The organism is Vibrio sp. YT-19(2023), from assembly GCF_033337395.1.
On the sequence record NZ_JAWOQN010000009.1, the window covers coordinates 1 to 115,343 of the forward strand.

Sequence of the window (115,343 nt, forward strand, 5' to 3'; positions counted from 1 at the left end):
TGATATGGCGCCCCCAGTAGGATTCGAACCTACGACCTGTCCCTTAGGAGGGGACTGCGCTATCCAGCTGTGCCATGGGGGCGTAATACCAATAGTTGCAGTTCATTGCACTGTTTTACTGAGTTCAAATCTAGCAATCTAACTAGATCTGTATCAGCATCACGTTGAACGATTCGCTACGGTCATTGGTATAATCAAATAAGATGCGCTGCCTATGATATTCAAAAGTGAGCATATCTCAAGACTTAATGTTTGCTTTTATAGGATCTTGTTCATTACGTCGCCAATTTGAACGCTAGATGCTAAATTTGGCTGATCAATCGTCAGTTCCGCTTCGTGTTCGTATATGCGTGATACCGTTAATGTAATTTCGCTTTGCGAGACTTTGTTTCTTGGCAATCCATTTTGGTCGATAAACGACGCGGTGTGCCAAAGCTGCAATTTGTCTCCCTCTTTTACGCCGTGCATACGGCCGAGATCCATCGTTACGGTATTACCGAAGACTGCCACAACCTCTGGCAATGTAATTTTGCAAGACAGCTCCGACTCCAGATCCAACATAATATTGCGACTAACGCGAAGCATCATCTCGCCATAGGTCGATGCCCAAAAACGTGCACTACGAGTGTCCACTTGACTCGTCTTAGCAAATGGCCAACGCGCGACCTCACGGTAGGCTTTGTTGAAGATTTCATGGCCAGTTTTACCATCAAATACTTTCATTTCTAACGCAAACTGACGATTGATGATGTCATCTTGCAATAGTTGAGATTCGACCGTTGCAGTGAGATCGGTGATGACCCCTCCAATGATGTATTGTGCGCCATTGTCTTGCGCGATCATTTGAGTGCGAGCAGGATAGTTGCTGCTTATTGAGTAGTCCGTTGTACCAACAGACACAAAGCTGCGTGAGGTTTGATCAAGTTGACGGTTCACTACGTGGCTAAAATCGTCACCAACTTGATAAATTTGTCCCATCACTGCTTGTTGTGGTGATGCGACCTCAATATTGCCGACCAGCATTGTCTTTTTGTATTGATCGGTGTGGCAACCCGTTGCCGATGGATAAATATCAACGCGGATTTTTACCTCGACTTTACCGCGACGTTTGCGTTCAGACTCGACCAAAATGTAACGGACTTCATGATTGGTAAACTGGTATTCGTTGCGGCTTTCTTCTAATAGCGGCATCAAGTTGCTAATACTGCCAATATCTGCGCCCGAAAAATTGACGGCTTTGAACAGCGCGTCTTCCAACGCATGGAGCCTTGCCGTCTCTTCTGAAGAAACGATGGTGGCAACGCCTGTGACTTCATACCAAGATGCCATTACCTTAAAAGGCACAAGCATCACTAAAGTGATTGAAAACAGACTGTTTAATATTTTTTTCATTGGTTACAACCGTTCGGGTATAAATATTGCTTTAACAAATTCAGTGAAGTTTGGTGGGTTTTTCTTCGTTAGGCAAACAAAGAAAAGCAAAGACTGTTCCAATATTCACTTTCTTGGAAAGGAATTAATAAAGAACGGTATCACCTAAGATTATCTGGAGAATCAAACCATGAAAAAGTGGCTTGTCGCCGCATCGATGATGACGCTTCTGACATCGTGCGCGTACTCACCGATTTACAATGGTAAAGAACCGTACTCGGGAAGCCAGTTCATGCTGATGGATAGTCCGCGTCATACGATGGACTTTTTCATTGAGAGCATGACAGAAGACCTGATGGTTTCTAATGTGGCAGTATCAGCGCGGACACCGATTGCGATTACCTCGTTTGTTGATCTACAAAATATGGATGCAACAAACTGGTTAGGTAACTCGGTCTCTGAAGGTTTTATCCATCAGTTTCAGCGCCGAGGGTTTAAAGTGGTTGATTTCAAAACTACGGGCTCTATTCAAGTGACGCAGCAGGGCGATTTTGCTTTAAGTCGTGATTGGCAAGATTTAGCTCAAGAGCAGCAAATTCAGTATGTACTGACCGGAACAATGCTGCGCCAAGAGGGCGGAGTGCTTGTCAATGCACGCGTGGTTGGCATGCAAAGCCGTGTAGTTGTAGCGACAGCGCAAGGTTTCCTTCCGGCTGACCGTATTGGGCGTGACTTAGATACGTTAAATAGCATCCGCACACAAGATGGTGTGTTGATTCGTTCTGACCCTACCATTCGTCAGCCGTACACTGTGATTCTCCGTCCATAGGATAGAAGCATGAAGAAGTTATTATTTATTGTTGCCACACTGATATTGGTGGGGTGTCAGCCATTACAACAGATGCGTCAAGATGAAATCTTAGTGGCGCTGGGTTACGCCAGCGTCAGTGAGCAAACAGGCCGCACAGTAGAAGAAAAGCGTGTACGAGCAATGCGCGCATCAAAAATTGATGCTTATCGTGAGCTAGCAGAGCAAGTTTATGGCATGCGTGTTAGTGGACGTGCAGAGCTGCAAGACCAACGTTTGGGTATTGAAAGCACCACTGGTGCCGTCGATGGTGTAATTCGTGGTGCAGAAGTTGTGCGTAGTTATCTTGTTGAAGACAGCTATGTGACTGAGCTGCGTCTGGATATCCGTAAGATGGATAAGCTACGTGATTATGGAGAAGTTCAGCAGGTGCCTGAGAAGCGTCAGCAAACCTTGTTTTAAACCATTTCACTAGACAGATAATCTTTTTGAGCGGCTGATTGGTAACAATGAGTCGCTTTTTTATATCTACGTGAGCGCGGAAATTGAGGGTAGGAGTGACGTTTAAGCTTTTATATTGGTGCCAAGCGTCGAGATGGTGTGGGTTTTTCCGCCCGCATTGTAGGTTATGCCAACTTTGCCATGAGTTCGCTGAAGCATGTTGTTGAGTTTATTGAAGCTCAGCTGTGCGCGACTAAGCGATTCGCCATTTACTTGGTTAACTTGTTGACAGTCGAGGACGATCGATTGGATTTGAGCAACAACCTGACTTAGGTGCTCATCTTCAGTAAGTTGATTGACGTGCGGGTGAGAGGCGATTCGCTGATCAGTTGTTCTGAGCTGATCAATGAGCGTCATCTTCTGTTTGGCAATGTTCTCAATCTCGGTAGAGACACGCGCCGTTATTGCTTGTGTTTCTTGGCGTAAAACAGCGGAAAGTGCCTTAGCATTTTCTAGCTGGAAATTAACGAGATCGACTAATGCTGCCATAAAATACTTACCTTCGGCCTAAGTCAGTTAGCTTTTGCCTTGCAATTCGTTTTCAAACTTAATCATGTTGTCAGCCAATTTTTCAGGATCGACTTTGTATGAACCGTTTGTGATAGCTTCTTTGATTGCTGCAACTTTGGCGCTGTCATATGCCGGAGAAGCTGCCATATCCTTCTGGAGTTTACTGACGGCTTTACTTTGCTGGCTGAGTGATACTGCGTCTTGTTGCGCTGGCGCCTTTTTTGATTCTGTCGTGCTGGTAGCATTGGAATCGTTACGTGCAGGTACGCGACTTGTTGTCGTCATCATTTGCCCTGAACGTATATTATCTATACCTGCCATGTTTAACCTTTGCCTTGTATCGTAATACTGGTATCCAGACTATCGACCAGCGCAAAAATAACTTTAGTCATTTTTTGCATTTTTATTGATCAGTTTAAACACGCTACCAGTGGGTATTAAAAATTAACAGTGATTTCCGCAATGTCAGTCACTATACCTTCTATTATACGTTGTGACTTATCATTTTTCACTCTTACTTGATCGCCAGCTGAGCCATCCTGCAATGCTGTGCCTTGCGTTGTGATCGTCATGCCAGAATTCACCGCTTTGATAATGACCTTTTCATTTCGGCATACCACACAAACATCATTTCTCTCTACGACATCGCCTAAACGAACATTACGCTTTAGCTTTGCCCCAACCACTTGATCGTAGCTAGAAAATCCATCTTTACGAAAGCGCTGTAGCTCGATCATGGAAGTGGTAACATCCGATGCGCTGACGATTTCTCCTCTCCCTAGTGTTCGTGTCGCGACGATCATTGGTACTGATACCGAGATCCTCACAGGGACATAGACTTTCCAGTCATCCGGTTGGCATTCCACTAACACATTGATGTTACTTCTCGTGCTGCTGGTGGAAGAGGCAGATGTATCTAACGGAACAGGGCAATCCGTTGCTTTTATTCTCGAGTCGATCTCTGCCGCATTAACAGATAGCTCGCCACCATCAGGCTGATCAACCGTAGCAAGAATATGTTGTTCTGCTGCTGTTTTTATTTGCTCGATCTGATTATCTGAAGCTGAATGAACAAAAAAGCTAAACATACTGAGCAAAATGCCGATAGACTTAGCGTACTTTGTAATTAGCGCTCTACATATTGTCATAGTCAATGGTGTCGAAGTGAAAGTGAAATACGCCATACTGTCTCCCTGGTATCGTGCTTGCCAGTGGTAGAGTATCATTTAAAAACAAAAAGTTTGAGATGGAGATGAGCATATGACGGGGATTCTTGACTCGGTGAATCAGCGTACGCAACTCGTCGGTCAGAACCGATTGGAATTATTGACCTTTCGACTGATGGGCCGACAGCGCTACGGCATTAACGTATTCAAAGTGAAAGAAGTACTACAGTGCCCTAAGCTAACTTCAATGCCAAATCTACACCCTCTGGTTAAAGGTATCGCTCATATCCGCGGCCATACCGTGTCCGTTATTGATTTGAGCCTGGCAATTGGTGGCCGCCCAACCACTGATTTAGATAAATGTTTTGTTGTTATTGCAGAATTTAACCGTACGATCCAAGCATTTTTGGTATCATCGGTTGAGCGTATTATCAATATGCATTGGGAAGCGATTTTGCCACCGCCAGACGGCGCAGGTAAAGCGCACTACTTGACTGCCGTGACAAACATTGACAATGAGCTGGTTGAGATCCTTGACGTTGAAAAAATCCTAGCAGAAATTGCGCCAGTTGATGAAACGATGGATTCCGCTATTGGCGAAGAAATCGCACAAGCAGAACAAGAAAAGCCTATTGTACGCCGCATACTGATTGCTGATGACTCGACGGTCGCGCGTAAACAGGTAGAGCGTGCGATTACATCCATCGGTTTTGAGGTCGTATCTGTCAAAGACGGCAAAGAAGCGTACAATAAGTTGATTGAAATGGCTCAAGAAGGCAATATCTACGATCAAATTTCGTTGGTTATTTCCGATATTGAAATGCCAGAAATGGACGGCTATACCTTAACGGCTGAAATTCGCAGACATGCCGATTTGAAAGACCTTTATGTTATCCTCCATTCTTCATTAAGTGGTGTATTCAACCAAGCTATGGTTGAGCGTGTAGGTGCCAACACCTTCATTGCGAAATTTAACCCAGATGAGTTGGGTAACGCGGTTAAATCTGCATTAACACAATAAAAGAGACATTAATGACTGCTATTACAATCAGTGATCAAGAGTATCGTGACTTTAGCCGTTTTCTAGAATCGCAATGTGGCATCGTGTTAGGTGATAGCAAGCAATACCTCGTGCGTAGCCGACTGAGTCCTTTAGTGACGAAGTTTAAGCTCGCATCGTTATCAGATTTGCTACGTGATGTTGTTACAGGGCGTAATCGAGAATTACGAGTCGCCGCTGTGGATGCGATGACGACTAACGAAACCTTGTGGTTTCGAGATACTTATCCGTTCACGGTTTTAGCTGACAAATTATTGCCAGAAGTAGCGGCAAGCAAGCGCCCAATTAAGATCTGGTCTGCTGCCAGTTCATCGGGCCAAGAACCGTATTCTATTGCAATGACGATCCTGGAAACGCAACAGCGCAAGCCGGGCTTGTTACCAAACGTGTCCATTACAGCCACAGATATTTCGGCAAGTATGCTCGAGATGTGTCGTGCAGGGGTGTACGACAACTTGGCTTTGGGTCGCGGGCTTTCACCAGAACGTCGTCGCACCTTCTTTGAAAATGCGGACGGTGGTCGCATGAAAGTCAAAGATAACGTCAAGCGTTTGGTGAACTTTCGTCCACAAAACTTGATGGACAGTTACGCACTGATGGGTAAGTTCGACATCATTTTCTGTCGTAACGTATTGATTTACTTTTCTCCAGAAATGAAATCTAAAGTGCTTAACCAAATGGCGAGCAGTTTAAACCCTGGTGGCTACTTGCTGTTAGGGGCATCAGAGTCGCTAACTGGTCTGACTGATAAATTTGAAATGGTGCGCTGTAATCCGGGCATCATTTACAAGCTTAAATAGCGGTATCTCTTCATTGATAGAAAAGCCTGACTTCGTGTCAGGCTTTTTTGTTTGTTACCTTTCTGCGCCGAGCGTTTCATGTATCACTCAATTAGTTGAAGCGCGTTTTTGCCTTGTGCCCTCAACACGGTGTATCTTTATTAAGTGAACAAAGTGATACGACATGACATTCCAGTTACTTTGGCTCACTTATTGCTATTTCAATTCACGGTAACCACTAGGTTGGTGTAATGCTTTAGGTTTTGGCATGCTAATTGCTTTTTGGTTATCAATCACGGTCAGTTCTTAATTGTAGAGGCAAACATGGCTATATCTTTTGACAATGCACTAGGGATCCACCAGCACACGGTGGGCGTACGTGAGCGCAATGCAGAGGTGATTTCCACCAATATCGCACAAGCAAACACGCCTGGTTACAAAGCAAGAGGTTTAGACTTTGCGAAGGAATTGCAAGCGGCAACATCTGGGGCAAGCATTGGTCTTAGTCGCACAGATGGTCGGCATATTCCTGCCACTACAACGTTGGTTGGGGACAAGTTATATCGTCTTCCTACGCAACCAGATACGGGAGATGGCAACACGGTAGACTTGGATTTAGAGCGTAACTTGTTTATGCAAAACCAAATCAGACACCAAGCATCACTCGACTTTCTAGGCAGCAAATTCAAGAACTTAACCAAAGCAATCAAAGGGGAATAATTTAGATGAGCTTATTTAACGTTTTCAATGTGACAGGTTCCGCAATGAGCGCTGAATCCGTTCGTCTGAATACTACCTCAAGCAACTTGGCGAACGCCGACAGTGTCAGCAGCTCTGCGAAAGACACTTACAAGGCGCGTCATGCCGTGTTTGGTGCAGAGTTAAGTAACGCCATGCGTGGCGGTGATACGGTGCCAGTGAAAGTGATGGGTATTGTAGAAAGTGATAAACCGCTGAGTGCGGAGTACAACCCAGACCATCCCCTTGCAAACGAAGAAGGCTACATTTACAAGCCTAACGTCAATGTAATGGAAGAAATGGCAAACATGATTTCAGCTTCTCGTGCATACCAAACTAATGTACAGGTCGCTGATTCTAGTAAACAAATGCTGCTGCGTACGCTGCAGATGGGTCAATAAGGATAAGGGGGTAGCGTATGGCCGGAATTAACAACGTTGGTCAAAGCGGCTTGTCCTATATCGACCAGCTTAAAAGTCTACAAGAGAGTAACAAGAAAGCGGAAGAGAGCACGGGTAAGCAGGATCTAAAACAGGAAGACTTCTTATCATTGCTCACGAAGCAACTGTCTCAGCAAGACCCTTTTAAGCCGGTAAGTAATGACCAGATGATTGCGCAAATGGCTTCATTTGCGACCGTTGATGGCATTGGCAAGATGAACACTCAGTTTGAGAGTTTGAATTCGTCAATGACATCAAATCAAGCGTTACAAGCTTCCTCTTTGGTAGGGCGTGACGTATTGGTCCCAGGAGCAGCAGGTGTGAAGCAGGACGACGCACCAATGGCGGCAATGGTTAAGCTTTCACAATCTATCGATAATCTGTTTGTTCGTGTAGAGGATGAAGCTGGCCAACTGGTTCGTACCTTTGAGGTAGGGGCGAAACCAGCCGGCGACACGCGTGTGCTTTGGGACGGTAAAGATGAAAGCGGAAATCCACTGCCAGCTGGCAAATACAAAGTGAAAGCGTCTGGCTTAGTTGAAGGGGAGTCGCAAGAGTTCCCAGTATCGACGTATGCCAACGTAAACAGCGTATTGCTTGGCAAAGGTGACGGAAACGTATTACTCAATCTGGCTGGTTTTGAATCGCCAGTTCGACTTGCAGAAGTATTGGAAGTCGGCAAAGCGTAGTCATAGCTCGCTAGATTAGGAGATTTTGGAATGTCATATGTATCTTTAAGCGGTTTGTCCGCCGCCCAACTGGATTTGAACACCACCAGTAACAACATTGCGAACGCCAACACTTACGGCTTTAAAGAGTCCCGTGCTGAGTTTGCTGATGTCTACTCTAACTCTTTATTTACTAACGCAAAAACCACACCGGGTGGTGGTGCGCAAGCAAGCCAAGTGGCACAGCAGTTCCATGAAGGCTCTAGCATTTACACCAACAACCCAATGGATTTGCGTGTTTCGGGGACAGGTTTTTTCGCTGTAGCGAAAGAGCGTCTAACTCCACAACAGAATGAACTGACACGTAATGGTGCATTTCACTTAAATAAAGAAAACTACATGGTGACCGCGAACGACGAGTTCTTATTAGGTTACCAAGTGGACCCAAGCTCTGGTGAGGTTTCTTCATACGAGCCACAACCCATCAATATTCCTGCTGAATTTGGTAAGCCAAAACAAACAGCAAACATTGAAGTGGGTGTGAACTTGCCAGCGAACGGCGATTTGAAAGATCCAACGCAGTTTGATTTTTCAGACCCAGATACATACAACCGTTCAACCTCTTCGACAATTTATGACTCGATGGGTCAGTCTTACAAGCTAACGACGTATTACTTGAAAGATCAGACTCAGCCAAATACATGGAACACTTACTACACCGTGACAGATAAAGAAGGTGAAAAGCCTTTAAATGTTGCGGCTGGTGATGCGCAAACGCCAACAGGTCATGTGGGGCATACCATGAAGTTCAACAACGATGGTACGTTGGCGAGCTTGAACAATGGTCAGCCAATCACTTCTGTGGCTCTGGGCGATCCGGCGACGAACACGACACCAGTCGATATGAATGGTGCCGATCCTGCGCAGACGCTTAACTTCGGCTTAGGCTCAGCAACACAGTTTGCGGCTCCGTTCGAACTGACTAAGTTTGACGAAGACGGTGCAACAACTGGCTTCCTAACGAAAGTTGACTTCGATGAAAACGGCAGCGTATTGGGGACTTACTCAAACGGTGAAAACGTTACATTGGGTCGTGTTGCTCTCGTACGTGTTCCAAACGAGCAAGGTCTGGATAAGAAAGGCGGCACTCAATGGGATTCAACGCAGTTCTCTGGTGACAAGATCTGGGGTGAATCAAACAAAGGCTCTTTCGGTACTATCAACAACGGTATGCTAGAGCAATCAAACATTGATATGACTCAGGAGTTGGTGGACCTGATCTCTGCTCAGCGTAACTTCCAAGCAAACTCACGTTCGCTAGAAGTACACAACCAACTACAACAGAATATCTTACAGATCCGCTAGAGCACTAGCTGGGTCATTCGATACTCTGCTTGAGTAAGCAATGGCGTGTGATTGCTTCTTAGTAATTACCGCTTTGTTCATTTTCATCATGACATTCATCTGATGCTTAGCCTGAATACACCTCACTCAGGCTAAGCATGCTTTGATCTACGATTTGCCGCTGTTGCCGCCGTATGGATCAAAACCTTGCCTCTCGTTACAGTTTTCTGCCTCTATCGACCTCTTTTCATTGTTGATTTTTAATTCAAAGTATTGATTGATAAGTCTATTTTTGTTTTGGCATAACTATTGCTTTTACTCCGTGTACAGAGAGATTTTTTGGAGTAATTTATGGATCGCGCACTGTTTCTCGCAATGAGTGGCGCCAAGCAAAATATGCAGGCACTACAATTGCGCGCTAATAACTTGGCTAACGTAAGCACGACCGGATTTCGGGCTGATTTAGCACAGGCTCGCTCAATGCAGGTTTATGGTGAAGGCCATCCTTCACGTGTATTCAGCATGACAGAGCGTCCAGGGCATAACTTTGCTCAAGGTAGCGTGATTACAACAGGGCGTGATCTGGATGTGACGATTGAAGGCAGCGGCTGGATATCGGTACTCGATCACACAGGGAAAGAAGGGTTGACCCGTAACGGCAACCTAAAAGTCGATCAAAATGGCATGCTTACCAACGCAAGTGGTCATTTGGTGCTGGGTGAAAACGATGCGCCGATTACTTTGCCTGTCCCTCTCTCCAAAATTGAAATCGGTCGGGATGGCACCATCTCTGTACTTCCTCAAGGTGCCCCGGCAGAAGAATTCCAAGCGGTTGATCGCATTAAGCTTGTTAAGCCTAATGATCAAAGCTTGTTTAAAGACACCAATGGCTTATTTCGCCATAAAACTCCAAACCAACCTTACGAAGCAGACGCGACTGTTAGTCTCCAGACGGGAGCGATAGAAGGCAGTAACGTGAATGCCGTAGGTGAAATGACCGCATTGATTGACTTACAACGTCAGTTTGAAATGCAAGTCAAGATGATGAGCACAGCTGAAGAAATGGATAAATCTTCAGATTCACTGCTTCGTATGAGTTAACAGAGTTAGAGGTTCACTATGCATCCAGCACTATGGGTAAGTAAAACAGGTCTAGACGCCCAACAAACCAACATTGCCACGATTTCGAACAACTTGGCGAACGCCTCTACTGTCGGCTACAAAAAGAGCCGTGCAGTATTCGAAGATCTGTTCTATCAGAACATCAACCAGCCTGGCGGCCAGTCATCTCAGAACACGGAACTGCCAAGTGGCTTGATGCTAGGTGCGGGTTCTAAAGTGGTTGCGACGCAAAAAGTGCACACGCACGGCAATGCACAGACAACGACCAACGCACTGGACATGATGGTGGAAGGCGACGGTTTTTTCCAAGTGACATTGCCGGACGGCAACATCGGTTATACCCGTAACGGTCAGTTCACGCTCAATGGTGAAGGCACGTTAGTCACGTCGGGTTCTGGCTACCCTGTAGAGCCTGAAATTGTGATTCCAGAAGATGCGATTTCTATTACTGTCGGTACGGATGGTGAAGTGTCGGTTCGCGTCCGAGGTCAGCAAGACAACCAAGTCGTTGGTCAGCTAACCATTACAGACTTTGTTAACCCGGGCGGCCTAGAGCCAATTGGTCAGAACCTTTACTTACCAACGGGTGCCAGTGGCGATCCACAAGAGGGTGTTCCTGGTTTGGACGGTTTGGGGGAAATTCGTCAATCCATGCTGGAAGCGTCCAACGTGAATGTAACAGAAGAGTTGGTCAACATGATCGAAGCCCAGCGCGTTTACGAAATGAATTCAAAAGTGATCTCGTCAGTCGATAAGATGATGAGCTTCGTTAACCAGCAATTGTAACGATTAAGAGCAAGATTTGAGGAGCTCACGATGAAACGTATTTGCCTACTCGCTTTGATTGCTACGATGTCGGGCTGTGCCATGTTGGAACCGATTGAAACGGATGAAGTGACACAAGCAACCACTGTGGTCGACGCAGTAGAAGGCGATAAATCGAAAGAAGAGAGCAGCGGTATTGTAGATACTTTACGTGGTAGAAGCGATCCGGTTGCTGGCGACCCTGCTTGGGCTCCAATTCATCCGAAAAACAAACCTGAGCATTATGCTGCTGCAACAGGTTCGTTGTTTAGCGCCGAGCACATTACCGATCTCTACGACGATTCTAAACCACGTGGTATTGGCGACATTATTACCGTAACACTGGATGAGACAACCAGTGCGACGAAAAGCGCAAATGCCGATTTATCGAAAACCAATGAAGCGCAAATGAACCCGCTTCAAGTGGGCGGAGAAGAGCTGCAAATTGGCGGAAAATATAATTTCTCTTATGACTTAAACAACTCCAACTCATTTGCAGGTGACTCTTCTGCAAAGCAGAGCAACAGCATCAGTGGTTACATCACTGTTGAGGTGATTGAAGTACTGGCAAACGGCAACCTCGTGATCCGCGGTGAGAAGTGGATGACGCTAAATACAGGTGATGAGTACATACGTTTAAGTGGCACTATTCGTCCGGATGATATTAATTTCGACAACACCATTGCATCAAATCGTGTTTCTAACGCAAGAATTCAATACTCAGGGACTGGTTTGCAACAAGATATGCAAGAGCCAGGCTTCTTGGCACGATTCTTTAATGTAGCGCTATAACACGCCGTGCTGACGGCAATTTGACTGCAAGAGATAAGTAAGCATGAAAAAACTCCTTTTAGTACTGATGAGCGTTGCTCTGTTTTCTACCGTAGCCCAAGCCGCACGTATCAAAGACGTCGCGCAAGTGGCAGGTGTACGAAGCAACCAACTCGTGGGTTATGGTTTGGTTTCAGGCTTACCTGGTACGGGTGAAGCGAACCCGTTTACAGAGCAAAGTTTCGCCGCCATGCTGCAAAACTTCGGCATTCAGATGCCGCCGGGCACAAAGCCAAAAATTAAAAACGTTGCCGCAGTCATGGTTACGGCAGAATTGCCGCCTTTCTCTAAACCGGGTCAGCAAGTGGACGTGACTGTCTCTTCCATCGGAAGTGCTAAAAGTTTGCGTGGTGGTACGCTACTACAAACGTTCCTCAAAGGTCTCGACGGTCAAGTTTACGCGGTTGCTCAAGGTAACTTAGTGGTGAGCGGCTTCAGTGCTGAAGGCGCTGACGGTTCTAAAATCGTAGGTAACAATCCAACCGTTGGTCTTATCTCTAGTGGTGCGACAGTAGAGCGAGAAATTCCAAACCCATTTGGTCGTGGTGATTACATCACGTTCAACTTGCTTGAGTCAGACTTCACAACGGCTCAACGTATGGCGGATGCTGTAAACAACTTCCTCGGCCCACAAATGGCGAGCGCTGTTGACGCGACATCTGTGCGCGTGCGTGCTCCTCGTGACGTCAGCCAGCGTGTTGCGTTCTTATCGGCAATCGAAAACCTAGAGTTTGACCCAGCAGATGGTGCGGCCAAAATCATCGTTAACTCTCGCACGGGCACCATCGTAGTTGGTAAGCATGTGCGTCTTAAACCAGCAGCAGTAACGCACGGCGGCATGACGGTTGCGATCAAAGAAAACCTGAATGTTAGCCAACCTAACGGCTTTTCTGGTGGGCAAACCGTAGTCGTACCAGACTCGGATATCGAAGTCAGCGAAGAGCAAGGCAAAATGTTTAAGTTCGAACCAGGCTTAACGTTGGATGATTTGGTCCGTGCCGTGAATCAAGTCGGGGCTGCGCCTTCGGACTTGATGGCAATTTTACAAGCATTGAAGCAAGCTGGTGCCATTGAAGGCCAGTTGATCATCATTTAATGGTTAGGAGGTAGGTATAATGAACAATCCTAACGACATTGGTTTTATCCATGACATCAGTTCTCTGGACACTCTGCGTCAAAAAGCAGTGAAAGAGGGAAAAGATGGCGAGCAAGAAGCATTGCATGCGGCTGCTCGTCAGTTCGAATCGATCTTCACCTCCATGATGTTGAAATCCATGCGTGAAGCCAATGAGGGCTTTGAGTCCAACATGATGAACAGCCAAAACGAGAAGTTCTACCGACAAATGTTGGATGAACAGATGGCGAGTGAATTGAGTTCGTCTGGTTCAATGGGACTGGCCGATATGATTGTTAAGCAATTAACGGCTGGGCAAGGGAACGACAAAAAAGAAACGGCTATGCGTGATGCGGCAAACAATGCTGCGGAATATCGTCGTGTTGACCCGAAAAAAGCGCGCGAGATTGAACAGCGCTTGATTGAATCTGGTCAACTATCTCGACCAAGCAATGAACCCACTCGATTCGATTCACCAGAATCCTTTGTTAACTCGATGAAGCCATACGCGGAGAAAGCTGCGAAAGCCTTAGGTGTCGAGCCATCTTTGCTACTTGCGCAAGCCGCTTTGGAAACGGGGTGGGGACAAAAGGTCGTGAAGAACGCGCGTGGCAGCAGCAACAACTTATTTAACATCAAAGCAGATCGAAGCTGGCAGGGTGACAAAGTGACGACTCAAACTTTAGAGTTCCACGATAACACGCCAGTGAAAGAGACGGCAGCGTTTCGCTCCTACTCAAGTTACGAAGACAGCTTTAATGACTTTGTACGATTTTTGAATGACAACCCACGTTACGAGACAGCATTGCAGCAACGCGGGAATTCAGAGTCCTTCATTCGCGGTATCCACAGTGCGGGTTACGCGACCGATCCGAATTACGCAGATAAAGTCCTGCAGGTGAAGGATAAAATCGAAAGTATGTAATGTCTCTGCGACAATTTATGACGTTCTCGAAGGCTTGCCATAGTGCAAGCCTTCACTTTATCTGAACATCTACGCCTTTTTATCACTTGGCACATTTTTTGCTTTTAATGTGTCTAGGTGATCGGTTTTGCCGATTTATATTTCGTTTTTGGGGGCATGTATGGCGTCAGATCTTCTGAATGTAGGTACTCAAAGTGTGCTTACTGCTCAGAGACAATTAAACACCACTGGTCATAACATTTCTAATGTTAATACAGAGGGTTATAGCCGTCAGTCTGTTATCCAAGGCACGAATGATCCGCGCATGTTTGGTGGTTCTACCTACGGCATGGGTGTGCATGTGGAAAATGTTCGCCGCTCGTGGGATCAGTTTGCCGTGAATGAACTGAACCTGTCGTCGACCAACAATGCCAACAAAACGGATACCCAAGACAATCTTGATATGCTCTCTAGCATGTTGAGCTCCGTGGCATCGAAGAAAATTCCCGAGAACCTGAATGAGTGGTTCGATGCGGTAAAAACCATGGCAGATACCCCGAACGATTTAGGGGCACGAAAAGTGGTATTGGAAAAGGCGAAAATCTTCTCTGATACATTAAATGATTTCCACGAAACCGTGCGACTGCAATCTGATGTCACCAATAAAAAATTGGATATGGGCATTGAGCGCGTTAACCAACTTGCGTTGGAAATTCGCGATATTCATCGACTGATGATGCGCACCCCCGGTCCACATAATGACCTGATGGATCAGCATGAAAAGCTGGTTACTGAGCTGTCAGAGTACACCAAAGTTACCGTAACCCCACGCAAAAATGCCGAAGGGTTTAATGTTCATATCGGCAATGGACACACACTTGTTTCTGGCACGGAAGCAAGCCAGCTCAAAATGATCGATGGCTATCCGGATGTTCATCAAAGACGCTTAGCAATGGTGGAAGGGGATGGCATTAAAGCGATCAAGTCTGACGACATGGATGGCAAAATCGGCGCTTTGCTTGAAATGCGCGACAAACACATTCCACAACTGCAAGATGAAATGGGCCGTTTAGCGACGGGTTTCTCCTACAAAATTAATCAGCTGCAATCTCAAGGTCTGGATCTTAACGGTAAGATAGGTAAAGACGTATTTACCGACGTGAACTCTGAGCTGGTGGCAAAATCTCGAGTTTTTGCTGCGCCTGACTCTCAAGCTGATGTTGCGGTTTACATTGATGATATTTCAGCGATCAAAGGTGGTGAATATTCGCTACGTTATGATGGCGACCAGTATAGCGTGACAACACCGAAAGGTGAGCAAATGTCGTTGAACATTGATCAATCAGATTCTTCGTTTGTTCTGGATGGTATGAAAGTGCAAATCGGTGAAGGTCTTGCCGCTGGTGAGCGCGTATTATTGCGCCCAACACGAAGTGGCGCAGCCATCATCAAGATGGAAACCAATGATGCAAAAGCCATTGCCGCGCAAAGTTATGAAGCTTCAACCACTTTTGCTCAAGGTAACGCCAAGTTCAAAATTCGTGAGGCGGGGGATGTTAAAGAGTTTGAGGTCACCGTACAACCAGCCGACGAGAAACATGATAAGCCATGGTTAAAGATCACGGACAACAAAGGCAATTTGCTATCGGACAAATACTCATACCCGCTAGACAAAGATAACCCGATGATTGAAATCTCAGTGCCGAAAAGTCATCCGCTGTATAAAAATGGCGATGCGACTGTATTTGAGCTGAGCGAAGGTGCGCTGATGAATGACAAGTTCACCGCGAACTTGGTGCCTTCGGAAGGTGGTAATGGCAACTTGAGAAAAATGCAGAAGATCCAAACAGATAAGATGATGGACGGAAAATCCAGTACTTTGATCGATGTTTATCACAACCTCAATACCGAAGTCGGATTGAAATCTTCTACAGCAAACCGATTAGCCTCTGTCGCTCGCTTAGAGCATGAGGCGGCACAAGAGCGCGTTGCTTCTATCTCTGGCGTTAACCTCGATGAAGAAGCGGCCAACATGATGAAGTTTCAACAAGCGTACATGGCTTCATCACGTGTGATGCAAGCGGCGAATGATACCTTCAATACCATTTTACAACTGAGGTAAGGAGAAGAGATAAGTGCTAACCCGAATTTCTAGTTTCCATAACTATCAGTCCGTACAAAATGATCTGCGTCGTCAAGAGAATAAGGTTCACCACAACCAAGAGCAGCTTGCTTCAGGGAAAAAGTTACTGAAACCTAGTGACGACCCCCTCGCTGCGCATTACATCCAAAACATTAGTCAGCAACAAGAACAGCTACAACAATATCTTAGCTCGATAGTGTTGGTGCGTAATCGTCTAGAAAACCACGAAGTTAATATCGCCAATGCGGAGAATTTTGCCGACGAGTCGAAGCGCTTAACGATGGAGATGATTAACGGTGCGTTTTCTGCGGAAGACCGACAAGCAAAGAAGCGTGAGCTAGAAGAGATTGCGAACAACTTCCTTAACTTGGTGAACTCGCAAGATGAATCTGGTAACTACGTGTTTGCTGGCACTAAGCCAAAAAGCCAACCATTTTATCGCGATAAAGATGGTAGCGTGCAATACGCTGGGGACGATTATCAGCGCAAAATGAAAGTCTCCAGCATGCTTGAGATGCCAATGAACGATCCCGGCAGCAAGCTGTTTATGGAGATACCAAACCCATTTGGCGACTATCAGCCGAATTACGATCTACAAAACGGCTCTGAGCTGTTGCTAAACAAAGCTATTAACGTTGACGCTAAGGATGATGCGGCGTATCGCGTGACATTTGTCGATATGAATAACGGCAAATTTGGTTACCAATTAGAGCGTAACGGCAAAGTAGTGGATGCCGATGAGTTTTCTCCAGAGAAAGGGATTGAATACAAAGGCCTGAAAGTGCACGTAAAAGGCCAAATTACGCCTGGTGACAGCATTGAGATCGAAAAGCGGGCAGAGTTCAGCATTTTCGATACCTTCAAGGATGCAATGGCATGGTCAGACAAATCGGTTTCGGATACGTCGGCGACCGCCAAATTGCACCAAATGACAGAAGAATTCCACGCTGCTTTTATCCATTTGAATAAAGCGCGTACAGATGCCGGTGCTCGATTGAGTACGCTGGATATCCAAGAGCAAAATCATGAAGACTTTAATTTGTCTCTCGCAAAAGCGAAGAGCAACTTTGAGGACTTGGATTACTCTAAAGCCGTGATCGAGTTCAGTGAAAACTCGCGAGCGTTACAGGCATCGCAACAAGCATTCGGTAAGACCAAAGATCTAACTCTGTTTAACTATATTTAGTCTGACTTAAGACACACTGTCTGATTTTTGATGCCTTATGTGCAAAGCCTTAAGTGCGATAAATCGACGTAAATTAAGAGTCATGCTATGCGGCACGATTTTACCCAAAGCGGCAATGACGCGAGAGGCAAGTCGGGCGGCAACAGGGCAGCGTTCAATACCCTTGGGCTAAGATGAGGCTGACAAACCGGAAATAGCTTAATGATAAAGCTAACTTATTGTTTATCTGATTCTTTTAAAAGTAGTTAAATAATTTACGCAAGTTGGCACACAAATTGTATTGAAAATATCAGAACAGATTTAGAGATTCTAAACCCTGCGTTTAAGGCAGATTTAGCAAGTAACTTTTACGGTCAGTGCTTATCCAAATGAGAGTAAAGCTGGCCGCTTCGCAAAATCTTGCGAACTCAACAGGAGTGCAAAATGGCTGTAACAGTTAGTACTAACGTCTCCGCGATGACCGCGCAGCGTTACCTAAACAAAGCGACTGATGAATTAAACACGTCGATGGAGCGCTTATCTTCAGGACATAAGATTAACAGTGCAAAAGATGATGCGGCAGGTCTACAGATCTCTAACCGCTTAACTGCACAGTCTCGTGGCCTAGATGTCGCAATGCGTAACGCGAACGATGGTATCTCGATTGCACAAACCGCTGAAGGTGCGATGAATGAGGCAACCTCTGTCATGCAACGAATGCGTGACCTTGCGATTCAATCATCGAACGGTACTAACTCTCCGGCTGAGCGTCAGGCGATCAACGAAGAGTCAATGGCATTGATTGACGAGCTAAACCGTATTGCAGAAACCACTTCATTTGGTGGTCGTCGTCTATTGAACGGCTCATTCGGTGAAGCGGCATTCCAGATTGGTGCGAGCTCAGGTGAAGCCATGATCATGGGACTCACCAGCATTCGTGCGGACGATACTCGCATGGGCGGTGTGACCTTCTTATCTGAGAACGGTAAAGATAAAAACTGGAGTGTTGACCCAGCTAAATCTGACTTGAAGATCACGCTACCAGGTATGGGTGAAGACGAAGACGGCAATGTTGATGATCTAGAAATCAACATTAATGCCAAAGCGGGCGACGACATCGAAGAGCTTGCCACTTACATTAATGGTCAGTCTGATATGATTAATGCGTCTGTAAGTGAAGATGGCAAGTTGCAAGTTTTTGTCGCGCATCCAAACGTTCAGGGTGAGATTTCTATTTCTGGTGGATTAGCATCTGAGCTTGGCCTGAGTGACGAACCTATCAGAACGTCAGTACAAGATATTGATATGACCACGGTACAAGGTTCTCAAAACGCGATTTCTGTGCTGGATTCGGCACTGAAATACGTGGACTCGCAACGTGCAGACTTAGGTGCGAAGCAAAACCGTTTGAGTCACAGCATCAACAACTTGGCGAATATCCAAGAAAACGTTGACGCATCGAACAGCCGAATTAAAGATACAGATTTTGCGAAAGAAACCACGCAAATGACCAAAGCACAAATTTTGCAACAAGCAGGTACATCGATTCTTGCTCAAGCGAAACAGTTGCCAAACTCTGCAATGTCACTATTGCAGTAGTTTACTTAGCCTGTACTCAATACATTCAGACGTGGATGGGAATGCAGGCTTTTGGCAAGCAACTTTACAATAGAATGAGCGGCTCTCTCATCTCTCACCTGCCAATCATTTTCAATGTAAAGTTGCACTCGGTATGCCGGAAATGTGTTCATTTCTCTTGATCTCCACATAGGCTCTGGCGACCAACCTAGCCCCAGTTCTCTCAAAGGAAAAGGGGCTTTTTCTTTTCTAATTCTTACGTCTATCGTCTGCGAACTTATCTTCAATTGTTTCCTTTTGCTGGTTTTCTATACAATCTGGCCCTCTCGGCTCGATTTGTGGAAACTTGAGCACTTTTTCTTACTTTTCTTCAATTTTATTAGCTAAATCTCGCAATGTTATTTTTTTAAACTTTTTTCTAAAGCTTCTGAATTTGGTGTCGTTAATAGAGGTAACTTTGAGAGAACTACTTGGTTTTCCGAGACGTCGGAAACCGCTACACCGGAAAATCAATTGGAGAAATCACCATGGCAGTGAATGTAAACACTAACGTATCAGCGATGACCGCTCAGCGTTACCTAAACAACGCAAACTCAGCTCAACAAACTTCTATGGAGCGTTTGTCTTCGGGTTTTAAAATCAACAGCGCAAAAGATGACGCTGCGGGTCTACAAATCTCGAACCGTTTGAACGTACAAAGCCGTGGTTTGGATGTAGCGGTTCGCAACGCGAACGACGGTATCTCGATTGCACAAACTGCTGAAGGTGCAATGAATGAGACCACTAATATTCTTCAACGTATGCGTGACTTGTCTCTACAATCAGCAAACGGCTCAAACTCGAAATCAGAGCGTGTGGCGATTCAAGAAGAAGTGACCGCGCTAAACGACGAACTAAACCGTATCGCAGAAACAACCTCTTTCGGTGGTAACAAGCTGCTAAACGGTACTCACGGTGCGAAATCGTTCCAAATCGGTGCGGATAACGGCGAAGCGGTAATGCTTGAGCTAAAAGACATGCGCTCAGACAACAAAATGATGGGCGGTGTAAGCTACCAAGCAGAAAGCGGTAAAGGTAAAGATTGGAACGTTGCCCAAGGCAAGAATGACCTAAAAATCAACCTAACGGACAGCTACGGCCAAGAGCAAGAAATCAACATCAGCGCAAAAGCGGGTGACGATATCGAAGAGCTTGCGACTTACATTAACGGCCAAACTGACCTAGTGAAAGCATCAGTAGACCAAGATGGTAAACTGCAAATCTTCGCTGGCAACAACAAAGTTGAGGGCGAGGTCGAGTTTTCAGGTGGTCTATCTGGTGAACTAGGTTTGGGCGAAGGCAAAAAGGTAACGGTAGATACTATCGACGTAACCTCAGTTGGTGGCGCACAAGAATCTGTTGCCATCATCGATGCGGCACTGAAATATGTAGACAGCCACCGCGCAGAGCTAGGTGCTTTCCAGAACCGTTTCAACCACGCAATCAGCAACTTGGACAACATTAACGAGAACGTGAATGCGTCGAAGAGCCGTATCAAAGATACAGATTTCGCGAAAGAAACGACGGCAATGACCAAATCACAAATTCTATCGCAAGCGTCAAGCTCAATCCTTGCGCAAGCGAAACAAGCTCCTAACTCAGCGCTAAGTCTGCTAGGTTAATCAATTTAACAAAGCAAGAAACCAAAGCCAGGCTCATCCCTGGCTTTTTGCTTATTGGCTATAACGATTCAGATGTGTCCTGACAGTATGTTCGATAAGGCATTCATATCGATTAGATGATCTCTTTAAATTCCAATGTTTCTGCGATGGTGGCGCAGAGACACCTGAGTCAAGCAGCTGCGCAAAATGTTGAGTCACAACGCAACCTAACTTCGGGGTTTCGAATCAACTCGGCGAGCGATGATGCGGCAGGTTTACAGATATCGAATACTCTCCATGTACAAACGAGAGGGCTTGATGTCGCCTTAAGAAATGCGCACGACGCTTTTTCTGTTGCTCAAACAGCGGAGGGAGCATTGCACGAAAGCAGTGACATATTGCAACGCTTACGCTCTCTGGGGCTTCAAGCAGCAAACGGCAGTTATGACTCAAGTGATCGGCAAAGTATTCAATATGAGGTCGTAGCGCTGCAAGATGAGCTTGATCGTGTCGCGATCACGACAACATTTGCGGATAAAAACCTGTTTGATGGATCTTACGGTTCACAAAGTTTCCATATTGGCGCGAACGCTAATTCAATCTCTTTGACGTTACGTAACATGCGTAGCCATATCCCAGAGATGGGAGGGCAGCATTATGTTGGTGATGCGGTCGATAAAGATTGGCGAGTCACTAAAGATAACCAAACCCTAAAAGTCGAATACCAAGACAGTAAAGGGCAAACCCAAACGGAATCCATTGGACTCAAATTGGGTGACCGTATAGAACAGGTCGCCACTTACATCAATGCTCAACAATCGATAGTGAATGCTTCAGTAACGGAAAACAACGAACTGCAATTCTTCGCTTCTACGATGAAGGCGCCAGAGGGTGTGGTTCTCGAAGGGAGTTTAGCGGATGAGCTTGATGTGAGCGCTGGTCAATTAGTCACAATGGATGACATCGATATGTCGACGGCAGGTAAGGCGCAGCTTTCAATTGGGGTGATTGATGCAGCAATTAAGTATGTTGATTCGCACCGGAGTGAAATTGGCAGCTTTCAGAACCGTGTAAACGGCTCGATGGATAACTTAAATACTGTGAATCGGAGTGTTACAGAATCCAAGAGTCGAATAAGAGATACAGACTTCGCAAGAGAATCTACGGAAATGGTGCGTTCTCAAGTGCTCCAAGATGCGACAACTGCATTACTCGCTCAAGCGAAGCAAAGGCAGAGTTCGGCACTTGGATTACTTAGCTGAGCGGATTTCATTGATGTAAGTCGATCAGAAACAAAATTTCAGGTAATAAAAAACGCTGCCAATGGCAGCGTTTTTTCGTGTTCGATTAAGTAAAAATTACTTAGTTACACGTAGAACTGGAGTTTCACCAACAGTTACAGAACCAGAAAGCTTGTTTAGCTCTTTGATTTCGTCCATGTTAGAGATAACAACTGGAGTTAGCGTTGACTTCGCTTTCTCTTCTAGAAGAGCTAGATCGAATTCAATTACAGTGTCGCCAGCTTTAACAGTTTGACCTTCTTCAGCGATACGCGTGAAGCCTTCGCCTTTTAGTTCAACTGTGTCGATACCGAAGTGAACGAAAAGCTCAACACCGTCGTCAGACTCGATAGAGAACGCGTGATTAGTTTCGAAGATCTTACCGATAGTACCGTTTACAGGAGCTACCATTTTGTTGCCTGCTGGCTTGATAGCAATACCGTCACCAACGATTTTCTCAGCGAAAACAACATCTGGCACGTCTTCGATGTTTACAATCTCACCAGAAAGTGGCGCGATGATTTCGATAGCACCAGCGTCAGCGCTGTCATCAGATACAAGCTTCTTAAGTTTGTCAAACAGACCCATTGTGTCATGCTCCTAAGGTTTGGTTTTATTCTGTCGAATTATAGTATACCAATATAGCTCATTAGACGACTTTTTTCGCCGTCTAATGGCCATTAAGTATTGAATTACTTGGTACTACCGATTACTGAGCTTTCTCAGCAATAAACTTTTCTACCACGGCTTCGATTTCTTCTGCTGTCGGTAGAGAAAGGGCTTCTTCAGCCATTGCTTTCACTTCTGCGAAGTTAGAGTTACGAACTACTTTCTTCACTTTAGGGATAGAGATACCGCTCATTGAGAACTCGTCCAGACCCATACCTAGAAGTAGAAGTGTTGCACGCTCGTCACCTGCAAGTTCACCACACATACCAGTCCATTTACCTTCTGCGTGAGAAGCGTCGATAACTTGCTTGATCACTGTAAGTACAGCTGGTGATAGTGGGTTGTATAGGTGAGAAATCATCTCGTTACCACGGTCAACCGCTAGCGTGTACTGAGTTAGGTCGTTTGTACCGATAGAGAAGAAAGACACTTCCTTCGCTAAGTGGTGTGCGATCGCAGCAGCAGCAGGAGTTTCAACCATAACACCGATTTCGATGTTTTCGTCGAACGCGTGGCCTTCAGCGCGTAGCTCTTCTTTGTACTCTTCGATCGCTTTCTTAAGCTCACGGATTTCTTCGACAGAGATGATCATTGGGAACATGATACGCAGTTTGCCGTGTGCAGAAGCACGTAGGATGCCACGTAGCTGATCACGAAGGATTTCACGACGATCTAGACTGATACGTACAGCGCGCCAACCTAGGAATGGGTTCATCTCTTTTGGAAGATCCATGTATGGGAGATCTTTATCGCCGCCGATATCCATAGTACGGATGATCACAGCTTGACCGTTCATTGCTTCCGCAACTTCTTTGTACGCTTGGTACTGTTCTTCTTCAGTTGGTAGCGCAGTACGGTCCATAAATAGGAATTCAGTACGGTACAGACCAACACCTTCACCGCCGTTACGAAGGATACCGTCACAGTCTTTCACTGTACCGATGTTACCGCAAACTTCTACACGGTGACCGTCAGTCGTTTCTGCGTGTAGGTCTTTCAGTTTCGCTAGCTCTTCTTTTTCAGCTAGGAATGCTGCTTTAACCGCTTTCGCTTCTTCTAGCTCAGCTTCTGATGGGTTAACAACAATCTTGTTGTTCATTGCGTCAAGAATCAGCATGTCGCCATTCTTAACTTTCTTCGTGATGTCGTTAGTACCAACGATAGCTGGAAGCTCAAGTGAGCGAGCCATGATTGAAGTGTGAGATGTACGACCACCGATATCACAAGCAAAACCAAGTACGTAGTCTAGGTTAATTTGTGCCGTTTCAGATGGCGTTAGGTCGTAAGCAACTAGGATAACTTCTTCATTGATGTCGCTAAGCGAAACAATGTTGATACCCAGTGCGTTTTTCACAAAACGAGAACCGATATCGCGGATGTCAGTTGCACGTTCTTTTAGGTATTCGTCATCTAGTGACTCAAGAGCACATGCTTGCTCTTCGATAACTGAGTGGATAGCGTGATCCGCAGTCATCTTGTCGTTTTTGATAAGTGCTAGGATCTCTTCTTCTAGCTCTTCGTCTTCAAGAAGCATGATGTGACCTTCAAAGATCGCTTCTTTTTCTTCACCAAACGTTTCAAGCGCTTTTTGCTTGATAGTTTCTAGCTGAGCTGCAGATTTGTTACGAGCGTCGAAGAAACGCTGAACTTCAGCTTCTACTTGATCGTCAGAAATAGTGTTTGTGTTTAGGACAATTTCATCTTCTTGAAGTAGTAGTGCTTTACCGATTGCAATACCAGGAGATGCTAGGATGCCTGAAATCATAGCCTTACCTTAAGTTTGGTCAACTTTATAAAACGGGAGAATAATGGGTGCGCTAACGAATAGTTTTAGCTTAGTTTTGAGCCTATTTCCAACGAAGCCATTTTGCTTTCACAAAATGGCTTCTGGAGTAGGAGACCGGATTAGTGTAGTTGGTCCATTAGAGCAACTAGGTGGTCAACTGCTTGCTGAGCTTGTGGGCCTTCAGCAGAAATAGTTACTTGAGTACCTTTTACTAGGCCTAGTGTTTGTAGTTTGAATAGGCTCTTAGCGCTAGCGCTTTTACCGTTAGAAGTCACAGTGATGTCTGCGTCGAATGCTTTTGCTTCTTTAACAAACTGTGCAGCTGGACGAGTGTGAAGGCCGTTTTCTGCTGTGATTTCTACTTGCTTCTCGTACATGTGATATACCCCAATAAATGTATTTTTTTGTTAGTTTGTGACTAGATTTTAGCTTAACTGCTTTACATCTTGTGCGCTAGCACGGGAAGAGTTCAAAGCGCGTCAGTTCTGATACTAGTCAAAAGTTTGGTAACTACGCAACTGTTTGCGTGCGTAATCACTTTGAAACCTTTTTGTGTTCTGCTTCTTTATTTTGAAGCTAGAAATAAAACACCCTGATATTACCAAAGGTAGGGCAGGGATCAACAAAAAAGCCCCTAAACGGGGCTTTTTTAAACTAAAAATTGATTTGAACACATATTATTGTTGGTTCTCTTTTTCGGTAAAGATACCTGCAAAGAGTGCTGTACTTAGGTAACGCTCACCTGAACTTGGTAGAACGGTTACAATTGTTTTTCCTTCAAATTCAGGGAGTTCTGCAAGTCGGTTAGCTGCAACAACAGCCGCACCAGATGAGATACCAGCTAGGATACCTTCCTCTTCCATTAGGCGACGAGCCATCTCAATCGCTTCTTCTGAGGTGACTTGCTCAACACGGTCAATAATGTCTAAATCGAGGTTACCTGGGATAAAACCAGCACCGATACCTTGGATTTTGTGCGGAGCAGGTTGGATTTCTTCTCCAGCAAGTGCTTGTGCAATAACTGGAGACTCTGCTGGCTCAACTGCGACAGAAGTGATGGCTTTGCCTTTTTCACCTTTGATGTAACGGCTTGTACCTGTGATAGTACCGCCCGTACCGACACCAGCAACGAATACGTCGATTTCACCGTCTGTCGCTTCCCAAATCTCAGGGCCCGTAGTCTTTTCGTGGATCTCTGGGTTCGCAGGGTTGTCAAATTGTTGAAGAAGTAGGTATTTCTCAGGGTTGCTTGCTACGATTTCTTCTGCTTTAGCAATCGCCCCTTTCATGCCTTTCGCCGCTTCAGTCAGCTCAAGGTTAGCGCCCAGTGCTTTAAGTAGCTTACGGCGTTCTAGGCTCATTGATTCAGGCATGGTCAATGTTAGCTTGTAACCGCGAGCGGCCGCTACGAATGCTAGAGCAACACCTGTGTTACCACTGGTAGGTTCTACAAGCTCTACACCTGGCTTAAGAAGCCCCGCTTTCTCTGCTTCCCAAATCATGTTTGCACCGATACGGCACTTAACACTGAAGCTAGGGTTACGCGCTTCAATTTTCGCAAGAACTTTGCCGTTGCTTACTTTGTTTAGACGAACGAGAGGTGTATTACCAATAGTAAGAGAGTTATCTTCGTAGATTTTGCTCATAGTGATGTTCCTTCATTACACGTTGTGTGAATATGGATAGAAGAATATGCGGTATGAAAAAAAGGGAAAAGGATTAAAAAGTTATATCTTATTAGGTTGGCCCAGAACTTGATAAAAGAAAAGGGAAAAGCTGGCGCTGATCCCTTTCCTTAATCTCTAGTCGACTATCGTTGGTGCTTAAACTCCGCGACCCACATAGCGGTTGCACCACATATTGCTACAGGCATGACAATGAGGTTCAAAATTGGGATCGTCGTAAACACAGACACCAATACCCCAAAGCCATAGGCCTTACCTTGCTTTTGTTTCAATTTGTAACGCATGTCGTTAAATGGGATTTTATGGTTATCAAACGGGTAGTCACAATATTGAATCGCGAGCATCCAGGCGGTAAAGATAAACCATAAAAATGGGCCTACTGTTTGTCCAAGGGCAGGGATGAGCAATAACAGGAATAGGCCTATTGCTTTAGGTAAGATGTAAAGCAGCTTTCTCCACTCACGAGCTAAAACGCGAGGAATATCTTTCAGGACGGCAGTGAAACCATCATCATTTACTTTTTGTCCCGTTAAGTACTCTTCCACTTTTTCAGCTAAGAGGCCATTGAATGGCGCGGCGATAAAGTTCGCGAGTGTGCTGAAAAAATAGGAGAAGGTAGCGAGTATTGTCAGAGCGAGTAAAGGCCAAAGAATGTAAGTTAACCAGGATAAAAACTCAGGCAGCTGCCCAATCCAGTCTTCGATCCATATATTAAGGTTTGAAAATAGATAGAAGATGGCACCACCCACAAGCAAGATATTTGCAAGTAGAGGTAAGATGACAAAGCGCCTGATTTTGGGGGCAAGTGCCAATTGTATCCCGTATAGAAAATAACCGAATCCGGTTCTCTGCTGATTGTTTTGCTTCATGTCTATTTTGGCTTCGTGTAAATGAAAACTCATTGTACCTGTGAGGACTTTTCTTTCAATGCCCTGACAAATGACGTCTTGTTAAGTGGAATCGTGGCAAGAATCACAACAAAAAACGGAACTTCTTGCATTAAGTTGTTCTAAATCTACATATAGTTTTGGTAAAGTAAACGTATCATTCAGATTTATTGCACTTGGGTTGCTGCTCAAGGAACTGCGAGTAGTAAAAACAAGTATATTGAGAGTAAATAATGCAGGAATTGCGATTCGTACTCATTGTTGTTGGCGCATTAGCCATCGCGTCATTGCTGTTTCATGGTTTGTGGAGCAGTAAAAAAGAAGGCAAAGCAAAGTTTGGTAACAAGCCACTTGGTAAGCTGGATGTTGACCAAGAAGACAAAAATGATCTTGTCGAGAAAGAACGAGACTTCGCTCCCGCTCCTGAAGATGACTTTGAGATCATTCGTAAAGATCGCAAAGAGCCAGATTTTGGGATGGCGAGTTCTTTCGACAACAAGTTTGAATCTGACCCGTTATTCGGTGGTCCATCTGAAGTAACACAGACGCAGCAGGAGCCGGATGACATCCCTTCATTTGTTGCAGAAAAAGATAAAGAAGAGGACGTTGAGCCTGTCGTTCAAGCACCAGTAGCTGAAGAGCCATTCCAGCCTGCTGTGGAAGAAGAAGCTATTCCCGCCGCGTTTGATATTACGGAGAAAGAACAGCAAGTCGAAACGGTTAGTGAGCCTGTCGTTGCAGAGCCTAAGGAAGAGCCAAAGCCAGAACCTGAAATGCAAGTGATTGTATTGAATGTGCACTGTGCGGGTGAAGAGCCATTTGTTGGTACTGCTTTATTTGAGAGTATGCAACAAAACGGCTTAATTTATGGCGAGATGGATATTTTCCACCGTCATGTCGACTTGTCCGGTAACGGCAAAGTGCTGTTTAGCGTCGCTAATATGATGCACCCTGGTACGTTTGAGCATGCTGATCCTGCTGAGTTTACAACGAAGGGTATTTCATTCTTCATGACATTGCCTTGTTATGGCGAGGCTGAACAGAACTTCAACTTAATGCTCCGAACTGCGCAGCAAATTGCTGATGATTTAGGTGGCAACGTTCTTGATGACCAGCGTAACTTAATGACGCCAGATCGTTTAGCATCTTATCGACGTCAAATAGTTGAGTTTAATGCCGCTAACGCATAATCTTAACAGCAAATAATAATAGGGCTCCGGATGGAGCCCTTTTTCTTGAATTTCCCAACCTCACCGATTAAAAATACACGGGGCTTTACTATGTCTGAATCAGTACTTCAGCGACTAGAAGAACTAAAAGAGTCGTTGCATTACCACGCTGTGCGTTACTACGTGGAAGATAACCCAGAGATCCCTGATGCCGAGTACGACCGTTTAATGCGAGAGTTACTGGATATTGAAGCTGAGAACCCTGACTTAATAACCGTAGACTCGCCAAGCCAACGTGTCGGTGGACAACCTCTCTCTGCGTTTAGCCAAGTGACACATGAAGTACCGATGCTTTCGCTTGATAACGCGTTTGATGATAGTGAACTTGATAGTTTCCACAAGCGCGCGCAAGAGCGCGTGGGAAGCCAGAGTGTGAAAGAATACTGTTGTGAGCCTAAATTGGATGGACTCGCCGTAAGTTTGTTATATGAGAATGGCGTATTAGTTCAGGCGGCCACTCGAGGCGATGGTACTGCGGGTGAAAACATCACAGAGAATGTGCGTACGATTAAAGCCATTCCTTTAAAACTCAGGGGTAATGACTGGCCAAATCGTCTTGAAGTTCGTGGTGAAGTCTTTATGCCGAAAGCTGGGTTTGATAAGCTCAATGAATTAGCAAGGAAGAAAGGCGAGAAAATCTTTGTTAATCCACGTAACGCTGCGGCAGGTAGCTTACGACAATTGGATTCACGTATTACGGCTTCTCGTCCGCTTAGCTTCTATGCATACAGTGTAGGCGTGGTGCAAGGCGCAGAATTGGCAGCAAGTCATTACGAACGCTTTTTGCAAATCAAATCTTGGGGGCTGCCAATGTGTCCGGAAACTAAGCGAGTTGAAAGCTTGGCGGATGTAAAAGCTTACTACCAAGATATATTGCAGCGTCGTGATGCCCTCCCTTATGAGATCGATGGTGTCGTTATTAAAATTGACGATATTGCCGTGCAAGAGCGTCTGGGGTTTGTTGCTCGCGCTCCACGTTGGGCGATTGCCTACAAATTCCCAGCTCAGGAAGAAATGACGACACTGAATGAAGTGGAGTTCCAAGTCGGTCGCACTGGTGCGATTACACCTGTTGCTAAACTAGAGCCTGTATTTGTTGGTGGGGTAACGGTAAGTAATGCGACGCTTCATAACGCAGATGAGATAGAACGTCTGCAAGTCAAGATTGGTGATCACGTTGTGATCCGCCGTGCTGGCGATGTTATTCCCCAAGTCGTTTCTGTCATCAAAGAGCGTCGACCAGAAACAGCTCGAGATATTGTTTTCCCAACTCAGTGTCCTGTTTGTGGTTCGCATGTTGAGCGGATCGAAGGAGAAGCGGTAACACGTTGTATGGGGGGCTTAGTTTGCCAAGCACAACGCAAACAAGCGCTAAAACACTTTGTTTCTCGTAAAGCGTTAGACGTTGACGGTTTAGGCGATAAAGTGATCGAGCAGCTTGTTGACCGTGAGATGGTGAAAACTCCTGCTGACTTATTTAAGTTATCTGCGGGGGTTTTAACCGTACTAGATCGCATGGGGCCAAAGTCTGCGCAGAATATTGTGAATGCGTTAGAAAAATCCAAAGAAACGACTTTACCTCGGTTTTTGTATTCACTGGGGATCCGTGAAGTTGGCGAGGCAACCGCAGCAAACTTAGCAATGCACTTTAAAACGTTGGGAGCGATCCAAAATGCTACCGAAGAGCAGTTGATTGAAGTGCAAGACATCGGTGCTGTGGTTGCTCAACATATTACGACTTTCTTTAGTGAAGAACAGAACCAAGCGGTGGTTAAAGATTTGCTTGAACAAGGGATACACTGGCCAGAGATTAATACTACTGAGCAGGTGGGGGAATTACCATTAGAAGGTAAGACGGTCGTATTGACAGGAACACTTTCTCAATTAGGTCGCACAGAGGCTAAAGAAGCCCTCCAATCCCTAGGTGCAAAAGTGACAGGTAGTGTTTCTAAGAAAACGGATATTTTGTTTGCTGGTGAAAATGCAGGTTCGAAGTTGGCAAAGGCACAAGAACTGGGTATCGAGATCAAAACAGAACAAGACTTACTCGAATTGATGAATTAAGTCTTCTCAAAAAAGCTAAAAAATAACTAAAAGCCCCGTATGGTAAGCATGCGGGGCTTTTTCTTGTTCATAATTAAGTGTTTTTTTATTGAGTAATTGATGCCTTTGTTCTTTTCAGTGATCAAGATCGAACCTTGGGTTATTGGTTTTTTTGGCTTTTTTAGTCTGCGAGTGACTTCAAGTTGATACTTTCAAGTTGAATTTAAGTGCTTAATTTTAAATGATATTTTATTGCGTTGTGTTGGTGTTGTTAAAAATAAGATCTGGATCAATAAGTTATATGGAACTTTGGAGTGGCTCATATTTTTTTAGAAAAAAAATAAGTTCCATTTGGATGTTTTTAGCTGCGAAGTTAGTCTTAATCACGTGGATACACGGTGTGTATGCAGGAACTAAAAAAAGCCAAATTAGAAATAATGAGGTTTGATCAGGAATTTACTTCTCTCCTTCGGCGGCCAACTAAAGGTGAGATAGAAAAATACAGCTATATCCATTTTTAGGAGTTTTTCCATGGACAAATTTTTTAAGGTTTCAGCGTTAACCGCAGCAATGTTTGGTGTTGTTGCTGTCGCTCCAGCTACAGCGTCTACTGAAAGTGCAGCAGGTGGCGAGTACGTAGAGAAAGTGAACGAATTTATGCAAGACTCAAGTCTGAATGCATTATTCATAGTTGATACTCGTTCACGAACTCGTACAACAGGTAAGCCCGGCGGTGAAAATGGTGACCGTTGGAGTCGTCTAAACTACTCTTCTTACAACGCAATTTTAGACTTCACTTCTGGCTACCACGATGGTTGGGTGGGCGCAGATGTTGCGGCTTACTACTCTGGCGATCTTTACAACGATAGTCTTTACAATTCAAACGAAGGCTACCTATGTAACGAAATCTCAACTTGTAACAACCTAGACTGGGGTGCAGGTGATGGTCAGCAGCTTAAAGTTTACAAAGCAGCGCTGAAATTCAAAGCAAACGAAAACTTTAATGCTCGTTTTGGTATGTTACAGGCTGGAGGTAACGGTACAATCGGTAACGTTTGGAGCTTTGTACCTGGTACTTACCGTGGTTTCGAACTGAACGCTAAACTTGGTGATTTCAACCTAAGCTACTTTGGCGCAGACCAATTTACAGCACCTTGGCTGCTTCACGAAGATGATTACGCACCAGCGCTTTGGTCTGACACTTCATGGAGCTACCTACACTCTCTAGGCCTAAACGGTAACCTAACTGACAGCTTGTTTATGCAACTTGGTTTGGGTCAAGCTACTGGCGTTCAATATGCAAATGGTGTTGACTGGGGTGCAGGTCAAGTAACTAGCTACCACAACGAAACTGACAACACTTCTTACAAGGCTTACTTGAAGTACACTGTTAGTGACCGTACAACTCTAGCATTTGATTTCTACGGTGTTGACGATGATGTGAAATACGATGGTCTAGGTTTCCACACTGGTCTATCTTTGAATCAATCTTTCGGCAAGCTAGCTTGGATGTCTGAGTTGCGCTACACAGACACAGATAACCGTGCGGACTTCGTTCCTCGTACTATTCATACATATGGTATGAACAATGGTACTTGGTCTCAGTGGTGGGACGCGCTATCTGACTGGAACAAAGCGGGTGAGCTAGCATGGTACAACCGTCTATCTTACAACCAAGGTAACGGCTGGAACTACTACCTAGGCTTTGGTTACGGTACTGGCGCTGACTCTGCAGCAAGCGGAGCATCAGGTGACTGGGATTACGAAAGCGAATACGCAGTTAACGCAACAGTATCTTACTCACTACAAAGTGGCGCGCTTAAAGGTTCTACCATTCGTTTACACGGTACAATCCTAGAACGTGATGAGTACGCAGGTGCTGGCGATGCGGATGAAACAGACTTACGTCTACAAGTTCTTATCCCTTACAGCTTCCACTAATACTTAATGGGATAATAAAAGGAGCCGCTAGGCTCCTTTTCTATTTCACTTCTCGGCCGTCGTATATTTTGCAATATAACGGTGGCAACATATGTACATTACCGTTTGGCAACTCACACTTTATCTCTGGGCCTAACGTACGACCACCGGATGCACCATTAGCATTAGTGGTTAACGGAATTATGGCAAAAGATATTACTAATAGACCAGATAAAAATCTCATAATAATCACCTTAATATAAACTTTAAATATCTACGTGCTTGTATAAACCGTGACTACGCAGAAAGGCAAGGTTGAATAGGGCTCTTATATCAAACTAAGCTCTTACTTCTTTACTATTCCCATTCCCCACCTCTAAATCGACACATTTCACTTGGAATATTCGTAACGTCGCCACTTGGCATCTTACATTCGACTATAGGTCCCAAATTAGTTGTACCGCCGTTTCCGTTGTTGTAGGCAAAGGAAGAAAAAGAAAAAATACCGCACAACATTAAAAAGAGAAGCTTATTCATAGTACATCCTCTTACTTACCAAATAAAAAGCACTCAACTTAAATGCTTATGCGTTAAGTATGTATCCGAGGATAAAAAGATCAAAAAATAATTCAATAAAGTTTTATTTTTTAAAATAAAATTAGATCGATAATTTACCTGGATATATTTCTATCTTATTGATTGTCGTGTGTTGAATAATTAAATAATAGGAAATGGTAGGTAGGGTATTAATAATATTACTAATACTTATTTTTTTCTCGATTTTAATTAAGGTAATGAAATGAAAGCAGTTGTTTAGATTAAAGTAATGGAGCATGATTTGCCCCATTACTTTGGCATAAATTAATTAGAATCAGGCTCAATGATTAAAATAATACCTTCAACATCGGTGATTCTTACGCGGGTACCGGCTGGAAGTGCTTGATCCGATTGTGCGGACCATGTGGTATCGGCTACCTTGATGCGATTGAGCCCGACGGAAAAGTCTTCTTCAAGGATAAGAGTACGCCCAATTAACTGCTTGTACTTTTGGTTCAGATCTCTTTCTTGGTCTTCTTGCTTGTCTTTAGACCATTGTCGTCGCCACCAAAGCCAGGTGGTGATTAAGCTGAAGCTTGCAAAGCAAAGCCATTGTAATTGCCAGCTCATTGGCAAAACGGTCATGATTGCTCCAACGATAAGTGCAGACACCCCGAGCCAGAGAAAATACCCTGCGGTACCAAGTAGCTCAACTGCTAAAAGAGCAAAGCCAAACGCTAGCCAATGCCAGAAAGAGATACCTTCCAGCAAACTAAAAAAATCCATAAATTATTCTTTACCTTGCTGTTTAAACATTTCTGCTATCCCTGCAACCGAGCCCATTAGTCCGGTTGCTTCTAATGGAAGCATAATGATTTTACCATTTTCGGCTTGACCAATGCTCTTGATCGCTTCGGTATAACCCTGTGCAATGAAGTAATTGACGGCTTGCATGTCACCTTTTGCAATGGCTTCGGAAACCATGTAAGTCGCTTTTGCTTCTGCTTGCGCGGCACGCTCACGTGCTTCTGCATGGAGAATAGCAGACTGCTTTTCACCTTCAGCTTTTAATATCTCTGATTGTTTATGACCTTCGGCCTTTAATATCTCAGCTTGGCGAACTCCTTCTGCTTCAAGAATTTCCGCACGCTTATTACGCTCGGCTTTCATTTGCGCATTCATTGCAGCGGTCAGATCGGCTGGTGGCTGGACATCTTTAATCTCAATTCGTGTGACTTTTACGCCCCAAGGGTTTGTTGCTTGGTCAACAATCGCCAACAGCTTAGAGTTGATCATGTCGCGTTGGCTCAGCATTTCGTCCAGTTCCATTGAACCTAAAACGGTACGAATGTTGGTAAGGGTCAAGTTTCTAATAGCGTGTTCTAAGTCGTTGACTTCATAAGCCGCTTTGGCAGCATCGATCACTTGAACAAATCCGACAGCGTCAATAACCACGTTAGCGTTATCTTTTGAAATGACCTCTTGCGCAGGAATATCGAGAACGCGCTCCATCATATTTACTTTTTGACCAACTTTATCAACGAATGGAATGATCAAGTTTAAACCCGGCTTTAATGTGTGGGTGTAGCGTCCGAAGCGTTCAACTGTCCAGTTGTTTCCTTGCGGAACCGTTTTAATGGCTGAAGATAAGATAACGACAGCAAGAACGACGAAAATACCGATGGTGATCAGTGAATCAATTGGCATAAGTTATTCCCTTAAGTGCATAATATTCGATCCATTTTTACCTATTTATAGACAATAGACAATTGAAGTTCTGAGACCTTTGAGAGGTTATTGGTCTTTTATATGACAAAGGCCGGAAACACCGGCCTTTGTTGTCTTATTCCTAGAAGAATGCGGCGCTTAGTACAAAATTGAGTAAAGCTGGCGACGATATTTGCTTGCTAATGCGTTACCTTGACCTAGCGCACTGAGAATATCCATAAAAGTCTTCTTCACGTCACCGTCTTGGGCGCCCGAGTCTTTTTTAAGAATATTCCACAGCAGTTCCAACGCTTCTTCATCCCGACCAACTTGGTTGTATTGTACCGCCAATTCACAAGCGAGTTCGAAGTTTGCCATGTCTGCTGCGTATGCTTGTTCTAGTCGCTGTAACTCAGGGCTATCTGCAGCCTGCAAATGCAGCTCGAGCTTGGCTATTAGGCTCTTGTAGTAGTTATCTTGATACTCGAGAGGGATAGCGTTCAGTAGTTCTTGGGCAATATCAAATTGTTTGGTTTCTAGCAAACAATCAGCCATCGCGAGTTTCACATCACCACGCTCTTGCAGCTCTGGCGGCAAAGTGTGGATGATGCTCAAAGCCTGAGCATGCTCACCTTGCTGAAGAAGTTCACTGACTTGTTTTAATAGTTGTTCATCTGGGCTTGGCAAATGCTTTTGTAGCATGGTAGCAATGGCATCAATTGGCTGGGGGCCTCCCAGACCATCGACGGCTTGACCATTTATAAACAGCGCGATAGTTGGCAATACTTGCACGCCAAATTGAGACGCTAAAGCGGGCTGATCTTCACAATTTAGTAGAGCAAGCGTAAATGCACCGTTGTACTGTTGAGCAAGAGATTGCAACTCAGGGAGTATCTGTGCGCTTTCTGGCTGAGCGTTGGCCCAAAAGTGGATCAAAACGGGCGTGTTCATTGATCCTTCAAGCGTTTCGCGAAAGTTCTGTTCTGTTATCTCAACGATAAATGGGGATTGCATCAGAGTATCCTTGCCTTGTGTCTTGTCGTTGATATTAGATATGGAGTTGATTTAGGTGAAATTCAAGCGACATTCACCATCAATAATGAATCATTCTATTTTGAGAAAACGTGAGGTAATAGAGTGAGGTTATTGCTGCTCAGGTGTTAGATAAAAAGAAAACGCTGCCGAAGCAGCGCAATTCTAATGCTATTTGTTAGTGCGGTATCAAAATAGGATGAACATGGTCAACACTACACCCACACTAAGCCAGTTAAGCTGATTTAATGTCATTGTTGCCTCGCAGTAGTATAAACATTGCTACAAAACGTAATGGGTGGCGATACCAAATCTAAGCAACTCAATCACTTTGGGCGAAAGAATCCCCGTTGAATTGCGTAGAAATTGATTCGTTTAGTTGAGGTTTTTTTAACCTGCATGTTCATAATGACATCACATTGTTACGGTGAAATTACATTTCGACAAAACTTTTTTATGCAGCCTGTCGCAAAATTTTATCAAGTACACGGGTTGGTAATAGTCTTTTCAAGACTGCGAATAATTTAGTCGGTGTAGTAATTCGATAACGAATTTTCGGTGAAACGCTAGTTAATGCATGAAGAACTGGTGCGATGCAAGACTCTGCAGGCAAAACAAATCGATTATTAGACTTGTCGTTGTTGAGTCGCTCTCTTTGTCCTTCATAAGCATGACGATGGGGGCTAGATTCAATATCAACCCACTTCTCAAAGGCTCGTAATGCATTGTTTCTAAATTGAGTTTCGATCGGTCCTGGTTCTATCAATGCCACTTTGATATTCGTATCCGCAAGCTCTAGCCTGAGCGTATCTGTCCAGCCTTCTAAGGCAAATTTTGATGCATTATAGGCACCACGGTATTTCATTGCGGCAAAACCAAGAACAGAGCTGTTTTGTATGATGCGTCCTTCGCCTTGCTGGCGCATATGAGGAAGCACCTCTCTGACCAACTGGTGCCAACCAAAAAAGTTGGTCTGAAATTGATCTTGAAGAGCCTCGGTGGGTAAGTCTTCCAGTGCTCCGGGCTGACCATAGGCACCATTATTGAACACTGCGTAAAGCTTACCTTCTGCTAACTCTAGCGCTTGCTTCACGCCCGAAGAAATGCTTTCTGGGCTATTTAGGTCTAGATTGATGCAGGTTAGCCCTTCATTAATTAGGCGCTGGACATCTTGTTCTTTCCTACAAGATGCAATGACATTAAATCCCTTGTTTTGTAGGGCGTGAGCGCACACGTAACCGATGCCGGTTGAACAACCCGTAATAAGAATCGACTTTTTCATAATTTAATTTAAGACTCAGAAACATTGATTAGAGCCATCATTCATCAGCTCCGGTCATGAAGCAAGTGCTTGAGTGCTGGCTCTATTCTGGAGTAGCTAAATTTAAAGCCCAGTTCGGTGAGTTTTTTGGGTTTGGCTCTCATGCTATCGAACAATAAGCAGGAAGATTCTCCCATTAGGAGTTCAATCGCCCATTTAGGCGTGAACAAGATATGCGGACGTTTGAGCGTTTTAGCTAGTGTACCGCTGAATATACGATTAGTCACAGGATGGGGGGCGCACATATTGAATGCACCGTGGGCATGTGGTGTTTCAAGCAAGTACATGATGGCGCGGACCATATCTAGGATGTGAATCCAAGGCATGTACTGATTACCGTTCCCAAGTGGGCCGCCTACGCCAAGCTTGTAAGGTAATAGCATCTTTGCCAACGCACCACCATTGAGGCCGAGTACCACGCCAGTTCTCATTAGACAAACCCGAGTTTGCTCCGACTCTGCGCGCTTGGCTATTTGCTCCCACTTTGCACAAACCTCGTGAGGAAAGTCGTCGCTATTAACATGTAAGCACTCATCAAACGGATGATCTTGTTGATCACCATAGTAGCCAACTGCCGAGCCACTAATAAAAACAGAGGGAGGTTCGGTACTTGCGTGGATCAGCTCAACAATTTGCTCGGTAATTTTCCAACGACTTTTGCAGATTTTTTCTTTTTGCTCGCTGGTCCACCTTTTATCCGCAATAGGCTCACCTGCAAGATTAATGACGGCATCAACGTGATTGAGATCGGCGAATGATTCGAGCGAGTCAAGGTATTCGATATTACCCAGATCAGCATGCTGTAGGCGTTGTTTTGCTCGCTCTGGAGAGCGTGTAAGTAGCATAACTTGGTGAGTTGATAGCAGCTTGAGCAACTCCGAGCCAATAAACCCAGTGCCACCTGTGAGTAATATCTTCATGTTATCTCTTTGAATGTACACGTATTAGAACATTATAGTCGTTTTGTGCTTAGCTTGATCATCTCAACACCATTATTTCTAGGATAGTGACAAGCTGACAGAGAGGCTATTAACTTCACATATTAGAAAATATGTAACTAAATGTTATAGATGGCGCTAGTGCATTCACGGTAGAAGAGTGAAATCTATGCCAGACTAGAAGTTATCGCTCATTGGAACGAGCGTAATCAGTTTGCACAATCAAGGAGGATAGGCATGGAAGCATTTGTTGCGCTTTTTCGAGCGCTCCTCAATAGTGCTCGTGACTTATTACCCATCATCATTGTTATCACTTTTTTCCAATTAGTCGTTTTGCAAGAGCCGCTGCCCAACCTGGTCTCCATTCTTTTTGGCTTGTTGCTTGTCGTTTTAGGATTAACCTTTTTTATCTTTGGCCTAGAACTTGGTCTTTTTCCTATCGGAGAGAGTATGGCTCAAGCCTTTGCAAAAAAAGGCAGCGTGTTTTGGTTATTAGTCTTTGCGTTTTGTTTGGGGTTTGGCACCACGATAGCTGAACCTGCATTAACCGCGGTAGCGGAAGAAGCCTCAGAAGTTGCGGCTGAGGGCGGAATGATCGCTAACTCAGAGCAGTCCATGCAGGATTACGGAGAAGGACTTCGAGTAACAGTAGCTCTCTCTGTGGGGATAGCCATCGTTATCGGCGTTTTGCGTATCTTAAAAGGGTGGCCGATTCATTACATGATCATTGGTGGCTATGTAGGCGTTGTAATACTGACGTGGTTTGCACCTGAAGCCATTATTGGCGTCGCTTACGATTCCGGAGGTGTAACCACGTCCACCATAACAGTACCTTTGGTCACTGCTCTGGGCGTCGGTTTAGCGTCTTCTATTAAAGGGCGCAACCCTATGGTGGATGGCTTTGGTTTAATTGCTTTTGCCTCGCTGTTACCGATGATGTTTGTGATGGTTTACGGAATGGTCGTAACATGATTTCAATTGATCATTTCCTAGACACTTTATTATCGACCGTTAGAGATGTCGTTCCCATCGCCAGCATTATTTTTGGTTTTCAGTTAGCCGTGTTAAGGCGTCCTGTTAGCAACCTTAAGAAAGTTTTGCTTGGGTTCGTTTATGTGATTTTCGGGCTAGCTCTTTTTTTACTTGGATTAGAAATGGCGTTGTTTCCACTTGGGGAGACGATGGCTGTGCAATTAACGGCGCCGGAGTTTTTACAAGAGTTCAAAGTATCTGTAGGGAAAGCCTTAATGTGGGTCGACTATTATTGGGTTTATACCTTCGCCTTTTTTATAGGCTTTAGTACCACGATTGCAGAGCCTTCTTTAATCGCTGTAGCGATAAAAGCAAACCAAGTCTCTGGAGGCAGTATCAGTATTAACGGCTTGCGCGTAGCCGTTGCGTTTGGGGTGGCAATTGGTATTGCATTAGGGAGTTACCGGATTGTCGTGGGCGATCCCATTCATTATTACATCATCGCGGGTTACATCGTCGTTGTGATTCAAACGTTTTACGCTCCTAAGCTTATTGTTCCACTCGCCTACGATTCTGGAGGCGTAACAACTTCTACTGTCACTGTCCCACTTGTAACTGCATTAGGGTTAGGGCTTGCTTCGACCGTCCCTGGAAGAAACCCAATGATTGATGGCTTTGGCTTGATCGCGTTTGCCAGTCTATTTCCTATGATCTCTGTGATGGGCTATGCGCAAATAACCCAGTGGCTGAATAAAAACGTCTCGGAGGAAGAAGAAAATGCGCTTTAAATTGATACTTGCGTTTGTTGAAGACAGCAAAACAGACAAGGTGTTGGACGCTGCACGCGATGCTGGTGCGACCGGTGCTACAGTGATTAACAATGCTCGCGGGCAAGGTTTAAATCAAAAGCGAACGTTTTTTGGTTTAACGCTAGAAGTGCAAAAAGATGTGCTGCTGTTTGTGGTCGAGGAACATCTCTCTCGACACATATTAGAAACCATTAATGAGGTTGGTGAATTTGACAGAGAGTCGGGGCAGGGCATTGCTATTCAGATCGATATTGAAGATGCAGTCGGTGTCGCGCATCAAGTAGAAACGTTGACCAAAGTGGTTGAGGATGAATTATGAGCAGTCAAACGATAATTAGAGTTCGAGATGTTATGGCGACAACGTATGTGATGGTTGATGGACTGATGACCGTATACGAAGGCATAACGCTAGCGAAAAAATACCAAGTCAAAGCGCTGGTGGTGAAAAAGCGAGATGATAATGATGAATATGGCATCGTGTTGATGAATGATATCGCCAAAAAGGTGCTGGCGAATAATCGTTCTCCTCAGCGCACAAATATTTATGAAATCATGACCAAGCCCGCTTTGTGTGTCGAACCAGATATGAACGTAAAATATTGTGCCCGTTTGTTTGAGCGATTTGGCATAAGCAGAGCGCCGGTCATTGAAAGTGGCGAGGTCATTGGGATGGTGAGTTATAACAATATTGTCATCAATGGTATGGTGCGAGAAGAAGTGTAATAGGTTGATATAAATGAAAAATCAACGATTTTTTCTCAAGTCAGCGACTGTTACAAAGAACTAAAATATTTAATATATGTTAGGTTGCATATGTGTTGATTCACCATTATTCTTTGCGCCCTAAGCCTAATGTCGAGGAATCTGTATCATGCCTTTAGTCTCTTGCCCCGTGTGTGAGAAACAAATCTCAAAACGCGCTCATGCATGTCCAGGATGCGGAGAGCCCGATCCGCTGCACCATCTAGCCAAATCAAAATTTATGTCGATGGTGTTTTGGATACTGGTGTTGGTTGGAACAGCGTATGCAGCATGGTTCTATGTTTTGCCTATGGTCATTGAATCATTGCGCTATCAGTAGTATTCAAACCGTCGTAGGTTGAGCTGCTAAAAAAATGCCGTAGAATGACCTCATACTTTTTGAGGAGACAATGTCGTGAAACTATTTTTTGCCTCAGACCTGCATGGCTCTTTGCCAGCAACTAAAGAAACCATTGAGCTATTTCTGGCCTCTGGTGCGCACCACATGATTTTGCTAGGAGATACGCTAAACCATGGGCCGCGAAACCCTATTCCGGAAGGCTACAACCCTCCACAGGTAGCAGACTTATTGAACCAATACAGTGATCAAATTATTTCTGTACGTGGCAACTGTGATAGTGAAGTGGACCAAATGCTATTGAAGTTTCCAATGATGATGGATTACTCATGGGTGCTACTTGAATCTGGCAAGAGAATCTTTTTGACTCATGGTCACTTGTACAACTCTGAAAAACGGCCGCCACTGCGCGAAGGTGATATCATCGCCCACGGGCATACACATGTTCCCGTCGCAGAGATGCAAGATGGAGCCATTATATTCAACCCAGGCTCGATGACATTCCCACGTAATGGCTTACCGAGAAGCTTTGGTACTCTAGAAGACAATAAGCTAACGGTAAAAACGCCAGAAGGCGAAGTATTAGCACAAACCATGATTTAACGGTTTTACTAAGTAAAAAAATAGGGAGCGAATTGCTCCCTATTTTGTGTCTGAATGTCCTAAATCGCGTTCTGGGTCGATAATGTCTCTAACGCGCTGTTTTAGCACCTTGGCTTCAGGAAAGCCGCTGTCTTTTTTCCGTTCCCAAATTTGCTGGCCATTACAGAAAATTTCGAAGCGACCACCTGTGTCTGGGTGTAAGCTGATTGTTTCTATTTCTTCACTAAAAGTATGCAGTAATTCTTGCGATAGCCAAGTTGAACGCAACATCCAGTTGCACTGGCGGCAGTAATAAATATCAATGATTGCTTTATCCATGAAACTTTCCTTTTAATCTTTTTAAACCAGCAACTTGATGCCCACCGCAAACGTGAGAATTTCGAATGCAACTTTAATCACTCTGTTACTGTATCGAGTCGCGGCCCATGCGCCTAAACTGCCGCCTAGAAAAGAGCTTAACAATAAAACAGGTAACCAAGCCCAGTGAATAGGCGCCCCTGCCTGTACGACGGCAATGCCTCCAATGCCATTCCAAAACAGGCCGACACAAATCATGGTGTAAGCAACGGCTTGTTTGTAGTCGTAACCAAACCAGCGCACCAAAAATAGTGTCACGAGCAAACCAGAACCTGCGGTAAGAGATCCGTTAATGATGCCGATGAACAGTAAGCCAATTCCACCAATAACCCAACCAATAGGATGACGGTTGCGTATTACTTCAGCTTGGCCTAGCGATGTCTTAAATCGCGAGTAGATACCCAGCGCTAGGATCATCGTGCCGAGCATCTTTTCCGCGATACCATCAGGGATCTGTACAATTAAGTTAGCCCCTAAAATCACGCCAATACTGCCGGACAAGATAAGGTAGAGCGCGACTTTCCATTTAATAGTGCCTGATCTTAAATGCGTGCTTGCTGCGCCTAAGCCTAAAGCGACCGAAGCCACCTTATGTGTGCCTAGCGCAACGGAGAACGGTAAGCCGAGAAAGATGAGTAAAGGGAATTGAAGCAAGCCTGCTCCGCCACCGGAAAGTGAAGCCAGCGTGTTGGCGATTAGTGAACCGAAAAAGAGAGTAGTGGTATCTAGCCAATCCATAAGCAAAACAAAGGGGGCGTCTTGCCCCCTTATCATCCAATCAAAATTAGTTTTTAAACAGTACCGAAGAACCGTGGTTCAAGCTAGTGAGCAATAGTGTTTTTTCGTTCACGACGTCAATACGACGACTTTGCTCCGCATCTAGCTTAAAAATTTGAGTAATTAAACGTAGCTGTGCTTCGGAAAAGTCTTTTGATTGAGAAGATGAAATATCTTTAAACTCCGAAGGCGAGACCAACAAATAGTTGTCACTTACTTCCCAGCGGCCTTTTTCCGAGATATTTATCGTTGATTCTGCGGTTGAACCTTGAGCGAATAGTTTTATATTTGCTACGCGAATATAGTCACCATTAGGGAGATATTTCACGTTTGATTCAACATTAACTCGGCGTAGTGGGCCGACAGTATCGTCAGGCAAGCTGTCTGTAATGACTGTCACCATGGTCGACTGCCATTCGTTTGCTGTGAGGAGCTGTTCCACTTTTAGGTCACTTCCCCAATACAACCAACTACTGAAAAGAACGGATACGGCCAAAACCGCAGATGCTAATTTAATCTTCATATTGGCCTCCTTTATTTGCAGATGTCTGTTGGATCGTTTTGACCTGCGAAAATACGCAGTGTTACGTTCTCGTAAGAGTGGTTACTGTCATGAATGTAGTTCAGAATCAGCTGGTTATTTTGTCCGCCAGTGGCAATCACTTCCACTGGCAACGAGTCTTCTGCATGGTGCTTCACGTAGCGCTCAATGCATTGCTCTATTGAGGGCAACCAGTTGTTGATTTGAGGGTGATTTACAGGTGTCATCACCGGTACATTTTGATACTCACCAATCTGACGGAATTGGGATTCCGCTGGGTTCGTGAATAACAATACGCAAACAGGAAGCAGCAGAGATAAAAAGATAATGACACGCGGTAGCCAGTTAATCGTGTTAGATGCTGGCTTCGGCTGAGTTTTAGTCGGCTCTACTTGAGGCTCAAGATCAGCAGTAGTATCGGTCACTATCTCTGTTGGTGGTGTATCGCTCGCTTCTAACTCCACTGCTGGCGCTTCGTGTTCAGAAGCGCTTTCTTCAACGTCAGTGTTAGAGTCAGTAGAAAATGGGCTCAAGCGTTCCACTGAACAAATGAGTTGGTAGCCACGTTTAGGTACCGTTTTAACAAACTCTGGAGATTTTGTTGAATCCTTCAACATCTTACGCAGAGTAGAAATCGCTTGAGTCAGGCTTGAGTCATCCACCTCAAAACCTTGCTCACGCCAAACAAACTCGTGAAGCTCGTTACGGGTTAAAACTTCGTTTGGTCTCTCTGCCAACATCAGAAGTATACGGCTTTCGTTGCTTCCTAATCGTACAACGTCGTTGCCGTTTTGTTGGTCAGCGAGCGAATTACTATTTGGATCAAAGGTGAACCTTTGAGCAAGTAGAAATTTGGTGCCAATGTTAGTCATTTAGTTCTTCTTAGATGGATGATGTTGTAATTATGGTGATTTATGTCACAAAATTACCGGGGCGCTTGGAGTGCGCACGACATTTTAGATGCTTTTAGACGGGTAGGATAATTAAAATTTTCTAAAAAAACACCGTTTTTAGCAATATTGACCTTGAATTTACATTTGTCAGCCACATGTTAAATGACATCTCGGTAAGGTGATTTCAAGGGGAAAGTCACAAACTTGTCCCTATGAAAAAGCCAATTAGTTTAGATGTTATGGAGCACACATGAGCGAAACCGTATCTCAAAATAAAGAAACTCGTGGTTTTCAATCAGAAGTAAAACAACTACTGCATTTAATGATCCATTCTCTTTATTCAAATAAAGAGATCTTTTTGCGCGAGCTGATCTCTAACGCATCAGATGCATCAGACAAACTGCGCTTTCAGGCGTTATCTAACCCAGATCTATACGAAGGTAATGCAGATCTTTGCGTGAAACTGTCGTTTGATGAAAGCGCAAATACCTTAACCATTTCTGATAACGGTATCGGTATGAGCCGTGATGATGTGATTGAGCACTTAGGAACAATCGCAAAATCTGGAACAGCCGAGTTTTTCTCAAAGCTATCTGAAGAGCAGAGCAAAGACTCTCAGCTTATTGGTCAGTTTGGTGTTGGTTTCTACTCGGCATTTATCGTTGCTGACGCCGTTACCGTGCGCACTCGCGCTGCGGGTCTAGCCGCTGATGAAGCGGTACAATGGCACTCAGCGGGTGAAGGTGAGTACACCATCGAAAACATTACCAAAGAGTCACGTGGTACCGACATCATTCTTCATATGCGTGAAGAGGGTAAAGAGTTTTTGAATGAGTGGCGTCTACGTGACGTTATCAGTAAGTACTCTGATCACATCGGCATTCCTGTTTCAATCCAAACTGTCGTTCGTGATGACGAAGGCAAGGAAACAGATGAGAAAAAGTGGGAGCAAATCAACAAAGCCCAAGCACTGTGGACGCGTAACAAATCTGATATTTCAGAAGAAGAGTATCAAGAGTTCTACAAGCACGTATCACATGACTTTGCCGATCCCTTGGTCTGGAGTCATAACCGTGTAGAAGGTAAAAACGACTACACGAGCTTACTATACATCCCATCGAAAGCACCTTGGGATATGATGAACCGCGACCACAAATCAGGCTTGAAACTGTACGTACAGCGCGTATTCATTATGGACGATGCAGAGCAATTTATGCCGTCATACTTACGCTTCGTACGTGGTTTAATAGACTCAAACGATTTACCGCTAAACGTATCGCGTGAGATCTTACAAGACAATAAAGTGACTCAGTCTCTACGTAATGCTTGTACTAAGCGCGTGCTAACGATGCTCGAGCGTATGGCCAAGAATGACGAAGAGAAATACCAATCATTCTGGAAAGAGTTTGGTCTTGTGATGAAAGAGGGCCCTGCGGAGGACTTTGCAAACAAAGAGAAAGTTGCAGGTTTATTGCGCTTTGCTTCAACTGAAGTGGACTCTTCTGAGCAAACTGTGGGCTTGGCGTCTTACGTTGAGCGCATGAAAGAAGGTCAAGATAAGATCTACTACTTGACGGCAGACAGCTATGCAGCTGCGAAAAACAGCCCTCACTTAGAACAGTTCAAAGCGAAAGGCATTGAAGTTATCTTGATGTACGACCGCATTGATGAGTGGCTGATGAACTACTTAACTGAGTTTGATGGTAAACAGTTCCAGTCAATCACTAAAGCTGGGCTTGATCTAAGTCAGTTTGAAGATGAAGCAGAAAAAGAGAAGCAAAAAGAAACCGAAGAAGAGTTCAAGTCGGTTGTAGAGCGCACGAAGTCTTACCTAGGCGATCGTGTGAAAGAAGTTCGTACGACCTTCAAACTCGCATCTACGCCTGCTGTTGTGGTAACGGACGATTACGAAATGGGCACTCAAATGGCGAAGCTTCTTGCGGCAGCTGGTCAAGCTGTGCCGGAAGTGAAATACATCTTTGAGCTAAACCCTGAGCACAAATTGGTTAAGCGTATGGCTGACGAAGCCGATGAAGAAGCGTTTGGTCGCTGGGTTGAAGTTCTGCTTGGTCAGGCAATGCTAGCGGAGCGAGGCTCTATTGAGGATCCAACAGAGTTCTTAGGAGCCGTTAATCAACTTTTGACTAAGGTGTAATAACCTCTGCAAATCAAAAAGCTCGCATTTCGCGAGCTTTTTGTTTGTTGTCGCAAAATTTTGCATCTCAAGTGCTGAGTTAATAATCAATAGGGCGTGAAAGAGGGTACTGTTAACATTCTTTAGTCTTAATACACTCTTTGCTCAGAGAACCTGTGATAGAATCTGCGACTTGAATGTGAGTAATAAGGCGTGTATTTTTGCTCGCCTATATACGTTATACCGAAACTTATCGTTGCAGGTGCTTCTCAGGTTTGATGTCTAAGAGGTCAGCTATTGTGAGCTTCGGTATAAATCTTAAATATTAAAGAGGATAAATCATGCGCATCATTCTTCTAGGTGCTCCAGGTGCAGGTAAAGGCACACAAGCAAACTTCATCATGGAAAAATACGGTATTCCACAAATCTCTACTGGTGATATGCTTCGTGCTGCTATCAAAGCAGGTACAGAGCTTGGTAAACAAGCTAAAGCTGTTATTGACGCTGGTCAGCTAGTTTCTGATGAAATCATCCTTGGTCTTATCAAAGAGCGTATCGCTCAAGAAGACTGTGCAAACGGTTTCCTACTAGATGGTTTCCCACGTACTATCCCTCAAGCTGACGGCCTAAAAGAAATGGGCGTAGACGTAGACTACGTTATCGAATTTGACGTTGCAGACGATGTGATTGTTGAGCGTATGGCTGGTCGTCGTGCTCACCTTCCTTCTGGTCGTACTTACCACGTGGTTTACAACCCGCCTAAAGTGGAAGGTAAAGATGATGTAACTGGTGAAGATCTTGTTGTTCGTGATGACGACAAAGAAGAAACAGTACGTGCTCGTCTAGGTGTTTACCACGAGCAAACTGCACCGCTAATCAACTACTACGGCAAAGAAGCTGAAGCAGGCAAGACTAAGTACCTTAAGTTTGATGGTACTAAGCAAGTAGCTGAAGTTAGTGCGGATATCGAGAAAGCACTATCTTAATTTGCTGAAGTCAAAAATTTAATATTTTGATATATTGAAAGCGGCCCAAGTGGTCGCTTTTTTAGTTTACTCGTAAACATATATCTAATTAACCTCAGCTCGGCTATTCGTTACTTCGAGGTTACTTAAATATATGAACCAAGCCGTTTACCATGAATAGGATGTTATGAAAGAGAATAATAAACAGGGTGTACTCCTAGTTAACCTGGGAACTCCTGACGCACCAACCGCTCCTGCCGTAAAGCGCTTTTTAAGTCAGTTTCTTCATGATCACCGAGTGGTAGACATGACTCGATGGCTTTGGTGTCCACTATTGCACGGCGTTATCCTTCCTATCCGAGCTCCTAAAGTTGCCAAACTCTATCAATCAGTATGGATGGAAGAGGGCTCGCCGTTGATGGTGTACTCTAAACGCCAAACGGAAAAGTTGGCACAAAAGCTTGATATACCTGTAGAGCTTGGTATGACGTATGGTAACCCAGGTTTACAATCAGGCTTTGAAGCCCTATTGGCGCAAGGCGTTGATGAAGTCATTGTTTTACCTTTGTATCCGCAATACTCGGGCACAACAACGGCAGCGGTTTCTGACGGAATCACTAAAGCATTTAAAAACCTGCCTGTGATGCCAAGCTTTAGCTTTATTCGTGATTATTACAATCACCCGAAATATATTGAAGCGTTAGCGCATTCAGTTCGTGAACATTGGCAAAAGAATGGTCAGGGAGATTACCTGCTGTGTTCTTATCATGGTATTCCAAAACGCTATGCTGACAATGGTGATGTTTACCCACAGCATTGTGAAGAGACGACTCGCTTGCTTGGGGAAGCGTTAGGTTTAAGCGAACAACAAATTGGCATGACGTATCAGTCCCGATTTGGGAGAGAAGAGTGGCTTCAACCTTATACCGATAAGACCCTAGAGGCACTTCCTGCAAAGGGTGTGAAAAATATTAATGTTGTGACCCCCGCATTTTCGTCAGATTGTTTAGAGACGTTGGAAGAGATCTCGGAAGAGTGTAAAGAGATTTTCCTTGAAGCTGGTGGCGAAAACTTTACCTACATCCCTTGTTTGAACGATAGTGAACTTCATATCGAGATGATGGTTGAGTTAGTTCAATCTAAACTTTAGATACAAAAAAGGGTCGCAATAGCGACCCTTTCTACGTTTAGTTGAGCGATCAAGCAACTTGTACTTGCTGCTCTTCTACTTGCTCTGCCGTGCTGTGCGTATTTTCAGCGCCATGCATCCAGCGAACGAGTGTATTAGAGAATAGGAGCAAAATTACGCCACTTACGGTTGCGCTGACCGCAATACCACTAAAGATAGCCATAGCGCCTAACTCGCCTACGTGAGAGCCCACATAGCCCGCAACATAGTTAGCAATCGCATTACAGCCAAACCATGCACCCATCATAAGTGAAGCTAAGCGAAGCGGTGCTAATTTAGTCACCAATGAAAGACCAATTGGTGATAAACACAGCTCGCCTAATGTGTGGAAGAAGAAAGCGCCGACCAACCATAACATCGATGTTTTTACTGTTGTATCTCCACCTTGTTCTAGCACTGCGCCAACCATACAAAGGAAACCAATCGCCAAGAAAAATAGTGCCATCGCAAATTTCACTGGCGAAGTAGGTTCACGTTTACCCAATTTTACCCAAAGGACAGCCAGAACTGGCGCTAGAGTAATAATGAAAAATGGGTTTAGTGATTGGAACCACGCAGCAGGAACTTCGAAACCACCAATCATGCGATCAGTATATTGTTGAGTGTAGATGTTCATCAGACCACCAGCTTGTTCAAAGCCTGCCCAGAAGACAATAGTGAATAAGCTCATGACCAGAATTACTTTTAGTCGATTCACTTCTTCTTTGGTGAGTGGCTGCTTCGTGGTGGCGTTTTTGTTGTTTAGATCTCGTTTCGCCGCTGGTTCGCGACCAATATCACCAAGCCATGATTGAGCCAGTACCATTTGCATCACTAGGCTAACCAGCATACCCACACCAGCGGCAACAAAGCCAGCTTTCCAACCGTAAGAGGTTGTCACAGAGCCAGAAACGACGCCGGCAAGTAATGCACCTAAGTTGATACCCATATAAAAGATAGTGAATGCGCCGTCACGACGGTTGTCACCTTCTTGATAAAGGTCGCCAACCATGGTTGAGATATTTGGCTTAAAGAGACCGTTACCAGTGATAAGTAGGCCAAGACCTAAATAGAAACTGTGTAGCGAACCAATACCTAAAGCATCAGCAGGAAGTGCAAGAGTAAACTGGCCGATGGCCATTAACGCGCCACCAAGCAAAATTGAGCGACGTTGACCTAAATAGTTATCTGCTAGGTAACCACCGATAAGAGGCGTGATATACACAAGCCCTGTGTATATGCCGTATAGGTCTAATGCGTCTTTGGTTGACCAGCCAAGGCCGCCATTCATTGTTGTATCAGTAAGGTAAAGCACGAGAATGGCACGCATTGCGTAGTAAGAAAAGCGTTCCCACAGTTCTGTACCGAACAATAAGAAAAGGCCACGTGGATGACCAAAATATTGATGTTGGTTTGACATAAGCTCTTCTAATAATAGTTATTACATTTTTTAACGACTTCTACGTATACAATGCAATTCAACGAGTGACAAATAATAAAATTTTGCCATTCAACTATTTTTGTTTGTTAAGTGGCTGTTTTTGATTGGATTTGCAGATTATATGATGGTGTATTGGTTGTGTTACAAACTTAATTTCCATTTTTGCCTATGGACTTCTTTATCGTAAGTTGCTGAAAAATGTCGTTAATGCGAGCGATGTATAATCATACTTTTATAGATAAACTGAATATCAATGACTCAACTTTGGCTTAATGCTAGGATAAAAACAAAATAGAATTGGCTAGTAAAAAGATGAAACGTTGGTATCTACTTTATTGTAAACGTGGGGAGCAGGTTAGGGCGAAACAACACCTTGAAAATCAAGGTGTAGAGTGCTTTTATCCAACTGTAGAAGTTGAGAAGATTTTGCGCGGTAAAAGACAAAAAGTCGAGGAACCGCTGTTTCCTTGTTACGTATTCGCTTACTTTGATTATGAGCAAGGGCCAAACTTCACCTCAGTCCGCTCTACTCGAGGTGTTGTTGACTTTGTGCGTTTTGGTGCTCAACCGAAAGAAGTTCAAGGTGACTTGGTCTTCGAATTGATGCAGCTAGAAAAGTGTTGTAATGACAATACCGTTTCTGAATGTATGCCAAAACCAGGCGATCAAATTAGAGTTAAAAGCGGTCAATTTGCGGGCATAGATGCCATCTTCCAAGAACAAGATGGTGAGAAACGCTCAATTATGCTAGTTCAGATGATCACCAAGCGTGTGCCTGTCAGCATAGACAATAGTGATTTAGATTTAAAATAGCCTAATTCCATCAAACATAAAAAGAGGTGCAAAAGCACCTCTTTTTGATCGTATCTAATTTTCTGTCTGTTTTAAAAGGATTGGACGAACCGACCCTTATCTTTATCGTAGAGAATTAGTATGAGTCGTTGTGAACGGTCTGTACTGCACGACCTGATGGGTCAACACAGTTTTGGAACGATTCATCCCATTCAATCGCCTTCGCTGAAGAACACGCTACTGAAGGGCCTCCTGGTACACACTCTGCTGCTGATGGAAGTGGGAATAACTCTTCAAAGATTTCACGGTACACGTAGCCTTCTTTTGTCGTTGGCGTGTTGTATGGGAATCGATATTGAGCAGTTTCCATCTGCTGGTCTGTCACTTTCTGTTCTGCTACTTCTTTCAGCGTATCGATCCAGCTGTAGCCAACGCCATCAGAAAACTGCTCTTTTTGACGCCATGCGATCGATTCTGGCAGGTAGTGCTCGAAGCACTCACGAAGGATGTGTTTCTCCATTTTACCGTTGCCACACATCTTGTCTGCTGGGTTCAAGCGCATTGCTACATCAATGAACTCTTTATCTAGGAAAGGTACGCGTCCTTCAACTCCCCATGCTGCCAGCGACTTGTTAGCACGAGCACAGTCGAACATGTTCAGAGCAAGCAGTTTACGCACTGTCTCCTCGTGGAACTCTTTCGCGTTTGGCGCTTTGTGGAAGTAAAGGTAGCCACCAAAGATTTCGTCAGCGCCCTCACCAGACAATACCATCTTGATACCCATCGCTTTGATCTTACGACCCATTAAGAACATAGGTGTTGATGCGCGGATAGTCGTCACGTCATACGTTTCAATGTGGTAAATCACGTCACGAATCGCGTCCAAACCTTCTTGAATCGTGTACGTCATTTCGTGGTGAACGGTACCAATTTGGTCGGCAACTTCGCGAGCTGCTTTCAGGTCAGGCGCGCCTTCTAGGCCAACAGCAAAAGAGTGCAGTTGAGGCCACCAAGCTTCAGACTTTTCATCATCTTCAATACGCATCGCTGCAAAGCGTTTTGCTACCGCAGATGTAATAGAAGAATCTAGACCGCCTGAAAGAAGTACACCGTAAGGCACGTCAGTCATTAGTTGGCGTTTAACAGCCGCTTCTAGCGCTTCAGTCAATTCTTCTTTGCTAGTGCTGTTACCTTGTACTGCTGCGTACTCGTTCCAGTCACGAACATAGTAACGTGTTGGCTCAGTATCTTTAGAGCTGTAGTAGCTACCAGGAGGGAATTCACTTACTGTTTTACATACTGGAACAAGAGCCTTCATCTCTGATGCCACATAGTAGTTACCATGCTCATCGTGACCTTGATAAAGAGGGATAATACCAATATGGTCACGGCCGACTAAATACTCATCTTTTTCTTCGTCGTAGAGCACAAAAGCGAAAATACCGTTTAGTTCTTCAAGGAGATCTGCACCCATATCTTGGTAAAGTGCAAGAATGACTTCACAGTCTGAATCGGTTTGAAATTCGTACTTTCCTTCGTAACGAGCACGAATTTCTTTATGGTTGTAGATTTCACCATTGACGGCAAGGGTGAGCTTCTTATCAGGGCTGTATAGCGGCTGTGCACCACTATTTAGACCAACAATCGCCAAGCGCTCGTGCGCTAAAATAGCACGCTCTGAAGAGTAAATCCCAGACCAGTCTGGGCCACGGTGACGAAGTTTTTTCGACATCTCTAATGCGATAGGGCGCAATGCGGCTGCATCGCTTTTAATGTCTAAAATGCCAAATACTGAACACATACTACATCCTTACTAAACTAAACAATTTCTAATCGGTATGGTTTAAATTTGCCATTACTAATAAAAAAAGCAACGTTTTGTGATTAAAAAAATGATAAAAGGCCTTGTTGTATGGAAAATATTTAACTCAACCGTTGTTTTGGTGAATGAGATCAAGGTTTGGTATAAAAACTATACAAAAAAGGCTTTCTATCAATAGAAAGCCTTCCGAAAAATATCAGTGCTGTTGCTTATTTAATTGGTGTGAATTTAGGTTGAAGTTGTTTACAGACGTGTCGAGCAAAACCGCTACCAGCTTCACTATAAATATTGAATGCTGCGTCAACGCCATTTTCAAGTAAGCCTTCCAATTGATCTGGGTATTCGGCGATAGCGGCAATTTGCCCCTTATATTTTCTGCGTTTAAGCTGCTCAAGTGCTGTTTGGTTACCTTGATGATGTGGCATTGCAAGCAGAACCAGTTTTACATGACCTGTATCTAAAATTCGCTCCCAGAAATCCGGGTCGGTGGCATCACCAGAAATCACATTTCTTCCTTCTGAACGATGATGATGTGCAGCGTCTTCACGAATTTCTATACCCAATGAAATTTTGCCATAGCGTGAACGTAGCTCATCATAAGCGCCCGTTCCAATACGCCCCATACCTAAGATCAATACTTGGGCATGACCTGGGTTGATGAGTTGGTCGCGTTGATTGAGCTTTTCTACCGCTGTCTCTTGCAGCCACTTACCTGAATGTTGATAAATTTTATGGCTAAGGCGGTTAAGTGGCGCGGAAATTACAAAGGATACCGACACCGCAACCGCAATCGCAGCAAGCATATCACTTGGCATCCAGCCCATTTTATAGGCCAACCCAGCAACAATAAGACCAAACTCACTGTAGTTAAATAGTGATAAAGAGGCGAGCAAAGAGGTACGTACTCGAAACTTAAAATGATTAATAGTGACGAAGTACAAGAGTCCTTTGATTGGTAGCAGTAAGATAAATAGCAGGGCGAGAACGATGCCATTCACGCTCAATGAGGCGGATAAACCAATGTTCAAAAAGAAGCAGACTAAAAAGAGCTCCTTCATATTGAATAATGACTTGGATAGTTCTGAGGCTTTTGGGTGACCTGCGAGTAGCATGCCTAAAATTAGCGCGCCCAAGTCTGGTTTCATCCCGACCAACTCGAATAGCCCAGCACCGACAACAAGCGCGAAGAAAATACCGAATAGCACCAGCATTTCGCCGTGGCCAACTTTATCGAGCAGCTTATAGAATAGGGGACGAAGGAAAGGCAGTGCGAACAAACCGATGGCATACCATTCTGGGACTTTTCCGGTTGAAGCAGTCAGGAATACTACGGCAAAAATATCTTGCATAACCAAGATACCGATCGCGAGTGTGCCGTAGGTCGCGTTCATTTCGCCTTTTTCTTGCAATGCTTTTACGGCAAAAACGGTACTAGAGAACGATAGTGCAAAAGCTAAAAGCAGGATTTGGCTGCCGTCCATACTGGCTAGCGAAGTCAAGCCCAGTAGTTTTAAGCCGGATAACGCTAGGGCAAAAAAAGCGGTAGAGAGTATGTTGTGGGCGGTTGCCCCTCCCCATATTTCTTTGGACAGCAGGGTTTTTACATCGAGTTTGAGTCCAATAGTAAACAGAAGAAGAGTAACACCAAGATCTGCGAGAGTGACAATAACGTCATTGCTTTGGTAACCAAATGCATGCAAGCCAAATCCAGCTAGTAGAAAACCAACGAGGGGAGGGAGGCTGCATTTAAGCGCAATAAAACCAGCTAAAAAAGCGGCTGTAATTAGAATAATTTCCATACTGTTGAGCTGTATTCCTGATATACGAAAACGGGCTGTGAAAACACAGCCCGAGATTGTAACTCAATTGGTTGTATAAACTTAGTCTTCCAGTAACTTTTGTAACAAAACTCCGTTTAGCATAGCGCGTTTAATCATCGCAAATGCGCCCATCGTTGGCTGCTTATCAATGTGAGAAGCCACGATAGGGAGGTCGTTATGGAAAGTTTTAAGAGATTGATTCTCTACGTTGCGTTGAATTGCAGGGAAAACAATATCTTGTGCTGCAGTAATATCGCCAGCAATTACAATTTTCTGTGGATTAAATAAGTTAACCGTAATCGCAATCGCTTTACCTAGCTGGTTGCCCACTCGCACTAAACTCTGTTTCGCAAGTTCATCACCATTCATTGCGTGCTGACATACCGATTCAATTGTGATGTTTTCAAGGTCGGTTAAGCTTGATTCGTATCCTTGAGTAATCAGTTGCTTCACTCGTTGAATAATCGCTGGGTTTGCAGCTACGGTTTCTAAACAGCCAAAGTTTCCACATTGGCATTGCTCACCAAGCGGGTCGATTTGGATATGACCAATTTCACCGACGTTGCGGTTAAAACCAAGAAAAACCTGGCCGTTAACGATAATACCTGCGCCAGTACCGCGGTGGACGCTAACCAAAATAGAATCCTGGCAGTCTTGGCTTGCTCCAAAGTAGTGCTCAGCCAACGCCATGCCACGTACGTCGTTGCCAACAAAGCATGCTGTATTAAACTTCTCTCCAACAATTTCACCGAGAGCAAGATTATCGATATCGGTATTAGGCATGTATTCGACCACGCCAGTTGTTGGGTTAACAAGGCCCGGTAAAGTGATGCCGATAGCGATGAGTTGATCAATTTTGTCTTCGCAACGGCTTACGAAATCTTTTAATAAATCGATAAGTCCTGCGATTAAGTCTGCTTGGTTAGTGTAGTGCAGTTCATGCTGATCTTCTGCCAGCGCGGTACCACCTAAATCGTATAAACTGAACTGTACGTAATCTCGACCTAAGCGAACGGCAATCGAATGAAAAGGTTTGACTTCAGTAGTCAAAGAGATCGCACGACGACCACCAGTTGAAGCTTGTTGGGCGACCTCCTTAATAAGGCCGCGCTCTAAAAGTTGGCGGGTTATTTTGGTAACACTAGCAGGCGCGAGCTGACTCACGTCCGCGACTTGAATACGGGAGATAGGACCTTGCTGATCAATCAGCCTATATACCGCAGCGCTGTTAAGCTGTTTTACTAAATCTACATTACCAATCTGTCCGCCATTCATGCTTAATTTTGCTCGTATTGTCCGTTAACAACCGTCGCTTTTACTTTAAAGTCACGATCGAAAATAGTCAGGTTTGCAACCATCCCTTTTCGAACTCGGCCAAGGCGATCCTCAACACCAATTGCTGTTGCTGGGTATAACGTGGCCATTCGTAGAGCTTCGTCTAAAGCGATCCCCGCGTGCTCAACTGAATTCTGAACTGCTTCAATCATTGTCAAAGCTGAGCCGCCTAGCGTGCCATTTTCATCAACACACTTACCATCTCGGTAATATACTTTCTTACCGACAAAAATAAAGTGATCAATGTTAGCACCTGCTGGAGCTGTGGCATCCGTCACCAAAACAAGCTTTTCACCTTTGATTTTATGAGCAATTCGGATGTTTGCGTAGTCGACGTGAAAACCATCAGCAATAATGCCAGCATATACGTCAGGAGTATCGTAAATTGCACCAACAACTCCTGGCTCACGACCAACCATTGGTGTCATTGCATTAAAGAGGTGTGTAGCAAAAGTAATGCCTGCTTCAAAGCTTTTACGTGCTTCGGCGTAGGTTGCATTTGTGTGGCCAATTGAAACCACGATGCCAGCAGCCTTTAATCGCGCAATATGCTCTGGGTCGTTATGCTCAGGTGCTAGTGTTACTTTCGCTACGATATCGGCGTTTGCGCAGATAAGGTCGATCATGCTTTCGTCTGATGGGCGAATAAAATCGACGTTATGGATGCCTTTTTTCGCGACGTTAAGGTAAGGACCTTCGAGGTGTAAACCAAGCGATTGATTTTGATACTTGTTGTGGTACTCACGAGCTGCGGCAATTGCAGTTCGCATATCTTCATCAGATGACGTAATGAGTGTTGGCAGGAAGCTAGTACAGCCAGATTTGAGGTTTGCCTGGTGCATGATTTGCATGGTTTCAGGGGTAATTGCATCGTTTAGCATTACACCGCCACAACCGTTCAACTGCAGATCGATAAAGCCTGGACTTAGATTAGCGCCTGCAAGGTCTTTTACTTCGATGCTTTGAGGTAGCTCAGAAACCGGCACAATAGATTGAATAAGATCGTTTTCGATGATGACCGCATGATCGGTAAGAACATCACTACCGGTATAAATTTTACAGTTACTTAGCGCGTACATAGTTAGCTAGTCCTTATAGATGAGAATTCAATTTCTATATCGTTATCTAAGTAGAGACTGCTTCAGTCATATGGGTACTTAGTTTGTATCACTGAATTAGATAACGAGTCACATACAGCAAGTCGCGTTTTATCGATGTTATTGTCATAGTAACTAACTGAAAAGTAATAATTGTATGGTTTTTTATGATTCTTTTTCAGAGCAAAGTTACAGTGATTTACCCGCCTAGATACCAAAATAACACTGATTCTGCCTTGCATAAAGTGCGAGAATATTATCTTTAAAACACCATTTTTTCGTATAATAAAATAAGTTTTATGATCTCGCCAGCAAAAACCTTCCGAAAGGGCAAATTGTGGTGATTATGATCACAAACGGTGAGCTTTTAATTTGCGGAGCAAAATTAATATCATAAACTTAGGATGACTAAATTGGACGGCTGAAATAAGTCATTCAACATAACATCTAATCCTATAGGGGGAACTTAAGGTGAACATTCTCGGATACTTCCAGAAGGTGGGTAAGGCGCTTATGGTGCCGGTTGCCACACTTCCTGCAGCAGCAATACTCATGGGTATTGGCTACTGGATCGACCCAAATGGCTGGGGCGCAAACAGTGCACTTGCTGCATTTCTTATTAAAGCTGGTGCAGCGATCATTGACAATATGTCAGTATTGTTCGCTGTTGGTGTTGCTTACGGAATGTCTAAAGACAAAGATGGCGCCGCTGCACTTTCAGGTTTCGTGGGCTTCTTAGTTGTCACAACGCTTTTGGCCCCTGGTGCAGTATCACAAATTCAAGGCATTGACCCAAGTGAAGTACCTGCTGCATTTGGTAAAATCAATAACCAGTTCGTCGGTATCTTGGTTGGTATTGTTTCTGCTGAGTTGTACAACCGTTTTTCTCACGTAGAGCTGCACAAAGCACTGGCGTTTTTCTCTGGCAAGCGTCTTGTACCGATCCTAACGTCTTTTGCTGGTATCGTTATTGCGTTCATCCTGATGTACGTTTGGCCATCAGTTTACGGCGGTCTGGTCAGTTTTGGTGAAAGCATTCAAGGTATGGGTGAAGCAGGTGCAGGTGTTTACGCATTCTTCAACCGTCTTCTAATTCCTGTTGGTCTGCACCATGCACTAAACTCAGTGTTCTGGTTTGATGTTGCTGGTATTAATGACATTCCAAACTTCCTTGGCGGTGCGAAATCATTAGCTGAAGGCACGGCAACGGTAGGTGTTACGGGGATGTACCAAGCGGGCTTCTTCCCAATCATGATGTTTGGTTTACCAGGTGCTGCTCTAGCGATGTACCATACTGCGAAATCAAAGAATAAAGAGAAAGTGGCATCTATCATGATTGCAGCTGCGTTTGCTTCATTCTTTACAGGTGTAACAGAACCACTTGAATTTGCATTCATGTTCCTTGCTCCAGGACTGTACGTTCTTCACGCAGCGCTGACTGGTCTATCAGTTTATATCGCGGCATCAATGCAGTGGATTGCAGGTTTCGGTTTCTCTGCTGGTTTAGTCGACTTAGTATTGTCGACTCGTAACCCGCTAGCGGTAAATTGGTACATGCTCATTGTACAAGGTCTTGGTTTCTTTGCGGTTTACTACTTCGTGTTCCGTACCGTGATTGTTAAGTTTGGCCTTAAAACACCGGGACGTGAAGATGATGAAGAAGCTTCATCTAACGTGGCTGGATCAAGCAATTCTTCAGAGCTTGCTCGTCAGTACTTGAAAGCACTTGGCGGTCATGACAACCTAAGTTCTATCGATGCCTGTATTACTCGTTTGCGCCTTTCTGTGAAAGATATGAGCATTATCAATGAGAAAACTCTGAAAGATCTTGGAGCTATGGGAGTTGTGAAGCTAGGTACAAACAACCTACAAGTTATCCTTGGTCCACTAGCAGAGATTGTTGCTGGTGAGATGAAGAATGTATCTAAAGATGAAGACTTAAGTGGTGTTCAGTTACCAGCTTAACTGTTTAATAGTGGTGCGATTGTTTGTTATTGGTATTGCAAACAATTGATACTACAACATCGCAAAAGGCCTCCGCAGGAGGCCTTTTTTCGTTTAGGCCCTTTGAATCTGCTTTGCTTTCACGCCAACTCGATAAATATTGTCGTTTTAGAGCGAGTTCTTGTTGTCTAATTGCTTAGAATTGTGGATCATTAGGAACAATGTACTCTGTGAAACCATACTTGGATACAGGGTTCCGTTTTCTCTGACAATACTAATATTTTTGAGGTGCTATAGATGAGTGAAGCTGATGCTCGTCCATCAAACTTTATTCGCCAGATCATTGATAAAGATCTAGCGGATGGTAAACACACTAGCGTGCATACTCGATTCCCGCCGGAGCCAAATGGCTACCTGCATATCGGTCATGCTAAGTCTATCTGTTTGAACTTCGGTATTGCTCAGGACTACCAGGGTCAATGTAATCTGCGTTTCGACGATACAAACCCTGAAAAAGAAGACATCGAATACGTTGAGTCTATCAAGAAAGATGTAAACTGGTTGGGCTTTGAGTGGAGTGGTGAAGTATGTTACTCATCAAACTACTTCGATAAGCTTTACGAATATGCAATTGAATTGATTAACAAAGGCTTAGCGTACGTAGATGAGCTAAGTCCAGAGCAAATTCGTGAATACCGCGGCACACTAAAGGCGCCAGGTAAACCAAGTCCATACCGTGACCGTTCTGTTGAAGAGAACTTGGCGTTGTTTGAAAAAATGCGCGCTGGTGAATTTGAAGAAGGTAAAGCGTGTCTTCGTGCTAAAATCGACATGGGTTCTTCATTCATGGTCATGCGCGATCCAGTTTTATACCGTGTGCGTTTTGCTACGCACCACCAAACTGGTGATAAGTGGTGCATTTACCCAATGTACGACTTTACGCACTGTATTTCTGATGCATTAGAAGGCATTACGCACTCTATTTGTACGCTTGAATTCATGGATAACCGTCGTCTGTACGATTGGGTTCTAGACAACATCACGATCGAAAGCCGTCCACATCAATACGAGTTCAGTCGTTTAAACCTTGAATACACAGTGATGTCTAAGCGTAAGCTTAACCAGCTAGTTACTGAAAAACTGGTTAATGGTTGGGATGATCCACGTATGCCGACTGTCTCAGGTCTGCGTCGTCGTGGCTTCACACCTGCATCTATTCGTGAGTTTTGTAAGCGTATTGGTGTAACGAAGCAAGAAAATATGATCGAGTTTAGTTCATTAGAATCTTGTATTCGTGATGACCTAAACGAGAACGCTCCGCGTGCAATGGCTGTACTGGATCCTGTTAAAGTTGTTATCGAAAACTTTGAAGCAGGCGCAGTAGAAAACTTGACAGTTGCCAACCACCCAAATAAACCTGAAATGGGCGTGCGTGAAGTGCCATTCACGCGTGAATTGTGGATTGAGCGTGAAGACTTCCGTGAAGAAGCGAACAAAAAGTACAAGCGTTTAGTGCTAGGTAAAGAAGTTCGTTTACGTGGTGCTTACGTGATCAAAGCTGAGCGCGTTGAAAAAGATGCAGAAGGCAACATCACAACGATCTTCTGTTCTTACGATGCAGATACGCTAGGTAAAAACCCAGCAGATGGTCGTAAAGTGAAAGGCGTTATTCATTGGGTGTCAGCTGATAAAGCTCTTCCAGCGGAAATTCGTCTGTACGATCGTTTATTTACGGTGCCAAACCCAGGCGCAGCGGAAGATTTTGCTTCTACTATCAACCCTGAATCATTAGTTGTGATCAATGGCTTCGTCGAGCCTAGCCTAGCTTCTGCAGAAGCAGAAAAAGGTTACCAGTTTGAACGTATGGGTTACTTCTGTGCAGACTCTAAAGACTCTTCAGCAGATAATCTAGTATTCAACCGCACGGTTGGTCTACGTGATACCTGGGCAAAAATTGAGAATCAATAATCTCAATTAATGCTGAGAACGATGAAAAAATGCCAGCAAACGCTGGCATTTTTTATACCTAATCCCACAGAGTGCTATATAGATGTGCAAAACTGTGGAGAAAAAAGATGGGTGTTTAGTAGCTTTTGTTCTGTAACCAAAGTACTGACGTCTAAGGTACTGACTTCTAGAAACAAAAAACGCCAGCATGTGCTGACGTTTACTTTTTAAATTAACAAACCCTTATTTTTTCGGTTTGTGTGCATCTGGATTGTCTTTACAACCACCATCGCTACACTTGCCGTACAAGTATAAGCTGTGGTTTGTTAGTGTGACATTGTACTTAGCTGCAATCTCTTTTTGACGTTCTTCAATAAGATCGTCAGAAAATTCAATTACCTCACCACAGTCTAGGCACACTAGGTGGTCGTGGTGATGTTGAGTCGATAATTCGAAGACTGACTTTCCACCTTCAAAGTGGTGACGAGTTACAATACCAGCATCGTCGAACTGGTTTAGAACTCGGTAAACAGTTGCTAGGCCAATTTCTTCACCTAGATCAATCAACTTTTTGTACAAATCTTCAGCACTGATGTGCTGGCAGTCTGGCTGCTGAAGTACTTCTAGAATTTTTAGCCTCGGAAGGGTTACTTTTAAACCCGCATCCTTCAGCGCCTGATTATTATCTGACATATACTTTCCCGTTGGATCATCTGCAGCGATTTAACAGAATTCAATCTTCCTACCATTATAGGATAAGCGTTCGGAACATTAAACCACGAACTTCAAAGGGTTAATAGAATCTTTTTGTAAATTAGAAACAGGTCCATTATATTACAGCTCTGACCAGTTACAATTGTGTAACATTAAGCTTGGAGAGGGCAGGGATAGCGATGAATAGGCGACTAGCGAAGATATACAAACCAGGAATTGTAAAGTTCGCACTCAATATTTGGCCTCCTTTTTGGGGGGCGGGTATTAAAATCTTACATATTTCTCAAGACTTCCGTACTGTAAAGGTACGTTTAAAGCTTCGCTGGTGGAATAAAAATGCCAATCGCACCCAATATGGCGGCAGTATTTTCTCTTTAACTGATCCTATTTACTCGTTGATGCTGATGGGGATTCTACGAGAGGAATATTATGTGTGGGATAAAGAGGCAAGCATTAACTTTATTAAGCCGGGGCAAAGTGATTTGTTTGCAGAATTTGAGGTCACTGAAGGGATGCTGGAAAACATTTATCAAATGACACGGAATGGAGAAAAGTGCTTTCCTGAGTTTATTACTCATGTAAAAGATAAACAGGGGAATGTGGTTTCAGAGGTTCAACGCAAGCTTTATGTAAGAAAGAAACCTCAGTATCGCGAAGAGGAAGTACTTACCGATGCTGTGTGACAATACATACAAAAAGACCTCCAAGTGGAGGTCTTTGCATCATTCAATTTGATTAGCCTTCTAGCTCAGCTAAACACATCTCTTCATAGATCTGTTTAACCCAGCTTTCAACACGCTCGTCAGTCAATTCTGGTTGGCGGTCTTCATCAATACATAGACCTACGAATTGGCTTTCGTCACCTTCAACAAGTGCTTTAGACGCTTCAAATTCGTAGCCTTCTGTCGAGGTATGGCCAAGAATTGTGCCGCCTTTAGATTCAACGATATCACGGACTGTGCCCATCGCGTCACAGAAGTATTCTGCGTAGTCTTCTTGGTCGCCACAGCCAAAGATAGCCACTAGCTTAGTAGAGAAGTCGATTTGCTCAAGTTCAGGGAAGAAGTCATCCCAATCACATTGTGCTTCGCCGTAGTACCAAGTTGGGATACCTAGAAGAAGAAGATCGAAGTTATCAATGTCTTCTTTGCTGCTTTTCGCGATGTCTTGAACGTGAACTAGATGTTTACCTAGTTGCTTTTGAATCATCTTTGCAACGGCTTCAGTATTACCTGTGTCGCTACCGAAGAAGATACCTACACTTGCCATAGAGTCTATACCTTTACATTGTTTGTTATTGGCGATACTACTAAGGGTTTAACCTAACCCTGAGCCTTCCCAAGTTAGCTGAATTACACCTTTTGCAATAAAGCCAGCACAGCCTAGGAAAAGGACTAACCACACAATACGACGACCAAAAACAGGTACATTGCCTTGCTTTAGCACATCTTTTATCGCCATCCCGATGAAAAAAAAGATAGCAGCAAAAAGAAGATCGAGCCCAATAGACTCGAGCATATCCATATAGTCGTAAAGCATTTTAGCCCTTCATGCCGAAAAATCTTGGGCGCACTATACCACTGTTAAACGGTAAAGTTAATGCACTACAAGAAGGGTTATTTCAATAATCTAGTGTTGCTTTTCGAATTTGTTAACTCGAAATGTATTTTCGAATGACTCTCATTACTTCTGTCGGTTTCTCGGCGTGTAACCAGTGACCAGTGCCAGCGATAATGTGTGCTTTAGCATGGTTAAATTGTCGCTTCACTGCCGGCTGATGTTCTGGCATTAAGTAGTCAGAGTCGCCGCCTTTGATAAATAAAGTTGGGATATCTGTTGGTGTGATTTCTTGCCAGCCAATAATTTGGTCATAATTCTCAAAAAGGCTCGGTACGTTAAACCGCCAATCCATCTTATCGCCATTTTTGTACAGTGATTTAGAGAGAAATTGTCTTACACCATCGAGTTCAATATGTTGAGCTAGGATATCCATGGCTTGCTGTCGATTTGCTGGTTTTTCATTAATAACAGCATGTAAGCCGTTAAAAACATTATCGTGACGGTTCGTAGTGTAGGCTACAGGCGCCATGTCGAGAACGACTAACTGCTTGACTACATTTGGAGCAATGTCCACAAAAGCCATCGCGACTTTTCCGCCCATGGAGTGACCAATAACAATAGATGGCTCAACGTTTAAGTGCTGAAGGAGCTGAGCCACATCTTTTGCCATATCGGTATAGTTATGGACTTCGGAGTGGAAAGAGAGGCCGTGATTTCTCAGATCAATACTGATCACCGTGTGATCTTTAATAAGATCGCGGGCGAGTAGACCCAGATTACTTAAACTACCAAACAATCCGTGAATCAAAACAACTGTTTGGCCTTGGCCTTCCTGCTTATAGTTGAGTAATGCTGACATTTTATCTTATTCGTGATGGGTTTAACGTGGAGTATCCGCGTGGATCTCGTTATAATCCCCCAGAGTTTAAACATTGAGAATGTGAAAAGCGAATGAAAACAATTGAGGTTGATGAGGATCTATACCGTTATATAGCTAGTCAAACTAAGCATATCGGTGAAAGCGCCTCGGATATTTTGCGACGCCTTTTAAACCTTGATGGTCAGTTGCAGGAAGCTAAAGCCGCGCCTGTAGTAGAGAAGCCACAAGGGATTGTAGTAAGTAAAGATGCGGGTAAAACGGAATCTGTTGATGTAGTGAAAGAAATGCGTTCGCTGCTTATTTCTGATGAGTTTGCCGGTCTAAAAAAAGCGATTGATCGCTTTATGTTGGTATTATCGACCTTACATAAATTGAATCCAGAAGGTTTCGCCCAGGCTACGAATGTAAAAGGACGCAAACGCGTGTACTTTGCAGATAATGAAGAAACCTTGCTAGCAAACGGTAATACGACCAAGCCAAAAGCCATTCCTGGCACACCGTTTTGGGTTATCACGAATAACAATACAAGTCGTAAAAGACAGATGGTTGAACAAGTTATGGCACACATGGGGTTCCAACCTGACTTAATAGAAAAAGTAACAGGTTCAATCTAGAAACCTGATAGAAGCCTCATAATGCGTCGCAGTGAGCGGATATTATGAGGCTTTTTTAATTTTATTTGTATTGAAAGAAAGGATGTCAAACATGGCTATGCACCCTCGTGCTGGGCAAAAAGCGCAGCAGGAAGATCTTCACAATATCCCAGCACTCGTCGCTAACTACTTCTTACTTCAACCAGACGCGGCAAACGCAGAACACAAAGTTCAATTTGGTACTTCTGGCCACCGCGGTACTGCAGACAAGCACACTTTTAACGAAAACCACATTTTAGCGATCGCTCAAGCGGTAGCAGAAGTTCGTGCTGAGCAAGGCACAACTGGCCCGTTGTTTGTGGGTAAAGACACGCATGCGCTATCTGAGCCTGCTTTCTCAAGTGTGATTGAAGTACTGATTGCAAACGGTGTGAAAGTGATTGTCCAACAAGACAACGGTTACACGCCAACACCGGGTATTTCACACGCGATTCTGACTTACAACATCAAACACGATGAAAAAGCAGACGGTATCGTTATTACCCCATCACATAACCCACCACAAGACGGCGGTATCAAATACAATCCGACACATGGTGGTCCTGCAGAAGCTGAGTTGACTCAAGCTATCGAAGATCGTGCGAACGAATTGATTGCTGGAGGTTTACAAGGTGTTAAACGCCTACCACTAGCAGAAGCAAAAGCATCGGATCTGTTTGTAGAGATGGACTTGGTGAAGCCATACATCGATGACCTGGTGAACGTTATTGATATGGAAGCAATCCAAAAAGCGAACCTGAAGATTGGTGTAGATCCATTGGGTGGCAGCGGTATCGATTACTGGCGTCAAATTGGTCAGGCATACAACCTAGACCTAACGCTAGTAAGTGAATCGATCGATCCTTCTTTCCAATTCATGTCGCTAGATAAAGACGGCGTTGTGCGTATGGACTGTTCTTCTCCTTACGCAATGGCGGGTCTATTGGCACTGAAAGACGAATACGATTTAGCATTTGGTAACGATCCTGACTACGACCGTCACGGTATCGTTACGCCAAAAGGTTTGATGAACCCGAACCACTTCTTAGCCGTTTGTATTGACTACTTGTACCGTCATCGTGACGCGTGGGGTAAAGATGTCGCTGTTGGTAAAACACTAGTTTCAAGTGCGCTGATTGACCGTGTTGTTGCGGATCTAGGTCGTGAGCTATGTGAAGTGCCTGTTGGTTTCAAATGGTTTGTAGACGGTCTGTACACTGGTAAGTTTGGTTTCGGCGGCGAAGAAAGTGCTGGTGCGTCTTTCCTTCGTAAAGATGGCACGCCTTGGTCAACAGACAAAGATGGCATCTTGCTATGCCTTCTAGCAGCAGAGATCACTGCGGTAACGGGTAAGAACCCACAAGATTACTATGAAGAGCTAGCGGCGAAGCACGGTGAGTCGAAGTACAACCGTATTCAAGCTGTAGCAAATGGCCCACAAAAAGACGTATTGAAGAAGTTGTCACCAGAAATGGTTGCGGCTGAAACTCTAGCAGGTGATGAGATCACTGCTCGTCTAACGCATGCACCAGGCAATGGTGCTGCGATTGGTGGCCTTAAAGTAACGACAGCTAACGGTTGGTTCGCTGCTCGTCCATCAGGCACAGAGGACATCTACAAGATTTACTGTGAAAGCTTCAAAGGTGAAGAGCACCTAAAACAAATCGAAGCAGAAGCACAAGAGATCGTTAATCAAGTGTTTGCAGCCGCTGGTTTGTAAAACATCCAATGGTCAATGTATCTAGCAAAGGGTTGATGTGAAAACATCAACCCTTTCATGTTTAAGTGCCCCGAACAGCTTTATCTCCGGGCCATGAATCTGGTACCACAAACCAGAATTGACCGTCTTCCGTTTGTGCGTGTATGAATCGATCTAAAGGCTTTTCAATAGGTTGAGAGAAATCGTCTGTACCGGTCGCCCAGCATGGTTTATGTAAATGATAAAGGGGTTTACTAATTAAATCCCATTGACTTTGATAGCACCAGTAACCACTAATCTGACTTGGATTTAATTCATAACCCAAGCACTCCTTAGGAGTTGGCTCTGGAGTAAATGGATTAATATAGAGTCGTCCTTGCATCATTAGGCGCTCTTCTGGAGAGTCGTTTAAAGGAATTATTTTTTGAAATTCCGGGCGATCGCTCATTTTCAGTTGATGCGTGAGCATTCTATCCAATTTCGCATGTAACTGGTCGTGAGCATTCGGGCCATACCAAATGCCGTTGTAAAGAAGATAAAACTTAATCGCCACTTCCCAATGCTCTATCTGATTTGATTCTGTATTCCTCAACACCAAATCGACAGCACCAATGGTCTTACCTTCAGCGTCGTTTAACTGAATTTCTTCGGCAATAATCTGATATCGTTCTGAATTAGAAAGAGCCGCAGTGCATAGGTGCTGATATAAAAAACCCAGTCTCGGATTACCATTGTATTGTTCTGAGCTATTCAAAGGTTTGACCGAGACATCTTCTAAGGTTGCAAACGGAGGGCGTAACTTGAAAAGCGGAGGTGAAGTGGCGATCCATTGGTAAAAGCGTTGCAGTTGGTTCATCCGTATCCCTAAATTTATGGTGAGGCGACAAGCTTTGTTATTGTAACTAAATTTGCTTTTGAGGGTAGGGTGGCTAGCATCGATATTAGGGTTCGAGATACACTTTAAAGACCTAAATGATATCAAGGTGCCAGATGTCAAAACGTTGTTGTATCAACTAGGTTGCATACTCTCGGTCTGATTTCATCGAGAGGTTATTTAGGTTTACATGCGCTAGAAATTGGAAGTAATAATGAATAACTTAAAGCTAGAACAGATTCTTAATGACAAACTGTCACCGCAGTTAATTAAAGATTACGCACCAAACGGGCTACAGGTAGAAGGGACGCCAGCCGTAAAGCGTATTATCACTGGCGTAACTGCCTCTCAAGCCTTAATCGATAAAGCGATTGAGCTTAATGCAGACGCATTGCTTGTTCATCATGGCTATTTTTGGAAAGGTGAGCCTGAGCCAATTCGTGGTATGAAAGGTAAACGAATTCGTAGTCTGATCAAAAACGATATCAACTTATATGGTTATCACCTTCCTCTGGATATTCACCCAGAGCTAGGCAACAACGCAGAATTAGCTCGCTTACTTGAAATCGAAGTAGAAGGTGGACTTGAAGGACATCCTCAATCAGTAGCCATGTTTGGACGCTTGAAAAAACCGATGTCTGGTGCTGAGTTTGCGAGCAAGATCAATCAAGTTCTTGATAGAGAGCCTCTGCATATCGCTCCAGAGAATACCGATAAGATGATTGAGACAGTCGGCTGGTGCACTGGTGGAGGGCAGGATTTCATTGAACTTGCTGTACAGCACGGGCTGGATGCATTTATCTCTGGAGAAATTTCAGAGCGCACCACTTATACCGCTCGTGAAATGGACATTCATTACTTTGCTGCAGGTCATCATGCTACTGAGCGTTATGGTGTTCAGGCCTTAGGCAAATGGCTAGCGGATGAATACGGCCTACATGTGGAGTTTATCGATATTGATAATCCGGTTTAACGTTCGCTATTAGTAACGTTAAGCGCTGAAAAGGAAAAGGGTTGAGACGAAAATCTCAACCCTTTTGTTTGTCTATCTTCGTACTAAAAGATCATTCACGTTCGTGAAGTGGAGAAAACTCACGTTGTGTTTCGCCAGTGTATAGCTGACGAGGACGACCGATGCGGTTCAGTGGATCGCTGTGCATTTCGTTCCAGTGAGCAATCCAGCCGATGGTACGAGAAATCGCGAAGATAACCGTAAACATAGAAACTGGAATACCAATCGCTTTAAGAATGATACCTGAGTAGAAGTCTACGTTCGGGTACAGCTTCTTAGACACGAAGTACTCATCAGAAAGCGCAATGCGCTCAAGTTCCATTGCAACGTCTAGCAGAGGGTCTTGAATGTTTAGCTCTTTGAGAACTTCATGACACGTTTCTCGCATTACTGTCGCACGTGGGTCGTAGTTCTTGTAAACGCGGTGACCAAAGCCCATTAAGCGGAATGGGTCATCTTTGTCTTTCGCGCGGTCTACATATTCAGGGATGTTATCGACGCTGCCAATCTCTTCTAGCATTCTCAAGCAGGCTTCGTTTGCACCACCGTGAGCAGGCCCCCAAAGGGATGCAATACCAGCGGCAATACATGCAAATGGGTTCGCACCAGAAGAGCCAGCTAGGCGTACAGTTGATGTCGACGCATTCTGTTCGTGATCCGCGTGTAGAGTGAAAATCTTATCCATCGCACGGGCAACCACAGGATTTACTTCATACTCTTCGCAAGGGTTTGCGAACATCATATGCAAGAAGTTCTCAGCGTAGCTAAGGTCGTTACGAGGGTAAATAAATGGCTGACCGATAGAGTATTTGTAACACATCGCCGCCAGTGTTGGCATTTTTGACAGCAGACGGTACGCTGCAATTTCGCGGTGTTCGTCGTTGTTAATGTCAAGAGAGTCGTGATAGAAGGCTGCAAGTGCTCCAACTACACCACACATTACCGCCATTGGGTGAGCATCGCGTCTGAAGCCATGGAAAAAGCTTGCGATTTGCTCGTGTACCATTGTGTGACGAGTAACGGTCGTTTTGAATTGCTCGTATTGTTCTCGGGTAGGGGCTTCACCATAAAGAAGGATGTAACATACTTCTAAGTAATCTGCGTTATTGGCTAATTGATCAATCGGGAAACCGCGGTGCAAAAGAATACCTTTGCCGCCATCGATGTACGTGATTGATGATTCACAAGATGCAGTGGCAAGAAAACCTGGGTCAAAAGTAAAGTAACCATTGGCTCCCAGCTTACGAACGTCAATTACAGGTGTACCTAGCGTACCGTCCATAATTGGCAGTTCGATTGGCGCTTGACCTTCAACATGAAGGGTCGCTTTCTTATCCGCCATAACAATCTCCTTTGTTTATTATTTAATCCGTCCAGGATGTTTGTGTGCCATTTTTGTACTGTTGTTAAAGCTTAAAGTCAATTTTTCTCCATCTTTGTGTGCACTTGTTATGATTTTTCTCATGAAAATCGTTAAAAATCTGTTCTATGTAGCATAATTTGTTACACCAATTGTATTAGAATGTTGCTCGCCGTATATTGGCAAAGAAAATTTTAGTTAAATCCTTATAAATTCGGGGCTAGAAACAAAGAGTGAGGTTTGTTGCTGGATTCCGTTTGTTAACAACTTGTTTACAATCATCTGAGTGGTTACTCGCGATATTTGTTAAATAGATGTTAACTTTTGTACGTTTGGAAGCTGAAATTGGTTATAACAATAAATGCTCAATGGAGCTGAGTGAGCAAGCCCGTGAAAGAAAGAAAGTCAAGACCTGTTAATTTAGATTTACAGACCATCCACTTTCCTATCACAGCAATCGCATCCATCCTACACCGTGTGTCTGGGGTAATTACGTTTGTTGCGGTGGGTATATTACTGTGGTTACTATCCATTTCTCTGTCATCCCCAATGGGTTTTATGGAAGCCGCTGACATCGTCGATCGCTTCTTCGTAAAATTCATCCTGTGGGGAATTCTTACTGCACTTGCCTACCACATCGCAGGTGGTATCCGTCACTTATTGATGGATCTAGGTCACTTTGAAGAACTAGATTCAGGCACGATGAGCGCTAAAGTCGCGTTTGGTGCAACAGCAGTATTATCATTATTGGCGGGGATCTTGGTATGGTAAAACACGTATCTTCATTTGGTCGTAATGGTGTACACGATTTCCTACTAATTCGTGCAACTGCAATCATTATGACGCTATACACGATTTATCTGATTAGCTTCTGTGCATTTTCAGATATCTCTTACGCATCTTGGACCCAATTCTTTGGTGGTACCTTCACTAAAGTATTCACCATGTTGGCACTTGTCTCGATCCTGATTCACGCTTGGGTTGGTTTGTGGCAAGTATTAACTGATTACATTAAGTGCGCGAAACTACGTGGCGCACTACAACTTGGTGTTATTGCCGTGCTATTCGGCTATGTCTTCTCTGGTCTATTTATTCTGTGGGGTGCGTAAGTGTCTATTCCAGTTCGTGAGTTTGATGCCGTAGTAATCGGCGCTGGTGGTGCAGGTATGCGCGCTGCACTACAAATTTCAGAACAAGGCCTATCATGTGCTTTGTTGTCAAAAGTATTTCCAACACGTTCTCATACTGTGTCTGCACAGGGTGGCATTACTGTTGCTCTGGGTAACTCGCACAAAGACGATTGGCAATGGCACATGTACGATACCGTTAAAGGTTCCGACTACATCGGTGACCAGAACGCGATTGAATACATGTGTAAAAATGGTCCTGAGTCAGTTATCGAGCTTGAAAAAATGGGTCTGCCATTCTCTCGTTTCGATAACGGTACCATCTACCAACGTCCATTCGGTGGTCAATCTAAAGAGTTTGGTGGTGAGCAAGCTGCTCGTACAGCCGCAGCTGCAGACCGTACTGGCCACGCACTTCTTCACACGCTTTACCAGCAAAACGTAAAACACAAAACAACCATCTTCTCGGAGTGGTACGCTTTGGATCTTGTGAAAAACCAAGACGGCGCAATCATGGGTTGTACTGCGATTTGTATGGAAACGGGTGAAATCTGTTACTTCAAATCGAAAGCAACCATTCTAGCTACAGGTGGTGCAGGTCGTATTTACGCATCGACCACTAACGCGCACATCAACACGGGTGATGGCGTTGGTATGGCACTTCGCGCAGGCGTTCCAATGCAAGACATGGAAATGTGGCAGTTCCACCCAACAGGTATTGCTGGCGCGGGTGTTCTAGTGACGGAAGGTTGTCGTGGTGAAGGTGGTTACCTTCTAAATAAAGATGGTGAACGCTTCATGGAGCGCTACGCACCAAACGCGAAAGACCTTGCTGGTCGTGACGTGGTTGCTCGTTCAATGATGATTGAAATTCGTGAAGGCCGCGGCTGTGATGGTCCTTGGGGTCCACATATCAAGTTGAAACTTGATCACCTTGGTAAAGAAGTACTTGAATCACGTCTACCAGGTATCTGTGAACTGTCTCGTACATTTGCACACGTTGACCCTGTGAAAGAGCCAATTCCAGTAATTCCAACTTGTCACTACATGATGGGTGGTGTACCTACTCAAGTCTCTGGCCAAGCAATTAAGCAGAAGGCCGACGGTAGCGAGATGGAAGTACAAGGCCTTTACGCATGTGGTGAGATTGCTTCTGTATCGGTACACGGTGCTAACCGTCTGGGCGGCAACTCATTACTAGACTTGGTCGTATTTGGTCGTGCTACTGGCTTGCACCTTGGCGAAACGCTAGCAGCGCAAGCAGAAGCTCGTCCTGCAACAGAATCTGATATTGAAGCGTCTCTATCGCGTACTATGCGTTGGGAAAACAGCACTGGTGGTGAAGATCCAGTTCAGATTCGTAAAGACCTACAAGCATGCATGCAAAACAGCTTCTCGGTATTCCGTGAAGGCGATGCGATGGCAACCGGTCTAGAAGAGTTGAAAGTGATTCGCGAACGTTTGAAAGATGCGCATCTAGCGGACAAGTCTTCAGAGTTCAACACGCAGCGTATTGAGTGTCTAGAACTTGATAACCTGATGGAAACCGCGTTTTCAACTGCCGTTGCAGCAAACTACCGTACAGAGAGTCGTGGCGCACATGCTCGTTTCGATTTCCCTGAGCGTGATGATGAGAACTGGCTATGCCACTCTATCTACAATCCGGAAACAGAAGCGATGACTAAGCGTGATGTGAACATGACGCCAACGCATCGTGAAGCTTTCCCGCCGAAAGTACGTACATACTAAAGGGAGGATACGACTATGAAATTAAACTTCTCTTTATACCGTTACAATCCGGATGTGGATACCAAGCCTTACATGAAAGAGTATACCCTTGAGGTAGACGAAGGCTCAGACATGATGGTGCTTGATGCATTGATTCTGCTAAAAGAGCAAGATCCAAGCATCGCGTTCCGTCGCTCATGCCGTGAAGGGGTATGTGGTTCTGATGGTTTGAATATGAATGGTAAAAACGGCCTAGCGTGTATCACACCGTTATCTGCTCTACAAGGCGATAAGATAGTTATTCGTCCACTACCAGGGTTACCTGTCGTGCGCGATCTTATCGTTGACATGACGCAGTTCTATGATAACTATGCGAAAGTTAAACCATTCTTGATTGATGATGGTGCATTACCACCATCACGTGAGAACCTACAATCGCCTGATGATCGTGCGCATTTAGATGGATTGTACGAATGTATCATGTGTGCATGTTGTACAACGTCTTGCCCATCATTCTGGTGGAACCCTGATAAATTCATCGGCCCAGCTGGTCTTCTCGCAGCGTACCGTTGGCTAATTGATAGCCGCGATACGGCAACAGATGAACGTTTGTCTGATCTTGATGATGCATTTAGCGTTTTTCGTTGCCATGGCATCATGAATTGTGTAAGTGTTTGTCCTAAGGGATTAAATCCGACGAAAGCCATCGGTCACATTAAGTCGATGTTGGTTAATCGTTCGGTTTAATTTACTCGCTCTTAGGAATGTCGCAGTGTTGCGGATCACCCGATATGACCGCTTCACTGCTTCAGTAATATTCGAGTAAAGAATACAAAAATTGCCGACCGTATTTTTAGTCGGCTCTTATAGCTCGGCAAAGACCGAAGCAAACGTGAAAACTACTGGTTAAGGGAAAATATGCACAACGGCGTGATGAAGGCATGGCTCGAGTCTTCACACTTGGCTGGCGCCAATGCAACGTATGTAGAGGACCTCTACGAACTGTATCTAAGTGATCCCGATCTGGTAAGTGAGGAGTGGAAACGTGTTTTTGAAGGCTTGCCTAAGCCATCAGAAGAAGTGGCAGAACAACCACATTCACGTGTCCGTGACTACTTCCGACGACTCGCTAGAGAAACAAAGCATTACAATGTCCAAGTTAGTGACCCAGATGTCGATGCAAAACAAGTAAAAGTTCTACAGCTAATCAACGCATACCGTTTCCGCGGGCATGAAGCTGCAGAATTAGACCCACTAGGTCTATGGCAACGCCCAACAGTGGCGGAGTTAGACCCTGCTTTTCATAATCTTACCGAAGATGACTTCGAAGAAACTTTCAACGTAGGTTCTTTTGCTGTTGGGCAAGAAACCATGAAGTTGAAAGATATCTATGAAGCCCTCAACAAAACTTATTGCGGTTCCATCGGTGCTGAATACATGCACATGACTGACACAGAGCAAAAGCGTTGGATTCAGCAACGCCTTGAGTCTGTCGTAGGCCAGCCATCATTCAACAAAGATGAGAAGCGCACATTCCTAGAAGAGCTAACAGCCGCTGAAGGTTTGGAGCGTTACCTCGGGGCGAAATTCCCAGGTGCAAAACGTTTCTCTTTAGAAGGTGGTGATGCGCTGATTCCGATGACGAAAGAGTTGATCCGTCATGCGGGTACAAGTGGAATGCGTGAAGTGGTTATCGGTATGGCTCACCGCGGTCGTTTGAACATGCTGGTGAACGTACTTGGTAAGAAACCTCAAGACCTGTTTGATGAGTTCGCCGGTAAACACGACGAAACTTGGGGTACGGGTGATGTGAAATATCACCAAGGTTTCTCTGCTGATTTTGCGACTCCTGGCGGTGATGTTCACTTAGCACTTGCATTTAACCCGTCGCACCTAGAAATCGTAAACCCAGTAGTCATGGGCTCAGTTCGAGCACGTCAAGATCGCTTGGGTGATAATCAAGGTAGCAAAGTGCTTCCTATCACCATCCACGGTGATTCTGCAATCGCTGGTCAGGGTGTGGTTGCCGAAACGTTCAACATGTCTCTTGCTCGTGGGTTCCAAGTTGGTGGTACGGTACGTATCGTCATCAACAACCAAGTAGGCTTTACGACGTCTAATCCTCGTGACACGCGTTCTACGATGTACTGTACCGATATCGCGAAGATGGTGCAGGCGCCAATTTTCCATGTAAATGCAGATGACCCAGAAGCAGTTGCTTTTGTTACTCGCATTGCATTGGATTACCGTAACGAGTTCAAGCGCGATGTCGTGATCGATCTTGTATGTTACCGTCGCCACGGCCACAATGAGGCGGATGAGCCAAATGCGACTCAGCCTTTGATGTACCAGAAAATCAAAAAGCATCCTACACCACGCAAATTGTATGCAGATGTTCTGATCGATAAAAATGAATCAGATATCGAGACAGCGACTCAGTTAGTCAATGAGTATCGCGATGCATTAGATCGCGGTGAAGTGGTTGTTAAAGAATGGCGTCCAATGGCGTTGCACTCTGTAGACTGGTCCCCTTACTTAGGGCACGAATGGGATATGGAGTGGGATTCAAAATACGACAAGACACGCCTTATTGAGCTAGGCAATCGTCTGTGTCAGTACCCAGAAAGCCATAAACTGCAAAGCCGTGTTAATAAGCTATACAACGATCGTCTAGCAATGATGACCGGTGAAAAAGCCATTGACTGGGGTATGGCTGAAACATTGGCGTATGCTACATTGGTTGACGATGGCAAGCGTATTCGTCTTTCTGGTCAGGACTCGGGTCGTGGTACTTTCTTCCACCGTCACTCGGTTCTTCATAACCAAACCGATGCAAGCACTTACATTCCATTAGCGAATATTCATGACAACCAAGGGCCATTCCAAGTCTTTGACTCAGTATTGTCAGAAGAAGCTGTGTTGGCGTTTGAATACGGTTACGCAACAGCCGAACCAGGTGGTTTAACTATCTGGGAAGCACAGTTTGGTGATTTTGCCAACGGTGCACAAGTTGTTATCGACCAGTTTATCTCGTCAGGCGAGCAAAAGTGGGCGCGTTTGTGCGGTCTTACTATGCTTCTACCTCATGGTTATGAAGGTCAAGGCCCTGAGCACTCATCTGCACGTTTAGAGCGTTACCTTCAGCTTTGTGCTGAGCAAAATATGCAGGTTGTGGTTCCTTCAACACCGGCTCAGGTGTACCACATGATTCGTCGTCAGGTTGTACGCCCAATGCGTCGACCTCTCATTGTTATGTCGCCGAAATCTTTGCTGCGCCACCCTCTATGTACTTCAACGATTGAAGACTTGGCGGATGGTACATTCCAATCTGCAATTCCAGAAGTAGATGATTTAGAACCAAGCAAAGTGAAACGTGTCGTGTTCTGTGCTGGTAAGGTTTACTTTGACCTACTAGAGCAGCGCCGTAACAACGAGCAAGACGATGTTGCTATCGTGCGTATTGAACAGCTTTACCCATTCCCAATGGAAGAAGTACAAGCAGCAATTGCTCAATACACTAACGTTGAAGACTTCGTGTGGTGTCAGGAAGAACCTCAGAACCAAGGTGCTTGGTACTGTAGCCAACATAACTTCCGTGCCGCTATTCCTGCAGGTGCAAATCTTAAATACGCAGGTCGCCCAGCTTCTGCTTCGCCAGCAGTTGGCTACATGTCGGTGCACTTGAAACAACAAAAAGCGTTGGTTGAAGACGCTCTGAACGTGAACTCAAAAACTTCGAATTAAGAACTAGAAGTTAAAGGAAGAAACAGATATGACAATTGAAATTCTGGTTCCAGATTTACCTGAATCAGTTGCTGATGCAACCGTAGCGACATGGCACAAACAACCAGGCGACGCAGTAGAGCGTGACGAGGTTTTGGTTGACATCGAAACAGACAAAGTTGTGCTAGAAGTTCCAGCTCCGGAAGCTGGCGTTTTAGAAGCTATTGTTGAAGCAGAAGGTGCGACAGTACTTTCTAAACAAATTATTGCTAAATTGAAGCCAGGCGCAGTTGCAGGTGAACCAACTGCAGACAAAACAGAAGGTACTGAAGCATCTCCTGATAAGCGTCACAAAGCTGCGCTTAGCGAAGAAAGTAATGACGCACTAAGCCCAGCAGTGCGCCGTTTATTGGCTGAACATGGCTTAGAAGCAAGCCAAGTGAAAGGCACTGGTGTTGGTGGTCGTATTACGCGCGAAGATATTGAAGCGCATCTTGCGAACGCTAAATCTACGTCAAAAGAAGACTCGCCAGCAGTGGTTGACGTGCCAGCAGCAGCTCGCAGTCAGAAACGTGTTCCAATGACTCGCCTTCGTAAGACAGTTGCTAACCGTCTGCTAGAAGCGAAGAACAACACGGCAATGCTAACGACGTTTAACGAAGTCAACATGAAACCAATCATGGACCTTCGTAAGCAGTACAAAGATCAGTTCGAAGAGCGTCACGGTATTCGTTTGGGCTTCATGTCTTTCTACGTGAAAGCAGTAACAGAAGCGCTTAAGCGTTACCCAGAAGTAAATGCTTCGATTGATGGCGATGACATTGTTTACCACAACTACTTCGACATTAGCATGGCGGTATCAACGCCACGTGGTCTAGTTACACCTGTCCTAAAAGACTGTGACAAGCTTGGTTTCGCTGATGTTGAAAAAGGCATCAAAGAGCTGGCTATTAAAGGTCGTGATGGCAAGCTAACGGTAGACGAGCTAATGGGCGGTAACTTCACTATCACAAACGGTGGTGTGTTTGGTTCACTTATGTCTACACCAATCATCAACCCACCTCAATCAGCGATTCTTGGTATGCATAAGATCCAAGAGCGTCCGATGGCAGTGGATGGCAAAGTTGAAATCTTGCCGATGATGTACCTAGCGTTATCTTACGATCACCGCCTAATTGACGGTCGTGAATCAGTTGGTTTCCTAGTAACGATTAAAGAGTTACTAGAGGACCCAGCACGTCTCCTATTAGACGTTTAATATCGCTAAAACGTCTAGTTATCGTAGGTAGCTAGACGTTAAAAATTTCAATGGCTAGACTAGCTCAACGTTTGGCCTTCATTTGAATCCTTCAGTATGAGAACTCATGATGAAGGATTGATTTGAGAAGACCCTACAGACGTACAAGCAGCCAAGACTGCAGCGTTATGGAAATAATAAATCCCTTAAGGGAAAAACAAACGGAATATCGAAATGAATTTGCATGAATACCAAGCCAAACAGCTGTTTGCAGAATTCGGTTTGCCTGTGCCAGAAGGCTACGCGTGTGATACACCACAAGAAGCTTTTGAAGCCGCAGGCCGTATTAGTACAGCCAAGAAAGTAGTTAAATGTCAGGTTCACGCTGGTGGCCGTGGTAAAGCGGGTGGCGTAGAGCTACACGATACAAAAGAAGGCGTTAAAGAGTTTGCACAGAAGTGGTTAGGTAAAAACCTAGTGACTTACCAAACAGACGCAAATGGTCAGCCAGTAACAAAAATCCTTGTTGAAGAAGCTTCAAATATTGCGAACGAACTATACCTAGGTGCGGTAGTTGACCGTGCTAGCCGTAAGATCGTTTTCATGGCTTCTACCGAAGGTGGTGTGGAAATCGAAAAAGTTGCGGAAGAAACGCCGGAACTAATCCACAAAGCTGCGATCGATCCGCTAGTAGGCCCACAAGCTTACCAAGGTCGCGAGCTTGCGTTCAAACTTGGTCTTGAAGGTGACCAAATCAAACAATTCGTTAAGATCTTTATGGGTCTTGGCACTATGTTCTCTCAGTACGATCTTGCTCTGCTAGAGATCAACCCACTTGTGATTACTGGCGAAGGCAACTTGCTATGTCTTGACGGTAAGATCAACATCGACTCAAACGCACTGTATCGTCAGCCTAAGCTTCGTGAAATGCACGATCCTTCACAAGAAGATGAGCGTGAAGCACACGCAGCTCAGTGGGAGCTGAACTACGTAGCACTAGACGGTAACGTTGGCTGTATGGTTAACGGTGCAGGCCTAGCAATGGGTACGATGGATATCGTAAACCTACACGGCGGCAAACCAGCTAACTTCTTAGATGTAGGTGGCGGCGCGACGAAAGAGCGTGTTGCTGAAGCATTCAAGATCATCCTATCTGATGACAATGTGAAAGCGGTACTTGTTAACATCTTCGGTGGTATTGTACGTTGTGACATGATCGCAGAAGGTATTATCGGTGCGGTTAAAGAGGTAGGCGTAAGCGTACCTGTTGTTGTTCGTCTTGAAGGTACTAACGCTGACCTAGGTCGCGAAGTTCTTGCTAATTCTGATGTTGATATCATTGCTGCTGAGTCGCTAACTGATGCTGCTCAGAAAGTTGTTGCTGCTGCGGAGGCTAAATAATGTCTGTATTAATTAACAAAGACACTAAAGTAATCTGTCAGGGGTTCACTGGTGGTCAAGGTACTTTCCACTCAGAGCAAGCTATCGCATACGGTACGCAAATGGTTGGTGGTGTGTCTCCAGGTAAAGGCGGCCAAACTCACCTAGGTCTTCCTGTATTCAACACAGTTCGCGAAGCAGTAGAAGCGACTGGTGCAACAGCGACAGTCATCTACGTACCAGCTCCTTTCTGTAAAGATGCAATCCTAGAAGCGATTGACGCGGGTATCGAGCTAATCGTAACGATTACTGAAGGTATCCCTACTACAGATATGATCGACGTGAAAGTGAAGCTAGAAGAAACTGGCGTTCGCATGATTGGTCCTAACTGTCCGGGTGTTATCACTCCTGATGAGTGTAAGATCGGTATCATGCCTGGTCACATTCACAAGAAAGGTAAAGTAGGTATCGTATCTCGTAGCGGTACTCTAACTTACGAAGCAGTCAAACAAACCACTGACGAAGGTTTCGGCCAGTCTACTTGTGTTGGTATCGGTGGTGACCCAATCCCGGGTTCAAACTTCATTGATATCCTAAAACTGTTCCAAGAAGACCCTGAGACAGAAGCGATCGTTATGATCGGTGAGATCGGTGGTACTGCAGAAGAAGAAGCAGCAGCATACATTAAAGAAAATGTAACGAAGCCAGTGGTTTCTTACATTGCTGGTGTAACTGCACCTCCTGGTAAGCGTATGGGCCATGCTGGTGCGATTATCTCTGGTGGTAAAGGTACTGCTGAAGACAAATTTGCTGCACTAGAAGCGGCTGGCGTTAAAACTGTGAAATCTCTAGCAGAGATTGGCCAAGGTCTACGTGAAGTGACGGGTTGGTAATCGACCACACAGCTTAATAAGTATTAAAAAGCCTGCGATTTCGCAGGCTTTTCTTTTTCCGTTTCAGTGGATTTATGTTTGTTGTTAGCAAGGCCTTTCGCGTTTAATGCTCAATGCGATTATGCTTTGCTTTTAATCAGCTGGCTCAGCATAAATAAGGATGTTGCGCTGATCACTACAGAAGGGCCGGCCGGTGTATCGAAGTGCCATGATAGGCTAAGCCCCATCAGTACTGCCACTGAGCCAATAATGGATGCGAACAATGCCATTTGCTCTGGTGATGAAGAGACTTTACGTGCTGTTGCGGCTGGGATAATTAGGAGTGAAGTCATGATCAACGCGCCAACGAACTTCATACCTACTGCGATTACTACACCCACCATTAGCATTAACACCAATCTAACTAAGTCTGTATTCACGCCCTCAACAGCGGCAAGTTCTTCACTGACAGTGCTAGAAAGCAGTGGGCGCCAGAAGACGTACAAACACGCGCTTACCGCAACAACACCTGCGTAAATAAACATCAGATCTTGTGGAGAGACGGCAAGTAAGTCCCCAAATAGGTAGCTCATTAAATCGACGCGCACGTTTTCCAAAAAGCTAACCGATACTAAACCGATAGAGAGTGCACTGTGTGCCAAGATACCTAACAACGTGTCTGTAGCCACAAGTTGTTGCTTTTGCAGAGTGACAAGCAAAACGGCCAGAGCTAAACAGCAGACGAGTAGCGCAAGGTAGAGATTTACGTTGAGCAAGAAGCCCAGCGCTAGGCCCATTAACGATGCATGAGCTAGGGTATCTCCGAAGTAAGCCATTTTACGCCAAACGACAAATGACCCAAGTGGACCGGCAATGATCGCGATACCAATACCAGCAAGGATAGAAGGTAGGAGAAACTCAATCATGATGGTGATGTCCGTGTTTATGGTGGGAGCATGATGTCGCATCACCGCTTACTGGCGTTCCGGATAAATCGTGATGATGGTGCTCATGGTCGTGATGATAAAACGCGAGAGACTCTCTCGCTGCATTGCCAAATAGTGCGATGTAAGAAGGGTGCTGAGTAATAGTGGCAGGTGAACCTGAGCAGCAAACATGGTGATGCAGACAAATAACATCGTCCGTTTTCGCCATCACTAAATGTAAGTCATGCGACACCATAAATACGCCACAATCAAAGCGATGACGAATGCTCTCAATTAAGTCATAGAGATCGATTTGACCTTGGATATCCACACCCTGAGCTGGTTCGTCTAATACCAACAGCTGAGGACGCTGAAGCAGAGCGCGAGCCAGTAACACTCGTTGGTTTTCACCACCGGATAAGCGATGCATATTACTATTAAGTAAATGTTCAGCGCCAACAAGCCTTAATGCATCAATGCACTCTTGCTTACTGTATTTTCCTGCTAAATTTAGAAAGCGGGTTACATTCAATGGAAGGGAGTCATTGAGCTTCAACTTTTGAGGAACGTAACCAATTTTCAGTTTTCTTTGTCGGTTCAACTTGCCGCTAGTCGGCTTTTGAAGACCTAAGATAACTTTGACTAACGTTGATTTTCCCGCTCCATTGGGACCAATTAGGGTAGTTATTTTGCCCTTTTCTAATTCCATACTAATGTTATCGAGAACTCTGCGGCCATCGAACTCGACGCATAACTGCTCAAGATGGACTAAGGAAGACATGAATGAAACTCATTTGCAAATCAATAATGTTATAATGTAACATTATCTCACTTTCCACGCCATATCCCAAGTAAAACTATGAAAAGAGCATTAATTCTTGCTGCCTCAGCAATGTTAACACTGCCAGCACAGGCGGTAACGGTACTGACGAGTATCAAACCTATTCAGTTGTTAGTAACAGAGCTTACTCAAGGAGTAACTTCACCAGACGTGTTATTGCAGCCTAACACATCACCCCATGACTACGCTTTGCGTCCATCGGATGTTAAAAAGGTCGCTTCGGCTGATTTGGTTATCTGGTACGGACATGATCTTGAACCGTTTCTAGAGAAAGTTGTTTCGGATAGATCGAATACTTTGACTATTAGTCAAATTCCAAATCTAGAATTGCGTGAATTTGATAGTGAGCACAACCATGACCATGATGGGCACGATCATGGCTCACATGATCCGCACTTTTGGCTAGGTGTAAGCCAAGCACAACAAGTGGCCAAGGCTGTTGTGAATCAACTTGTATCACTTGATCCGGAAAATGCAGCTCAATATCAAGCGAACCTCAAAAAGTTTGAACTCGAGCTAAAAGACACTGACCAACAGATAAAGCAGAAGCTGGCACCAGTAAAAAACAAAGGTTACTTTGTATTCCATGATGCTTACGGTTATTTCGAAGATCGTTATGAACTAAATCAAATGGGGCATTTTACTGTGAGCCCAGAGCGCAAGCCAGGAGCGAAGACCTTAATTCAAATTCGTCAAAAGCTAAGTGGTGGAGATGTGGCTTGTGTATTTTCTGAACCTCAGTTTACCCCGGCTGTCGTTCAGAGCGTAATGAGAGGCAGTGACGTCGCTAAAGGCGAGCTTGACCCGTTAGGGAGTACAATTGAAGCAAAACCTGGCAGTTACTTTACTTTTCTCAACAATATGGCGAATAGTTTTGAGCAATGCTTGAACAAAAAGTCAGATTAAGTGCTGTCGTAATGTAGGAGTAGTCTTTTTAACGTGATCCAGTAGTAAGAATTACAACCTTTGGTAAGGCGAGCCTTTTCTCAGAAAGTAATTGAGATATCATTACCAATAATTATCAGCTCAAAATAACCGTATCAATCCATGTTTTACAAACGATGAACGGTCACTTTCAGAGCACAAATTGATACAAAAGGTTTTCGTCTTGCTACGCCAATTAGCCCTTGCTCTGTTGGGCTTTGTCTTATCCTACCAAGCATTTGCGCTTCATAATGCAAATGCAATCTTTTACCCTTTGCCAACTCAGGCAAAGGGTACTTTTATCGCGGCTAAAAAGTTGTTCTTGGGTGAAAAGGGTGGTTTGTGGATTCATGACGTACACGGGAGAGTCCTGTTTTACGATGGTCAAACTATATTGCCTAAATCAGGTAGCTTCCTACAAACGTCGGCCAAGCAGTTGGCCTATCATAAAGGTGCTTTTTGGACCTTTATTGAAAATGAGGTCTATCGAACTTATCCAAATCAGGAGCGACGTTTAGTCTTTAGTTTAAATCCAGGCTCACAAATAAGAAAAATAGGGTCTTCAAAGAACTATATTTGGGTGAGTGATGGCGCGCATTTCTATACCTACAATATCGACACTAGCGAGTTAAACTCTTTCTCTCTATTGCAGCTCTATCAACATAGTAATAATAGCTACGTTTACATTAATGATGCGGTGCTAGTTGAAACGAAGTGGGCACTAGCAACGACTTCCGGCTTCTATCTTTCTGAAGGTGATAAGTTTGACCATGTCGCTGCCTCAGGTCAAAACTACATTGAGAAAGTCTATTATTCACACACGCGAAGAGAAATTTTGATAGGTACATTGCGTGGCGCTTTAATTTTCAACATTTACCAGCCTGATAAAGAAGTGATTAGAATTGGCGGCTCACATGTTTTGACATTCGCAGAGACAAATCAAGAGTATTGGGTGGGGACAGAGCATGGCCTTTATTTGTACTCATTTTTTTCAGGTGAGGTCACCGAAGTCGCGCCTGCAAGTTTTCTTGAGTTAGAGTTAGATAACACGAAGATTTATTCGTTGTTGAGTGACAATATGGGAGGGATGTGGATTGCGACTAACCAAGGTATTCGTTATTACTCGCTATTTAGTAAAAAATTTGAACGAGTGACCTTTAGTAGTTATGACTCACACACCCTATCAGGACGAATTCGGCAAACTATTGAAGGTCCTGATGGTGCGCTTTGGTTTGCTGATGACCGAAAGATTTATCGTTCAGGAAAGAGTGGGATTAACCAAGTCTTAGAGTTGGAGTCGCAGATCAATGAATTTGCGTTTCAAAACGGCATGCTTTGGCTTGCAACCTCAAAAGGGCTGGAAATATTTGAGCTAAATGGTCTCAACAAGATTACATTTCCTTATTTACAGGTTATGGCCGGACATGCCGTAGAGCATGTGACCGTTGATGGTGATGACCGTCTTTGGGTATCAAGCGGATACCATCTTTACAATGTTGATACTGCTGCACAAAGCGTACGAAACTTTGGAAGTGAGTGGCTAGTAAGTCAGTATTTGCCTGCTAAGGTTACGCGCCTATATGATACTGAAGATGCCCTATTAATAGGCACCGATCATGGCGTATACCAATACAGTAATGACAACATCCAGTTTATCCGTTTTTCAGAAAAGTTTGGTGAATCATTAGACATGACCACGGCGGTTGATGGCAGCCAGTGGTTTGCTTCATCTTATGGTGTGTTTAAAACTGATACACGAAGCGATGAAAAACGTGTTGTTGAAATGAGTGAGCCCAACGCCAGACCTGCTTGCTTGATCAGAGACAGGCAAGGTATATGGTTAGCTTCCTCTGTCGGTTTAAGCTATTACCACCTTTCGGGTGAGTTAGTGAAACATTACTCATCGTCATCAGGCTTAATGAACAATGAGTTCCTCCCTGGTATTTGTAGCGTTATACAGCAGACAGAAATTGGTGAGCGAGAGCTTGTTCTGGGGTCGAAGTACGGACTCGTAAAAGCAGAAGCATCCAAGCTGCTTGTATCTAATCCCCCAGAGTCTAAGTTTATTGTTAGCCAAGTTGTGCTTGAAAATGAAGTTCTGCAAGTTGGTAGTGCCGATCTGAATGGGATCACACTGCCATATGGATCTTCGCTGAGTTTTTTATTCGGTGTGATGCCAAAACCAGACAGTCAAAATTTGTACTATCGATTGAACAACGATGACCCATGGCAAACGTTAGAGGGGGGCCAACTGACACTCGAGCACCTTAGTTCCGGTGAATATCACTTGCAGGTCAGTAATGAGTCTCAAGTTGCCGCTGGAGTCGTTGGTTTAGAATCTCACTTTATCGTCCTTCATCCTTGGTATCTATCGCGATTTGCTATTTTAGGCTTTGTCGTAGCTAGTATTGCGGTCGTTGCAGTACTCGTATTCTGGCGCTCGCGCTACGTTGTACAGGCTAACCGTGATCTAGCAGCTCAAGTGACCCTCAAAACGAATCAGTTAAGACATCAAAGTAGAGTGTTGCTTACGAGCAACCAGCAATTACGTAAACAGATTCAAGTTAGAAACCTACTCGTAGACCATGTAGCTCTATCCATAAAATCAAGCGTCGACTTTATTGTGGCGAAACTACCTATGCCTCTGGATACTGCGACAGAGGATCATTTGGCTAAAACGAATTGGCAGTTAAATGAACTCAAAAGTGTTCCAAGTGATGTAAGTGGTGGGAGCCAGAACTACAACTTGAGTCAGATAACTCAGTCAGTGGTTGATGTATGGCAAGATGACTTTGCAAAAGCGGGTATTTTGGTAGAGCTAGAAGATGAGAGCAAGCAGAGCCGGGTTGCTCTGGAAAGTTTTAATCTTGATGTTATTTTCAATAGCATTTTTGCCAATATCATCAAGCGCTCTTTCCGAGGTCAAACGGTTAGAATTATGCTAGAAGAGGGGCATGATATTGTGTCATTGAGCTTTCTTGATTACGGGACGCAATTACCTAATAAAGTCGCGACTGGGTTTCCATCTAACTTAAATCACTCTGAGTTGAGTATTGACCACCTTGCCCAATTAGTGACAACGAGTGGTGGTTATTTGGCTGTCTTCTCTTCTGATGCTCAAAACAAAGTCGAGATTACATGGCCATCTGCGAAGGAAAGTAGTTATCTGGATGAACCGCAGCAAGAACTCAATCCTGTAACTATTGCAGAAGATCAAGTCACACCAGAGAAAGAGTGGTTGCAAAAAGTCTATCAATTAGTGGCAGAGCATTACCATGATCCTGAATTTGGCACTGCGTCAGCCGCTAAAATGCTGTATATGTCTGAACGCTCTTTGCAGAGACGTTTTAAATCTGCCTCGTCAAGAACGTTAAAAGACTATGTCACAGAGGTTCGTTTAGAAACGGCGTGTGAACAGTTATTGGCGGGTGAGAAAATCAGTGAAGTCGCCTTTAACTGTGGCTTTAATGATCCATCTTACTTTAGCCAAAAGTTTAAGCTACATTTTGGTTTGCCCCCGTCCAAGTTTGCTTTGACTCAAGAAAGCCAAGAAATTAACTAGAAAACCTTCATTACACGCTCCCTAGTTAATAGTTAAGATGCTGGGGAGCTGCATGCAGTGCTCTATTATTGCTGCAGTTGCTAACGCAGTGAGTTTCATTGTTTTTTCATCACATCTAGCCTACAAATCCATTCTCAACACGTAAGCACGATCACGTTCTATCTGTTAGTCGCGATGTTCATAGCAATAAGCATAAATGGCTTCAAGAGAATGATTTATTGATAGTTGCAACAAATAAATGACAGTTGTATTGCTGTATCAAAAGAGCGTTGTTCATTTGGGTGAATGATGGTGTGCGACATTCGTGAAAACGAAAACTGTGTTGAAAAGATGAATAAGGTAAAGAAGTTTTGAAAGAGATGAAAAAAAATATCGTGGTATAGCCGGGGGGACTATACCACGGGTGTCAAGGACACCTTCGCTTGCTGCCGGAGTGACATGTTGCCATGCCACCTCTGGAATTTATTAGAGAGGTTGCCCTCTCGATGGAGTAACTATACGAGAGGTTACTTATTTTTCTTATAAAAATAACGCCATGTTTATATGAGAAAAGCGACAACGTTTGGTTTTTTACTTAACCAATTGTTTTAATTTGTATTTTTTGTTTTCTATCTTGGTTTGTGACATTTTTGTTTCGTTAGGTGTCATTTTTAATTGTTAATTTTGACGTAAATAACGAGAGGAAATTTACGAAGTTAACGTTTGAAAGCGTGAAAACATTTACGGAATCTTTGATTTCACACAAGGATTGAAGGGGTATAGGGGAGTAATATTGGCAACCTAAACTTATTAAATAATAATATTTCTCATTAGCAATACTCTTAAGGGCCACTATGAAGTTATCAGAGATTAATCCTGGCGATACGGTGACGATTCGGTTGTTAGATGGTCTTTCATCAGATATCAGAAAGAAACTCATGGTAATGGGGCTGCTTCCCAATACAGAAGTCAAAGTGATTCGACGTGCGCCAATGGGCGATCCTTTACAAGTCGAAGTCCGTGGTGTGTCTGTCGCATTGCGAGAAACAATTGCTCAGAAAATTGAAGTGGAGCGAGTGTAATGCAATATCAAGTGCTAACCGTAGGTAACCCTAATAGTGGTAAAACGACGCTATTTAATGGTTTAACTGGCGCAAAACAGCAAGTTGGTAACTGGGCAGGCGTCACGGTTGAAAAGAAAACGGGACAATTCAAGCATGCTGGGGATGAGTTTTTGCTCACTGACCTTCCGGGTATTTACTCATTAGACAGTGGTAATGATAGTAATAGTATTGATGAATCCATCGCATCGCGTGCGGTTCTAACTCATCCTGCTGATCTCATTATTAACGTGGTGGATGCTACAAGTTTAGAGCGCAGCTTATACATGACGCTGCAACTTCGCGAACTTGGTCGCCCTATGATTGTTGTCCTCAACAAGATGGATGCGCTAAAGCGTGAACGTCAGATGATTAACGTTGCAGAGCTTGAGAAAACGTTAGGTTGTCCGGTTGTCAGTTTATCTGCAACCAATAAAACTCAAGTGGCAGAGTTTAAAGAAAAGCTCCATAAATCCATCGTTCAAGGAGTGCCACTTAAAGAATTGTCTTTGCATTACGGTGAGAAGATGGAGTCGGCAATTCAAACGGTTTCCGCACTTTTTAACGACCAAAACGTCGCTCATCGTGCACTAGCGATTCGTGCGCTTGAAAAAGACACAATGGTGCTCAATAGTCTTTCTGATATTGATAGAAGCAAAGTATTGGAAGTCATTACGACGTTAGATTTGGATATCGATTTGCATGTCGCGGATACTAAGTACACGCATCTGCATGAACAGTGTAAAAAAGTTCGCCGAAGCGAAGGCAAGTTAAGTCGTAGTGTGACTGAAAGACTCGACCAGTTTATTTTGAACAAGTGGGTTGGAATTCCTTTCTTCTTTGTTGTTATGTACCTGATGTTTATGTTCTCGATTAACATCGGTAGTGCATTTATCGATTTTTTTGACATTGGTGTGGGCGCATTATTGGTTGATGGTGGACATCACTTGTTAGATGGTCACCTACCTGTTTGGCTGGTTACGGTGATTGCTGATGGTTTAGGCGGCGGTATTCAAACGGTTGCAACCTTTATTCCAGTTATCGCGTGTTTGTACCTCTTCCTAGCGGTACTTGAGAGCTCAGGTTACATGGCTCGTGCAGCATTCGTACTAGATAAAGTGATGCAGAAGATCGGCCTACCGGGCAAAGCATTTGTACCGTTGGTTCTTGGTTTTGGCTGTAACGTACCGTCAATCATGGCAACTCGTACTCTAGACCAAGAACGTGAGCGTAAACTGGCTGCATCTATGGCGCCATTTATGTCATGTGGTGCTCGTCTGCCTGTATACGCGCTATTCGCTGCGGCATTCTTCCCAGGTTCTGGCCAGAACATTGTATTCGCACTTTACCTACTTGGTATTGTGGCAGCGATCTTCACAGGTCTTTTCCTTAAGCACACGCTTTACCCAGGTAGCAGCGATAGCCTAGTAATGGAAATGCCTGATTACGAGCTTCCGACGCTACAAAACGTGGTGATCAAAACTTGGCAAAAGCTAAAGCGCTTTGTACTTGGTGCAGGTAAAACCATCGTTATCGTTGTTGCTATTCTGAGTTTCTTCAACTCATTGGGGACTGATGGCAGTTTTGGTAACGAAGACAGCGAAAACTCTGTGCTTTCTAAAGCAGCGCAAGTTGTGACTCCAGTATTCTCACCAATCGGTGTTCAAGAAGACAACTGGCCGGCGACGGTAGGTATCATTACCGGTATCTTCGCAAAAGAGGCGGTAGTTGGTACGCTGAACAGTCTATACACGACGCCAAGCGACGGCGAAGACGCAGAATTTGACCTAATGGGCAGCCTAGAAGAGGCAGTAATGAGTATCCCCGAAAACCTAGCTGGTTTGAGCTACTCAGATCCACTAGGTATTGAAGTGGGTGACTTAACTGACTCAAATGCCGTTGCCGAAGAACAAGAAGTCGATGCTTCTATCTTCGGTAACATTAAATCGCAGTTTGCTTCTGGCAATGCCGCATTTGCTTACCTAATCTTTATCCTACTGTACACTCCTTGTGTGGCGGCGATGGGGGCTTATGTGCGTGAGTTTGGTCATAAGTTCGCACGCTTTATCGCGGTTTGGACAATGGGATTAGCTTACCTATGTGCGACGTTCTACAACCAATTGACGCATTTCGCAGATAGCCCAGTAACAAGTGGTATTTGGATGGCTGTGATCGTAGCTATCTTCTTTGGCACATACCGTGTGTTCAAACAAGTTGGTAAGAAACAAAACGGCGCATTAGAGGCGCAAATAGCATGATTTTAAAAGAGCTTTATCAATACATTGCAGACAAAGGAACCGTCTCCCAGTCAGATCTGGCTAAACAGTTTGGGATGAGTGAAGATGGCGTCGACGCGATGTTAAACGTGTGGATTAAGAAGGGCAAAATTAGCCGCTTAGTTGACACTAATAAAGCTCATGACGTGACTCGTGTTCGCTACTCAGTGACTAAACAAGATGGTTTGTCTCTGACAGTCACCATGTAGCGACTATCAAAATTAGTCACCTAAAAATTATCACGTAAAAACGACAAAGCCGCATCAGCAATGATGCGGCTTTTTTCAACTTATAAGCTCAGATTTTGCAAAGTTTTCCAGTTAAGCTTTGTGGAAAATAGAGCTCAGTGACAACACGTTTTTAATGCGACCAAGTAATTCGTTTTGCTCTTCTTCTGTACGGAATTCACCTTTGGTGTTCCCCCAAACCGGTCCCGGCCATGCGACGTCATCTTTGAAGCGAGCAATATGGTGAATGTGCAGCTGTGGCACCATATTACCTAGCGCACCAAGGTTTAGCTTGTCTGGACGGAATGTTGCTTCCAGTGCTTGGCTTACCGCTTGAGACTCTAGCAAAAACTGTTGCTGTTCTTGCATTGGCAAGTGGTGAAGCTCTTTTAGGTTTGCACGTTTTGGTACCAAGATAACCCATGGCACGGCATTGTCTTTATGCAGAAGTGCCACACACAGTGGGAAGTGACCGATAACGGTAGTGTCTTTTGCCAATTGAGGGTGCAGTTCAAAACTCATTATATTATCCGATTTGAATTGAATGACATCAGTATACGCCAGATAAAACAAAAGGTTGACGCTTTCACGCCAACCTTTCTAAATCGTCTCGATTCTAGAATCGCTTACATACGCTCTAGAGTATCGATACCTAGTAGAGACAGACCTTGCTTGATGGTCTTCGCTGTTAGCGCTGCTAGTTTCAGACGGCTTTGTTTCACTGCTTCGCCTTCAGCAACTAGGATAGGGCATGCTTCGTAGAAGCTAGAGAACTGACCTGCTAGTTCGAATAGGTAGCTACACATGATGTGTGGTTGACCTTCGCGAGCGACAGATTGAACCGCTTCTTCGAACTGCATAAGTTTAGCAATAAGTGCTTTCTCTTTCTCATCAGTGATTTTGATGTCACCTTGGAGAGCGTCCATAGCAACACCAGCTTTAGCGAAAATAGAAGCTACGCGAGTGTATGCATATTGCATGTATGGTGCTGTGTTACCTTCAAACGCTAACATGTTGTCCCAATCGAACACGTAGTCAGTCGTACGGTGTTTAGATAAGTCAGAGTATTTAACCGCTGCCATTGCAACTGTTTTAGAGATCTTCTCTTTTTCTTCCGCATCTAGTTCAGGGTTTTTAGATTCGATCAGTTGTGCTGCACGAACTTCTGCTTCATCTAGAAGGTCGGCAAGACGAACGGTACCACCCGCACGAGTCTTGAATGGCTTACCATCTTTACCAAGCATCATGCCGAACGCGTGGTGCTCAAGAGATACTGACTCAGGTACGTAGCCTGCTTTACGAACAATTGTCCAAGCTTGCATTAGGTGCTGGTGTTGACGTGAGTCGATGAAGTAAAGCACACGGTCTGCGCTTAGCTCTTCATAACGATATTTTGCACATGCGATGTCTGTTGTTGTGTATAGGAAACCGCCATCGCGTTTTTGAACGATAACGCCCATTGGTTCGCCATCTTTGTTCTTGTATTCATCTAGGAATACAACTTGCGCGCCATCATCTTCAACGGCAAGACCTTGTTCTTTTAGGTCTGCAACGATCTTAGGAAGCATGTCGTTGTACATGCTCTCGCCCATTACGTCGTCACGAGTCAGTGACACGTTTAGACGGTCGTAGTTGCGCTGGTTTTGGATCATGGTTACATCAACGAGTTTTTTCCACATTTCTGCACAGTACTCGTCACCGCTTTGCAGTTTCACAACGTAGTTTCGCGCCTTTACTGCGAAGTCTTCATCTTCATCGTACAGCTTTTTCGATTCGCGGTAGAAGCCTTCAAGGTCCGCAAGTTCCATAGAAACTTCGCCAGACTCTTGTTGTACACGTTCAAGGTTTGCGATAAGCATACCGAACTGAGTACCCCAGTCGCCGATGTGGTTCGCACGGATCACTTTGTGACCTAGGAACTCAAGAGTACGTACTACCGCATCACCGATGATGGTTGAACGTAGGTGACCAACGTGCATTTCTTTAGCAACGTTTGGTGCAGAGTAGTCAGCAACGATAGTTTGAGCTTCGTCTGCCGCAACGCCAAGACGTGAATCAGCCAGTGCTGCTTCCGCTTGTTTTGCTAGGAACTCTTCGCTTAGGAAAATGTTGATGAAACCAGGACCAGCGATTTCTGTCTTGCTCGCAATACCATCTAGGTCTAGAACATCCAGTACTTTCTGTGCAAATTCTCGTGGGTTAGTACCCAGTTTTTTAGCAACGCCCATTACGCCGTTTGCTTGGTAGTCACCAAATTGTGGCTTTGCTGATTGGCGTACTGCCGCAGGACTGCCTGCAGGTGCGCCAGCGGCTTCTAGAGCCTGAGATACTTTGTCATTAATAAGTGCTTGGATATTCACACGCGTTTCCTTCAATTCAAGGACGAAGAACTCGGCGAAATAAGTGCCGAGTTCTGTTGGAGTTCACAAAAATGGGGCTAATGATAACAACTTTATTGCTTTTCATACAGAGAGGAATTGGGGAAATTTATACTTTTTCGATTGAATGGAAATGTGGCTTAGTTTGCGTTTACTATTGTGCTCAGAGTAATGAGATAAATCGCCCCATAAGAGAGCTACAATGACGACTCAACTAGTTGAAAAACGCCTAGCGCCTAAATTGATGATCCAAGATCTGGATGAATTTATGGCGAAGATTGAAGAGCTTGCATCCCTGTTAAAACTGGATCTGAGCTTTGCTCAAGCTGACCATATTGCGCTGCGAATTAATGATACTGAAACAGCAAAAGCCGCGCATGAAGCATGGAATCAATACGGTAAGGTGATTTCACAAGCGAAAATCAACGGTCGTCCAATCATCGTTATCGAATTCGACAAAGCGTTGGAAAGCCGTGGTTGGAAGATTGAGTGTCTGGAACTGCCATACCCTGCGGAAGGCAAAATCTACCCAAATGAAAGCTGGGAACATGTGGAGTTTGTGATTCCGTCTCATGCCGAAACTGCAGACGAGTTTCTTGCTGATTTGAAACACACTTACCCAGCGTTTGGCGCGCGTTTTAATGAGTTGGAAGAGCTAGGTGTGAAGATCAAACTGTCGAGCCCGAAAGGGGATGGCGAACGCTTGAATAACCCAACAGTGGCGTTTAAGTACCAAGGCATTTGTATCAAACTGCACCCGCATTCACTTAAGCGTATTGTGGAGTCTGAGCAGGCGTAAAACGCTAGGGTGAGAATTGCTGAGTTGCGATAGGCAAAAAGGGAGCCGAGGCTCCCTTTCGTAAGCGAATCACTATTTAGCCGGTGATTTGCGTTTTGGGTTGGTAATGGAAAGTTTTTTGCCTTTCAACTCTTCATCTAGAGTGAGTGTGAAAGTCTTTGGAAACGGCATTCGTTTACAATGATCCACTTTGTTCCTGACGATTGTGAGTAGGGCTTCCGTTGAAGATTTTTGCTCTATTTTCAAGCTAAAGTCATCGTTCTTACTGCAGCCATTAGACTCGGCGATAAATGAAATTTGACTATCGCTAGTTCGATACGCTTCAACCATGATGGCTTGATGTTCAGACTCTAGACCTTGCTGCGTTTCTGTATTTGCCGAGCAAGCGACTAAACTGATGGAGCTCAAGCCAAGCAGCATTGTTTTGAGTACATATTGCATCTTATTGTCCTTTTTTGCGACGCAGGAAAGGACCTGCGGCCAGCAACATTAATAGGCTAATTGAGAAGCTGCCGCCTGAACTTGATGTTTTGGTTACGCTGCTCTCGCTAGTGTTATCTGAACTAACTGACATCTTGATATTGCGAATATACGCTTGCGCGTTGTAACCACCGCTAAACTCGTAATTTTTCAGATAAGCAAAAGTAACCGTGTTTGACTTCCTGTAAAAATCGATAGAAAGTTCACTATAATCAAGAAGCTGGCGGGTGTAGTCATACTCTTGGCCATTGACAAAAACGACAAAATAATCGAAACCATCGGATAGGACTTTAAAATCCATGGATAGTTTGCCTTTTGGCAAATCGGTTAAATGCAAGATGGATGCACCAGTAGACATTCCCATTTCTGCTGACTGAAGCTCACCATTTTCAGTTGTCCAAGCGTATTCATTGGTGTAAACATTTGCGCCAGCTAGTGGGATGGCACTGCTCAATGAGTTGCTTGCTTTATCTACACCTGTATACTTAAACGTTGTTGTAAGTTTGGACAGTTTCGGATGATCGGTAAAGAGCTCTATCGTTGTTACTGACTCTGAATAGCTAGGTTGGTAACCCACGGTAATTTGGCAGCTTTGAGAAGGCTTTAAGGTACCAGTACAAGTGCTTTTCTCTATGGTACTTCCGTATGATATTGTGCTTTCGTAGATGTTGAATGGGATAGTATCGTCATTACGAATAGTAAAGGTCTCTTGCTGTCCTTTTCGCTCAACGAAATGAAGATCTCGATACTGGGTATAGCTGATAGTATTACGATGACTATCTATCCAACCATTGTGCTGAAAATGAGCGACGTTTGCATAAACACCATAAGCATTTGGTTGAGCACATCCATCACCCCAACTGACCACCCCTAATAACTTGTTGATGCCGTTATCGTCAACGATGAGCGGACCGCCGCTATCTCCTTGGCAGCTATCTTTACCTCCCCAATAGTATCCAGCGCAAATGCCGTCATCTGATACATTAGAGTAGTTTCCTGGTAGGTTTTGGCAGGTAGCTCGATCTACGTATTCCAAATCTACTTGTTGTAAAACGGTTGGGTATATTCGGTCTGTCGTGGACGTATTTCCCCATCCAGCCACGTGCAACTTGTCTCCTACGCGTACGCTATCTAAAAGTTCTGGCGTTGCCAGGTCAATCGTTGCGCTATCGATATTGTGTTCTAATTCAATAAGAGCGATGTCATTGTTCGTTGTATTGCTGTTATATTCATTATGTGAATAGATATTGTTAACAGCGATACGCTGTGATTGAGACTCGTTGTTTTGGTCATAAAGGCCAAGAACGATATCTATATCGTCCGCATTAAGACCTTCCACACAGTGCGCAGCAGTTAATACGTATTTTCCACCTAGGAAACTGCCACCACAAAAGTGACCAATAGATGTAGGTTGTCCTTTACGTACCAGTGAAGCAATAAATTTCCAGTCGGAAGTGTTGGCAGGTTCGCCGCCGATAATGCGAGTGGGTACATCATTCTGAACAGGCTCAAGAGTATCTGCGATTGTGGTTGCTGGTAAAGTCAGCCCAATCAGAAAAGCCACTAACGTTTTTTTCATTTTAATTCCGTAATATTAACGTGGTTTATTATAAGGAGGATAAATGATAAACGGAATCATTCTCTCGGTAAATAGTTGTAGAGAAATGAAAAATTATAACGTATCGGTTTAACTTTGATGGTTAGAATTGGAGGGGGTGGGGATCTTCTGAAAAGATGAAACCCGTCAAGTTGGACGGGTTTCACTATCGTTGTAACTAGTACGGAGGGATTACAGGATCACTGTTTTATTCCCATAAACAAAGACGTGGTCATTGATCACTTTATTCAAAGCCTTACTCAATACGTTCTTCTCTACATCGCGTCCCGCTTGCGCCATATCTTGGGCATTGAATGTATGGTCGACAGGAATTACGTCTTGCTTGATGATCGGCCCTTCATCTAAATCATTAGTCACGAAGTGCGCTGTTGCACCGATGATTTTCACACCGCGATCGTAAGCTTGTTGATATGGCTTCGCGCCAATAAAAGCAGGTAAGAAGCTGTGATGAATATTAATGATTTTGTGGTGATATTTCTCAACAAACGTCGGCGTTAATACGCGCATGTATTTAGCTAGCACCAAAAAGTCAGCATCGTATTGATCGATCACTTCTAGCATCTTCTGCTCGTGTTCTTCACGGCTAAGGTTTTCATGGGTCACGTGGTGGTAAGGAATGTCGAAGCGTTCAGTGAGAGTTTGCAGTTTGTCGTAATTCCCCACCACTGCAGCGATCTCAACATCTAGGCTTCCATCGTAGGTTTTCATCAGAATATCGCCTAAACAATGCGCTTCTTTTGTGACGAGAATGACGATGCGCTTACGGCGAGAGCCAACCAATTTACGCTTAGCACCTTGCGGGAGAGCTTGGTCCAAGTCGGCAAGAAACGTTTGATCGTTGAAGTATCCCTCCAACTCCGTTCTCATGAAAAAGTGGCCACTGGTATTATCAACAAATTCGTTATTGTGAACGATGTTGAGTTGGTGCTTGTAACAGATATTAGTAATTTTCGAGATGAGACCCGGGGCGTCAGAACAGTGGGTCAACAGTGTTTTCTTTTCCATAAATCAGGTACTTCCATGCATTAATATTTTAGCGTACGAATTTGTTATTATTCCCTGGCGGGTGTAACTGTACTGCCATGTTTCACCATAAATAATCTATTCTTACGTTGGTTTCAACAAAATATCCGCGTGTCGCCGCAAGCTGGTCAGATTGTGGGCTGATGTCACTCCTATTCCTCTGATATACTCTCGATAATTTTTCAAACTCAATACCAAGCATGATCGCAAAAACTTTTTCCTCTGATGGCGCGTTAGGTAAGGCCATTCCTGGCTTTCAAGCTCGTCAGCCACAAATCGATATGGCGGAAGCCGTCAGCAGAGCGATCAAAGATCAAACCCAGTTGGTGGTGGAGGCAGGAACCGGAACCGGTAAGACCTTCGCATACCTAGTCCCTGCGCTGTTGAGCGGTAAAAAAGTGATCATCAGTACAGGCTCGAAAAACTTGCAAGAGCAGTTGTACCATCGTGACTTACCGCTCATGGTCAATGCGCTTGGTTTTTATGGCCAAGTGGCGTTATTAAAAGGGCGTTCTAATTATCTGTGTTTGGATCGTTTGAGCCGCCAAATGGTCGAAAGCCACACTAATGAATCTGACCCGACGTTATTAACTCAACTGGTTAAAGTGCGTGCTTGGTCATCAGAAACCAAAACAGGTGACCTTGGGGATTGTGATGATCTACCAGAAGACAGCATGATCATTCCGACCATCACCTCAACCAATGATAACTGTTTAGGTAAAGAATGTCCGAGCTACACTGATTGCTTTGTATTGAAAGCGCGTAAGCGAGCCATGGATTCCGACATTGTTGTAGTGAACCATCACTTGTTTCTTGCTGATTTAGCGATTAAAGAAACAGGATTCGGTGAACTGATTCCAGAAGCCGATGTGTTTTTTTTTGATGAAGCTCATCAGTTGCCAGATATTGCGAGCGAATATTTCGGCCAGTCAGTTTCAAGCCGCCAAATTCACGATCTTGCCAAAGACATTGAAATAGCCTATCGCACCGAAGCCAAAGATATGCGTCAATTGCAAAAAGTGGGCGACAAACTCATGCAAAGCGCAATGGACATGCGGATTGTCTTGGGTGAGCCAGGCTTTCGTGGCAACTGGCGTGAGGCGTTGCAATCAGGTTCTATTAAGCGAGAATTATTGCGCTTAACTGACAGCCTCGAATTGGCGATTGATGTACTCAAAATAGCTTTAGGGCGCAGTCAATTACTGGATACCGCTTTTGAACGAGCCAATTTGATCAAAGGCCGCATCGACCGCGTCTGTGATGTCGATATTACCGGTTACTCATACTGGTACGATACCTCGCCTCGTCATTTCGCTCTGCACATTACGCCTCTTTCTGTCGCGGACAAGTTCCATGAGCAAATAGAGATTAAACAAGGCGCGTGGATTTTCACGTCAGCAACCCTAGCCGTATCGGGCGACTTCAAGCACTTTACTGAGCGCCTTGGCCTCAAGCCTACAAAGCAATTTTCTCTGCCGTCCCCCTTTGATTATCAAAAACAAGCGCGCCTTTGTGTGCCAAGGTATTTGCCAGAGCCAAACAGTAACGGCTTAGCGGATAAGTTAGTCCGAATGCTTGCTCCGGTGATTGAAGAAAATGATGGTCGCTGCTTCTTTTTATGTACCTCGCACAGCATGATGCGTGAACTAGGTGAGAAGTTCCGAGAAGTACTTGAGCTGCCTGTGTTAATGCAAGGGGAGATGAGTAAGCAGAAAACTTTGGCGGAGTTTATGGAACTGGGTAACGCTTTACTCGTGGCGACAGGCGCCTTCTGGGAAGGGATTGATGTTAGAGGTGATGCGCTGAGCTGTGTTATTATCGACAAATTACCGTTTACCGCCCCTGACGATCCGTTACTCAAAGCCCGTATCGAGGATTGTCGATTACGTGGCGGTGAACCATTTGCTGAAGTACAAATCCCGGATGCAGTGATTACGTTAAAGCAGGGAGTCGGGCGATTAATTCGAGATCAGAAGGATCACGGTGCGTTGATCATTTGTGATAATCGCCTCGTCACGCGAGACTATGGTGGTATTTTCCTCGGAAGCCTACCACCTATCCCAAGGACGCGAGACTTAGATGGAATCAAAGCATTCCTGAAAGCAGAACAATCTGTCACAGACGCAAGTGCTGAGGCATAACCCAATAAATGAAAGTTGTAGAGAGTTAAATGAGCGCAAAAATTCTTGCTATCGATACAGCGACTGAAAACTGTTCAGTTGCGTTGTTGGCTAATGATCAAGTGATTTCACGTAGCGCGGTTGCACCACGCGATCACACCAAAAAAGTACTGCCAATGGTTGATGAAGTACTCAAAGAAGCTGGCCTGACTCTACAAGAGCTGGATGCGTTAGCGTTTGGACGTGGTCCAGGTAGCTTTACTGGCGTTCGTATCGGTATTGGTATCGCACAAGGTTTGGCGTTCGGTGCTGACTTACCTATGATCGGCGTTTCAACGCTGGCTGCAATGGCTCAAGGTAGCTATCGCTTGCATGGTGTGACCGATGTCGCTGTGGCTATTGACGCACGTATGGGTGAAGTTTACTGGGCACGTTACACTCGCCAAGCAAACGGTGAGTGGGCAGGGATGGATGCAGAGTGCGTAATTCCACCAGCACGTCTCGTTGAAGAAGCACAAGCAGACGACAAAACGTGGACGACAGCAGGTACTGGTTGGGATGCTTACCAAAAAGTATTAGCAGGCCTACCGTTTAATTTGACGCATGGTGACGTTCTGTACCCTGATTCACAAGACATCGTGATTCTTGCTGAACAAGAATTTAAAAAGGGTAATACCGTGCCGGTCGAAGATTCGAGCCCTGTTTATTTACGTGATAATGTGACATGGAAAAAACTTCCTGGTCGCGAATAGTCCGTTTTTCATTAACCTGACAAAAAGCAGGGCGTTTGCCCTGTATTTTTATGGAGTGCTATGGCGTCGATTAATGGCTTGCCTCCTTCTTTGATTCCCGGTGCAAATCGCACTAATAAAGCCAGTCAAAAGAAGCCGGTAAATAAATCACAAACAAAGCAGCCTGTAGGTCAGCCTTCAAAGGTTGCTAACGCCGTGGCGCACTCCATAAAACACGTGGATGAGTCCCAAATTCACCGAGCTCAAGTGCAATATGACCTTCCTGAAGGGGGCGCACGTAAAGCAATGGAGCAGTACATGGATGTCATGAATCGAGCTAAAAAAGAGGAACTGGCTCAATTACTTGGTGTCGATATTTACGTGTGAGATCTCCCCAGCTTGGGGTTACTAATATTGAAAGGTGGTTTATGAAGGTTTTTGGACGGTTTTTTCTCGCATTATTTGCTACGGTTGGTTTGTCTGCGTGTAGCTCGTTGCCTGAGGAGCTAAATGCAAGCACAGAATTGGTCGTTACAGACTATAAAGCTTTTGCTGAGTCTCAGGGGCAAGTGAGTGAAGATGTTCGCCTTGGTGGAATCATCGCTAAAGTGGATAACTTTAAAGATAAAACGCGTCTAGAGATTGTAAACCTTCCTATCAGTAAGTCTGGTAAACCTGATATCGATGAAGAGCCTACGGGGCGTTTTGTCGCCTATTTTGATGGCTATTTAGAGCCTGTCGCCTTTAGTGAAGGCCGTTTGGTGACGGTTGTAGGCAAAGGAGCAGGGGAAGAAGAAGGAAAGATCGGTGAGCACGGTTACATCTTCCCGGTAATAAAGGGGGAAGGGTACCGTTTATGGAAAATTGAAGAACGTGTACGCATGTATGACTCGCCAACCTACTTTTACCCATGTTACTCGATTAACTGCCGCATGTGGCGTAATGATTTCCCACAAGACGGTAAAGTGATAAAACAGGTCAAATAATCTGCGATGCATGAGCGTCAATTCGAGCTTCCTGCCGGCAAAATGGCAGCCCTTGAGATAGGGAACGAGAAAACGGCTGACTTGTCAGTCGTTTTTCTTCATGGGTGGTTAGATAATGCGGGCAGCTTTAAAGCGCTCATGGAGCAGTTGAATCAACTTAATCCTCACTTACACCTCCTCGCCATCGATCATTTTGGTCACGGTTTATCGAGTCATAAATCTCACGATAATTATTACCCCTTTCACGACTATATTGCCGATTTGTATCAGTTTTTGGACGAATTATCACCAAACAGACTGATATTAGTAGGGCATTCACTTGGTGCTTTAATCGCAAGTTGCTATAGTGCTGCGTTTCCAGAGCAGGTCGAAGGTCTTGTGCAAATTGAGGGAGCAGGACCTCTTACTGAAGAGCCTATTAACAGTTTGCCTCGTCTTCGCGATGGCGTTTTAAGTCGAATAAGACAGCAAAACAAGCCAGAGCGAGCCATTGCCTCCTTCGATCTGGCGTTAAAATTACGCATGCAAGCCAACCAATTAACCGCTGAGCAGCTTCTACCGATAGTCGAGCGTGGAACAGAGCAGCGAGGAGATAAATGGTATTGGCGGCATGACGCCAAGTTAAAATGTGCGTCGCTTTACCGAATGGCGCAAGCGCATGCTAACTCGATTACCAGCCAAATACGTTGTCCTCATTTGATTGTATTAGGCGATCAAGGATTTCAGAATTTACCATCTAACCAAGCTGATTGGGGAGAGAACCCACCGCAAGTGGTTTCTGTCAAGGGTGGTCATCACTGTCATTTAGAGCAAATACTCGAGGTCGCAACGCGAATTCTTGGTGTAGTTAACAAAATTTAAACAAGTGTTTGAGAGTTGCGTGCTCAAGCACGTTCGCTGTGCTGTAATAGCTTTCAAAATAAAAAGGACGCTATTTTTTAGCCAGTTATAAACGAGGAGTAACATCGTGGATAAACCATGGCTTTCACGTTATCCAAGTGACGTACCTGAAACCATTAATCCAGAGCAATATGAGTCTTTGGTAGAAATGTTTGAACAGTCTGTACAAAAATATGCAGACCAACCAGCATTCATGAACATGGGCTCGGTTATGACCTTCCGTAAATTGGAAGAGCGTAGTCGCGCATTCGCAGCGTATCTGCAAAACGAGTTAAAACTGCAAAAGGGTGACCGCGTTGCTCTGATGATGCCAAACTTACTGCAATACCCAGTAGCATTATTTGGTATTTTGCGTGCAGGTTGTATCGCCGTAAACGTTAACCCACTTTACACTCCTCGTGAACTTGAACACCAATTGAATGACTCAGGTGCGACGACGATTGTGATTGTGTCTAACTTTGCGAACACGCTAGAACAAATCGTCGATAAAACACCAGTCAAACACGTAGTGTTAACCAGTCTTGGTCAAATGCTGCCACGAGCGAAAGGTACGATTGTCGATTTTGTCGTGAAGTACGTTAAGGGCATGGTGCCTAAGTACGATTTACCTGGTGCTATCTCAATGCGTCAGGCTCTACGTAAAGGTCGTCGTCTACAATACGTTAAACCGTTTATGTCTGGGGATGACATTGCATTCCTGCAATATACGGGGGGGACGACAGGTGTCGCGAAAGGTGCGATTCTGACTCACCGCAACATGATTGCGAACGTTCTACAGGCAAAAGGCGCGTACGGACCGGTTTTATCTCCGGGGCGTGAATTAGTCGTAACAGCGTTACCGCTGTATCACGTATTTGCTCTTACCGTAAACTGTCTGCTGTTTGTCGAAATGGGTGGTCGTAACTTACTTATTACCAACCCTAGAGATATTCCAGGGTTCGTGAAAGAGCTACAAAAGCATCCGTTTACTGCGATTACGGGCGTGAATACCTTATTTAATGCATTGGTCAATAATGAAGATTTCCACGAGTTGGATTTCAGTAATCTACGTTTAGCCGTTGGCGGCGGCATGGCAGTGCAGCGCTCAGTGGCAGAAAGATGGCAAAAGACCACGGGTTGCTATTTGCTCGAAGGTTACGGTCTAACAGAGTGTTCTCCGTTGGTTGCGGCATATCCGCATGATCTTGTTGAATACAATGGCTCTATTGGTCTGCCGGTACCATCAACAGAAGTTCGTATCGTGGACGAAGAAGGCAACGCTCTTGCGAATACTGAAACTGGTGAACTTCAAGTTCGTGGTCCTCAGGTTATGCAAGGTTACTGGCAACGACCTGAAGCAACGAAAGATACGATTAACGAAGACGGCTGGCTATCAACTGGCGACATCGTTAAGTTCGATGACGAAGGCTTCCTGCATATCGTTGACCGTAAGAAAGACATGATCTTAGTATCAGGCTTTAATGTTTACCCGAACGAAATTGAAGACGTTGTAGCACTACACGGCAAAGTACTTGAAGTTGCTGCTATTGGTCAGCCACATGAAGTGTCTGGTGAATTAGTGAAGATTTATGTCGTGAAACGCGATCCGAGCTTGACCAAAGACGAAGTGATCGCGCATTGTCGAGAACACCTAACTGGCTACAAAGTTCCGAAGTTGGTTGAATTCCGCGAAGACTTACCTAAAACCAATGTCGGTAAGATCTTGCGTCGTGTTTTACGCGAAGAGAATGACGCTGAACTTGCGAAGAAAAGCGCATAAGCCGATTTCGTCGAGTCGAGAGATTTAAAAAATGATAGAATGCCAGCGTTTTGCTGGCATTTTTTATAGCGAGAAGTATGTGAACTATCAAATTATTACTAAAAACAAAGACCTAGAAGAGGTTTGCACTCATGCCCGAGAGGCAGACGTAGTGATGCTGGATACCGAATTCGTTCGTATTCGCACTTTCTACCCGCAGTTAGGTCTGATTCAGCTTTTCGATGGTAATCGCCTCTCGCTGATTGATCCGACTGAATTAACGGATATGACGCCGTTTGTAGCGCTATTAAAAGATACTTCTGTGCTAAAAGTGCTGCACGCATGTGGTGAAGATTTAGAAGTTTTCCAAAACGCTTTTGGTTGTACACCATTCCCTATGGTGGATACGCAGCTGATGGCCGCTTTTCTCGGTCACGGCCTATCGACAGGCTTCGCATCGCTGGTGGAAGAATATTTAGGCGTAGAGCTTGACAAAAGTGAATCACGTACCGACTGGATGGCTCGTCCACTGACACAAAAGCAATTAGATTATGCTGCCGCAGATGTTCATTACTTGTTACCGTTATACGAAAAGCTGTTCGATAAGGTGACGCAAGCAGGTTGGTGGGAAGCTGTACAGCAAGAAAGTGATTTACTCGTTTCGAAACGTATTCACGTAACCAATGAAGAGAATGCCTACCTTGATATTAAGGGCGCTTGGCAATTAAAACCTTCTGAGCTGGCGATTTTAAAGCCATTGGCGACGTGGCGTTATCGTGAAGCAATCAAACGAGATTTAGCGCTGAACTTTATCTTCAAAGAAGGTGATCTATTAACGGTCGCTCGTCTTGGTTTAACGAACTTTAAGAAGATGGAAGCAGAAGATATTGATATCCGAGCGATTAACCGCCATGGCGCGAAGATTGCCGCGATTGTTAAACAAGCGAAGCAAACACCTTCTGAAGAGTATCCTGCGAAAATTGAGCGTTTAATGGACTATCCGGGTTACAAGCAGGTCTTCAAAAATATGAAAGACTTGGTGAAATCGGCTTCGCAGAAGTCAGGTTTAGCCACGGAGTTCCTTGCCTCTAAAAAGCAGATCAATCAGTTGATCAGTTGGGTTTGGAAAAAAGATCGTGACCCAGAAGTATTGCCTGATTTGATGCAAGGGTGGCGTTTGGATTTACTCGGCGACAAGATGAACAAAGCATTAAAGTAATGAAAGATGAAAAAGGTTGGCCTCGATGCCAACCTTTTTCGTTCTAATTAGAGCATTCGTCTGGCGAGAGAAACTGATTACTTTTCTTCGTCTGGTAGCTTCACATTCAGCTCAAGAACTGAGATATCGTCGTCTTTGTGCTCAAATGTTAAGTCAACCATATTTGGATCAATTGCCACGTACTTGCTGATTACTTTCAAGATGTCTTCTTTTAATTGAGGCAAGTAAGACGGCGCAGGATCATTTTGGCTGCGGCGCTCTGCGACAATGATTTGCAAACGCTCTTTAGCTAGATTCGCAGAAGTTTTCTTCTGTGGACGGAAAAATTCTAATAATGACATGTCTAGCCTCCAAAGAGTCGTTTAAAGAGTCCTTTCTTCTCCTCAGTAAGGAAACGAAATTCAACCTGATTGCCTAATAAGCGATCAACGGTGTCAGAATAAGCCATACCCGCATCGGTGTTATCGTCAAAAGTGACTGGCACACCTTTGTTTGACGCGTTAAGTACGGCTTGGCTTTCTGGAATCACGCCCAGTAGTGGAATATGTAAGATCTCCTCTACGTCTTCAACGCTTAGCATTTCGCCTTGAGTGACGCGAGATGGGTTGTAGCGAGTCAGTAGCAGGTGCTGTTTTACTGGCTCTAGCCCTTGTTCTGCACGCAGTGACTTAGAATCTAAAATACCGAGAATGCGGTCAGAGTCACGCACAGAAGAGACTTCTGGGTTCGTTGTGACAATGGCTTCATCGGCATAGTACAAGGCCATTAACGCGCCTTGCTCGATACCTGCTGGTGAATCACAAATAATGAAATCAAAGCCCATTTCATCAAGTTCGCCGAATACGCGCTGAACACCATCTTTTGTCAGTGCGTCTTTATCACGAGTTTGAGAAGCAGGAAGAATAAATAGGTTGTCCGTGCGCTTATCTTTGATCAGCGCTTGGTTTAATGTCGCTTCACCGTTAATGACGTTTACAAAGTCATACACGACGCGGCGCTCACAGCCCATGATTAGATCGAGGTTACGCAAACCGATGTCAAAATCGATCACCGCGGTCTTTTTTCCCTTAAGAGCTAGACCAGAGGCGATGGCTGCGCTTGAAGTGGTTTTACCAACGCCACCTTTACCAGACGTTACTACAATAATGCGTGCCATTTTTTTTCCTTTTTAGATTAAATCGCGAGAACTTCTAAATGTAATGATTCATCGGCTTTACTGATCATTACTTTCTTTTGCCAGTACTCGCTTTCAATTTGATCGCTTAACCAGTAGTCACCCGCAATGGATACCAGTTCTGCTTGTAAATCGTGGCAAATAATACGCGCTTCCTGCTGACCACTTGCTCCTGCAATCGCACGACCTCGAAGTGTGCCATGGATATGAATAGAGCCGTCAGCAATGACTTCAGCACCTGCACTTACGTGCGCTAGCACCACCAAATCACCATCTTTTGCGTAGATCTGTTGTCCTGAGCGGACAGGCGTACGAACTACTTTCGTTGGTGCCATTTTGGCAGGTGCTTGGCTTGGCGATTTGCTCGCCGACATAATGGCGAAGCCAGCTTCGGAAGCAAGGTTTTGTACACGCTTGTCTTTACAGCCCGTTACACCGACCGGAATAAAACCAGCATCTGAGATGCCTTGTTTAAGCTTAGGGAAATCAATGTCGCCTTGTACTTTTGCTATATTGATTACCAAAGGCGCGGATGCAAAAAAAGAAGGTGCTTGAGAAACTTTTTCTTGCAAAAATTCGACAGTCTTTGCGATCTCATTGTCAGAAAGGTGTAAAACTGACAATGTAAAACTGCTACCTTTAAGGTCTGGTGAATGGGTCATCGTGGACTTCTTGCCTTTATTGAAAGAGCGTTGCCTTAAACTAGGTATGTCATGTTATATTTCATCCTTTGACGCAGCAAGTTCTCTCGTGGGCAAATAGGTGAATTAATCTCAAATTTGCTATTAAGTTTGCGAGAATTTGACGTTTACAACCTAATCCGCACTCAACGCGGCTAAATCAGCATAAAAGGCGTGTCATGCTTTGTTCTATTTATAAAAGCTCGAAAAAAGAAGGTACTTATCTCTATATTCCGAAAAAGGATGATTTTTCACAGGTTCCTGACACCTTAATGCAGATGTTCGGTAAGCCTATCGCTGTCATGACGATTAAACTTGATGGCCGTAAATTGGCACAAGTTGATATCGAAAAAGTGAAGGCTTCATTACAAAATGATGGCTTCTTTCTTCAGGTTCCACCGCCGCCGGAGAACCTATTAGAAAAGTACAAAGAACAAAAAGCCCAGCAGAAAGGCGAATAACGTCATCGTTTTTCATCTGGGATTTCTGCCTTGCTCAAGGAGGGCAATATGAAAAAAATACTGGCTACCATGCTTAGCGTTGGTATGTGTACCTCGGCTTTTGCAAGTAGCGAGGGTTTTGATGAATACTTGAATAAGCTGCGTGCTGAAGCTCGTGATAAAGGTATCTCAGAGCAGGTCATTAGTGCTGCTTTTGCTAATGTTGAGTACAAGCCCCGAGCAGTAAAAGCGGACCGAAACCAACCAGAAAAGAAACTGACATTGGATGAGTACATTCCTCGCGCGGTGCCTGAATGGAAGGTGAAGCAAGCCAGACAACTCTACAAAGAGCATTACACCGAGCTAAAGCGTATAGGCGATGAGTACGGTGTCCACCCGCGCTTTATTGTGGCACTTTGGGGAGTTGAAAGTAACTTTGGTAAGTTTACCGGCAACTTTAAAGTGATTGATGCACTATCCACAATGGCATTTGAAGGCCGTCGTGAAGAGTTTTTCCGTAAAGAGACTATGTCGGCACTTCAGATCCTCGATCAAGGCCATATTGAGCTAGAGAACTTTAAAGGCTCATGGGCTGGTGCGATGGGTCAATGCCAGTTTATGCCAAGCTCTTTCCTTCGTTTTGCTGCTGACGGCAACGGTGATGGTAAAAAAGACATATGGCAATCTGAAGCGGACGTGTTTGCATCAACCGCTAACTATTTGAGCAAGTCTGGTTGGGATGATAAATATACTTGGGGTCGCCAAGTTAAGGTTCCTAAAAATATTGATCGCAGCCTGGAAGGGCGCACGGCTGAAAAAGGCAAATACCTTCAAGAGTGGAGCCAATTAGGTATCACAAAATATGACGGTAGCCCGTTGCCAAAACTGGATGAAGACATCAAAGCATGGTTGATCATGCCGGACGACGAGAATGGTCGTACGTATCTGGTTTACAATAACTACAACGTATTGATGAAGTGGAACCGCTCTTACTACTTCGCACTTGCTGTGAGTCACTTGGCTGATCGCATTAAATACTGATCTGCCATCAAACAATTTGGCATCCAGTCTTCAATACAAGGGCTCTTCGGAGCCCTTTGTTTTTTCTATAACCAAATCGAGGTAAAGCGTGTTATCTGAACGTGCCGCACAAATGGTGATTTTCTCCGCTCTTCTTAAACACAAAAGCTTCACAGCTGCTGCAAAGAGCTTAGGCGTGTCGGTGTCTCATGTGAGTAAACAGTTGAGTCAGTTAGAAGCGTCTCTTGGTATCAAGCTTGTTCAACGCACTACGCGAAGCTTTACGCCGACAGAGGCAGGGAAAACCTTTTTTCATCACTGTGAGCAAGTGGTACAAGCGGTGAGCAGTGCCACATTAGAGATGGAAACCCAGCGGGATGAAGTAGCAGGTTTGGTACGTCTTGGGTTGTCGCAATCATTTGGTACCTTACACATTATTCCAGCGATTCAAGAGTTACGCGAACTGTATCCTCAACTTCAAGTGGAAGTACATCTGTTTGACTATAAGGTCGATATGTTAGCCGAAGGGCTCGATTTATGGGTAACCAACAACGAGCATTTGCCTGAAGGTTACATTGCGCAGCGTTTGACGGATTGCCAGTTTGTTGTTGCGGCATCGCCAGATTACTTATTGAAACATGACACGCCAACAGAACCGGATGACCTATCTGCTCACAACTGCCTCATATACAGAAGCTGGGAGCGTGACTATACGGGGTGGGCGTTTACCAAAGATCAGAAAGAATTGAACGTAAAAGTCTCGGGTAACTATTCAGTGGATCTGGCAGAAGCCGTCCGGGATGCGGCTATTGCAGGTTGGGGTATTGCCTACCTTGCCACTTACTTGCTGGGTGATGAGTTCAGAACGGGTAAGTTAATACAGCTGTTACCTGACTGGAAAGCTAGCCAGTCGATGCCGTTTTATGCGGTATACCCAAGCCGCCAACATATGCCAAAAAAAATATCCGCAGTGATTAACTTTATCAAACAGAAGATCGGCAACCCTTGTCATTGGGACCAACGTTTAGCACCTTACATCTCTATTCCTAAATAACAGGATCAATGACGTTGTAGAACGACACATAAAGTGATTCACTTCACAAAAATTTTTCCTGAACCAGAAACATATTTTCCATATGGAAACAATTAAAATAAGCAAACGTTTATCTTAAATAAATTCAAGTGGTTATTTTATTGGTCAGTTATTGGTCGCTTAAACTTTTCACACTGTTAACATCCTCAACTTGCAGCATTTTGAGTCCGCTATACAATCCGGTGCCTTCCATATCCCCCTTCTGTCGGATTCATTTTATGAACTCAATTATTGGTATCGTAGCCATACTATTCCTAGCATGGCTACTTTCTACAAATAGAAAAAATATAAAGCTGAGAACAGTGTCGTTTGCGTTTGCTTTACAGGTACTGTTTGCGTTGTTGGTTTTATATGTACCAGCAGGACGAGATGCGCTGAATTCAGTGAGCAGCGTTGTGTCGAATTTGATCAACTATGGTCAAGAGGGCATTGCGTTTTTATTCGGTAATTTGGCGACAGGGGGCTTCACCTTTGCGATCAATGTTCTGGGTATCATCGTTTTCTTCTCCTCTCTTATCTCAGGTCTTTATCACATAGGTGTGATGCCAAAAATCATTAACTTTATCGGTGGTGGTATTCAAAAGCTGCTGGGTATCGGTCGTGCTGAGTCTTTGTCTGCTACGGCGAATATCTTTGTTGGCACTATTGAAGCACCATTGATGGTAAAGCCTTACCTAAAACACATGACTGACTCGCAGTTCTTTGCAGTTATGACAGGTGGTTTAGCGTCAGTTGCTGGCGGAACGTTGGTTGGTTACGCATCACTGGGTGTCGACCTCAACTATCTTATTGCTGCTGCATTTATGTCTGCACCTGCCGGCTTGTTGATGGCAAAAATTTTAATGCCAGAAGATACGGATAAAGCAGCAGATATCGACATTAGCCAAGTTGAAATTCCACGTGCAACCAACGTAGTAGAAGCATTAGCCGATGGTGCCATGGCGGGAGTACGCATTGCGGTATCGGTCGGTGGTACGTTACTGGCGTTTATTAGTGTCATTGCAATGCTAAACGGAATGTTAGGCTGGATAGGTGATCTGATTGGGACCCCCTTAAGTTTTGAGCTCATCCTAGGTTTTGTGTTTGCGCCAGTCGCTTGGTTGTTGGGTATACCATGGCAAGAGGCAACCACAGCAGGCTCGCTGATTGGTAACAAGATTGTGGTGAATGAGTTCGTCGCTTTCATCCAGCTTGCAGAAGTGAAGTCTCAACTTAGTGAACACTCACAAGCAATCGTGACGTTTGCTTTGTGTGGCTTTGCAAACATCTCAAGCATGGCGATGCTGATTGGCGGGTTGGGCTCTTTGGTACCAGAAAAGCGTGCATTTGTTTCTAAGCATGGTTTTCGTGCGATTATCGCTGGTGTCATGGCGAACTTAATGAGCGCTTCGATTGCGGGCGTGATTTTAAGTCTGTAATTGAAATAGATATCAACAATTAGCAAAAAGGCTCCTTGCGGAGCCTTTTTCGTATCTGAAGTTTTACGCTATTTGTCTGTGTGGAACTGTTCGCAAGCGAGCATTGTGTTCTCAATTAAACTTGCGACGGTCATTGGGCCAACACCACCAGGAACAGGAGTAATAAAGCTCGCACTTTCACGTGCTTTGTCGTATTCCACGTCACCAACTAGTTTGCCTGAATCAAGACGGTTAATACCGACATCGACCACCACTGCGCCTTTTTTAATCCACTCACCAGGGATGAAGTTAGGCTTACCAACCGCAACCACGACAACGTCAGCTTGACGCACATGACTCTCTAGGTCTTTGGTAAAACGGTGACATGTTGTTGTTGTGCAGCCCGCAAGCAGCAGCTCAAGTGTCATTGGACGACCAACAATGTTTGATGCGCCAACCACAACCGCATGTTTACCACGTAGCTCAATGTTGTAACGGTCGAGTAGGGTAATTATGCCCTTTGGCGTGCAAGAGCGAAGCTTTGGAATACGTTGCGCAAGACGGCCAACGTTATAAGGGTGGAAGCCATCCACGTCCTTCTCTGGGTGAATGCGCTCTAAAACATGTGTTGTGTCTATGCCCGCAGGAAGGGGTAATTGCACTAGAATGCCGTCAATTTCATCATCGTTGTTTAATTCATCAATCAGCGCTAGTAACTCTTCTTCTGAGCTAGACGCAGGAAGGTCAAAAGACTTAGAAACAAACCCAACTTCTTCACATGCGCGGCGTTTGCTACCGACATAAACCTGAGAAGCAGGATCTTCACCAACTAGAACCACTGCTAAACCAGGAGCACGTAGCCCAGCTTCAACACGTGCTTTAACACGTGCAGCCACTTCGGATCGAACAGTTTGGGAAATGAGAGTTCCGTCTATATTTTGAGCAGTCATGACTTTCCTTATAAATTAAGAAGGCAGATTATCTGCGGCGCATTGTCGCAGAATTTCTTGTTAACATCCATACGCAAACGTTTGCTTTGTGGTGTTTTTGAACATTAAGCGTTTTAATGGACTTTTTTTAGGCATTCAGATCAGAATGTTATGAAAACCCGTTGATTTACCCGTTTGAACTCGTATAATCCTGTCCCTGTAGCGCGCCCTTAGCTCAGCTGGATAGAGCACGTCCCTTCTAAGGATGTGGTCATTGGTTCGAATCCAATAGGGCGTGCCATTTATTCAAAAGCCTCGATAACTCTTTGAGTTGTCGGGGCTTTGTCGTTTTTAGGTTTTTGGCTGTAATTGCCACTCTATCTACAACTTTTGAATGGCATTCTAGCCATTGCAATTTCTAGCAATTAATATGGACGCATATTAATTACCTTTCGTTAACCTTTATGCCTGCCACTTCTAACTTTTATGACCGACACGCCGACTCTTTCGCGAAGCAATACACATCGATCCAGTTTGAGGATGTCCACGCGAGTTGGAGAGTCTTCTGGCCCCAGGCTGGAGATCGTGTGTTAGATGTTGGCGCGGGCTCTGGTCGAGACGCGAAATGGATGGCTGAGCATGGGTGTGAAGTTGTTGCGATTGAGCCTGCTCAAGCACTTCTAAGGCTTGGTAAGTCTTACTGTGGCGATTCCGTTACTTGGCTTGAAGATGCATTACCTAAGCTTGAGAAAACCATTAATCTTGGCTTTCGCTTCGATTTAATTCTTGTCAGTGCGGTATGGATGCATCTTGCGCCTACGCACCGTGAACGTGCATTTCGCAAACTTGCAAATTTGTTAGCGCCTAATGGTCGATTGGTGATTAGCCTTCGTCACGGTGACTTTTCTGACGGTCGTAAAGCTTATCCCGTATCGGTTGAAGAGCTCGAAAAGTTTGCAAAGAATAGCGCTTTAATGGTGAGAAACGTATCTCTCGATGACGATCAGTTAAAGCGAACGGGTGTATCTTGGCAAACTGTAGTGATGTCTTTGCCTGATGATGGTTCCGGTGATCTGAATAAGGTTCGCCACATTATCGTCAATGATTCCAAATCGGCTACCTATAAGCTCGCACTACTACGTACTTTACTACGTATTGCAGACGCTCATTCTGGTGCAGTGGTTGATCGCAGCGAAGGTAAAGTTGCAATCCCATTAGGATTAGTTGGCTTATATTGGATTCGTCAATTTAAGCGTTTAATCGATAAAGAGAACATCCAGCAAAGCTCGAACTCGTCTAAAGGGCTAGGTTTTATAAAGCCCGATGGCTGGGGCAGACTTTCCCATTTAAGTCCTGATGATCTTGCTATAGGCACGACATTTTTTGGTGAAGATGCAGTGGCGCTTGATAAAGCGATAAAAGACAGCTTAAAAACCATAAAAGATGGTCCCGTCACTTTTACCTATCAAGGTGATAAATCAAACCCTTACTTTGAAATGATTCGTTCAGCTAAGAAGCCAAAACGTTCAATTGTTGTGGATAGCGAGTTCCTCGAAGGTTATGGGCTGTTTGTGTTGGATGAAAGCCTTTGGGATTGTTTTCGATTGTATAACTCTTGGATTGAGCCGCTGGTGGTCAACCAATGGATTATGGAAATGCAACGATTTCGGTCTAATCAAGAGCGGGGTATTCCACTGCAAACGTATCATGATTGTTTGGTCTGGATTGATAAAGACCATGATACGCGAGTCGTGCGAAAGAGAATTGAACAGTTGAAGCTCAGCCATTGCGACATTGTCAGTGTATGGAGTGGAAGCAAATTACGAAATGAGTATCACGTTGATCACTGTTTGCCATTTGCTTATTGGCCCAACAATGATAAGTGGAACTTACTACCAACATCTAAGGTTGAAAACCTAAACAAGCGTGATCGTATTCCTGCTAGCTATCGATTAAACGCATCCAAGCCGCGAATTTTGGATTGGTGGCAGTTAGCTTGGGGAGAGACGGATAATTTGAGTCGGACGTTTTTTACCGAGGCTTCATTGTCGCTACCTAATGTGCCTGCATCTTGTCAAGATTTTGAGCATGTCTTTGAAGCGATGGGATTACAAATTCGTGGTGTTAAAAGTCGCCTTTGTATCGCGGAATGGTAATGTCTTGTTTGCCGTTACAGCGTGATATATGAACCTGATAGGCAACCAACAAAAAAGCGCTGGTTAACCAGCGCTTTTGCATTTACTAAGGGCATTACATCTTTTTAAAGATGATGGAGGTGTTGATGCCGCCAAAGGCGAAGTTGTTACTCATCAAATATTTCACGTCCAGCTCTCGGCCTTGTCCGGCGATGTAGTCTAAATCACCACATTGCTCGTCGAGGTTTTTTAGGTTGAGCGTTGGGTTGAACCAGCCTGTGTGCATCATTTCTAAACCTAGCCACGCTTCAATCGCGCCACAGGCGCCTAGTGTGTGGCCAAAGTAGCTCTTGAGTGAACTTATTGGCACTTTGCCCAGAGCATTCGCTGTTGCGTTGCTTTCCGCAATATCGCCGCGGTCGGTGGCAGTGCCGTGAGCAGATACATAGTCGATCTTCTCAGCAGGAATCCCCGCGTTTTGCAAAGCCATTTCCATACAGATTTGCATGGTTTCCATCTGTGGTTGAGTGACGTGTGCGGCATCACAGTTGCTGGCAAAACCGATGATTTCTGCATAGATTTTCGCGCCACGAGCGACGGCGTGTTCGTACTCTTCCAGAACTAGCGTTCCCGCACCTTCACCAATCACCAAACCATCGCGATCGGAGTCATAAGGTCTTGGTGTGCTTTTCGGGTCTTCATTCTTTAGACTGGTGGCAAAAAGGGTATCGAAGACAGCGGATTCCGTTGGGCACAATTCTTCAGCGCCACCAGCAACCATGACCGTTTGGTAGCCGTGCTTGATCGCTTCGTAGGCGTAGCCGATTGCTTGGCTGCCAGAGGTACATGCACTGCTGGTTGGGATCACTCGGCCTTTCAAACCGAAAAATAGACCAACGTTCACTGCCGTGGTATGCGGCATCATCTGCACGTAAGTCGTTGCGGTGATCGCTTTAGTGGTTTTCTCATTCAGCATGACACCAAATGCGCCGATTGCGTCAGTACTGCCTGTTGATGAGCCGTATGCGATACCCGTTTGACCATTGGTGAGTACGTCGTTACCAATCAAACCTGCTTGGCTCAGTGCGTTTTCTGTTGCGACGGTCGCCAATTTAGAAACACGCCCCATGCCGCGTACTTGCTTGCGCTTGTAGTGCTTTGGCAGTTCAAAATCTAAAATTGGTGCCGCGAGCTTGGTGTTCAAACCATCATACTGTTCGTAAGAAGGCATGTATTGCGTCGCGTTCTGGCAGTCACGCAGTTTTGGCTCGACAGATTGCCAATTGTTACCAAACGCAGTCACGCCCGACATTCCGGTTACAACGACTCGACGGTTCATACTAGGCCTCCGTTTACCGAAATGACTTGGCGAGTTACATAGCCTGCGATGTCAGACATAAGGTAACTGACTAAACCAGCAACTTCTTCTGGCTCTCCCATGCGGCGCAAAGGAATTTGCGGCATCGCATGTTCTTTCACGTGTTCGTCTACCATGCCTGTGTCGATAAGCCCTGGAGCAACGCAGTTGACGGTGATTTTGCGTTTTGCCAGTTCAAGCGCGAGTGATTTTGTTGCACCAATTACGCCCGCTTTCGCTGCGCTGTAGTTAGTTTGACCACGATTCCCCATTAGGCCAGAGACTGATGCAAGCGTAACAATTCGGCCGCCTTTGCGCTTTTGCACCATTGGCATAACACAAGGGTGAAGAACGTTGTAGAAGCTGTCTAAGTTGGTATGAATCACACCATCCCATTCTTCTTCGGTCATCGCAGGGAAAGCGGTATCTTTTGTGATGCCAGCGTTGTTTACTACGCCATAGTAAGCGCCGTGTTCGGCGATATCGGCTTCTAGCTTCTCACGACAATCTGCACGGTCACTGATGTCGAATTGGATAAGACGACCGCTACCACCATGCTGTTCGATGGTGTTTAGGGTGTCTTGCGCGCCTTGTTGATCGCCCATGTAATGGACAATGACTTGGAAACCATCTTTGGCTAATTGAACGGCAATGGCTTTACCGATGCCTTTGCTGGCACCTGTAACGAGGACTTGTCGGGTCATTGTTGACTCCTGATTTTCATTTCTTGTAATTTTTCTTCTGATGGAACGTAAACGTTCAATTGGCAAGTCGCTACAACAGTTCCTTGTAGCTCAATACGGGCTGAAAAAACCGCCATACCGTTATCTTCCATAACTTTTTCAGCATACACATCGAGCACCTGTCCGCGAGAAAACGTATCGCATTCAGACGTGTATCGACGGCTACCAAGCAAAAAGCCAATCGGTGGCGCTTGTTCTTTCATTAATGCGTGGTAACCAGACCACGCCGCGACAGATTGCGCCATAAACTCAATGCCAACGTAAGCTGGCACAGTTTGAGAGGCCGAGTCGAAGAACGGGTTGTGTTCTGCGATATCAACCTGGCAGTGAATCGTATCTTGTTGAACATCCAAAGCACGATCGACCAAGATCATTGGTTTGTCGTGTGGCAAAAGTTGTTCGATGGGAGGAAGTTTAGTCATGAGCGTAACCAAAAATAAGACTAATATTATTGCCACCAAAAGCAAAAGAGTTGCTGAGAATCGCTTTGTTACCCAGTTTGGTTGGCGTCTCAACTAACGATATATGGATATCGTCTGCTTTGGTTTCGCAGTGTTGTATTGGCAAATCAAGGTTGTACTTGAGAATATGCCAAGCGATCGCGGCTTCCGTTGCACTTGCTGCGCCTAATGTGTGTCCGGTAAGTGGCTTTGTCGAGCTTACGGGAACGGAGTCACCAAAGCAGCGATGAATGGCTTTGCTTTCCATCGCATCGTTTAACGGCGTTGCTGTGCCATGCGCGTTGATGTAACCAATGTCTTGCGCTGTAAGTCCTGCATTGGCCAACGCTTTTTTCATCGCTTCTTCTGCGCCTAACCCTTCTGGATGTGGTGCGGAAATATGGTGTGCGTCTGAGCTGTCGCCAGCTCCGAGAAGAGCAACGGGCGCAGGTGTTTTGCTTAGCAACATTAATGCTGCGGTTTCACCGATATTGATGCCGTTGCGATGTTGGTCAAACGGCTTACAAAGGGTATCGGATAGAGCTTCTAAACCGTTAAAGCCGTTTAGTGTGAGGCGACAAATGGTATCCACACCACCCACAATAACCGCATCAACAATGCCAGAGCGAATCAGGCGTTGCGCGGTTAAAAAGACACGGCCACTAGAAGAACAGGCGGTTGAAACTGAGTAATGTGGGCCGCTCAAATCAAAGTAGGCGGCAATAAAATCGCTGCAGTTGCCAAGCTCTTGTTTGGTGTAATGGTAGTCGGCAGGAAAATTACCCTTTGCCAGCTTTTCACCAAATGCGATTTCGCCATCTGAAATGCCAGATGTGCTGGTGCCGATCACGACTGCGATACGGTCACGACCATATTTAGCAATGGCGTCACGCACGTCGCCTTCGATTTGCTGCAAAGCCGAAAGTGCGAGGCGGTTGTTTCTCGTATCAAACTGGCTGAGTGCGGGTGGTAATTGCGGTAACGTCTGTGCGATTCGACCGATTACTGTTTGGCGGCCTGAATTTAAAATATCTCGGTCAACCACCATGTTGGATGGCTTCGCTCCCGATAAAC

107 protein-coding genes and 2 tRNA genes (1 of these 109 running past the window's edge) are annotated in these 115,343 nt (G+C 44.6%); 64 read left to right on the forward strand and 45 right to left on the reverse strand.

Features of this window, described 5'->3' with window-relative positions; translation table 11 throughout:
• Positions 1 to 5: 5 nt before the first annotated feature.
• Both R7E78_RS08425 and R7E78_RS08430 read right to left on the reverse strand, forming a co-directional pair.
• A tRNA-Arg gene (locus tag R7E78_RS08425) sits at positions 6 to 82 on the reverse strand.
• Positions 83 to 258: 176 nt separating this feature from the next.
• Entirely contained in the window at positions 259 to 1,392 is a 1,134-nt protein-coding gene (locus tag R7E78_RS08430; RefSeq protein ID WP_005382012.1) for a flagellar assembly protein FlgT, read from the reverse strand.
• Between the two features lie 169 nt (positions 1,393 to 1,561).
• Between R7E78_RS08430 and R7E78_RS08435 the strand changes: the two genes are divergently transcribed.
• Both R7E78_RS08435 and flgP read left to right on the forward strand, forming a co-directional pair.
• Complete coding sequence (locus R7E78_RS08435; RefSeq protein WP_005382013.1) at positions 1,562 to 2,200, forward strand: FlgO family outer membrane protein; 639 nt, start codon at positions 1,562 to 1,564, stop codon at positions 2,198 to 2,200.
• A 9-nt stretch (positions 2,201 to 2,209) separates the two neighbouring features.
• Positions 2,210 to 2,641, forward strand: coding sequence for a flagellar assembly lipoprotein FlgP (flgP, locus tag R7E78_RS08440; protein ID WP_318057839.1), 432 nt, complete (start codon positions 2,210 to 2,212; stop codon positions 2,639 to 2,641).
• A gap of 102 nt (positions 2,642 to 2,743) precedes the next feature.
• Here flgP and R7E78_RS08445 read toward each other — a convergent pair whose 3' ends face one another.
• The 3 genes from R7E78_RS08445 to flgA all read right to left on the reverse strand — a co-directional run bounded on the left by R7E78_RS08445 (position 2,744) and on the right by flgA (position 4,374).
• Positions 2,744 to 3,169, reverse strand: coding sequence for a flagella synthesis protein FlgN (locus tag R7E78_RS08445; RefSeq protein WP_318057840.1), 426 nt, complete (start codon positions 3,167 to 3,169; stop codon positions 2,744 to 2,746).
• 27 nt (positions 3,170 to 3,196) lie between these two features.
• Entirely contained in the window at positions 3,197 to 3,511 is a 315-nt protein-coding gene (flgM, locus tag R7E78_RS08450; RefSeq protein ID WP_318057841.1) for a flagellar biosynthesis anti-sigma factor FlgM, read from the reverse strand.
• Positions 3,512 to 3,627: 116 nt separating this feature from the next.
• Positions 3,628 to 4,374, reverse strand: coding sequence for a flagellar basal body P-ring formation chaperone FlgA (flgA, locus tag R7E78_RS08455; protein WP_005382020.1), 747 nt, complete (start codon positions 4,372 to 4,374; stop codon positions 3,628 to 3,630).
• Positions 4,375 to 4,450: 76 nt separating this feature from the next.
• On the opposite strand from flgA, the gene R7E78_RS08460 reads away from it, so the two are divergent.
• The 16 genes from R7E78_RS08460 to R7E78_RS08535 all read left to right on the forward strand — a co-directional run bounded on the left by R7E78_RS08460 (position 4,451) and on the right by R7E78_RS08535 (position 21,948).
• Positions 4,451 to 5,377, forward strand: a complete 927-nt coding sequence (locus R7E78_RS08460) for a chemotaxis protein CheV (protein ID WP_005382022.1) — start codon at positions 4,451 to 4,453, stop codon at positions 5,375 to 5,377.
• 11 nt (positions 5,378 to 5,388) lie between these two features.
• Positions 5,389 to 6,216: a CheR family methyltransferase gene (locus R7E78_RS08465; RefSeq protein ID WP_005382024.1), complete on the forward strand. Its 828-nt coding sequence runs from the start codon at positions 5,389 to 5,391 to the stop codon at positions 6,214 to 6,216.
• Positions 6,217 to 6,519: 303 nt separating this feature from the next.
• On the forward strand, positions 6,520 to 6,915 hold the full coding sequence (gene flgB / locus R7E78_RS08470; protein WP_005382026.1) for a flagellar basal body rod protein FlgB: 396 nt from the start codon (positions 6,520 to 6,522) through the stop codon (positions 6,913 to 6,915).
• Positions 6,916 to 6,920: 5 nt separating this feature from the next.
• Entirely contained in the window at positions 6,921 to 7,334 is a 414-nt protein-coding gene (gene flgC / locus R7E78_RS08475) for a flagellar basal body rod protein FlgC (RefSeq protein WP_005393132.1), read from the forward strand.
• Between the two features lie 17 nt (positions 7,335 to 7,351).
• Complete coding sequence (gene flgD, locus R7E78_RS08480) at positions 7,352 to 8,062, forward strand: flagellar hook assembly protein FlgD (protein ID WP_005382029.1); 711 nt, start codon at positions 7,352 to 7,354, stop codon at positions 8,060 to 8,062.
• 30 nt (positions 8,063 to 8,092) lie between these two features.
• A complete protein-coding gene (gene flgE / locus R7E78_RS08485) occupies positions 8,093 to 9,406 on the forward strand; it encodes a flagellar hook protein FlgE (RefSeq protein ID WP_005382030.1) in 1,314 nt (437 codons plus the stop codon).
• Between the two features lie 330 nt (positions 9,407 to 9,736).
• Positions 9,737 to 10,486, forward strand: coding sequence for a flagellar basal-body rod protein FlgF (gene flgF, locus R7E78_RS08490; protein WP_130546528.1), 750 nt, complete (start codon positions 9,737 to 9,739; stop codon positions 10,484 to 10,486).
• Between the two features lie 18 nt (positions 10,487 to 10,504).
• Positions 10,505 to 11,293 (forward strand): flagellar basal-body rod protein FlgG, encoded by a 789-nt coding sequence (gene flgG, locus R7E78_RS08495; RefSeq protein WP_005382032.1) that lies wholly within the window; start codon positions 10,505 to 10,507, stop codon positions 11,291 to 11,293.
• 30 nt (positions 11,294 to 11,323) lie between these two features.
• Positions 11,324 to 12,103, forward strand: coding sequence for a flagellar basal body L-ring protein FlgH (flgH, locus tag R7E78_RS08500; protein ID WP_318057842.1), 780 nt, complete (start codon positions 11,324 to 11,326; stop codon positions 12,101 to 12,103).
• Positions 12,104 to 12,146: 43 nt separating this feature from the next.
• On the forward strand, positions 12,147 to 13,238 hold the full coding sequence (locus tag R7E78_RS08505) for a flagellar basal body P-ring protein FlgI (protein ID WP_005393118.1): 1,092 nt from the start codon (positions 12,147 to 12,149) through the stop codon (positions 13,236 to 13,238).
• A 16-nt stretch (positions 13,239 to 13,254) separates the two neighbouring features.
• Positions 13,255 to 14,181, forward strand: a complete 927-nt coding sequence (gene flgJ / locus R7E78_RS08510; RefSeq protein WP_031779079.1) for a flagellar assembly peptidoglycan hydrolase FlgJ — start codon at positions 13,255 to 13,257, stop codon at positions 14,179 to 14,181.
• Positions 14,182 to 14,341: 160 nt separating this feature from the next.
• Positions 14,342 to 16,282 carry a flagellar hook-associated protein FlgK gene (gene flgK, locus R7E78_RS08515; protein WP_017819974.1) on the forward strand — a complete coding sequence of 647 codons (1,941 nt, stop codon included), beginning with the start codon at positions 14,342 to 14,344 and terminating at the stop codon, positions 16,280 to 16,282.
• 13 nt (positions 16,283 to 16,295) lie between these two features.
• A complete protein-coding gene (gene flgL, locus R7E78_RS08520) occupies positions 16,296 to 17,489 on the forward strand; it encodes a flagellar hook-associated protein FlgL (RefSeq protein ID WP_318057843.1) in 1,194 nt (397 codons plus the stop codon).
• A gap of 423 nt (positions 17,490 to 17,912) precedes the next feature.
• Positions 17,913 to 19,067, forward strand: coding sequence for a flagellin (locus R7E78_RS08525; RefSeq protein WP_005382038.1), 1,155 nt, complete (start codon positions 17,913 to 17,915; stop codon positions 19,065 to 19,067).
• 506 nt (positions 19,068 to 19,573) lie between these two features.
• Positions 19,574 to 20,707 (forward strand): flagellin, encoded by a 1,134-nt coding sequence (locus R7E78_RS08530; RefSeq protein WP_130546530.1) that lies wholly within the window; start codon positions 19,574 to 19,576, stop codon positions 20,705 to 20,707.
• Between the two features lie 116 nt (positions 20,708 to 20,823).
• Positions 20,824 to 21,948 carry a flagellin gene (locus tag R7E78_RS08535; protein WP_017819971.1) on the forward strand — a complete coding sequence of 375 codons (1,125 nt, stop codon included), beginning with the start codon at positions 20,824 to 20,826 and terminating at the stop codon, positions 21,946 to 21,948.
• Positions 21,949 to 22,044: 96 nt separating this feature from the next.
• Here R7E78_RS08535 and crr read toward each other — a convergent pair whose 3' ends face one another.
• The 5 genes from crr to cysZ all read right to left on the reverse strand — a co-directional run bounded on the left by crr (position 22,045) and on the right by cysZ (position 26,975).
• A complete protein-coding gene (gene crr / locus R7E78_RS08540; RefSeq protein WP_005382041.1) occupies positions 22,045 to 22,554 on the reverse strand; it encodes a PTS glucose transporter subunit IIA in 510 nt (169 codons plus the stop codon).
• 121 nt (positions 22,555 to 22,675) lie between these two features.
• Positions 22,676 to 24,400, reverse strand: coding sequence for a phosphoenolpyruvate-protein phosphotransferase PtsI (gene ptsI, locus R7E78_RS08545; RefSeq protein ID WP_005389298.1), 1,725 nt, complete (start codon positions 24,398 to 24,400; stop codon positions 22,676 to 22,678).
• A 140-nt stretch (positions 24,401 to 24,540) separates the two neighbouring features.
• Positions 24,541 to 24,798 (reverse strand): HPr family phosphocarrier protein, encoded by a 258-nt coding sequence (locus R7E78_RS08550; RefSeq protein ID WP_005382043.1) that lies wholly within the window; start codon positions 24,796 to 24,798, stop codon positions 24,541 to 24,543.
• A gap of 300 nt (positions 24,799 to 25,098) precedes the next feature.
• Positions 25,099 to 26,067, reverse strand: a complete 969-nt coding sequence (gene cysK, locus R7E78_RS08555; protein ID WP_047009545.1) for a cysteine synthase A — start codon at positions 26,065 to 26,067, stop codon at positions 25,099 to 25,101.
• Positions 26,068 to 26,231: 164 nt separating this feature from the next.
• Positions 26,232 to 26,975, reverse strand: a complete 744-nt coding sequence (gene cysZ / locus R7E78_RS08560) for a sulfate transporter CysZ (RefSeq protein WP_134648072.1) — start codon at positions 26,973 to 26,975, stop codon at positions 26,232 to 26,234.
• A gap of 251 nt (positions 26,976 to 27,226) precedes the next feature.
• Between cysZ and zipA the strand changes: the two genes are divergently transcribed.
• From zipA to R7E78_RS08575, 3 genes are all read left to right on the forward strand, one after another.
• Positions 27,227 to 28,183 (forward strand): cell division protein ZipA, encoded by a 957-nt coding sequence (gene zipA / locus R7E78_RS08565; protein ID WP_318057844.1) that lies wholly within the window; start codon positions 27,227 to 27,229, stop codon positions 28,181 to 28,183.
• Positions 28,184 to 28,273: 90 nt separating this feature from the next.
• The gene (gene ligA, locus R7E78_RS08570) at positions 28,274 to 30,286 is read left to right on the forward strand and encodes an NAD-dependent DNA ligase LigA (RefSeq protein ID WP_318057845.1); all 2,013 of its coding nucleotides are present in this window, start codon (positions 28,274 to 28,276) and stop codon (positions 30,284 to 30,286) included.
• A gap of 510 nt (positions 30,287 to 30,796) precedes the next feature.
• The gene (locus R7E78_RS08575) at positions 30,797 to 32,206 is read left to right on the forward strand and encodes a hypothetical protein (protein WP_005382055.1); all 1,410 of its coding nucleotides are present in this window, start codon (positions 30,797 to 30,799) and stop codon (positions 32,204 to 32,206) included.
• A gap of 840 nt (positions 32,207 to 33,046) precedes the next feature.
• On the opposite strand, the gene R7E78_RS08580 is transcribed toward R7E78_RS08575, so the two are convergent.
• From R7E78_RS08580 to R7E78_RS08600, 5 genes are all read right to left on the reverse strand, one after another.
• Positions 33,047 to 33,508 (reverse strand): NfeD family protein, encoded by a 462-nt coding sequence (locus R7E78_RS08580; RefSeq protein ID WP_047102904.1) that lies wholly within the window; start codon positions 33,506 to 33,508, stop codon positions 33,047 to 33,049.
• A 3-nt stretch (positions 33,509 to 33,511) separates the two neighbouring features.
• Positions 33,512 to 34,429, reverse strand: a complete 918-nt coding sequence (locus R7E78_RS08585; RefSeq protein WP_047102903.1) for an SPFH domain-containing protein — start codon at positions 34,427 to 34,429, stop codon at positions 33,512 to 33,514.
• A gap of 159 nt (positions 34,430 to 34,588) precedes the next feature.
• A complete protein-coding gene (locus tag R7E78_RS08590) occupies positions 34,589 to 35,443 on the reverse strand; it encodes a co-chaperone YbbN (RefSeq protein WP_318057846.1) in 855 nt (284 codons plus the stop codon).
• 472 nt (positions 35,444 to 35,915) lie between these two features.
• A complete protein-coding gene (locus R7E78_RS08595; RefSeq protein ID WP_025766996.1) occupies positions 35,916 to 36,743 on the reverse strand; it encodes an SDR family oxidoreductase in 828 nt (275 codons plus the stop codon).
• A 44-nt stretch (positions 36,744 to 36,787) separates the two neighbouring features.
• Entirely contained in the window at positions 36,788 to 37,702 is a 915-nt protein-coding gene (locus R7E78_RS08600; protein WP_065274254.1) for a TIGR01777 family oxidoreductase, read from the reverse strand.
• Between the two features lie 255 nt (positions 37,703 to 37,957).
• Here R7E78_RS08600 and R7E78_RS08605 point away from each other — a divergent pair, with 255 nt between their 5' ends.
• The 6 genes from R7E78_RS08605 (at position 37,958) to yfcE (ending at position 41,203) form a co-directional block, all read left to right on the forward strand.
• Positions 37,958 to 38,692 carry a DUF1538 domain-containing protein gene (locus R7E78_RS08605; protein WP_005382077.1) on the forward strand — a complete coding sequence of 245 codons (735 nt, stop codon included), beginning with the start codon at positions 37,958 to 37,960 and terminating at the stop codon, positions 38,690 to 38,692.
• Positions 38,689 to 39,480 (forward strand): DUF1538 domain-containing protein, encoded by a 792-nt coding sequence (locus tag R7E78_RS08610; protein WP_005382078.1) that lies wholly within the window; start codon positions 38,689 to 38,691, stop codon positions 39,478 to 39,480. Before R7E78_RS08605 ends, R7E78_RS08610 begins: the two co-directional genes overlap by 4 nt.
• Positions 39,470 to 39,820, forward strand: coding sequence for a P-II family nitrogen regulator (locus R7E78_RS08615; protein WP_005382084.1), 351 nt, complete (start codon positions 39,470 to 39,472; stop codon positions 39,818 to 39,820). Before R7E78_RS08610 ends, R7E78_RS08615 begins: the two co-directional genes overlap by 11 nt.
• Positions 39,817 to 40,224 carry a CBS domain-containing protein gene (locus tag R7E78_RS08620; RefSeq protein ID WP_318057847.1) on the forward strand — a complete coding sequence of 136 codons (408 nt, stop codon included), beginning with the start codon at positions 39,817 to 39,819 and terminating at the stop codon, positions 40,222 to 40,224. Before R7E78_RS08615 ends, R7E78_RS08620 begins: the two co-directional genes overlap by 4 nt.
• A 148-nt stretch (positions 40,225 to 40,372) precedes the next feature.
• The gene (locus R7E78_RS08625; RefSeq protein WP_005382086.1) at positions 40,373 to 40,582 is read left to right on the forward strand and encodes a hypothetical protein; all 210 of its coding nucleotides are present in this window, start codon (positions 40,373 to 40,375) and stop codon (positions 40,580 to 40,582) included.
• Positions 40,583 to 40,657: 75 nt separating this feature from the next.
• Positions 40,658 to 41,203: a phosphodiesterase gene (gene yfcE / locus R7E78_RS08630; RefSeq protein ID WP_138939153.1), complete on the forward strand. Its 546-nt coding sequence runs from the start codon at positions 40,658 to 40,660 to the stop codon at positions 41,201 to 41,203.
• A gap of 39 nt (positions 41,204 to 41,242) precedes the next feature.
• Here the strand turns inward: yfcE and R7E78_RS08635 are convergent, their stop codons facing one another.
• From R7E78_RS08635 to R7E78_RS08650, 4 genes are read right to left on the reverse strand one after another with little or no spacing between them, the layout of a single operon-like run.
• Entirely contained in the window at positions 41,243 to 41,521 is a 279-nt protein-coding gene (locus tag R7E78_RS08635; RefSeq protein ID WP_005382088.1) for a SelT/SelW/SelH family protein, read from the reverse strand.
• A gap of 21 nt (positions 41,522 to 41,542) precedes the next feature.
• Complete coding sequence (locus tag R7E78_RS08640) at positions 41,543 to 42,298, reverse strand: sulfite exporter TauE/SafE family protein (protein ID WP_053307523.1); 756 nt, start codon at positions 42,296 to 42,298, stop codon at positions 41,543 to 41,545.
• Positions 42,299 to 42,344: 46 nt separating this feature from the next.
• Complete coding sequence (gene toxS, locus R7E78_RS08645; RefSeq protein WP_005382091.1) at positions 42,345 to 42,860, reverse strand: transmembrane regulator ToxS; 516 nt, start codon at positions 42,858 to 42,860, stop codon at positions 42,345 to 42,347.
• An 11-nt stretch (positions 42,861 to 42,871) separates the two neighbouring features.
• A complete protein-coding gene (locus R7E78_RS08650) occupies positions 42,872 to 43,750 on the reverse strand; it encodes a transcriptional regulator (RefSeq protein ID WP_017634819.1) in 879 nt (292 codons plus the stop codon).
• A gap of 271 nt (positions 43,751 to 44,021) precedes the next feature.
• On the opposite strand from R7E78_RS08650, the gene htpG reads away from it, so the two are divergent.
• From htpG to hemH, 3 genes are all read left to right on the forward strand, one after another.
• Entirely contained in the window at positions 44,022 to 45,926 is a 1,905-nt protein-coding gene (gene htpG / locus R7E78_RS08655; protein ID WP_053303298.1) for a molecular chaperone HtpG, read from the forward strand.
• Between the two features lie 320 nt (positions 45,927 to 46,246).
• Positions 46,247 to 46,891 carry an adenylate kinase gene (gene adk / locus R7E78_RS08660; protein ID WP_005382094.1) on the forward strand — a complete coding sequence of 215 codons (645 nt, stop codon included), beginning with the start codon at positions 46,247 to 46,249 and terminating at the stop codon, positions 46,889 to 46,891.
• Between the two features lie 166 nt (positions 46,892 to 47,057).
• On the forward strand, positions 47,058 to 48,020 hold the full coding sequence (gene hemH / locus R7E78_RS08665) for a ferrochelatase (protein ID WP_054575221.1): 963 nt from the start codon (positions 47,058 to 47,060) through the stop codon (positions 48,018 to 48,020).
• A 49-nt stretch (positions 48,021 to 48,069) separates the two neighbouring features.
• On the opposite strand, the gene R7E78_RS08670 is transcribed toward hemH, so the two are convergent.
• Positions 48,070 to 49,458, reverse strand: a complete 1,389-nt coding sequence (locus tag R7E78_RS08670; protein ID WP_005382097.1) for a peptide MFS transporter — start codon at positions 49,456 to 49,458, stop codon at positions 48,070 to 48,072.
• A 333-nt stretch (positions 49,459 to 49,791) separates the two neighbouring features.
• Between R7E78_RS08670 and rfaH the strand changes: the two genes are divergently transcribed.
• The gene (gene rfaH / locus R7E78_RS08675) at positions 49,792 to 50,292 is read left to right on the forward strand and encodes a transcription/translation regulatory transformer protein RfaH (RefSeq protein WP_005382098.1); all 501 of its coding nucleotides are present in this window, start codon (positions 49,792 to 49,794) and stop codon (positions 50,290 to 50,292) included.
• A gap of 115 nt (positions 50,293 to 50,407) precedes the next feature.
• Here rfaH and asnB read toward each other — a convergent pair whose 3' ends face one another.
• From asnB to nagA, 4 genes are all read right to left on the reverse strand, one after another.
• Positions 50,408 to 52,072 carry an asparagine synthase B gene (asnB, locus tag R7E78_RS08680; RefSeq protein WP_318057848.1) on the reverse strand — a complete coding sequence of 555 codons (1,665 nt, stop codon included), beginning with the start codon at positions 52,070 to 52,072 and terminating at the stop codon, positions 50,408 to 50,410.
• A 230-nt stretch (positions 52,073 to 52,302) separates the two neighbouring features.
• Positions 52,303 to 53,892, reverse strand: a complete 1,590-nt coding sequence (locus tag R7E78_RS08685; protein WP_318057849.1) for a cation:proton antiporter family protein — start codon at positions 53,890 to 53,892, stop codon at positions 52,303 to 52,305.
• 81 nt (positions 53,893 to 53,973) lie between these two features.
• A complete protein-coding gene (nagC, locus tag R7E78_RS08690) occupies positions 53,974 to 55,188 on the reverse strand; it encodes a DNA-binding transcriptional regulator NagC (protein WP_017634816.1) in 1,215 nt (404 codons plus the stop codon).
• Between the two features lie 2 nt (positions 55,189 to 55,190).
• Positions 55,191 to 56,327 (reverse strand): N-acetylglucosamine-6-phosphate deacetylase, encoded by a 1,137-nt coding sequence (gene nagA, locus R7E78_RS08695; RefSeq protein ID WP_005384983.1) that lies wholly within the window; start codon positions 56,325 to 56,327, stop codon positions 55,191 to 55,193.
• A gap of 489 nt (positions 56,328 to 56,816) precedes the next feature.
• Here nagA and nagE point away from each other — a divergent pair, with 489 nt between their 5' ends.
• The gene (nagE, locus tag R7E78_RS08700) at positions 56,817 to 58,310 is read left to right on the forward strand and encodes an N-acetylglucosamine-specific PTS transporter subunit IIBC (protein WP_042523155.1); all 1,494 of its coding nucleotides are present in this window, start codon (positions 56,817 to 56,819) and stop codon (positions 58,308 to 58,310) included.
• Positions 58,311 to 58,586: 276 nt separating this feature from the next.
• Complete coding sequence (glnS, locus tag R7E78_RS08705) at positions 58,587 to 60,257, forward strand: glutamine--tRNA ligase (RefSeq protein WP_005382124.1); 1,671 nt, start codon at positions 58,587 to 58,589, stop codon at positions 60,255 to 60,257.
• A gap of 222 nt (positions 60,258 to 60,479) precedes the next feature.
• Here the strand turns inward: glnS and fcrX are convergent, their stop codons facing one another.
• The gene (fcrX, locus tag R7E78_RS08710; protein ID WP_005382141.1) at positions 60,480 to 60,929 is read right to left on the reverse strand and encodes a ferric iron uptake transcriptional regulator FcrX; all 450 of its coding nucleotides are present in this window, start codon (positions 60,927 to 60,929) and stop codon (positions 60,480 to 60,482) included.
• 200 nt (positions 60,930 to 61,129) lie between these two features.
• Here fcrX and R7E78_RS08715 point away from each other — a divergent pair, with 200 nt between their 5' ends.
• A complete protein-coding gene (locus tag R7E78_RS08715) occupies positions 61,130 to 61,633 on the forward strand; it encodes a DUF4442 domain-containing protein (RefSeq protein WP_005382144.1) in 504 nt (167 codons plus the stop codon).
• A gap of 52 nt (positions 61,634 to 61,685) precedes the next feature.
• Here R7E78_RS08715 and fldA read toward each other — a convergent pair whose 3' ends face one another.
• From fldA to R7E78_RS08730, 3 genes are all read right to left on the reverse strand, one after another.
• Positions 61,686 to 62,219 carry a flavodoxin FldA gene (fldA, locus tag R7E78_RS08720; RefSeq protein WP_005382146.1) on the reverse strand — a complete coding sequence of 178 codons (534 nt, stop codon included), beginning with the start codon at positions 62,217 to 62,219 and terminating at the stop codon, positions 61,686 to 61,688.
• Positions 62,220 to 62,267: 48 nt separating this feature from the next.
• Complete coding sequence (locus R7E78_RS08725; protein WP_005393038.1) at positions 62,268 to 62,489, reverse strand: DUF2788 domain-containing protein; 222 nt, start codon at positions 62,487 to 62,489, stop codon at positions 62,268 to 62,270.
• Between the two features lie 112 nt (positions 62,490 to 62,601).
• Complete coding sequence (locus R7E78_RS08730) at positions 62,602 to 63,369, reverse strand: alpha/beta fold hydrolase (RefSeq protein WP_318057850.1); 768 nt, start codon at positions 63,367 to 63,369, stop codon at positions 62,602 to 62,604.
• 92 nt (positions 63,370 to 63,461) lie between these two features.
• On the opposite strand from R7E78_RS08730, the gene seqA reads away from it, so the two are divergent.
• Both seqA and pgm read left to right on the forward strand, forming a co-directional pair.
• Positions 63,462 to 64,004 carry a replication initiation negative regulator SeqA gene (gene seqA, locus R7E78_RS08735; protein ID WP_005382149.1) on the forward strand — a complete coding sequence of 181 codons (543 nt, stop codon included), beginning with the start codon at positions 63,462 to 63,464 and terminating at the stop codon, positions 64,002 to 64,004.
• Positions 64,005 to 64,095: 91 nt separating this feature from the next.
• Positions 64,096 to 65,742: a phosphoglucomutase (alpha-D-glucose-1,6-bisphosphate-dependent) gene (pgm, locus tag R7E78_RS08740; RefSeq protein WP_065274259.1), complete on the forward strand. Its 1,647-nt coding sequence runs from the start codon at positions 64,096 to 64,098 to the stop codon at positions 65,740 to 65,742.
• 61 nt (positions 65,743 to 65,803) lie between these two features.
• Here pgm and R7E78_RS08745 read toward each other — a convergent pair whose 3' ends face one another.
• Entirely contained in the window at positions 65,804 to 66,577 is a 774-nt protein-coding gene (locus R7E78_RS08745) for a DUF1853 family protein (protein WP_213915115.1), read from the reverse strand.
• A 232-nt stretch (positions 66,578 to 66,809) separates the two neighbouring features.
• Here R7E78_RS08745 and R7E78_RS08750 point away from each other — a divergent pair, with 232 nt between their 5' ends.
• The gene (locus tag R7E78_RS08750) at positions 66,810 to 67,568 is read left to right on the forward strand and encodes a Nif3-like dinuclear metal center hexameric protein (RefSeq protein ID WP_005393019.1); all 759 of its coding nucleotides are present in this window, start codon (positions 66,810 to 66,812) and stop codon (positions 67,566 to 67,568) included.
• Between the two features lie 91 nt (positions 67,569 to 67,659).
• Here R7E78_RS08750 and R7E78_RS08755 read toward each other — a convergent pair whose 3' ends face one another.
• The gene (locus R7E78_RS08755; protein ID WP_005382163.1) at positions 67,660 to 68,949 is read right to left on the reverse strand and encodes a citrate synthase; all 1,290 of its coding nucleotides are present in this window, start codon (positions 68,947 to 68,949) and stop codon (positions 67,660 to 67,662) included.
• A 396-nt stretch (positions 68,950 to 69,345) separates the two neighbouring features.
• Here R7E78_RS08755 and sdhC point away from each other — a divergent pair, with 396 nt between their 5' ends.
• The 8 genes from sdhC to sucD all read left to right on the forward strand — a co-directional run bounded on the left by sdhC (position 69,346) and on the right by sucD (position 79,055).
• Positions 69,346 to 69,738 carry a succinate dehydrogenase cytochrome b556 subunit gene (gene sdhC / locus R7E78_RS08760; protein WP_318057851.1) on the forward strand — a complete coding sequence of 131 codons (393 nt, stop codon included), beginning with the start codon at positions 69,346 to 69,348 and terminating at the stop codon, positions 69,736 to 69,738.
• Positions 69,732 to 70,076 carry a succinate dehydrogenase, hydrophobic membrane anchor protein gene (gene sdhD, locus R7E78_RS08765; protein WP_005382169.1) on the forward strand — a complete coding sequence of 115 codons (345 nt, stop codon included), beginning with the start codon at positions 69,732 to 69,734 and terminating at the stop codon, positions 70,074 to 70,076. Before sdhC ends, sdhD begins: the two co-directional genes overlap by 7 nt.
• The gene (gene sdhA, locus R7E78_RS08770; RefSeq protein ID WP_318057852.1) at positions 70,077 to 71,843 is read left to right on the forward strand and encodes a succinate dehydrogenase flavoprotein subunit; all 1,767 of its coding nucleotides are present in this window, start codon (positions 70,077 to 70,079) and stop codon (positions 71,841 to 71,843) included.
• Between the two features lie 15 nt (positions 71,844 to 71,858).
• Positions 71,859 to 72,569: a succinate dehydrogenase iron-sulfur subunit gene (locus R7E78_RS08775; protein ID WP_005382174.1), complete on the forward strand. Its 711-nt coding sequence runs from the start codon at positions 71,859 to 71,861 to the stop codon at positions 72,567 to 72,569.
• Between the two features lie 171 nt (positions 72,570 to 72,740).
• Positions 72,741 to 75,566, forward strand: coding sequence for a 2-oxoglutarate dehydrogenase E1 component (gene sucA, locus R7E78_RS08780; RefSeq protein ID WP_005382176.1), 2,826 nt, complete (start codon positions 72,741 to 72,743; stop codon positions 75,564 to 75,566).
• Positions 75,567 to 75,594: 28 nt separating this feature from the next.
• The gene (gene odhB / locus R7E78_RS08785) at positions 75,595 to 76,803 is read left to right on the forward strand and encodes a 2-oxoglutarate dehydrogenase complex dihydrolipoyllysine-residue succinyltransferase (RefSeq protein WP_154204757.1); all 1,209 of its coding nucleotides are present in this window, start codon (positions 75,595 to 75,597) and stop codon (positions 76,801 to 76,803) included.
• 213 nt (positions 76,804 to 77,016) lie between these two features.
• Positions 77,017 to 78,183, forward strand: a complete 1,167-nt coding sequence (gene sucC, locus R7E78_RS08790; protein ID WP_005382179.1) for an ADP-forming succinate--CoA ligase subunit beta — start codon at positions 77,017 to 77,019, stop codon at positions 78,181 to 78,183.
• Positions 78,183 to 79,055, forward strand: coding sequence for a succinate--CoA ligase subunit alpha (gene sucD / locus R7E78_RS08795; protein WP_005382181.1), 873 nt, complete (start codon positions 78,183 to 78,185; stop codon positions 79,053 to 79,055). Before sucC ends, sucD begins: the two co-directional genes overlap by 1 nt.
• Before the next feature lie 119 nt (positions 79,056 to 79,174).
• Here the strand turns inward: sucD and znuB are convergent, their stop codons facing one another.
• Positions 79,175 to 79,960: a zinc ABC transporter permease subunit ZnuB gene (gene znuB / locus R7E78_RS08800; RefSeq protein WP_005382183.1), complete on the reverse strand. Its 786-nt coding sequence runs from the start codon at positions 79,958 to 79,960 to the stop codon at positions 79,175 to 79,177.
• Positions 79,953 to 80,741 carry a zinc ABC transporter ATP-binding protein ZnuC gene (gene znuC, locus R7E78_RS08805; protein WP_005382185.1) on the reverse strand — a complete coding sequence of 263 codons (789 nt, stop codon included), beginning with the start codon at positions 80,739 to 80,741 and terminating at the stop codon, positions 79,953 to 79,955. Before znuC ends, znuB begins: the two co-directional genes overlap by 8 nt.
• Positions 80,742 to 80,819: 78 nt before the next feature.
• Here znuC and znuA point away from each other — a divergent pair, with 78 nt between their 5' ends.
• The 5 genes from znuA to R7E78_RS08830 all read left to right on the forward strand — a co-directional run bounded on the left by znuA (position 80,820) and on the right by R7E78_RS08830 (position 88,851).
• Positions 80,820 to 81,707 carry a zinc ABC transporter substrate-binding protein ZnuA gene (znuA, locus tag R7E78_RS08810; protein WP_017819948.1) on the forward strand — a complete coding sequence of 296 codons (888 nt, stop codon included), beginning with the start codon at positions 80,820 to 80,822 and terminating at the stop codon, positions 81,705 to 81,707.
• 202 nt (positions 81,708 to 81,909) lie between these two features.
• Positions 81,910 to 85,287, forward strand: a complete 3,378-nt coding sequence (locus R7E78_RS08815; protein WP_318057853.1) for a helix-turn-helix domain-containing protein — start codon at positions 81,910 to 81,912, stop codon at positions 85,285 to 85,287.
• An 833-nt stretch (positions 85,288 to 86,120) separates the two neighbouring features.
• Positions 86,121 to 86,348, forward strand: coding sequence for a ferrous iron transport protein A (locus R7E78_RS08820; protein ID WP_005382190.1), 228 nt, complete (start codon positions 86,121 to 86,123; stop codon positions 86,346 to 86,348).
• Complete coding sequence (gene feoB, locus R7E78_RS08825) at positions 86,348 to 88,624, forward strand: Fe(2+) transporter permease subunit FeoB (protein ID WP_318057854.1); 2,277 nt, start codon at positions 86,348 to 86,350, stop codon at positions 88,622 to 88,624. Before R7E78_RS08820 ends, feoB begins: the two co-directional genes overlap by 1 nt.
• Complete coding sequence (locus R7E78_RS08830; RefSeq protein WP_318057855.1) at positions 88,621 to 88,851, forward strand: FeoC-like transcriptional regulator; 231 nt, start codon at positions 88,621 to 88,623, stop codon at positions 88,849 to 88,851. The genes feoB and R7E78_RS08830 overlap by 4 nt, the downstream gene beginning before the upstream one ends.
• Before the next feature lie 111 nt (positions 88,852 to 88,962).
• On the opposite strand, the gene R7E78_RS08835 is transcribed toward R7E78_RS08830, so the two are convergent.
• Both R7E78_RS08835 and argS read right to left on the reverse strand, forming a co-directional pair.
• Positions 88,963 to 89,391: an HIT family protein gene (locus tag R7E78_RS08835; RefSeq protein ID WP_213903601.1), complete on the reverse strand. Its 429-nt coding sequence runs from the start codon at positions 89,389 to 89,391 to the stop codon at positions 88,963 to 88,965.
• 104 nt (positions 89,392 to 89,495) lie between these two features.
• Positions 89,496 to 91,229 carry an arginine--tRNA ligase gene (gene argS / locus R7E78_RS08840; protein WP_318057856.1) on the reverse strand — a complete coding sequence of 578 codons (1,734 nt, stop codon included), beginning with the start codon at positions 91,227 to 91,229 and terminating at the stop codon, positions 89,496 to 89,498.
• A gap of 220 nt (positions 91,230 to 91,449) precedes the next feature.
• On the opposite strand from argS, the gene R7E78_RS08845 reads away from it, so the two are divergent.
• Complete coding sequence (locus tag R7E78_RS08845; protein ID WP_250654264.1) at positions 91,450 to 92,046, forward strand: VOC family protein; 597 nt, start codon at positions 91,450 to 91,452, stop codon at positions 92,044 to 92,046.
• Positions 92,047 to 92,118: 72 nt separating this feature from the next.
• Here R7E78_RS08845 and R7E78_RS08850 read toward each other — a convergent pair whose 3' ends face one another.
• The 3 genes from R7E78_RS08850 to purU form a co-directional block, all read right to left on the reverse strand.
• Complete coding sequence (locus tag R7E78_RS08850; protein WP_154204751.1) at positions 92,119 to 92,487, reverse strand: hypothetical protein; 369 nt, start codon at positions 92,485 to 92,487, stop codon at positions 92,119 to 92,121.
• Position 92,488: 1 nt separating this feature from the next.
• Positions 92,489 to 94,105 carry a serine protease gene (locus tag R7E78_RS08855; RefSeq protein WP_318057857.1) on the reverse strand — a complete coding sequence of 539 codons (1,617 nt, stop codon included), beginning with the start codon at positions 94,103 to 94,105 and terminating at the stop codon, positions 92,489 to 92,491.
• 210 nt (positions 94,106 to 94,315) lie between these two features.
• Positions 94,316 to 95,149, reverse strand: a complete 834-nt coding sequence (gene purU, locus R7E78_RS08860; RefSeq protein ID WP_005382206.1) for a formyltetrahydrofolate deformylase — start codon at positions 95,147 to 95,149, stop codon at positions 94,316 to 94,318.
• Positions 95,150 to 95,367: 218 nt separating this feature from the next.
• Here purU and R7E78_RS08865 point away from each other — a divergent pair, with 218 nt between their 5' ends.
• From R7E78_RS08865 to rnd, 7 genes are all read left to right on the forward strand, one after another.
• On the forward strand, positions 95,368 to 97,308 hold the full coding sequence (locus R7E78_RS08865) for an ATP-dependent DNA helicase (protein WP_318057858.1): 1,941 nt from the start codon (positions 95,368 to 95,370) through the stop codon (positions 97,306 to 97,308).
• A gap of 29 nt (positions 97,309 to 97,337) precedes the next feature.
• The gene (gene tsaB / locus R7E78_RS08870; RefSeq protein WP_318057859.1) at positions 97,338 to 98,039 is read left to right on the forward strand and encodes a tRNA (adenosine(37)-N6)-threonylcarbamoyltransferase complex dimerization subunit type 1 TsaB; all 702 of its coding nucleotides are present in this window, start codon (positions 97,338 to 97,340) and stop codon (positions 98,037 to 98,039) included.
• 60 nt (positions 98,040 to 98,099) lie between these two features.
• Entirely contained in the window at positions 98,100 to 98,405 is a 306-nt protein-coding gene (locus R7E78_RS08875; protein ID WP_005382213.1) for a hypothetical protein, read from the forward strand.
• A 41-nt stretch (positions 98,406 to 98,446) separates the two neighbouring features.
• On the forward strand, positions 98,447 to 99,004 hold the full coding sequence (locus R7E78_RS08880) for a Slp family lipoprotein (RefSeq protein WP_005382214.1): 558 nt from the start codon (positions 98,447 to 98,449) through the stop codon (positions 99,002 to 99,004).
• 6 nt (positions 99,005 to 99,010) lie between these two features.
• The gene (locus R7E78_RS08885; protein ID WP_047102882.1) at positions 99,011 to 99,865 is read left to right on the forward strand and encodes an alpha/beta fold hydrolase; all 855 of its coding nucleotides are present in this window, start codon (positions 99,011 to 99,013) and stop codon (positions 99,863 to 99,865) included.
• A gap of 106 nt (positions 99,866 to 99,971) precedes the next feature.
• Complete coding sequence (gene fadD, locus R7E78_RS08890) at positions 99,972 to 101,663, forward strand: long-chain-fatty-acid--CoA ligase FadD (RefSeq protein WP_005382216.1); 1,692 nt, start codon at positions 99,972 to 99,974, stop codon at positions 101,661 to 101,663.
• Positions 101,664 to 101,742: 79 nt separating this feature from the next.
• Complete coding sequence (gene rnd / locus R7E78_RS08895) at positions 101,743 to 102,861, forward strand: ribonuclease D (RefSeq protein ID WP_318057860.1); 1,119 nt, start codon at positions 101,743 to 101,745, stop codon at positions 102,859 to 102,861.
• 77 nt (positions 102,862 to 102,938) lie between these two features.
• Here the strand turns inward: rnd and minE are convergent, their stop codons facing one another.
• Genes minE through minC form a run of 3 tightly spaced genes read right to left on the reverse strand, consistent with a single transcriptional unit; the run spans position 102,939 to position 104,697 of the window.
• Entirely contained in the window at positions 102,939 to 103,202 is a 264-nt protein-coding gene (gene minE / locus R7E78_RS08900) for a cell division topological specificity factor MinE (RefSeq protein ID WP_005388332.1), read from the reverse strand.
• 2 nt (positions 103,203 to 103,204) lie between these two features.
• Positions 103,205 to 104,017 (reverse strand): septum site-determining protein MinD, encoded by an 813-nt coding sequence (gene minD / locus R7E78_RS08905; protein WP_005388331.1) that lies wholly within the window; start codon positions 104,015 to 104,017, stop codon positions 103,205 to 103,207.
• Positions 104,018 to 104,034: 17 nt separating this feature from the next.
• Complete coding sequence (gene minC, locus R7E78_RS08910; RefSeq protein ID WP_005382304.1) at positions 104,035 to 104,697, reverse strand: septum site-determining protein MinC; 663 nt, start codon at positions 104,695 to 104,697, stop codon at positions 104,035 to 104,037.
• A 197-nt stretch (positions 104,698 to 104,894) separates the two neighbouring features.
• Here minC and R7E78_RS08915 point away from each other — a divergent pair, with 197 nt between their 5' ends.
• The 4 genes from R7E78_RS08915 to R7E78_RS08930 all read left to right on the forward strand — a co-directional run bounded on the left by R7E78_RS08915 (position 104,895) and on the right by R7E78_RS08930 (position 108,686).
• On the forward strand, positions 104,895 to 105,176 hold the full coding sequence (locus tag R7E78_RS08915; RefSeq protein ID WP_005382303.1) for a YcgL domain-containing protein: 282 nt from the start codon (positions 104,895 to 104,897) through the stop codon (positions 105,174 to 105,176).
• 48 nt (positions 105,177 to 105,224) lie between these two features.
• Positions 105,225 to 106,196, forward strand: a complete 972-nt coding sequence (locus tag R7E78_RS08920) for a lytic transglycosylase domain-containing protein (protein WP_005388330.1) — start codon at positions 105,225 to 105,227, stop codon at positions 106,194 to 106,196.
• 88 nt (positions 106,197 to 106,284) lie between these two features.
• Positions 106,285 to 107,229 (forward strand): LysR family transcriptional regulator, encoded by a 945-nt coding sequence (locus R7E78_RS08925; protein WP_064376301.1) that lies wholly within the window; start codon positions 106,285 to 106,287, stop codon positions 107,227 to 107,229.
• Positions 107,230 to 107,486: 257 nt separating this feature from the next.
• Positions 107,487 to 108,686: a NupC/NupG family nucleoside CNT transporter gene (locus R7E78_RS08930; RefSeq protein WP_005382298.1), complete on the forward strand. Its 1,200-nt coding sequence runs from the start codon at positions 107,487 to 107,489 to the stop codon at positions 108,684 to 108,686.
• 68 nt (positions 108,687 to 108,754) lie between these two features.
• Here the strand turns inward: R7E78_RS08930 and folD are convergent, their stop codons facing one another.
• A complete protein-coding gene (gene folD, locus R7E78_RS08935) occupies positions 108,755 to 109,615 on the reverse strand; it encodes a bifunctional methylenetetrahydrofolate dehydrogenase/methenyltetrahydrofolate cyclohydrolase FolD (protein ID WP_005382297.1) in 861 nt (286 codons plus the stop codon).
• A 203-nt stretch (positions 109,616 to 109,818) separates the two neighbouring features.
• Here folD and R7E78_RS08940 point away from each other — a divergent pair.
• Both R7E78_RS08940 and R7E78_RS08945 read left to right on the forward strand, forming a co-directional pair.
• Positions 109,819 to 109,895: transfer RNA gene (locus tag R7E78_RS08940), tRNA-Arg, on the forward strand.
• Positions 109,896 to 110,058: 163 nt separating this feature from the next.
• Entirely contained in the window at positions 110,059 to 111,750 is a 1,692-nt protein-coding gene (locus R7E78_RS08945) for a class I SAM-dependent methyltransferase (protein WP_005382296.1), read from the forward strand.
• Between the two features lie 94 nt (positions 111,751 to 111,844).
• Here R7E78_RS08945 and R7E78_RS08950 read toward each other — a convergent pair whose 3' ends face one another.
• The 4 genes in view from R7E78_RS08950 to R7E78_RS08965 are tightly spaced (each overlapping or abutting the next) and all read right to left on the reverse strand, a layout consistent with a single transcriptional unit that may run on beyond the window.
• Entirely contained in the window at positions 111,845 to 113,068 is a 1,224-nt protein-coding gene (locus tag R7E78_RS08950; protein WP_206953998.1) for a beta-ketoacyl-ACP synthase, read from the reverse strand.
• Positions 113,065 to 113,790, reverse strand: coding sequence for a 3-oxoacyl-ACP reductase FabG (fabG, locus tag R7E78_RS08955; RefSeq protein ID WP_005388326.1), 726 nt, complete (start codon positions 113,788 to 113,790; stop codon positions 113,065 to 113,067). The genes R7E78_RS08950 and fabG overlap by 4 nt, the downstream gene beginning before the upstream one ends.
• On the reverse strand, positions 113,787 to 114,251 hold the full coding sequence (locus R7E78_RS08960) for a hotdog family protein (RefSeq protein WP_017634799.1): 465 nt from the start codon (positions 114,249 to 114,251) through the stop codon (positions 113,787 to 113,789). Before R7E78_RS08960 ends, fabG begins: the two co-directional genes overlap by 4 nt.
• A protein-coding gene (locus R7E78_RS08965) for a beta-ketoacyl-[acyl-carrier-protein] synthase family protein (protein ID WP_054578011.1) crosses the window boundary here: on the reverse strand, positions 114,244 to 115,343 show its 3' portion. The gene runs 88 nt beyond the window's last position; the window shows 1,100 of its 1,188 coding nt (coding positions 89–1,188); the start codon falls outside the window, past its right edge; its stop codon occupies positions 114,244 to 114,246. Before R7E78_RS08965 ends, R7E78_RS08960 begins: the two co-directional genes overlap by 8 nt.

What these genes read in the sequence shown, in the direction of transcription:
- flgB (WP_005382026.1), top strand. Translation starts at nt 6,520, where the DNA reads ATGGCTATATCTTTTGACAATGCACTAGGGATCCACCAGCACACGGTG.
- minC (WP_005382304.1), bottom strand. Translation starts at nt 104,697, where the DNA reads ATGACCCATTCACCAGACCTTAAAGGTAGCAGTTTTACATTGTCAGTT.
- R7E78_RS08575 (WP_005382055.1), top strand. Translation starts at nt 30,797, where the DNA reads ATGGACAAATTTTTTAAGGTTTCAGCGTTAACCGCAGCAATGTTTGGT.
- R7E78_RS08755 (WP_005382163.1), bottom strand. Translation starts at nt 68,949, where the DNA reads ATGGCGGATAAGAAAGCGACCCTTCATGTTGAAGGTCAAGCGCCAATC.
- R7E78_RS08950 (WP_206953998.1), bottom strand. Translation starts at nt 113,068, where the DNA reads ATGAACCGTCGAGTCGTTGTAACCGGAATGTCGGGCGTGACTGCGTTT.
- R7E78_RS08535 (WP_017819971.1), top strand. Translation starts at nt 20,824, where the DNA reads ATGATCTCTTTAAATTCCAATGTTTCTGCGATGGTGGCGCAGAGACAC.
- R7E78_RS08830 (WP_318057855.1), top strand. Translation starts at nt 88,621, where the DNA reads ATGATTTTAAAAGAGCTTTATCAATACATTGCAGACAAAGGAACCGTC.
- R7E78_RS08595 (WP_025766996.1), bottom strand. Translation starts at nt 36,743, where the DNA reads ATGAAAAAGTCGATTCTTATTACGGGTTGTTCAACCGGCATCGGTTAC.
- flgP (WP_318057839.1), top strand. Translation starts at nt 2,210, where the DNA reads ATGAAGAAGTTATTATTTATTGTTGCCACACTGATATTGGTGGGGTGT.
- fabG (WP_005388326.1), bottom strand. Translation starts at nt 113,790, where the DNA reads ATGACCCGACAAGTCCTCGTTACAGGTGCCAGCAAAGGCATCGGTAAA.
- R7E78_RS08725 (WP_005393038.1), bottom strand. Translation starts at nt 62,489, where the DNA reads ATGCTTTACGACTATATGGATATGCTCGAGTCTATTGGGCTCGATCTT.
- R7E78_RS08435 (WP_005382013.1), top strand. Translation starts at nt 1,562, where the DNA reads ATGAAAAAGTGGCTTGTCGCCGCATCGATGATGACGCTTCTGACATCG.
- seqA (WP_005382149.1), top strand. Translation starts at nt 63,462, where the DNA reads ATGAAAACAATTGAGGTTGATGAGGATCTATACCGTTATATAGCTAGT.
- R7E78_RS08530 (WP_130546530.1), top strand. Translation starts at nt 19,574, where the DNA reads ATGGCAGTGAATGTAAACACTAACGTATCAGCGATGACCGCTCAGCGT.
- nagC (WP_017634816.1), bottom strand. Translation starts at nt 55,188, where the DNA reads ATGAATGGCGGACAGATTGGTAATGTAGATTTAGTAAAACAGCTTAAC.
- R7E78_RS08730 (WP_318057850.1), bottom strand. Translation starts at nt 63,369, where the DNA reads ATGTCAGCATTACTCAACTATAAGCAGGAAGGCCAAGGCCAAACAGTT.
- R7E78_RS08585 (WP_047102903.1), bottom strand. Translation starts at nt 34,429, where the DNA reads ATGCCAATTGATTCACTGATCACCATCGGTATTTTCGTCGTTCTTGCT.
- R7E78_RS08640 (WP_053307523.1), bottom strand. Translation starts at nt 42,298, where the DNA reads ATGGATTGGCTAGATACCACTACTCTCTTTTTCGGTTCACTAATCGCC.
- flgH (WP_318057842.1), top strand. Translation starts at nt 11,324, where the DNA reads ATGAAACGTATTTGCCTACTCGCTTTGATTGCTACGATGTCGGGCTGT.
- toxS (WP_005382091.1), bottom strand. Translation starts at nt 42,860, where the DNA reads ATGAAGATTAAATTAGCATCTGCGGTTTTGGCCGTATCCGTTCTTTTC.
- R7E78_RS08715 (WP_005382144.1), top strand. Translation starts at nt 61,130, where the DNA reads ATGAATAGGCGACTAGCGAAGATATACAAACCAGGAATTGTAAAGTTC.
- R7E78_RS08845 (WP_250654264.1), top strand. Translation starts at nt 91,450, where the DNA reads ATGACGACTCAACTAGTTGAAAAACGCCTAGCGCCTAAATTGATGATC.
- nagA (WP_005384983.1), bottom strand. Translation starts at nt 56,327, where the DNA reads ATGTACGCGCTAAGTAACTGTAAAATTTATACCGGTAGTGATGTTCTT.
- hemH (WP_054575221.1), top strand. Translation starts at nt 47,058, where the DNA reads ATGAAAGAGAATAATAAACAGGGTGTACTCCTAGTTAACCTGGGAACT.
- sdhD (WP_005382169.1), top strand. Translation starts at nt 69,732, where the DNA reads ATGGTAAAACACGTATCTTCATTTGGTCGTAATGGTGTACACGATTTC.
- fcrX (WP_005382141.1), bottom strand. Translation starts at nt 60,929, where the DNA reads ATGTCAGATAATAATCAGGCGCTGAAGGATGCGGGTTTAAAAGTAACC.
- crr (WP_005382041.1), bottom strand. Translation starts at nt 22,554, where the DNA reads ATGGGTCTGTTTGACAAACTTAAGAAGCTTGTATCTGATGACAGCGCT.
- R7E78_RS08880 (WP_005382214.1), top strand. Translation starts at nt 98,447, where the DNA reads ATGAAGGTTTTTGGACGGTTTTTTCTCGCATTATTTGCTACGGTTGGT.
- flgK (WP_017819974.1), top strand. Translation starts at nt 14,342, where the DNA reads ATGGCGTCAGATCTTCTGAATGTAGGTACTCAAAGTGTGCTTACTGCT.
- ptsI (WP_005389298.1), bottom strand. Translation starts at nt 24,400, where the DNA reads ATGATTTCAGGCATCCTAGCATCTCCTGGTATTGCAATCGGTAAAGCA.
- znuA (WP_017819948.1), top strand. Translation starts at nt 80,820, where the DNA reads ATGAAAAGAGCATTAATTCTTGCTGCCTCAGCAATGTTAACACTGCCA.
- R7E78_RS08460 (WP_005382022.1), top strand. Translation starts at nt 4,451, where the DNA reads ATGACGGGGATTCTTGACTCGGTGAATCAGCGTACGCAACTCGTCGGT.
- R7E78_RS08580 (WP_047102904.1), bottom strand. Translation starts at nt 33,508, where the DNA reads ATGGATTTTTTTAGTTTGCTGGAAGGTATCTCTTTCTGGCATTGGCTA.
- R7E78_RS08430 (WP_005382012.1), bottom strand. Translation starts at nt 1,392, where the DNA reads ATGAAAAAAATATTAAACAGTCTGTTTTCAATCACTTTAGTGATGCTT.
- folD (WP_005382297.1), bottom strand. Translation starts at nt 109,615, where the DNA reads ATGACTGCTCAAAATATAGACGGAACTCTCATTTCCCAAACTGTTCGA.
- odhB (WP_154204757.1), top strand. Translation starts at nt 75,595, where the DNA reads ATGACAATTGAAATTCTGGTTCCAGATTTACCTGAATCAGTTGCTGAT.
- tsaB (WP_318057859.1), top strand. Translation starts at nt 97,338, where the DNA reads ATGAGCGCAAAAATTCTTGCTATCGATACAGCGACTGAAAACTGTTCA.
- R7E78_RS08525 (WP_005382038.1), top strand. Translation starts at nt 17,913, where the DNA reads ATGGCTGTAACAGTTAGTACTAACGTCTCCGCGATGACCGCGCAGCGT.
- R7E78_RS08875 (WP_005382213.1), top strand. Translation starts at nt 98,100, where the DNA reads ATGGCGTCGATTAATGGCTTGCCTCCTTCTTTGATTCCCGGTGCAAAT.
- adk (WP_005382094.1), top strand. Translation starts at nt 46,247, where the DNA reads ATGCGCATCATTCTTCTAGGTGCTCCAGGTGCAGGTAAAGGCACACAA.
- minD (WP_005388331.1), bottom strand. Translation starts at nt 104,017, where the DNA reads ATGGCACGCATTATTGTAGTAACGTCTGGTAAAGGTGGCGTTGGTAAA.
- R7E78_RS08835 (WP_213903601.1), bottom strand. Translation starts at nt 89,391, where the DNA reads ATGAGTTTTGAACTGCACCCTCAATTGGCAAAAGACACTACCGTTATC.
- sucC (WP_005382179.1), top strand. Translation starts at nt 77,017, where the DNA reads ATGAATTTGCATGAATACCAAGCCAAACAGCTGTTTGCAGAATTCGGT.
- R7E78_RS08750 (WP_005393019.1), top strand. Translation starts at nt 66,810, where the DNA reads ATGAATAACTTAAAGCTAGAACAGATTCTTAATGACAAACTGTCACCG.
- glnS (WP_005382124.1), top strand. Translation starts at nt 58,587, where the DNA reads ATGAGTGAAGCTGATGCTCGTCCATCAAACTTTATTCGCCAGATCATT.
- feoB (WP_318057854.1), top strand. Translation starts at nt 86,348, where the DNA reads ATGCAATATCAAGTGCTAACCGTAGGTAACCCTAATAGTGGTAAAACG.
- R7E78_RS08915 (WP_005382303.1), top strand. Translation starts at nt 104,895, where the DNA reads ATGCTTTGTTCTATTTATAAAAGCTCGAAAAAAGAAGGTACTTATCTC.
- R7E78_RS08610 (WP_005382078.1), top strand. Translation starts at nt 38,689, where the DNA reads ATGATTTCAATTGATCATTTCCTAGACACTTTATTATCGACCGTTAGA.
- ligA (WP_318057845.1), top strand. Translation starts at nt 28,274, where the DNA reads ATGTCTGAATCAGTACTTCAGCGACTAGAAGAACTAAAAGAGTCGTTG.
- R7E78_RS08775 (WP_005382174.1), top strand. Translation starts at nt 71,859, where the DNA reads ATGAAATTAAACTTCTCTTTATACCGTTACAATCCGGATGTGGATACC.
- R7E78_RS08865 (WP_318057858.1), top strand. Translation starts at nt 95,368, where the DNA reads ATGATCGCAAAAACTTTTTCCTCTGATGGCGCGTTAGGTAAGGCCATT.
- R7E78_RS08505 (WP_005393118.1), top strand. Translation starts at nt 12,147, where the DNA reads ATGAAAAAACTCCTTTTAGTACTGATGAGCGTTGCTCTGTTTTCTACC.
- cysK (WP_047009545.1), bottom strand. Translation starts at nt 26,067, where the DNA reads ATGAGCAAAATCTACGAAGATAACTCTCTTACTATTGGTAATACACCT.
- sucD (WP_005382181.1), top strand. Translation starts at nt 78,183, where the DNA reads ATGTCTGTATTAATTAACAAAGACACTAAAGTAATCTGTCAGGGGTTC.
- minE (WP_005388332.1), bottom strand. Translation starts at nt 103,202, where the DNA reads ATGTCATTATTAGAATTTTTCCGTCCACAGAAGAAAACTTCTGCGAAT.
- R7E78_RS08550 (WP_005382043.1), bottom strand. Translation starts at nt 24,798, where the DNA reads ATGTACGAGAAGCAAGTAGAAATCACAGCAGAAAACGGCCTTCACACT.
- R7E78_RS08885 (WP_047102882.1), top strand. Translation starts at nt 99,011, where the DNA reads ATGCATGAGCGTCAATTCGAGCTTCCTGCCGGCAAAATGGCAGCCCTT.
- znuC (WP_005382185.1), bottom strand. Translation starts at nt 80,741, where the DNA reads ATGTCTTCCTTAGTCCATCTTGAGCAGTTATGCGTCGAGTTCGATGGC.
- flgA (WP_005382020.1), bottom strand. Translation starts at nt 4,374, where the DNA reads ATGGCGTATTTCACTTTCACTTCGACACCATTGACTATGACAATATGT.
- R7E78_RS08920 (WP_005388330.1), top strand. Translation starts at nt 105,225, where the DNA reads ATGAAAAAAATACTGGCTACCATGCTTAGCGTTGGTATGTGTACCTCG.
- R7E78_RS08855 (WP_318057857.1), bottom strand. Translation starts at nt 94,105, where the DNA reads ATGAAAAAAACGTTAGTGGCTTTTCTGATTGGGCTGACTTTACCAGCA.
- pgm (WP_065274259.1), top strand. Translation starts at nt 64,096, where the DNA reads ATGGCTATGCACCCTCGTGCTGGGCAAAAAGCGCAGCAGGAAGATCTT.
- fldA (WP_005382146.1), bottom strand. Translation starts at nt 62,219, where the DNA reads ATGGCAAGTGTAGGTATCTTCTTCGGTAGCGACACAGGTAATACTGAA.
- R7E78_RS08650 (WP_017634819.1), bottom strand. Translation starts at nt 43,750, where the DNA reads ATGACTAACATTGGCACCAAATTTCTACTTGCTCAAAGGTTCACCTTT.
- zipA (WP_318057844.1), top strand. Translation starts at nt 27,227, where the DNA reads ATGCAGGAATTGCGATTCGTACTCATTGTTGTTGGCGCATTAGCCATC.
- R7E78_RS08635 (WP_005382088.1), bottom strand. Translation starts at nt 41,521, where the DNA reads ATGGATAAAGCAATCATTGATATTTATTACTGCCGCCAGTGCAACTGG.
- asnB (WP_318057848.1), bottom strand. Translation starts at nt 52,072, where the DNA reads ATGTGTTCAGTATTTGGCATTTTAGACATTAAAAGCGATGCAGCCGCA.
- flgG (WP_005382032.1), top strand. Translation starts at nt 10,505, where the DNA reads ATGCATCCAGCACTATGGGTAAGTAAAACAGGTCTAGACGCCCAACAA.
- R7E78_RS08960 (WP_017634799.1), bottom strand. Translation starts at nt 114,251, where the DNA reads ATGACTAAACTTCCTCCCATCGAACAACTTTTGCCACACGACAAACCA.
- flgC (WP_005393132.1), top strand. Translation starts at nt 6,921, where the DNA reads ATGAGCTTATTTAACGTTTTCAATGTGACAGGTTCCGCAATGAGCGCT.
- R7E78_RS08670 (WP_005382097.1), bottom strand. Translation starts at nt 49,458, where the DNA reads ATGTCAAACCAACATCAATATTTTGGTCATCCACGTGGCCTTTTCTTA.
- flgD (WP_005382029.1), top strand. Translation starts at nt 7,352, where the DNA reads ATGGCCGGAATTAACAACGTTGGTCAAAGCGGCTTGTCCTATATCGAC.
- sucA (WP_005382176.1), top strand. Translation starts at nt 72,741, where the DNA reads ATGCACAACGGCGTGATGAAGGCATGGCTCGAGTCTTCACACTTGGCT.
- rfaH (WP_005382098.1), top strand. Translation starts at nt 49,792, where the DNA reads ATGAAACGTTGGTATCTACTTTATTGTAAACGTGGGGAGCAGGTTAGG.
- R7E78_RS08620 (WP_318057847.1), top strand. Translation starts at nt 39,817, where the DNA reads ATGAGCAGTCAAACGATAATTAGAGTTCGAGATGTTATGGCGACAACG.
- flgM (WP_318057841.1), bottom strand. Translation starts at nt 3,511, where the DNA reads ATGGCAGGTATAGATAATATACGTTCAGGGCAAATGATGACGACAACA.
- flgF (WP_130546528.1), top strand. Translation starts at nt 9,737, where the DNA reads ATGGATCGCGCACTGTTTCTCGCAATGAGTGGCGCCAAGCAAAATATG.
- R7E78_RS08945 (WP_005382296.1), top strand. Translation starts at nt 110,059, where the DNA reads ATGCCTGCCACTTCTAACTTTTATGACCGACACGCCGACTCTTTCGCG.
- R7E78_RS08930 (WP_005382298.1), top strand. Translation starts at nt 107,487, where the DNA reads ATGAACTCAATTATTGGTATCGTAGCCATACTATTCCTAGCATGGCTA.
- R7E78_RS08615 (WP_005382084.1), top strand. Translation starts at nt 39,470, where the DNA reads ATGCGCTTTAAATTGATACTTGCGTTTGTTGAAGACAGCAAAACAGAC.
- R7E78_RS08685 (WP_318057849.1), bottom strand. Translation starts at nt 53,892, where the DNA reads ATGGAAATTATTCTAATTACAGCCGCTTTTTTAGCTGGTTTTATTGCG.
- R7E78_RS08820 (WP_005382190.1), top strand. Translation starts at nt 86,121, where the DNA reads ATGAAGTTATCAGAGATTAATCCTGGCGATACGGTGACGATTCGGTTG.
- R7E78_RS08850 (WP_154204751.1), bottom strand. Translation starts at nt 92,487, where the DNA reads ATGCAATATGTACTCAAAACAATGCTGCTTGGCTTGAGCTCCATCAGT.
- znuB (WP_005382183.1), bottom strand. Translation starts at nt 79,960, where the DNA reads ATGATTGAGTTTCTCCTACCTTCTATCCTTGCTGGTATTGGTATCGCG.
- R7E78_RS08745 (WP_213915115.1), bottom strand. Translation starts at nt 66,577, where the DNA reads ATGAACCAACTGCAACGCTTTTACCAATGGATCGCCACTTCACCTCCG.
- flgE (WP_005382030.1), top strand. Translation starts at nt 8,093, where the DNA reads ATGTCATATGTATCTTTAAGCGGTTTGTCCGCCGCCCAACTGGATTTG.
- R7E78_RS08590 (WP_318057846.1), bottom strand. Translation starts at nt 35,443, where the DNA reads ATGCAATCCCCATTTATCGTTGAGATAACAGAACAGAACTTTCGCGAA.
- cysZ (WP_134648072.1), bottom strand. Translation starts at nt 26,975, where the DNA reads ATGAAGCAAAACAATCAGCAGAGAACCGGATTCGGTTATTTTCTATAC.
- R7E78_RS08445 (WP_318057840.1), bottom strand. Translation starts at nt 3,169, where the DNA reads ATGGCAGCATTAGTCGATCTCGTTAATTTCCAGCTAGAAAATGCTAAG.
- htpG (WP_053303298.1), top strand. Translation starts at nt 44,022, where the DNA reads ATGAGCGAAACCGTATCTCAAAATAAAGAAACTCGTGGTTTTCAATCA.
- R7E78_RS08600 (WP_065274254.1), bottom strand. Translation starts at nt 37,702, where the DNA reads ATGAAGATATTACTCACAGGTGGCACTGGGTTTATTGGCTCGGAGTTG.
- purU (WP_005382206.1), bottom strand. Translation starts at nt 95,149, where the DNA reads ATGGAAAAGAAAACACTGTTGACCCACTGTTCTGACGCCCCGGGTCTC.
- R7E78_RS08625 (WP_005382086.1), top strand. Translation starts at nt 40,373, where the DNA reads ATGCCTTTAGTCTCTTGCCCCGTGTGTGAGAAACAAATCTCAAAACGC.
- R7E78_RS08465 (WP_005382024.1), top strand. Translation starts at nt 5,389, where the DNA reads ATGACTGCTATTACAATCAGTGATCAAGAGTATCGTGACTTTAGCCGT.
- R7E78_RS08605 (WP_005382077.1), top strand. Translation starts at nt 37,958, where the DNA reads ATGGAAGCATTTGTTGCGCTTTTTCGAGCGCTCCTCAATAGTGCTCGT.